Origin of the sequence: Kitasatospora sp. GP30 (assembly GCF_029892145.1) — a bacterium.
In the GTDB taxonomy this organism is placed as follows: Bacteria; Actinomycetota; Actinomycetes; order Streptomycetales; family Streptomycetaceae; genus Kitasatospora; species Kitasatospora acidiphila.
Window position 1 is genome coordinate 1 of the sequence record NZ_JARZAH010000008.1, and the last position, 115343, is coordinate 115343.

Below are 115343 nucleotides of genomic sequence, written 5' to 3' on the forward strand. Positions count from 1 at the left end.
GGACCCTGTGGGAGAGTAGGACGCCGCCGAACAATTCTTCAGAAGAAGCCCCCACCGGGGCTGTGTTTAATCAAACACAGCGGTGGGGGCTTCTTCGCGTTTCCGGTCAGTTGTCAGGCGGAGTGCTGGTGATCACCGAGAAGACCGCCCCGTGCGGATCGGTGAGCTGCACGAACCGCCCGACTCCGGGTTCGTCGATCACCTCACCGCGCTGCCCGCCGCCCAGCTCGACCGCCTTGGCGCGGGTCGCCTCCACATCGGTCACCTCGAAGTACGGCAGCCAGTAGGACCCGGTGTGCACGGCCTTGTCCACGGGGATCAGGGTGGCGATACCGCCCTGGCTGGCATCCAGACCACCGCCGGTCGGAGTGATCACGGTGTAGGTGAAATCGCCGAACGGGACGTCCTGCTCAAGCCAGTTGAAGACCTTCCGGTAGAACTCCTTGGCCTGCTCGGGGTCGCTGCTGTGCAACTCCGTCCAGCAGAGGGTGCCGGTGCTGGTCACGGCGTCCAGGCCCCTGGTGGTGCCGGGCTGCCAGACGGCGAAGGCGGCGCCGGTCGGATCGGTGAAGCCGGCCATCCGCCCGGAGGTGAAGACGTCGAACGGGCCGAACCGGACCACACCGCCGGCCTGGGAGACCAGCTTGGCGGTCTGGTCGGCGTCCTCGGTCCGGAAGTAGACCGTCCAGGCCGCTGTGGTGCCCTCCTCGGTCAGCGGTCCGAGGGCGGCCACGGTCTGCCCGCCCAGGCGGAAGAAGCCGTAGCCGCCGGAGTTCGGCCCGGCCGAGGTGAAGGTCCAGCCGAACAACCGGCTGTAGAACTGCTGGGCCGCGTCGGTGTCGGGGCTGCCGAGGTCGATCCAGTTGGGAGCGCCGGGCGCGAAATCGGTGGTCAACATGGTGTCATCCGCTTCAGTCGAATGGGTCTCCACTTGTCATCGTCGGCCTTGGGCGCGGTGGCCACAATCGCGGCCGGTGGTGTCGGCACGGAGCGGTACCGTTCATCACGCACGGCGCTACCGCGGAAGGGCCGCCTAGCACAGGAGGGGTGCGTCGAATGAGCGTGCTGCAGGGCCGGCAGGCGCAGGCCCCGGTACCGCACCAGCTCGCCCAGCTGGAGGGCGTGCTGGAGCGGATCACCTACGCCAACGAGGAGACCGGCTACACGGTCGCCCGCGTCGACACCGGCCGCGGTGCCGCCGAGCTGCTGACCGTGGTCGGTGCCCTGCTCGGCGCCCAGGTCGGCGAGTCGCTGCGGATGCACGGCCGCTGGGGCTCGCATCCGCAGTACGGCCGCCAGTTCACCGTGGAGAACTACACCACCGTGCTGCCTGCCACCGTCCAGGGGATCCAGCGCTATCTGGGATCGGGCCTGATCAAGGGCATCGGGCCGAAGTTCGCCGAGCGGATCGTGGGCCACTTCGGCATCGACACCCTCACGGTGATCGAGGAGCAGCCGTCCCGCCTGATCGAGGTCCCGGGGCTCGGCCCCAAGCGCACCAAGATGATCGCCGCGGCCTGGGAGGAGCAGAAGGCGATCAAGGAGGTGATGGTCTTCCTCCAGGGGGTGGGGGTGTCGACCTCGCTGGCCGTGCGGATCTACAAGAAGTACGGGGACTCCTCGATCGGCGTGGTGAAGAACGAGCCCTACCGGCTGGCGGCCGATGTCTGGGGCATCGGTTTCCTCACCGCCGACCGGATCGCCCAGGCCGTCGGGATCCCGCACGACAGCCCGGAGCGGGTCAAGGCCGGTCTGCAGTACGCGCTGTCGCAGAGCAGCGATCAGGGCCACTGCTACCTCCCGGAGGAGCGGCTGATCGCCGACGGGGTGAAGCTGCTCCAGGTGGATGTCGGCCTGGTGATCGACTGCCTGGGTGAGCTGGTTGCCGAGGAGGGTGTGGTCCGCGAGCTGCTGCCGGGAGATGACGGGGAGTCGGTCAGCGCGATCTACCTGGTGCCGTTCCACCGGGCCGAGGTGTCGCTCTCCAACCAGCTGCTGCGGCTGCTGCGCGCCGATAGGGACCGGATGCCCGGCTTCGGGGATGTGGACTGGGGCAAGGCGCTGTCCTGGCTGGCCGAGCGGACCGGAGCCGAGCTGGCGCCCGAGCAGGAGCAGGCGGTCCGGCTGGCGCTGACCGAGAGGGTCGCGGTGCTGACGGGTGGCCCGGGCTGCGGCAAGTCGTTCACCGTGAAGTCGATCGTCACCCTGGCGCTGGCCAAGAAGGCGAAGGTGCTGCTGGCGGCGCCGACCGGCCGGGCGGCCAAGCGGCTGGCCGAGCTGACGGGCCATCAAGCCGCGACCGTGCACCGGCTGTTGGAGTTGCGGCCGGGTGGCGAGGCGGCCTACGACCGGGACCGTCCGCTGGACGCCGACCTGGTGGTGGTGGACGAGGCGTCGATGCTGGATCTGATCCTGGCGAACAAGCTGGTCAAGGCGGTGGCACCGGGCGCGCACCTGCTGTTCGTGGGCGATGTGGACCAGCTGCCCTCGGTGGGCGCCGGCGAGGTGCTGCGGGACATGCTGGCCGACGGCGGCCCGATCCCGTCGGTGCGGCTGACCAGGATCTTCCGCCAAGCCCAGCAGTCCGGGGTGGTGGTCAACGCGCACCGGATCAACGAGGGCAAGCCGCCGCTCACCGACGGCCTGCCCGACTTCTTCCTGTTCGTGGAGGACGACACCGAGCGCACCGCCGGCCTGGTGGTCGACGTGGTGGCCCGCCGGATCCCGCAGCGCTTCCGGCTGGACGCGCGCCGGGACGTGCAGGTGCTGGCGCCGATGCACCGCGGCCCGGCCGGTGCGGGCAACCTCAACACCCTGCTGCAGGCGGCCGTCACCCCGGGCCGCGAGGGCCTGCCGGAGAAGCGCTTCGGCGGCCGCACCTTCCGGGTCGGCGACAAGGTCACCCAGATCCGAAACAACTACGAGAAGGGTCGCAACGGCGTCTTCAACGGCACTGTAGGCGTGGTCACTTCGCTCAGTGCGGAGGATCAGCGGCTCACCGTGCTGACCGACGAGGACGAGGAGGTGCCGTACGACTTCGACGAACTTGACGAACTGCAGCACGCCTATGCCGTGACCATTCACCGCTCGCAGGGCAGTGAGTATCCGGCGGTGGTGATTCCGGTCACCACCTCGGCCTGGACCATGCTGCAGCGAAATCTGCTGTACACGGCGGTGACGCGGGCCAAGAAGCTGGTGGTCCTGGTCGGCTCGCGCAAGGCGATCGGCCAGGCGGTGCGGACGGTGGGCGCCGGTCGCAGGCATGCGGCGCTTGACCACCGGCTGTCAAGCGAGTGAACAGCTCGAACCCGAATGGGGTACAGGGCCGCGACGGGGGTATCTTGACGTGAAGAAATTGATGGACCAGCCTAGTCGTGCAGTGATCTTGTCCGGTTCGTACCGGCTGGAGCTGCCGAATTTGTAGGGGCCGGCTCTTTTGGGCCACCCCGGGTGCGCGGTCGTCCACCGCATGGGGGAGGGTGGACGGCAGGGCACGCGAAGCGGATTTCTAATCGTCGGTGAGGAATAGCGTGAGCGAGAACAGTCAAAGCGCCGTAGTCCTGAAGTACCAGGGTGGCGAGTACGAGTACCCCGTGGTCGAGAGCACGGCGGGCAACTCTGGGTTCGACATCTCGAAGCTGCTCCCGCAGACCGGCCTGGTCACCCTGGACAACGGCTTCGGCAACACCGCCGCGTACAAGTCCGCCATCACCTTCGTCGACGGTGACAACGGCATCCTCCGCTACCGCGGTTTCCCGATCGAGCAGCTGGCCGACCAGGGCAGCTTCATCGAGACCGCCTACCTGCTGATCAACGGCGAGCTCCCGACCGCCGACCAGCTGGAGACCTTCAGCAGCGACATCACCCAGCACACCCTGCTGCACGAGGACGTCAAGCGCTTCTTCCAGGGCTTCCCCCGGGACGCGCACCCGATGGCGATGCTCTCCTCGGTGGTCGGCGCGCTCTCCACCTTCTACCCGGAGAGCCACAACCCGTTCGACGAGGCCCAGCGGAACCTGTCGACGGTCCGCCTGCTGGCGAAGCTGCCGACCATCGCCGCCTACGCCTACAAGAAGGCGATGGGCCAGCCGTTCGTCTACCCGCGCAACGACCTGGGCTACGTCGAGAACTTCCTGCGGATGACCTTCGCCGTCCCGGCGGAGGAGTACGAGCTCAACCCGGTGATCGTCAACGCGCTGGACAAGCTCCTCATCCTGCACGCCGACCACGAGCAGAACTGCTCCACCTCCACGGTGCGCCTGGTCGGCTCCAGCCACGCCAACATGTTCGCCTCGGTCTCGGCCGGCATCTCGGCGCTCTGGGGCCCGCTGCACGGCGGCGCCAACCAGGCCGTGCTGGAGATGCTGGAGCAGATCCAGAAGGACGGCGGCGACGTCGACGCCTTCATCCGCAAGGTGAAGAACCGCGAGGACGGCGTCAAGCTGATGGGCTTCGGCCACCGCGTGTACAAGGCCTTCGACCCGCGCGCCGCGCTGGTCAAGGGTCTGGCGCACGAGGTGCTCGGCCAGCTCGGCAAGTCGGACGAGCTGCTGGAGATCGCGCTCAAGCTGGAGGAGCACGCGCTCAGCGACGACTTCTTCATCTCCCGCAAGCTGTACCCGAACGTCGACTTCTACACCGGCCTGATCTACCGCGCGATGGGCTTCCCGACCAGCATGTTCACCGTGCTGTTCGCGCTCGGCCGGCTCCCCGGCTGGATCGCCCACTGGCAGGAGATGATCCAGGAGCCGGGCAGCCGGATCGGCCGTCCGCGCCAGATCTACACCGGCACCGCGATCCGCGACTACGTGGCGCTCGACAAGCGCTGACCCGCGGCCGGGGGTCCGCTCCCGCGCCGGAACGCTGAAACCGAAGGGCCCCACTGCCGAGCAGTGGGGCCCTTCGTACGTGCGACGCACGGCGACCGGGCGATGCGGAGACGAGACCGGGAACGGCCGCTCAAAGCGTTCCAGATCCACTCCACTGCCCGGCGCCGTGCGCGAGGACCGTCGTACCACGACAGCCATCCCGGGGCCCGCCGGAGCCCCGACGGCGACCTGGCCGCGGGTACGCGGGCCGGCCCAGGGGGGAGGGTGGCACGCGCACGCCGTTCCGCGGTGGAAGGTCGCACTCACCAAGGTAAGACGTATCAGGCCCGGCAAAGTTACGTCCGGGCGGTGTGAGTTGCCTCTCGCTCCCGCGTGCCACCCGCTCATACCACACGATCCCCGGCGCCGAGCGTCACCCTCCCCGCAGTGACGGCAACCCTGCGTGATAGGAATCGTGTCATTCCGGTATTGACAGGGCGGGAGATTTGCAGATGGCCAGGAATGTTGTCGTCACGGGCGGTGGCACCGGAATCGGCCTGGAGATCGCCCGGCGCTTCGTCGAGGCCGGCGAGCAGGTGGTGATCGTGGGCCGCCGCCGTGCGGTGCTGGATTCGGCCGTGGCGGAGCTCGGCGGCGGCGTCACGCCGCTGGTCTGCGACCTGGCCGACCCGGACGAGGTGGAGGCCGCGCTGCGCGCGCTGCCGACTCGGATCGATGTGCTGGTGAACAACGCGGGCAGCCGGGAGACCGGCTTCGGGGTCGGCCCGCACGCGCTGCTGGCCCGCTGGCGCGGGGACTTCGAGCGCAATGTGCTGACCGCCGTGCTGCTCACCGAGTCGGTCCGGGACCGGCTCACCCCGGGGGAGGGCAGAGTGGTCACCATCAGCTCGATCGCCGCGCTGCGCGGGGCCGGCTCGTTCGGGGCCGCCAAGGCCTCGCTGCACGCCTGGAACCACTTCCTGGCCGCCCAGTTGGGCCCGTCGGGGATCACCGCCAACATCGTCGCCCCCGGCACGGTGGCCGGTACCGAGTTCTTCGGTCCCCGGCTGGACGAGGCCGAGGTGTCCCGCCGGGCCGCCCGCACCCTGCTGGGCCGGATCGGCGAGACCGGCGAGGTGGCCGCGGCCGTGCACTTCCTGGCCTCCCCGGAGGCCGGTTTCATCACCGGCGAGATCCTGCACTGCAACGGCGGCGAGCTCCTCGGACGCTGACGTCCAAGGAGCTCGCGGAAGTTGACGGACCGCCAGGGGCCAAGCCGGCTGGTCGGGCGCCAAGCAGGCCGGCCGGGCGCCGAGCCGGCTGGTCAGCCGCCGAAGCGCCGCAGCCGCAGGCTGTTGCTGACCACGAAGACCGAGGAGAAGGCCATCGTGGCGCCGGCGACCACCGGGTTGAGCAGGCCGGTGGCGGCCAGCGGCAGCGCCGCCACGTTGTAGGCGAAGGCCCAGAACAGGTTGCCCTTGATGGTGGCCAGGGTCCGCCGGGACAGCCGGATCGCGTCGGCAGCCACCCGCAGGTCGCCGCGGACCAGCGTCAGGTCGCCGGCCTCGATCGCCGCGTCCGTCCCGGTGCCCATCGCCAGGCCCAGGTCGGCCTGGGCCAGCGCGGCGGCGTCATTGACCCCGTCGCCGACCATCGCCACCGAGCGGCCCTCGCCCTGCAGCCGCCGGACCTGGGCCACCTTGTCCTCCGGCAGCACCTCGGCGATCACGTCCGCGGCCGGGATGCCCACTTCGGCGGCCACCGCCTCGGCGGCCGCCCGGTGGTCGCCGGTCAGCAGCACCGGGCGCAGGCCCAGCTCGCGCAGCTCGCGCACCGCCTGGGCGCTGGTCGGCTTGACGGTGTCGGCCACCACCAGCACCGCGCGGGCCGCGCCGTCCCAGCCGACCGCGATGGCGGTCCGCCCCGCCGCCTCGGCCTCGGCCTTGGCGGCCGCCAGCTCGGCGCCCAGCGGCTGCGACCAGTCGGCCAGCAGGCGCTCCCGGCCGGCCAGCACCGCGTGGCCGTCCACCACGCCCTGCACACCCAGGCCCGGGATGTTCTCGAAGCCCTCGACACCGGGCAGGGCGCCCAGCCGGTCGGTGGCGGCCGCCGCGATGGCCCGGGCGATCGGGTGCTCGGAGGCGTCCTCCAGCGCGCCGGCCAGCCGCAGCGCCTGCTCCTCGGAGACACCGTCGGCGGTGTGCACGGCGGTCAGCGCCATCTTGCCGGTGGTGACGGTGCCGGTCTTGTCCAGCACGATGGTGTCGACCCGGCGGGTGGTCTCCAGCACCTCGGGGCCCTTGATCAGGATGCCGAGCTGGGCGCCGCGCCCGGTGCCGACCATCAGTGCGGTCGGGGTGGCCAGACCCAGGGCGCACGGGCAGGCGATGATCAGCACGGCGACCGCGGCGGTGAACGCCTCGGTGGGGCTGCCGTCGGCCAGCAGCCAGCCGACCAGGGTGGCCAGCGCGATCAGGATCACCACCGGCACGAAGACCGCGGAGATCCGGTCGGCCAGCCGCTGCGCCGCGGCCTTGCCGTTCTGGGCCTGCTCGACCAGCTGGGCCATCCGGGCGAGCTGGGTGTCGGCGCCGACCCGGCGGGCCTCGACCACCAGGCGGCCGCCCGCGTTGACGGTGGCGCCGGTGACCGGCGCACCGACCGAGACCTCGACGGGGACGGACTCGCCGGTGAGCATCGAGGCGTCCACTGCGGACGCGCCCTCGACCACCACGCCGTCGGTGGCGATCTTCTCGCCCGGGCGGACCACGAACCGGGTGCCGACGGTGAGTTCGGCGACCGGGATCCGCACCTCACGGCCGTCCCGCAGCACCGCGACGTCCTTGGCCCCGAGGTCCAGCAGGGCGTGCAGGGCGGCTCCGGCGCGCCGCTTGGAGCGGGCCTCCAGCCAGCGGCCGAGCAGGATCAGCACGGTGACGGCGGCGGCCGTCTCCAGGTAGAGCGACGATCCGGCGTCGGCGCGGCTGACCGCCAGCGAGAACATGTGCTTCATGCCGGGCCGCCCGGCGTCGCCCCAGAACAGCGCCCAGACCGACCAGCCGAACGCCGCCAGGGTGCCCAGCGAGACCAGGGTGTCCATGGTGGCCGCGCCGTGCCGCAGGTTGGTGCCGGCGGCCCGGTGGAAGGGCCAGCCGCCGTACAGCACCACCGGGCCGGTGAGCGCGAACGCCAGCCACTGCCAGTTGGTGAACTGCAGCGCGGGGACCATGGAGAGCAGGATGACCGGGACGGTGAGCAGCGCGCTGATCGTCAGCCGCTCGCGCAGGGGATCGGGGGCCTCGGTCGGCGCCGGGGTCTGCGGCGAAGGCGTCTGGGCGGCGGGCGGCGCGGGCAGTTCGGCGGTGTAGCCGGTGCGCTCCACGGTGGCGATCAGGTCGGCCACCGTGACGCTGGGGCCGAAGTCGACCCGGGCCTTCTCGGTCGCGAAGTTGACGGTGGCCTCGACGCCGTCCAGCCGGTTGAGCTTCTTCTCGATCCGGGCTGCGCAGGAGGCGCAGGTCATCCCGCCGATCGACAGCTCGACGCGGTCGGTGGCCGCGCTCGGGACGGTGCTGCTGGCGGTGCTCATCGTGCTGCTCTCCCATCGAGGATCAGAGGGTGCGGGGGGCGGCGGGGGCGCGCCCCCCGTCACCGCGGTCAGGCCGCCGGGCCGACCAGTTCGTAGCCCGCCTCGTCGATCGCGGCGCGGACATCGGCCTCGTCCAGCGGCTGCTCGGAGGAGACGGTGACCGTGCCGGCCTTGGCGTCGGCGGCGACGGTGAGCACGCCGGCCAGTGCGGAGAGCTCCTCGGACACCGACTTCTCGCAGTGGCCGCAGCTCATGCCGGTGACGGTGTAGGTGGTGGTGCTGGCCATTGAGAGCCTCCGAGGGTCAGGGGCGCCGGGTGGCGCCGTACCGTGAGAACACCATACCCCCCCTGGGTATTCCATGGGGCGGGATGGACTGCGGTCGGCGTGAGATGATCGCCACAGCAGGGCACTGAGAGTAGTCGCATGTGGACACGGGGTGGTATTGCGCCGCTCCCGGGCGCGTGAAAAGGCCACCTGGTCACAACGCGTGTCCAGGTGGCCTGTGGGGAGCGAGTGAGGTCAGTGCGGTGACGACACCTCGGCGAGGGCGGCGAACAGCAGCGCGGTGGAGGTGGCGCCCGGGTCCTGGTGGTCGATGCTGCGCGGCCCCAGGTAGGAGGCGCGGCCCTTGCGGGCCTCCAGTGGGATGGTGGCCCTGGCCCCCGCCTCGGCGGCCTCGGCGGCCAGCGCACTCGCCTCGCGCAGCGTGAAGCCGTCGAAGGCGGCGCGCTCCAGGGCGGCGACGGCCGGCTCGAAGGCGTCCACCATGGTCTTGTCGCCGACCGCCGCGCCGCCCAGCTTCTGCAGCGCGGTCAGGCCGGTCCGCAGCGCCTGGGCCAGGTCCGTCAGGTCGGCGGTGGGCGCGGGCAGCGCGGTGCCGGCCGCCCGCAGCGCGCTGCCGTAGAGCGGTCCGGAGGCGCCGCCGACCTTGGAGATCAGGGTGGTGCCCGCCCGCGTCAGCACGCTGCCCGGCGGGGCGGCCGGGTCCAACTCGTCCAGCAGCCCGGTGACGGCCGCGAAGCCGCGCCGCAGATTGGTGCCGTGGTCGCCGTCACCGATCGCGGCGTCCAACTCGGTGAGTTCCTGGTGCCGTTGCTCGACGGCCGCGGCCGCGGCGCGCAGCCAGGCGACGGCGAGATCGTGGTCGATGGCGTAGGACATGCTGATGCTCCGTCGGTCTCACAAGGGGGTGTCAGGACCAGTGCAGGGCGGGGGTGGCGACGGGCGCGTCCCAGAGCTCCAGGAGCTGCGGGTCGGCCTTGGTCAGGGTGAGCGAGAAACCGGCCATGTCGAGGCTGGTCACATAGTTGCCGACCAGCCGGCGGGCGATGGTGATGCCGCGCTCGGCGAGGCGGGCGGCCACCTCGCCGTAAACCAGGTAGAGCTCGTGCAGCGGGGTGCCGCCCAGGCCGTTGACCAGGGCGATCACCTGGTCGCCCGAGGCCAGGGTGTGGTCGGCCAGGACGGTCTCCACCACCTCGGCCGCCAGCTCACGGGCCGGGCGCAGCGGCTCCCGGCGGCGGCCCGGTTCGCCGTGGATGCCGACCCCGACCTCGATCTCGTCGCCCGGCAGGTCGAAGCCGGGCTTGCCGGCGGCCGGCACGGTCGCGGCGGTCAGCGCCACCGCGAAGGAGCGGGACGCGGCATTGGCCAGCTCGCCGATCGAGGCCACCTCCGCGGCGCCGGCACCGCGCTCGGCCAGCGCGCCGCAGACCTTCTCCACCACCACGGTGGCGCCGGTGCCGCGCCGCCCGGCGGTGAAGGTGGAGTCCTGCACGGCGACGTCGTCGTCCACCAGCACGGTGCGGACCTCGATGCCCTGTTCGGCGGCGAGATCGGCGGCCAGCGCGAAGTTGAGCACGTCACCGGTGTAGTTCTTCACCACGAAGACCACGCCGGCCCCGCCGTCGACGGCCGAGATCGCGGCCAGCATCTGGTCCGGCACGGGGGAGGTGAACACCTCGCCGGGGCAGGCCGCGTCCAGCATGCCGGGGCCGACGAAGCCGGTGTGCAGCGGCTCGTGGCCGGAACCGCCGCCGGAGATCAACGCCACCTTGCCCGGACGCGGTGCGTCCGCCCGGTGCACCACCCGGGCCGCCCGGTCCACCGCCAACTCGGGGTGTGCGGCGGCGACTCCGGCGAGGGTGTCGTCGAGCACGGACTCGGGCGTGTTGATCAGCTTCTTCATGCGGGACTCCCGGGGTGGCGGTCGGACCGGCTGCCTCGAACCTACGCCACCCCGATGGGATTCCTCAGCCGTTCGTCCAGCCCTGGCGTGGCGATCCGGCTAGGCTCGGGCCATGAGGACCTCGGTGGGAATCGTCCTGGTGTCGCACAGCCCGCAGCTCGGCGCGGGGGTGCGCGAACTGGCCGAGCAACTGGGCGGCGGCGCCGTGGCGGTGGCGGTCGCGGCGGGCACCGAGGACGGCTCCACGGGCACCAGCTACGAGCTGATCGAGGCCGCCGTGCGCGAGGCCGACGGCGGCGCCGGCGTGGTGGTGCTGCCGGATCTGGGCAGCGCCGTGCTGACCGCCCGCACCGTGCTCGCCGACCTTGACCGGCCCGACCAAGTGGTGCTGGTGGACGCCCCGTTCGTGGAGGGCGCGGTGGCGGCCGTGGTGACCGCCTCCACCGGGGCCGCGCTGGCGGAGGTGGCCCAGGCCGCCCGGGAGGCCTGGCAGTCGCACAAGTTCTGACGGCTCATCAGTGGGTGCGGCTCACTTGGCGTCCGCATAGCACTCCACCACGGCGGTGCTCATCGGGAACTGCACCGGGGTCGGCCCGAAGACCAGCCGGCTGGCCTCGGCAGCCGACTCGTTGACCGCCGACACCACCTGCTCGGCCAGCTCGGCGGGGGTGTGCACGATCACCTCGTCATGCTGGAAGAAGACCAGATGCGGATGGTCGGGCAGCTCGGCAAGTCTTCGGCGCAGCGCGGCGATCAGCGCCAGCGCCCAGTCCGCCGCCGAGGCCTGGATGACGAAGTTGCGGGTGAACCGGCCGCGGGCCCGGGCCGACCGCGGCCCCTGCTCGCCCTCGCCGGCCGCCGCCTCGGTGAGGTCCAGCCAGGCGTCCGAGGGCGGCGGGCAGCTGCGCCCCAGCCGGGACCGGACGATGCCGCCCTCCTCGCCGAGGCGGGCCGCCGCCTCCACATAGCCCATCGCGGCGGGATAGCGCTGCCGCAGGATCGCCAGCAGCGGGCCGATGTCCCCGCTGGTCTGCCCGTACATCGCGCCGAGCAGGCCGAGCTTGGCCTTGTCCCGCTCGCCGTGGAACGCGGTGGCGGCCAGCGCCTGGTAGAGATCGCCGCCGGCGGCGCTGCGGGCCAGCGCGGCGTCCTCGGAGAGCGCGGCCAGCACCCGGGGCTCCAACTGTGCGGCATCGGCCACCACCAGCCGCCAGCCCGGATCGGCCACCACCGCACGGCGCAGCAGCCGCGGGATCTGCAGCGCGCCGCCGCCCCGGCTGGCCCAGCGGCCGGAGACCACGCCACCCACCACGTACTCCGGGCGGAACCGGCCGCCGCGCGCCCAGGCGTCCTGCCAGGCCCAGCCGTGCGCCGAGTGGATCCGGGACAGCTCCTTGTAGCGGATCATCAACTCGGCGGCCGGATGGTCGATCCCGCGCAGCTCCCAGACCCGGGTGGAGGAGAGCCGGATGCCCTGGTCGGCGAAGGCCTTCAGCACCTGGGTGTGCGAGTCGGGGTTGAACGGCTTGCTGCCCAGCGCCTGTTGCAGCCGCACCGAGAGCTCGGCCAGCCGGGCCGGCTGGGTGCCGGGAACCGTGGGGCGCGGGCCCAGCAGCTCGGTGAGCATCGCATCGTGCACCTCGGCGCGCCACGGCAGCCCGGCGGCGGCCATCTCGGCGGCGGCCAGCGCACCGGCCGACTCGGCGGCCACCAGCAGCCGGAACCGGGAGCGCTCCGCCGCGTCCTCGAACGCACCGAGGCGGCGCTGCTGTTCGGCATGGACGGCGAGCACGGCGGTGAGCGCGTCGGTGCCCGGCGGCAGCTGCAACCGGTCGGGGGCGAACAGCGAATCCTGCGCCTCGGCGGCGCCGGCCTCCGGCAGATCGTCGGGCACCGGCAAGCCGCGCAGCCGCGCCCAGGCGGCGCCCAGCGAGCGCGGCGCGCCCCAGCGGCCCTCGTGCCCCAGCAGCAGGGGCTCGACCAGCCGCAGATCGTGGCACCGACCCAGCCGGTTGGGCAGCTCGGCCAGCAGCGGGACGTAGGCCGACTCGGCGGCTGCCCAGACCCAGCGCGGCCGCTCGGCCGCCTCCAGCTCGGCCACCGCGGCGGCCAGATCGCGCGCGGTCAGCACCCCGCCGACCGGCTCGCCCTGCTCGGTGAGGCGCTGCAGCCGGCCGCCGCGCCCCTGCTGATCGGGCACCAGGGCGATCCTGGGCGTCATCGGCGGCCTCCTGTTCGGGTCGGTTCCGGGCAATGGATCAGGCATTCCCGACCGTAGCGCGCGGGACTGACAACGTCAGGTGCAATGGCCAGCGCGGAGCCGAGCGCGGCGCGTATGGTCGGCGGAATGACGGACAACCCCTTCCTCGCTCCGAGCGCGCTGCCGTACCAGCTGCCGCCCTTCGCCGAGATCCGGGACGAGCACTACCGGCCCGCGCTCGACCAGGGCATGGCCGCGCAGCTCGCCGAGATCGGCCGGATCACCGGCAACCCCGAGCCGGCGGGCTTCGAGAACACCGTGGTCGCGCTGGAGCGCAGCGGCGCCCTGCTGACCCGGGTGCTGGTGGTCTTCGACAACCAGTCCTCCGCCCACACCAATGACGCCGTGCAGGAACTCGACGCCGAGTACCGGCCGAAGCTGGCCGCCCACGACGACGCGATCCACCTCGACCAGGCGCTCTTCGCCCGGATCGACGAGGTGCACCGCAACCGGGCCGAGCTGGGGCTGGACGCCGAGTCGCTGCGGCTGCTGGAGCGCCTGCACCAGCGGTTCGTCCGGGCCGGTGCCCGGCTGTCGGGTGCCGAGCAGCGGCGGCTGCGCGAACTGAACGCCGAACTGGCCTCCGCCTCCGCCACCTTCCAGCAGCAGCTGCACGCCGCCAACGCGGCCGGCGCGCTGCTGGTGACGGACGCCGAGCAGCTCGCCGGGCTCTCCGAGGGCGAGATCGAGGCCGCCGCCGCCGGCGCCCGCGAGCGCGGCGAGGAGGGCTACGCGCTCACCCTGATGAACTTCACCAACCAGCCGCTGCTGGCCAAGCTCGCCGACCGCGGGCTGCGCCGCCGGCTGCTGGACAGCGCGCTCGCCCGCGGGTTGAGCACCAACGGCCCGCTGGCCGCCCGGATGGCCGCGCTGCGCGCCGAGCGGGCCGCCCTGCTCGGCTACCCCAGCCACGCCGCCTACACGGTGGCCGACCAGACGGCCGGCACGGTGGAGGCCGTCAGCGAGCTGCTGGCCAAGCTGGTGGCGCCCTCGGTGGCCAACGCCGAACGCGAGCTGGCCCGGCTGGCCCAGGCCGCCGAGGCGGACGGGGTGACCGACTTCGGCGCCCACGACGTGGCCTACTACGCCGAGCGGGTGCGCCGGACCGAGTACGAGGTCGACACCGCCGAGCTGCGCCCCTACTACGAGTTGGAGCGGGTGCTGCGCGACGGCGTCTTCCATGCCGCCCAGCTGGCCTATGGGCTGGCCTTCACCGAGCGGCTCGACCTGGCCGGCTACCACCCCGACACCCGGGTCTTCGAGGTGTTCGAGGAGGACGGCACGCCGCTGGGCCTGTTCCTGGCCGACTTCTTCGCCCGCCCGTCCAAGCGCGGCGGCGCCTGGATGGATGAACTGGTCTCGCAGTCCGGCCTGTTGGACCGTCGCGCGGTGGTCTTCAACAACCTGAACATCACCAAGCCCGCACCCGGCCGCCCGGCCCTGCTCAGCCTGGACGAGGTGCGCACCCTGTTCCACGAGTTCGGCCACGCCCTGCACGGCCTGCTCTCGGACGTGCGCTACCCGTCGCTGGCCGGCACCCGGGTGCCGCGTGACTTCGTCGAATTCCCCTCGCAGGTCAACGAGATGTGGTCGACCTGGCCCGAGGTGCAGGCGCGGTACGCCCGGCACTACCAGACCGGCGAGCCGCTGCCGACCGAGCTGCTGGACCGGCTGGAGGAGGCCGAGAACTTCGGCCAGGGCCTGCGGATGGTGGAGGTGCTGGCCGCGACGCTGCTCGACTGGGCCTGGCACACCCGCTCGGCCGACCAGGAGACCGTCCAGGACGTCGAGGAGTTCGAGGCCCGGGTGCTCAAGGAGGCCGGCCTCGCGCTGCCCGCGATGCCGCCGCGCTACCGCACCGGCTACTTCGCCCACCTCTTCGTCGGCGGCTACGGCGCCGGTTACTACTCCTACCTCTGGTCGGAGGTGCTGGACGCGGACACCGTGGAGTGGTTCCAGGGGAACGGCCGGCCGGTGCGGGAGAGCGGTGAGTCGTTCCGCCGCGACCTGCTGAGCCGGGGTGACAGCGTGTCCGCGATGGACGCCTTCCGGGCAGTGCTCGGGCGCGACCCGCAGGTCGGACCGCTGCTGGCGCGCCGGGGGCTGGCGCAGGACTGATCCCCTTCGGCCGCCCTGGCGCTAGCATGACAGGTATGGCCAACTCTCGGGGACGGTAGGTCGGATGGCGGAGCAGTGGACCGCACGGCTCGGCGCCCTCGGGCTGACCTCCGACCAGGAGCGGCTCTACCTCCAGCTGCTGACCGTGGCCGGGCTGAGCGCCGCTCAGCTCGGCCAGGTGCTCGGCATCGGTGCCGAGCGGTCGCTGGCCGCGCTCGGCTCGCTTGCCGAACTCGGGCTGGTGGAACGCCCGATGCCGAACGGCACGCTGTGGAGCGCGGCCGCCCCCGACGTGGCGCTGGAGGAGCTGCTGCTCCGCCGCGAGCTGGAACTGCGCCGCACCCGGGGCCGGATCACCGAGCTGCTGCGCACCTACCGCAAGTCCCGCAGCGGCACCGAGGCCGGTGAACTGGTCGAGGTCATCACCGGCCGGGACTCGATAGCCGAGCTGTGGCGCAGCCTCCAGCTGAGCGTGCGCGGCGAGTTGCGGGTGCTGGACAAGCCGCCCTACATCCGCCGGGCCGATCCGGAGCTCGAACTCGCCGCGCTGGCCCGGGGCGTGCGGATGCGGGTGGTCTACGAGAGCCGGGTGCTGCGGGAGCCGGACCGGCTGGCCGAGATCCGGCTCTTCACCGGCGCCGGCGAGCAGGCCCGGGTGCTGCCCGAACTCCCGCTCAAGCTGGCTCTGGTGGACGACAAGTGGGCGCTGCTGCCGGTCGGCACCGGCACCGAGCTGCAGAACGTTTTACTGGTGCGGCCGTCCTCCCTGCTGGACGCCCTGGCCGGGCTGTTCGAGCTCTACTGGACCAGGGCGATGCGCCTGCCCGCCGCCGACTCGCCGGACCTGCCGCAGGACCGCCACCGCCAGCTGCTCGCCCTGCTGGCGGCCGGGTTGACGGACGAGAGCATCGCCCGGCAGATGGGCGTCTCCACCCGCACGGTGCAGCGCTGGGTGCGGGAGTTGATGGACCGGTTCGGCGCCCGCACCCGGTTCCAGGCCGGCATCCAGGCGGCCCGGGCCGACCTGCTCTAGTCGTCCGACTCGATGACCACGCGGGCGCCGTGCGGCACCCGTACCCGCAGCCGGCCCGGGGTGTGCCGGTCCACCTGAACCCGGTCGCTGCCGGTGACGGTGAGCCGGGCGGTCGGCGGTGCGGCCAGCTCGGTCCAGCCGCCGGTGGCGGTGAACGCGACCGTGTACCGGTCGGCCGCCCAACTCTCCGTGCCCGGCAGCCCGGCCAGCACCGCCGCGTACGGACCGAAGGCCGGGCCGTCGCCGGTGGCCGGCTGCCCGTCGGGGCCGATCGCGCAGTAGCCGCCGCTGCCCCGGCACCAGTACCACATGGTCCAGCCGCTCGCGAAGCCCGCCATGGCGGCGATCTGACGGCGCACCAGCTCGGCGTTGCCCGGAGTGGCCGCGCTCGGCGGCCCCCACTCGCCGACCAGCAGCGGCATCCGGTTGCGGCGCGGATAGTCGGTGATCGCCGCGGTGTAGGCCTCGATGAAGCCGTCGCCCGGGTTCCAGTCGGCGCCGTTCTCCACGGCGGTGTCGTAGAAGTGCGGTGCGTAGCCGAGCCGGGGCTGGCCGGGCCGCGGGTCGGTGAAGCCGGGCAGTTGCGTGGGCACGCCCTCGCCGACCAGCACGGTCGGCTCGACGAAGAGCCAACTGCGCTGGTCCACGGTGCGGATGGCGCCGATCAGCCGCTGGTACATCAACGCCAGTCGGCCCTGCTCCAGTTGGGCCGCCGACGCCGCCAGCACCGCCGGGTCGCTCGGGTCGCCGGACACCGGGCCGAACGGTTCGTTGAACAGGTCGTAGCCCAGCAGCGAGCGGTGGCCGCGTAGTTCACGGGCCAGGCGGGTGTAGAAGTCGGTCTGCCGGCGGCGCAGGTCGGGGTCGTCGTAGAGGTGGCGGAAGGCGGCCTGCACGGCGGGCTGGAAGTAGCCGGCGAACCAGTCGTTCGGATCGGGGACGAACGGCAGCCCGTCGTCCCTGGTCGCCCAGCGCGGAATGCCGCCGTCGCCGCCGACGAACGCGGGGCCGTAGACGTCCTGGTGGAAGTCGACCACGGCCAGCAGGCCGTCCTGGTCCGCCCAGTCCAGCAGCCGCCGCAGCTTGGCGAGTTCGGCGTCGTCGTAGTGGCCCTGGGCGGGCTCCAGCCGGTTCCAGGAGACCGCCACCCGGATCAGGGTGAAGCCGTGCGCGGCGATCGAGCGCAGATCGGCCTCGGTGGTCTCGTCGTACTTGTCGACGTTGAAGCCGCGCGGCTCGACCACCTGGCCGTGCGCGTCGGTGAAGAGCACCCGGCCGTCCGGTGCGGTGGCGGTTCCGGTCGGGAAGTCGGCTGTGGCCCTTGGGGTTTGTGCCTGGGCCAGCGGTGCGCAGCCGAGCAGCGCGGCGGCGGTCAGCAGCAGAGCGGTGGCGGTACGGCGGACGCGCACGGGCACCTCGCAGAGGCAGGCGGTGGTGGCCGTCGATGCTTCCGGAACTGCCCGGCCGGGCGCAAGAGTTGGGACGTCGATCGATTTGGCTGACCGTCACTCCGCCCTGTCGGACGCATCGGTGGCGGCCTCGGCGGCTTCCGGTGCAGGGGCCGGGGGAGTGGGCAGCGGGGCCGCGGCCGCCAGCCGGCCCCAGAGCAGGTCGGCCAGCGCCTGCACCATCCGGGCGCGCGGGCAGGGCTTGTTCTCCAGCCACCAGTCGCCGGCGGCCAGCACCATGCCGGTGATCGCCCGGCCCCAGGCCTCGGAGAGCAGCGGGCCGTCCGGGCCGAGGTCCACCTGCGCGGTCACCGCCCGGGTGATCTCCTCGGCGATCTGCCGCAGCGCCGGGGCGAGCGCCCCGCCCACGCCGTCGGGGTCGCCGGCCTCCGGATGGGTGAGCAGCTGGTAGACCTGCGGCCGGGCCTCGATCCCGGCCAGGTAGGTGTCCAGCACGTGCTCCACCTGCTCGCGCCGCTCCAGCGGTTCGGCCAGGGCAGCCCGGATCGCGGTCAGCAGGCCGACGGTGTGCCGCTCGGTGAGGGCCTGGAAGAGGCCGCTGCGGTCGCCGAAGTGGCGGTAGAGGATCGGCTTGGTGATCCCGGCCTCGGCGGCGATCGCGTTCATGCTGGCGCCCGGTCCGTCCCGGCGGACCACCCGGTCGGCGGCGTTGAGCAGCTGCTCCCTGCGCGGTTCCCCCAGCGCGGTCACCCCGGCCCCTCCCTCGTTCTCGTGTCCCGCACTGCCGCGTCCGGACTCGTTGACAGCCATTACCTATCAGTAGCAGACTCCCTCGATGTTACCCGTGGTAACACCCGGGCGGCGCGATCTTGGGCCCTGATCTCGGGCTCGGACGATCCAACGTGAGTAGTGACGAGGAGTGACTGGCGATGAACGCCTTCTCGATGGCGCTGAGCGAGGACCAGCAGGCCGTTCGCGACTGGCTGCACGGCTTCGCACGCGACGTGATCCGTCCGGCCGCCGCCGAATGGGACGAGCGCGAGGAGACCCCCTGGCCGATCATCCAGGAGGCCGCCAAGGTCGGCATCTACTCGCTGGACTTCTACGCCCAGCAGTACTTCGACCCGTCCGGCCTCGGCATCCCGATCGCCATGGAGGAGCTGTTCTGGGGCGACGCCGGCATCGGCCTGTCCATCGTCGGCACCACCCTGGCCGCCGTCGCCGTGCTCGCCAACGGCACCGAGGAGCAGGTCGGCACCTGGGTCCCGCAGATGTTCGGCACCCCCGACGACGTCAAGGTCGCCGCCTTCTGCTCCTCCGAGCCGGACGCCGGCTCCGACGTCTCCGCGCTGCGCACCCGCGCGGTCTACGACGAGGCCACCGACGAGTGGGTCATCAACGGGACCAAGACCTGGGCCACCAACGGCGGCATCGCCAACGTGCACGTGGTCGTCGCCACCGTGGACCCGGCGCTCGGCGCCCGCGGCCAGGCCTCCTTCGTGGTGCCGCCGGGCACCAAGGGGCTCGCCCAGGGCCAGAAGTTCAAGAAGCACGGCATCCGTGCGTCGCACACCGCCGAGGTCGTCCTCGACGGCGTCCGCCTCCCCGGCCACTGCCTGCTCGGCGGCAAGGAGAAGCTCGACGAGCGGCTGGCCCGGGCCCGGGAGCGCGCGGCCGGCGGCTCGTCGTCGCGCGGCAAGAACGCCGCCATGGCCACCTTCGAGGCCTCCCGGCCCGCCGTCGGCGCCCAGGCCATCGGGATCGCCCGGGCCGCCTACGAGGTCGCGCTCGACTACGCCAAGACCCGGGTGCAGTTCGGCCGCCCGATCATCGACAACCAGGGCGTCGCCTTCACCCTGGCCGACATGCGCACCCGCATCGACGCGGCCCGGCTGCTGGTCTGGCGGGCCTCCTGGATGGCTGCCAACCAGCAGCCGTTCACCGCCGCCGAGGGCTCGATGTCCAAGCTCTACGCCGGCGAGACCGCGAAGTGGGTGACCGCGCAGGCGATGCAGCTGCTCGGCGGCAACGGCTTCACCCGCGAGTACCCGGTGGAGCGGATGCACCGGGACAGCGCGATCTACACGATCTTCGAGGGGACCAGCGAGATCCAGCGGCTGGTGATAGCGCGCAGCATCTCGGGGATGCCGATCCGCTGAGTCCGTGTGCCGGCACGCGGACTCGCCCTGGTGGGCAGTTGCGCCGCCAGGGCGGGTCGGGACCGGGTGCTGCTGCTAGCGCCCCTCGGCGGCGCGGCGCTCGATGGTGCAGTCGGGGCCCGGGTAGAGCAGGCCCTCGTGGCCATCGGAGAACTTGACCAGGTACGGGGGCTCGCCGTTCTGCCCGTGCACCTCGGTGATCTCTCCCTGCCGCTCCTCGATGCCAACGGCTCTGCTGTGGATATGGACGCGGTCGCCAACGTCTGCGCGCATGTCCGGAAACTCCTTGTCTCGGGGTCGGAATCCCTCTTCGGGCATCCCACCAGAGAGTCACTGGACTCACGTCTCACGTTACTCCGCCCGGCCCAGTCCGGGCCCGGTGAGCGGGGACGGCACGACCGGTGAGCGGGAGCGGTACGACCGGCGAGCAGGGGCGGCACGACCGGCGTCAGAACGCGGGCTCGCGCCGCTCCAGGAACGCGGCGAGCCCCTCGCGGACGTCCGGCGCCTCGCGCGAGCGGCGCTCCCAGGGCGCCAGCGCGGCCCGGGCCCCGGCCAGGTCGCCGGCCCCCAGCGCCGCCTTCGCCGCACCGATGGTCTGCGGCGAGCGGCGGGCCAGCAGCCGGGCGAACTCCAGCGCCCGCCCGTCCAACTCAGCTGCCGGATGCACCTCGTCAAGCAGCCCGAACCGCTCGGCCCGCGCCGCGTCCACCAACTCGCCCGAGAACAGCAGGTACTTGGCCCGGGCCGGACCGACCAAGCCGGCCAGCCGGACGGTCGGCACCGCCGGGTAGACGACACCCAACTTGGCCGGGGTGATCCCGAGTCGGGCGTCCTCGGCACCGAACCGCAGGTCGCAGGCGAGCGCCAACTGGCAGCCACCGCCCACGCAGGAGCCGTGCACCACGGCCAGCGTCGGGTGCGGGAAGCGGGCCAGCGCCTGCTCCGCCTCGACGTTGCGCGCGTGGTAGGCGTCGGCGGCGGCCGGATCCCCGTACACGTCGGCGAGTTCGGCGATGTCCGCGCCGGCGCTGAAGGTCCGCTCGGCGCCGGTCACCAACAGGGCCCGCAGGCCCGGACGTTCGGCGAGCCCCGCCAGCACCTCGGGCAGCGCCTGCCACATCCGCAGGGTCACGGCGTTGCGGCGCTTCGGACGGTCGAGCAGCAGCACGGCGACGCCGTCCTCGCCGTGGAACACCCGCAGGCCCGCGACCGGGCCGGGGAGTTCGGCACGATCGGCGATCAGGGTCGTCTGGTCGGTCATGGGCCCACTCTCCCAGGTCGCGGGCACGGCACCGGCGGCGGGCACGGGTGCCCCCGGCAGCGGTAGCGTCGGCCCGTCCGCATTCCAGCCCATCGGAGACGCCCCATGGATCAGGACCGACTGCTGCCCCGCGACGCCTGGCTCGCCTCGCTGCCCCGCTCCTACACCGCTGCCGCCGCCCTGCTGACCGACGAGGCCGGCCGGGTGCTGGTGGTCAAGCCCAACTACCGCCCCGGCTGGCAGTTCGCGGGCGGTGTCATCGACCTCGGCGAGGACGCGGCCCAGTGCGCCCGGCGTGAACTCCTGGAGGAGACCGGCCTGGACCGGGAGGTCGGTCCCCTGCTGGTGGTGGCCTGGACCCACCCGTCCGAGCAGCTCCCGCACCCCTCGGTGCACTTCGTCTTCGACGCCGGCTCGGTGCCGGTCGGCACCGAGATCGCACTGCAGGCCGCCGAGCTGGAGGAGTACCGCTGGGCCCCGGTGGCGGAGGCGTACGAGCTGCTCGGCCCGGCCCGCGAGTCCCGGCTGCGTGCCGCACTGGGCGCACGGGAGGACGGTGTGGTCCGGGTGATCGCGGGCACGGTGTCCGGGATCTGAGCCGCTACCGGCCGGAGAGCCGATGGCATGCGGAGGGTGAGGAGCAACTGCGAGCAAACCGGACAACATTCACGGTGAGTGAGTGTGACAAATCTTCAGTTCCTTCGCATGCCCATCACACTCTTGACAGGATCTGACGGAGCCGGGTGAATAGTCATCGCTCCGGATGACGAAAGAACTGCGCAGTGCCAACAACGCAGGTCGACGGCCTTACGACGGGGCATCGGGACCGTGGAGGGGGCGGCCTCGGTGCCCCGCCGCAAGGCCGTGGGCCGAGATCGCCGTTGCCCGTTTACAACATCACCGCACATACGGTGGGATGACAGGAGATCAGAACCGGTCGGAAACGGACGACGGATGGTGGGCATGGGGGAGATCGAGGTCTGGCGCATCGCGGTGACGCCGGCCAACAGCGCGGCGGCCGCATCGCTCGCGCCGCGAGTGCTCGACGCCGCCGAGCAGCGCAAGGCCGCCGCCTTCCGCCGCCCGGCGGACCAGGACCTCTACCGGATCGCCCACGTCGCGCTGCGCACCCTGCTCGCCGACCGCCTCCACCGCCCCGCCGCCGAACTGCGCTTCCGCCAGGCCGCCTGCCCCGGCTGCGGCAAGCCGCACGGCCGTCCCGAGGTGATCTCGGACGAGCCGTTGGAGTTCTCCCTCTCGCACACCACCGGTCTCGCCCTGATCGCGCTGGCCCCCGACACCGTGGGTCTGGACGTCGAGCGGCTCGCGGCCTTCGGCGCCGCCACCGCCACCGACATCGCCGGCCAGCTGCACCCCGCCGAGCAGGCCGAACTCGCCGCCGTCGCCGCCGACCTGCGACCGGCCGCCACCCTGCGCTGCTGGGTCCGCAAGGAGGCCTACCTCAAGGGCACCGGCATGGGCCTGGGGGCCGGCGCCGCCGCCGACTACGTGGGCCTCGGCCCCGGCTACCCCGCCCACCCCGCGACCCCGCCGCCCGGCTGGGCCATCCAGTCCGTCCCGGTCCCCGACGCCTACGACGCCGCGATCGCGCTGCGCACCGACGCCCCCGCCCCGCTGCCCCTCACCGTCCGCGACCTCGACCTCGACCTCGACCCCGGCCTTGACCCCGGCCTTGACCTGGGGATCGGCCCCGGGATCGGCTGAGAAGGCGGGACAGCGTACCCGGGATCCGGCCGGGGGCGACGGCAGTCGTCCCCGAGTTCGGCATTCGAAGATTTGCGCCTTAGTATGCCCTTCTCCAAGCTCACGCAGGTTCCGTGAAGAACCGTTGGGTTCTCCGGTCAGGGGGTACCGGCGCCAGTGAACACATACCCGGCCGCTGTCCGAAGTGGTGGGCAGCGACGTGCCCCCAGGAACGGGTATCCGGCTGCCCCGGCAGGCCTGCTGCCGTCTCCTCCCGACGACCGGGAGAAGCAGAGTTACGTCAAGCGCTACAGCTGGGTCCTGACGACCAGTTCGTTCATCGGGTTCGTCTGCGTCCTGATCAGCCAGCTCGACACCGCCCGCCACAGCGCCTGGATCTGGGTCTTCGCGCCCATCCTGCTGCTGTCCGTGGTGGGGTTCGGGATATCGATGCGCCTGGAGCTCTTCGCACCCAGCTTCGACATCAAGGCCCACCGGCGGCTGGTGCGCGAGTGGCAGCCGGCGCGGTATCCCAGCGTCGACGTCTTCCTGCCCATCTGCGGTGAACCGATCGAGGTGCTGCACAACACCTGGATGTACGTGCGGCAGCTGACCGAGACCTACCCGGGCGAGGTGCAGGTGCTGGTGCTGGACGACGGCGACAGCGCCGAAGCCCGGGCCATGGCCGCGGACTTCGGGTTCCGCCACCTGGTCCGCCCCAACCGGGGCTGGTTCAAGAAGGCCGGCAACCTGCGCTACGGCTTCGAGAACTCCGGCGGCGACGCGATCCTCATCCTCGACGCCGACTTCGCCCCGCGCGCCGACCTGCTGCACGAGCTGCTGCCCTACCTGGACGCCGACCCGCGCACCGCGATCGTCCAGTCGCCGCAGTACTTCCGCGTACTGGACCAGCAGAACTGGGTCGAGCGCGGCGGCGGCGCGGTGCAGGAGCTGTTCTACCGCTCGGTCCAGGTCTCCCGGCAGCGCAGCGACGGCTCGATCTGCGTGGGGTCCTGCGCCGTCTACCGCCGCGCCGCGCTGGACGAGATCGGCGGCACCAGCCTGATCGAGCACTCCGAGGACATGCACACGGGCTTCGACCTGCGCGCCCGCGGCTGGGACCTGCGCTACGTGCCGCTCGCGCTGTCCACCGGCATCTGCCCGGACACCATCGGCGCCTACTACAACCAGCAGTACCGCTGGTGCATGGCGTCCATGAGCATGCTCGGCAGCCTCAACGACTTCTGGCGGGTGCGGATGCGCTTCGCCAGCCGGCTCTGCTACATCTCCGGCTTCGTCTACTACATCGAGACCGCGCTGCTCACCTTCACGGCCCCGCTGATCGCGCTGACCCTGCTGATCCACTACCCGAACCAGCTGCAGGCCACCAACATGTGGATGGTCGCGCCCAGCTTCCTGTACCTGACGGTGATCTACCCGCTGTGGCACCGCAACCCCTACCGGCTCGAAGCCTGGGCGACCCGGGTGATGTACGGGTGGGCGCACGTCTTCGCGATCTGGGACGTCGTCCGGCGGCGCCCGATGGGCTGGCAGCCGACCGGGTCCAGCGGCGCCAAGAAGAACAAGACCCAGCGCTTCTGGGGCGGCATGTGGTTCTGGAGCGCGCCCACGGCGGTGCTCTGGCCCGCCCTCGCCGTGTGGCGGATGACCGGCTCGGACCCGGCCAACTACGCGCTGATGCTCGGCTCCGGACTGTTCTACGCGGTGGCGGTCGGTCGCGTCCTGGTCCAGCCCAAGGAGGTGCAGGCATGACGCGTACGCCGCGCACCGGCGGGCAGGCCGGTACGCCGCGCACCGGCCTGCCGGCCGCAGCCCGCCTGCTGCTCGCCGTGGTGGCCGCGGCGCTCTTCCTGTCCGGCTGCGCCGCCGACGGGTCCGCACCGATCGGCGGGGGCGGGAACGGTGCCCAGCCGGCCCAGACCGCGGCCGGTGGCGGCGGCACGGCGGCGCCGGTGCAGCCCTATGACATCCGTCCGCTGCTGAATCCCGCCAAGAAGTTCTTCGGAGCGACCTTCGACGGGGTACCGCTGAACCTGAGTCCGGTCCAGCAGTACGCCACCAAGGTCGGCCGCACGCCGACCCTGCTGGAGTACTACCTGGGGTGGGGCGACGCGCTGCAGGCCGACCAGACCCGCGCGGTCTGGCGGGACGGCCAACTCCCCTACATCGCCTGGGAGCCCTACAAGGCGACGATGGCGCAGATCGCCGGCGGCAGTCAGGACGCCTACATCGTCAGCACCGCCAAGACCCTGCGGGCCATCAACGTCCCGGTGGCCATCAGCCTCGGCCACGAGATGAACGGCAACTGGTACCCCTGGGGCACCAAGCAGTCGAACGCCGCCGACTTCGTCAAGGCCTGGCAGCACGTCCATGACGTCTTCCAGGACCAGGGCGTCTCCACGGTGATCTGGGTCTGGAGCCCGAACATCGTCAACCCGGCGCCGAACGTGGCCCTCAAGCCCTACTACCCCGGGGACGGCTACGTCGACTGGGTCGGCGTGGTCGGGTACTACGCGCTGACCGGGGCCCAGAACTTCAGCCAGCTGTTCGGTCCGACCTTCAGTCAGATCCGCACCTTCACCCAGCGGCCCTTCCTGCTGGCCGAGACCGGCTCCCAGCCGAGCCCGCGGAAACCGGGGCAGATCACCGAACTGCTGAAGACAGTGGCGGACCAGCCGGACGTGGTCGGCTTCATCTGGTTCGACCTGAACAAGGAGACCGACTGGCGGGTCGACAGCAGCCCGGACACGCTGGCCGCCTTCCGCGCCGGCGCCGCGAACCCCGCGTACGACATCAACCTGACGGGCCTGAAATGACCGACACCCAGGCCGAGGCCGGCCAGGTTCCCGACGGCGGCGCGAGCCCGGCGCAGGGCGGACCGAGCGGCGGGGCGACTCCTGCGGCGCGGGTGCCGGCGCCGGCAACCGCGCGCGAGGACGCGTTCGCCGAGCCGCTCAACTCCAGGACGATGCCGCTGCGCATCCTGCGGGAGCTGGCCGACCAGGGGCGGCCGGCGGCACCCTCGGCCCGGCCTGCGGTCCGGCCTGCGGCCCGGCCCGCGACGGGCTCCATGGGCTTCGTCGGCTCGACGGGCTCGACGGGTACGACCGGCTCGACGCGCTCTGTAGGTCCCAGGGGCTCCGCAGGTTTCATCGGCTTCGAAGACGACGACGACAGCCCGGAGCCGGTCGAGCCGATCAACTCCACCACCATGCCGCTGCGCATCCTGCGCTCCTTCCCCGGCCCGCGCCGAGCCGAGGCTCCCGAGCCGCAGGAGTACCCGGAGCCGGAGAACTCCCGGACCATGCAGCTGCGGGTGCTGCCCCCCATGCCGGCGGACCCCGATCCCGGCTACGCCTTCGTCGAACCGCCGCTGCCCGGCTGGACCCTGCCCCCGGTGGTGGCCATGGGCTGGGCGTCCGACACCGGCCGCCGGCGCCGCCTGGTCAGCCAGGCGCTGCTGCTGGTGATCCTGCTGGTGCAGGCCGCGCTGTCGCTGCGACTGGCCAATGCCGCGTTCGAGGACGAGGCGCTGTACGTCTACGCCGGACACGTGGAGATCGGGCACCTGTTCTACGGCCAGATCGAATACGGCGGCTTCGGCAGCTACTTCTCCGGCGCGCCCACCCTCTACCCGGTGCTGGCCGCCGCGGTCGACTCGCTGTTCGGCCTGGCCGGGGTCCGAGCCATGAGCCTGCTGTTCATGCTGGTCGCCACCGCCTGCCTGTACGGGCTGACCAGGCGGCTGTTCAACGAGCGCGCCGGCCTGTGCGCGGCCGCCCTGTTCTCGGTGTCCATGCCGACGCTCTTCCTCGGCCACTTCGCCACCTACGACGCGATGGCCGTCTGCCTACTCGCCCTGAGCGCCTGGCTGCTGGTCACCGTGGCACCCCGGCACTGGGCGCTGACCGCCCCCGTGGGGCTGATCACCGCCCTGGCCGTGGGCGTCAAGTACGCCTCCGCGCTGTTCCTGCCCACCCTCGTGCTGCTCCTGGTGCTGGCCGCCTACCGCTCCCACGGGATGCGCGGCGCCCTGCAGCGCGGCGCCGTCTTCGCCGGTACGACGGTGACGGCGCTGATGGCGGCACTGCTGGGCAGCGGCTACCTGAGCGCGATCCAGAGCACCACGACCGCCCGCGCCCACGGCACCACCACCGCGTGGCAGATCCTGCAGGACAGCGGCCGCTGGGCGGGCCTGCTGGTGGCCGTGGCGACGGTCGGCTCGGTGCTCTACGCCCGCACCGCACGGCTCAGCGAGGTCCCGGGGTGGCGGCGGGCGGTCCCGGGCCGGCGCTGGCGGACCGCCATCGGCGTCCTGCTGACCGGCACGGCGCTGCTGGCACCGGCCTACCAGATCCACCTGCAGACGGACACCTCGCTGCAGAAGCACATCGGATTCGGACTCTTCTTCGCCGCGCCGATGGCGGGCGTCGGCGTCACCCGGCTGATGGGCGCCCACTTCAAGTTCCCGCAGTGGGCCATCGCCATCGGCGTGCTGGCGCTCACGCTGGGCATGAGCCAGTCCGTCTCCTACTACGGCAGCTGGCCGGACACCCGCTACCTGATCCCGCAGCTCGCCTACACGGTGCGCCCCGGGCAGCACTGGCTCGGCGACCCGGAGGAAGGCCCCATCTACTACCTGAGCCGGGAGCACCTGACCTCCTACCAGGACTGGCTGTCGTTCTTCTACATCGACTACAAGACGAAGGACGGCCGACACCTCTCCGGGATCCCCGGCTACCGTGCCGCCGTCGACGACGGCTACTTCGACGGCGTCGTCCTGGACTACTCCAACGGACTCCCCGCCGCCGAGGACGCGGTCCGCCAGGAACTGCGCTCCACCGGCCACTACCGCCTCCTCAGCGCCCTGCCCTACCAGACCTCCACCGTCGGCGGCCACTTCGAGATCTGGGTACGGCAGACGTCATCCTGAGCACGCCCAGGGCGAGCGGCCGCCGACTCCGAGCGGCCGGCAGCCCTGAGTCCGCTGGCGGTGAGGGGCGGTCGGGGGTGCGGCTGGGGTTGGGTCTGGGGCTGTCGCGACGCCTGTCCGCGTGCCCTCCGGCTCAGCGTTAACGCGCCACGTCGCCGGCGGCGAGGACCGCGCTGCTCGGCTCGGACATGGCCACCGTAAGGCCCCTGACCAGCAAAAACGCCCCGCCGGTCCGGGCTGGAGCGGCGGGGCGTGATGGCGCCCCCGGCAGGACTCGAACCTGCGGCCAAGTGCTTAGAAGGCACCTGCTCTATCCGCTGAGCTACGGGGGCGGGTGGGCGGTGGCGCGGGACCTGTTGGGGTTCCTGCCTATTGCCTTGGGTGCGGGTGGGGGTGATGAAGCCCTTGCCCCGCCGGGACAGGATAAGGGCGTCCGCTGCCTTGCTCGGCTTTCCACGTGTGGGGTGGGTGTGTCGGCCTTGCGATAGCGGTCTGATAATCGCAGGTAGGTACGACGAGTGCAGCGTTGGGGGCGGTGTTGCCGCCGGACGTTGTGCAGTCGTTATGGCGATGTCTCCTCAGCCGTTATGGACTAGCCGCGCCGGTAGCGGGGTGTGCCGGGAACGTGACCGATGAGTATCGGGGGAGTCTGTCGGAAATCGGTTCGTCAAGTCGGATGACGTGAACAGAGCTGGTGTAGGCCACTCGTTCAGGGGCGCGCCGACCAGGCGTCCGGCACTCCGGCATGTGGTTGTCATGAACGCATAGCAGGGCTTGCTGTGATTAAGAAAATCATACTGCTATGGCTCAGCAAAGTTGTCCACAAGGTGGGGTTTTTCCACAGGTTTCAATTCCCTCCGACCGGTGCGCTCGGCATGCGCCAGCATCGTCAGTGGCCGGGAATTCTCCGGGGCGCCGAGAAACGCGAGAAATGGGAGGACCTGCGGTGAACGAGACCATGGTCACGATGATTGGAAATGTCGCCTCGATGGTGCAGTACGGGCAGACGGCGGGTGGTATCCCGATGGCGAACTTCCGTTTGGCCTCGACCGAGCGGCGCTACGACCGGGCGCGCGCCGAGTGGGTGGACGGGGACACCCTCTGGGTCACGGTGCTGGCCTGGCGTGGGCTCGCGTCGAATGTCGTCAGCTCGCTGGAGAAGGGCGATCCGGTGCTGGTGAGCGGGCGGCTGCGGGTGCGTGAATGGGAGGACGAGGGCAAGCGGCGGTCGGTGGTCGAGATCGACGCTCGGGCGATCGGGCACGATCTGGGCCGGGGCACTTCGGCCTTCCGCTCGTCGGTGCGAGGGCGTTCCGAGCTGGCCGGGGTCCAGCCGGCCGGCGAGGCGGTGCCCGAGTGGATCGCGCAGGCGGTGCGGGAGCGGCGAGCCCTGGGCGGGCAGGCGTCGCTGGCCGGGGCTGTGGGTGAGCGGGTGGCCGGCGAGCCGGTTGGCTGGGCGGGAGTGATCGGCCAGGGGGCCTCGCCGGCGGGGCAGTTGCCGGTGGGCGAGATGGCGGTGGGCGAGGCGACGGTCGAGCCGCCCTCCTCGCCGGTGGCGCGCTCCCGGCGGCGGTCGGCTCCCGTGCTGGAGCGTGTGGTGGCGAGCGCGGGGCGGCAGCAGCTGGAGGCGGAGGCGTTGCCCGGGCTGGCCGATGGTCCGGCGGTCGGAGAGGTGCAGGTGGCTCACGTGGCTCAGGCCACCAGACGGCGAGTCGGGGAGACGGTGAGTGCTGTGTCTGACATGGCACCGGAGGAGAGCAGGGTGCATGAGGCCGAAACGGCTGGAGCGGCGGCGCGGGTCACGCATGGCGGTCGGCCCGCCCATAGCGGCCGGGGAGGTCGGGCCGGCGTTCTCGCCGGGGTGGGTGGAGCCCCGGGGGCTGATGGGGAGGCGCTGCCAGTGTGAAAGATGAATGATGAACGATCTGTCAGGTGGCACGGTGAATGTTGCCGACGGTCGGCCGGGGCCGAACTGATGCCACCTGGCGGGCTCTCCGATGGTGGGCGAGTCTGCTCGGCGAGTGAGAACTTGAGCATCCTTTGAGCTTTTGTCGACACTCCATCTCTCCGGCCACCGCAACCCGTCGAAGCAATGGGACTGGCAGAAGTCGATAAAGTGATGAGCTATCTGTCACCCCGTCAAGAGGCTGGCTACACCTGTTCCTTGATAACAATTCCGAAACGGAAGCGGTTTCGGCGGATCCTGCGGTTGGCCGCTGGCAGCTGTCAATAGGTTGCGTCTGGTTCGGCATGATGTGTCGGTGCATGGGGAGTGCAGCACGGTGGGGCGAGTCGTCCAGGGGTGCGGCTCTGCCCGGAGGGGGTTTTTCCCGTTTCAGATGCAACGGCGGGCATTGCCCGCAAAGCAGCTGTCATGCTCACCTCTGGCATGGCAGTGGGTGGCGGGCCAGCAGCGGGTGCCCTCCACGCGATGCGCCGCTACGGGTCGCACTGCGCCCCGAGGCGCAACGCCGACCTGGGGCACATCCTCGGCCTGATCCCAGGCGACGGACATCCCGGGTGGCTGTCTCGGGCGACAGGTGGGCCGGCTGTGACGGCTGGTCCCTGAGTGCGGAGCCCGGGCCCGCTGCCGGGCAGGGGTTCGGGATGCGGGGCCCGGTGCGGCACAATGGAACGCTGAACGCTGTATCCCGAAAGCCCTTCCCTCTACTCCTCGACGACGCCGGAGCGATCTCACGTGGCGGAATTCATCTACACCATGCGCAAGGTGCGCAAGGCACACGGCGACAAGGTCATCCTTGACGACGTGACGCTCAACTTCCTCCCCGGGGCGAAGATCGGTGTCGTCGGTCCCAACGGCGCCGGTAAGTCCACGGTGCTGAAGATGATGGCGGGCCTGGAGCAGCCCTCCAACGGCGAGGCATACCTGTCGCCCGGCTACACCGTCGGCATGCTGCTGCAGGAGCCGCCGCTCGACGAGTCCAAGACGGTCCTGGAGAACGTCCAGGACGGCGTCAAGGAGATCAAGGGCAAGCTCGACCGGTTCAACGAGATCGCCGAGCTGATGGCGACCGACTACTCCGACGCGCTGCTCGACGAGATGGGCAAGCTGCAGGAGGAGCTGGACCACGCCAACGCCTGGGACCTCGAGGCCCAGCTGGAGCAGGCCATGGACGCGCTGGGCTGCCCGCCCGGCGACTGGCCGGTCACCAGCCTCTCCGGTGGTGAGCGCCGCCGGGTCGCGCTCTGCAAGCTGCTGCTCGAGGCGCCCGACCTGCTGCTCCTCGACGAGCCCACCAACCACCTCGACGCCGAGTCGGTGAACTGGCTGGAGCAGCACCTGGCCAAGTACGCCGGCACCGTCGTCGCGGTCACCCACGACCGGTACTTCCTGGACCACGTCGCGCAGTGGATCCTCGAGCTCGACCGCGGCCGTGCCTACCCGTACGAGGGCAACTACTCCACCTACCTGGAGACCAAGCAGGCCCGTCTCAAGGTCGAGGGCCAGAAGGACGCCAAGCGCGCCAAGCGGCTCAAGGAAGAGCTGGAGTGGGTCCGCTCCAATGCCAAGGGCCGCCAGGCCAAGTCGAAGGCCCGCCTCGCCCGGTACGAGGAGATGGCGGCCGAGGCCGACAAGATGCGGAAGCTGGACTTCGAGGAGATCCAGATCCCGCCGGGCCCGCGCCTGGGCAGCATCGTGGTCGAGGTGGACAAGCTCAACAAGGCCTTCGGCGAGAAGGTCCTGATCGAGGATCTCTCCTTCACCCTGCCCCGGAACGGCATCGTCGGCGTGATCGGCCCCAACGGCGCCGGCAAGACCACGCTCTTCAAGATGCTGCAGGGCCTGGAGACGCCGGACTCCGGCGACGTCAAGGTCGGCGAGACGGTCAAGATCAGCTACGTCGACCAGGGCCGCGCCAACATCGACCCGAAGAAGACCCTGTGGGAGGTCGTCTCCGACGGCCTCGACTGGATCAACGTCGGCCAGGTCGAGATGCCGTCCCGCGCCTACGTCTCGGCCTTCGGTTTCAAGGGCCCGGACCAGCAGAAGCCGGCCGGCGTGCTCTCCGGTGGTGAGCGCAACCGCCTGAACCTCGCGCTCACCCTCAAGCAGGGCGGCAACCTGCTGCTGCTCGACGAGCCGACCAACGACCTCGACGTCGAGACCCTCTCCTCGCTGGAGAACGCCCTGCTCGAGTTCCCGGGCTGCGCCGTGGTCATCTCGCACGACCGCTGGTTCCTGGACCGAGTGGCCACCCACATCCTCGCGTACGAGGGTGAGAGCAAGTGGTTCTGGTTCGAGGGCAACTTCGAGTCCTACGAGAAGAACAAGATCGACCGGCTGGGTGCCGACGCGGCCCGTCCGCACCGGGCGACCTACAAGAAGCTGACCCGCGGCTGATCGTCCGGTCGTTCGGTCAGACGAACCGTCCGTCGGCCCGGTGAGGCGCCCCGCTTCGGGGAGCCCACCGGGCCGACGCGTGCGGAGGCACACGAAGGCACAGAGGAGAACGACACTCGTGGCACGCCACATCTACGCCTGCCCGTTGAGGTGGTCCGACATGGACGCCTTCGGACACGTCAACAACGTGGTCTTCCTGCGCTACCTGGAGGAGGCCCGGATCGACTTCATGTTCCGCCAGGCCGCCGAGGCCGGCGCGGGCGAGTTCGCGGGCGGATCCGTGGTGGCGCGGCACGAGATCGACTACAAGCGGCCGCTGGTGCACCGGCCCTCGCCGGTGACCATCGAGACCTGGGTGACCAGGATCGGCGGCGCCTCGGTGACCGTGGCCTACGAGATCAAGGACGTGGCTGACGACGGGACCGAGACCGTCTACATCCGCGCGTCCAGCGTGGTCGTTCCCTATGACCTCAAGGCCGCGCGGCCGCGCCGGATCAGCCCGGTGGAGCGGAAGTTCCTCAGCCGGTTCCTGGAGGACGGCAGCCAGGGCACCGAAAACGGCCAGGGCACCGAAAACGGCCAGGGCACCGAGAACGGCCAGGGCGCGGAGGGCGGCCAGAACGCCGCGGCCAAGGGAGAGAAGGTCGCGGCGTGATCGGCACCGCAGCCCTGGCGTTCGCCGACCCGCGGGAGGCGGCGGACCTTGGCGCGTTCCTCACCCGGCTGCTCCGGTTCGACCGGGCAGCGGCCGTGCGGCTGCTGGCCGTGCCCGGGCCGCAGCCGGCCGAGTCAGCGCAGTCGGCGGAGTCGGAGCAGCCGGGAGCCCCCGGGGGAGCGGTTGAGGACGGCGGTGTGCTCGCCGTCTACGGTCGGCTGCCGCTCGGTGGCACCGGCGTGTTGGCGCTGCGAACCGCCCGGCTCGCCGGCCCAGCCCCGGCCGCCGACGCGACGGTGTCGGCCGGGCAACTGCTGGAAGCGGTCGACGAGGAGCGCGGCGCCCTGGTGGTTCCGCCGCCGGTGACCGGCCCGGCCTGGGCCGGGATGCTGCCGCCACGCACCGGCTGGCAGCTGCTCGGCAGCACCGAGGTGGATCTGGTGATGCCTCAACTGATGGAATCAGTACGGGAGTTCAAGGAGCGCACGGCCGAGGTTCCGGAGCATCACCGCAGTCGCGCGGTGCTGGACCAGATTGCCGACGACATCTGGTCGCGTCCCCTGGCCGCCCTTCCCGAGCTGCCATTGCGAGTGGCCCACGCCGCCTACCGGATCGGCTTCCTGCACCCCGGTGCCGCGCTCACCGCTCACCGGGCGGGGGGCTGGCTGCGTTTGACGGCGCCGCATGGCACGGTCGCGCTGCGTACCGCCAGCCCGGGTGCGGGTTTGGGGTTGACGCCGCTCGGGTGAGCGGTTGGGGGTAGGCGTTCGGGGTGTGGCCGCGTATCGTCCCCGGTCGTCCGGGTGGCCCGCGCCGCCTACCGGGTGGGTTCTTGCACCCTGGTGGCCCGCCTACGGCTCATCGGGCGGGAGACGGCGCCGCGTGGCACGGTCGTGCTGCGTACCGCCGGCCCGGCCGCTCGGGTGAGCGGCCGGCCCGGTCGCTCGGGGTGTGCCTAGGCATCGCCTTCCCGCTCGTCCGGGCGGACGGCGATGTGGTCGTTGGCGAGGTCCACGGCGACGCGGTGCTCCATGCCCAGGGCGACGAGGAACTCGCGGGGGAGCTGGACCCGGCCGGTGCGGTCGAGCATCACGTACTCGCGCTCGCTGGTGGACTTCTGGCCGTGCTCGTCGGTGAGGGTCTCGCGCAGTACTTCGGAGCTGGTGCGCCCGTCCCGGATCGCCACGGTGCGCCGCACCTCGCCGGCGACCATGGGGTCGTGGGTCACGATCACCACGGTGGCGCCGAGCTCCCGGTTGACGGTGCGGAACGCCTCGAAGATCGACGCGGCGGTCTCCGAGTCGAGCTCGCCGGTCGGTTCGTCGGCCAGGACCACGGACGGGTTGTTGGCCATCGCCACCGCGATCGCCACCCGCTGCTGCTCACCGCCGGAGAGCTGGGCCGGGCGCCGGTCGGCGAGGTGGGCGATGCCGAGCGCGTCCAGCAGCTCGGTAGCCCGGTCGGCGCGCCGCTTGGCGCGGCCGGCGGACCAGCGCTCACCGTTGAGCTGCATCGGCAGCGCCACGTTCTGAGCCGCCGTCAGGAACGGCATCAGGTTGCGCGCGGTCTGCTGCCAGACGAATCCCACCAGCTCGCGGCGGTAGCGCAGCCGCTCCTTGGCGGTCATGGTCAGCAGGTCGCAGCCGGCGACGGTGGCTGCGCCCGCGGTCGGGGTGTCCAGGCCGGCCAGGATGTTCAGCAGCGTGGACTTGCCGCTGCCCGAGGCCCCGACCAGGGCGATCAGGTCGCCCTTGCGGACCAGCAGGTCGAGTCCCTGGAGGGCCTGCACCTCGACCCGGTCGGCCGTGAAGATCCGTACCACCTGGTCGCAGGCGATGACCGAGTCATGGCCGTATGCCACCTGGGTGCGGGTGGCCTCGGCCCGCCGGTGCAGCTCGGCGAGGCTGACCTCCTCGCCGGTGCTGCCGCGGGGCGCCGTCGCCGCGCTGCTGCCGCGGGTCGCCGCCGCCTCGGCGGTCGCCGCTGCGTTGGCTGCCGCTCCGCTGCCCGGAGTCCGCTGCTCGGCCGTGCTGTTGTCCGGACTGGTCACCGCTGGTCACCCGCTCTCAACTCGGTATTGATCTGCCGCCGTCCGGTCAGTGCCGTCTCCACCAGGACCACCAGGGTGCAGAGTCCGGCCAGGGCGGCCGCCAGCCAGAACACCGTCCCGGCGTCGACCCGCAGTCCGCCCGGCACCGCGGCGCCGACCATCGCCGACAGGTTGACCGTCGAGCCGAGCAGCGGTGCGCTCAGGCAGGCGATGCCCGCCCCGGCCGCCGCAGCGGCCAGTGCCTGCGGAAGCGCCTCGCAGAGGATCAGCACCACGCCCTGGCGCGGCCGCAGGCCCATGGCCCGCAACCGGGCCAGCAGCGCGGCCCGCTCCGGGGCGGCCCGCAGCAGGGTCAGCAGCAGTGAGAGCAGGCTGTACCCGGCGGCGGTGACGACTGCGGCCCAGAAGAGCTGCTCGGCGGAGTGCTGCAGTGGGTGCGCGCTGATTCCGGCGGAGATGTCGTCACGGGTGGCGATCGAGAAGAATTCGTCCACGCTCAGCGTGCCGGCGGCGGTGCTGCTGCTGGTCGGGGTCCCATTGGTCGGCGTCCCACTGGCCGGGGACGCACTCGCCCCCGCCCCCGGGCTGGCCCCCGCCCCCGCCGGTACCCCCGCCCCCACCGGTACCCGCACCCCCGCACCCCCGCGCTCGTCGGCCGCCAGCTCGCGTCCCAGCAGCGCCCGCAGGTTCGCGCTGCTGATGCCGCTGCCGGTGCCGAACCAGGCGTTGGGGTTGTCCACCAGGTACTTGGCGCCGGGCAGTTGGCGGGCGACGGCGGCTCTGGAGACGATCAGCACCGGGCGCGGCCCGCCGTCCGGCAGGGCCGGTGACCCGTGGGTGGTGCCGACCACGTGGTAGCGCAGCTCGCCGTAGGCGCCGGGCAGTGAGACGGCCTCGTCGCCCGTGCCGATCCGGCTCGCGTTCTGGTCGGTGATGATCGCGGGCACCGGCGCATCGGGTGCGGCGGTGGGTTGTTCGAGCAGCGTCGGGTCGATCTGGCCGTAGCCCACGCTGCGGGCCAGAGCCGCGTACTCGGTGGGGTCGACGATCAGCAGCATGCCGCCGGCGACGAAGCCGTTGAGCGTGGCGTCCCGGTCGAGCACCATGGCGGTGCCGCCGCGCACCCCGGGCAGTTTGGCCACCGCGGCCAGGAAGTCGGGCGGCAGCGTGATCTCGCCGTTGCCGGTCACCGTCGCGTCGGCGCCGATCATCTGCCGGGCCGCCACCTGCCGTTGCTGGTTCGCGGAGTCGAGCACCGTCACGCCGAACCCGGCCGTGGTGACCGCGAGCACCAGCGCGAGCAGCGGCAGCACACTGGGCGCCCGCCCCCCGGCTCCCCGGTCACCGCCGGCGCCCTGCCCGCTGCCGACCCCGCCGACCCGGGTGGCGCGGGCCAGCCCGAGGAACCCGAGCGCCCCCCTGCCCCGCCGGGCCAGCAGCACGGCCGGTGACAGCAGCAGCGGGAAGATCCGGGCCAGCAGCACCGCGCCGGCCAGCGCGAGCAGCAGCGGCGCCGAGCTCAGCAGCAGGTCCAGCGAGCTGCCAGGCGGCGCCACCCCGCGCCGTCGCACCGCGACCACCGCGCCGACGGCCAGCACCAGTGCGCCGAGCTCCGCGATCAGCCGCCGCGGGTCGCCGAGCGCCCGGACGAGGGCGAACGGGCGCCGCCCGGCGGCCCGTTCCGTCCGCTGGTTCCGGCCGCCGCGCGGTCCGTTGGCGCGCAGCATCAGCACGGCGCGGATCGGGAACGGCAGCAGCGAGGCCAGGGCGGTCGCCGCGCCGAGCAGCACCGCCGCTCCCCAGCGCGGCGTCGGAAGCAGCACCAGGGCGAGCGCGGTGCCGAGCACGGCGGCGGGCACCACCAGGACGGCGGTCTCGGCCAGCAGCCGCCCGCCGATGTCCCGCAGTGAGCCGCCGCGGGCTCGCAGCAGCAGGAGTTCGGCCTGCCTGCGGTCCACCGCGAGTCCGGCCGCCAGCGCCAGCAGCACCAGCGCCACCGCCCCCGCGCCGACCGGCCCGATCGCATAGATCGGGGCGGCCGCCGCCTGGTCCCGCTGCGCCTGGGCGAACACCTCCGGCAGTGGGGAGTCGAGCTGCAGATCCGAGATGGCGGTCTGGTCGCGCAGGCTGGAGGCGCGCTGCCCGTTGAGGATCGAGCTCACCAGTTGCTGCGCGGCGGGGATCTGGGCGGCGTGCATGTGGTTGGGGTCGACCGGGATCTGCCAGAACAGCTCGGAGGAGGCGTAGTCCGGCAGTGTGCTCATCATCGCTTCGTTGATGAGGCCGCTGGTGCTCCAGTACTGCTCGGGTGGCTGCTCCTGGTCGTAGACCAGGCAGGCGGTGAGGACGCACGGCGAGGCGTCCCAGAACGGGTCCTTGGGGTCGTTGGGTTGGAAGATGCCGACCACATGGACTTGGTCCTTGCCCGGCGTTGTGAGGAACGCGCCCACTTTGACGCCGAGTTGGTCGGCGGTCGCCTTGGAGAGCATGACCTCGTAGAGCGTGCCGCTCTTCAGCGCGTTCATGTAGGTCACCGTCTGCGGTGCCCGGCCTTGGACCACCGTCACGTGGTTGAGCTCTCCGACGATGGTGAACAGGTTGAGAGCGGGGTCGGGTTTGCCCGGCCGGGGCAGTCCGGGGTCGAGCAGGGGGCGCCCCTTGAGCGAGTGGGCGCCGTAGGAGGCGCTCCCCGGCGTCGGTGCCAGCGGGGCCACCAGCTGCTTCTGGATGGCGGATGCCACGTCGTTGACGGTGGTGATGTTGAACAGCCCCCGGGGGTCGCCCGTGGAGAGCCCGGAGTCGTTGTCCATGACCGTGGTGGACAGGCCGGCCCCCGGCTGCTCGGCGAGCAGCCGGGCCACCGCCTGGTCGGCGTCGCGGTCCAGGGTCCGGGGGAGCGCTGCGGCCAGGAAGCCGGTGCCCAGGACCAGCACGGCGAGCAGCACGGCGGCGGCTCGGCTGGTGCGCAGTCGGGTGCGGACCCAGGGCGCCGGGTTCCGCCCGGCCCGCCGTCCGTCCGGCCGTCCGTCCGGCTGCCCGTCCGGCCGGCCGTCCGGCCGTCCGTCCGGCTGCCCGTCCGGCTGCCCGTTCGGCCGTCCGTCCGGCTGCCCGGCCCGCCGGGCGGCCCGCCGAGCGCTCCACGTCGAGCTGGCCTTGTCGCGGCTCACATCTCCTCCGAGTGGCGCAGGCGGGTGGTGGTCTCGGCGGCGCGGGCCGGCCGCAGCACCCGGTGGACGGTGAGCAGCACCGGCAGCGCGGCGACGGCCGCCAGCAGCACCAGCACCTGCCCGATCGGCAGGGCGACCAGCGCCGCCGGGACCGGCCGCTCAGCGGTGGGGGTGAGGACGGTGAGCGGCACCACCAGGTGGACCAGCACCGTGCCGAGCAGGGCGCCGAGTCCGAGCCCGAGTCCGATCAGGATCCCCTGTTCGGCGGCGGCGGTGCGGGCCAGTTGCCGGTGCGGGCTGCCGAGGGCTCGCAGCACCGCGAACTCGACGGCCCGTTCGGCGGCGGCGCCGATGGCCGCGGCGGTGAAGCCGATCGCGGCGAGCGCGGCGGCGGCGATGGTGAGCGCGAGCAGTCCGGTCTGCGGGGCGGCGGTCAGCGGATCGGCCCGCATGCCCGTCACCAGGTCGGTGTCCAGCTGGAGTTGGCCCGATGCCGCGCTGGAGCGCAGGGCGGCGGCCATGGCGGCGGGCTGCGGGTCGCCCGGTCCTCGGCTGGGCAGCCACCACTCGGTCGGGCTGAGTGGGTTGTCGTTCTGGGTGGCGATGACGCGGTCGATGGTGTGCAGGTCGGCGAGGAGCGCGCTGCTGGGCCCGCCGGAGGGGCTGCCGGTGGTGGGCAGGGCGGGTACCACCCCGATGATCTTGAACCGCAGCTGGTCGGTGCCGATCTGCATCGGGATCTCGTCGCCGAGCTTGGCGCCGGCGGCCGTCAGGAAGTCCTTGGTGGCGAGCGCCGGGATGGTCGCGGGCACGTTGGCGCCGGTCGGGTTCGGCAGCGTCACCGTGGCGGCCTGGCTCTCGTTGCCCTGGCCGGTGCTGAAGGTCATGGCGAGCAGGTCCTGCGGGTTCGCGGTGGCGAGCTGGGCGAGGTCTGCCGGATGCTGCTCGGACCGGTGGTCGTCCAACTGCCAGTCGAGGTGGTCGGGGTGGCCGACCGGCTGGCCCGGCGTGCCGTCGCCCGGCGCAGCGATGATCTGGTGGACCGTCAACTTCTGGTTGAGCAGGCCCTCGAAGGACGCGTAGTACTGGGCCTGGACGCCGATCAGGGTGAGCGGATAGGCGGGGGCCCCGGCGGGACGGGCGAAGGCCGCGCCCAGGTCGGCGGTGACCGTGGCATCGCCGTTCAACGGCAGGTCGGTGCCCAGCGGCACGGTGAAGACCAGGCCGAAGCGGTCGTGCATCAGCAGCTGCAGGGTCGGGGCCGCCGGCGGGTTGGGCAAGGCGCCCAGCGGGAGCTGCGATGCCTCGGAGGTGACCGCGGTGGTCAAGCTGAGGTCCACGGACACCCGCAGCGGCTTGCCGGGCAGCACGAGGCCGTCGGCGGTGCTCGGGGCTTGGTCGGCGAGCGGACCGTACAGCTGGGCGGGGGTGCGTCCGCCGGTCAGGTCGTCGCGCAGCCGCACCGAGTTGCTCGCCTGCCGGGTGTCGACGGCCAGCAACTGGCCGGTCTGGCCGCCGTTCAGCGGCAGCGCCTGCCGGGAGACCGGGATCACCCGGTCGCCGCCGGGCAGGCCGGAGAGCAGTCCGGCCTGGCCGAGCGAGGTGAGGCTCAGCCCGCTGATCCGCAGGCCGCCGACCGAGCTGAAGTCGGCCTGGTCGCGCTGCGAGGCGCTCAGCGTGGCGGCCTGGCCGAGCGCCAGCATGCCCATCGAGACGGCGAGCACCATCAGCAGCACCGGCCCGGCGTTGCGGCGCGGCCGGCGGGCGAACTGCCAGCCTGAGAGCGCGGCCGGCAGCCCGCGGCCGCGGACGGCCCAGCGTTCGCCGAGCCTGGCGGCCAGCGGCAGCAGCCGCAGGGTGAGCATGGTGCCGGCGCAGAGCGCCAGGGTGGGGGCGACCACCAGCACCGGGTCCAGGCCGAGTTGCCCGCCGGCGTCGGTGGAGAGCGCGCCGCCGCCCGCCGTACCCGAGCTGTAGTGGTCGAGCTGCAGGTAGGCGAGCCCGGCCAGGACAAGCAGCGCCACGTCGGCGCCGGACCGCAGCAGGCCCGAGGCCGCCGCCTGCCGCCGGCCGGAACGGCGTTGCAGCACGGCCCCGCCGGCCCGCAGCACGTTCGGTACCAGCACGATGAGCACCGCGCCGACGGCGGTGGCCATGGTCACCAGCCAGGAGCTCGGGGCCAGCCCGTTGCCGAGCCGGACGCCGGTGCGGGCCAGCGGTCCGAACCGCCCGATCAGCCCGAGCACTGACGGCAGCAGCAGCGGCCCGAGCAGCCCGCCGGGCAGCGCCAGCAGCCCGGCCTCCAGCGCGGTGATCCCGGCGATCCGGCGACGGGCGGCGCCGCGCGCGGTCAGCAGCGCGTTCTCGGTGGCCTGGCGCTCGCTCAGCAGCCGGGTGACCAGGAGCAGCGCGGCGACCGCCAGCACCACGAGTTGCAGTCCGCCGATCACCAGGGTGGACCGGGCCACCAGCAGATCGTTGTGCAAGTCGCCGAGGGCGGCCGGTAGTTGGGTGGTGACGGTGTCCCCGGTGCTGTTCTGGAAGGCGCCCACGACCTGCGGCACCCGGTTGCGCAGCGCGTCCAGGGCGGCGGCCTTGGCGCTGCTGAAGTCGGCGGTGATCTGCCAGTTGGCGCTCTGCTGGGTGAGCGCGGAGCCGGTGAAGGCACTGTCCGGGACCAGCAGCGGGCCGTAGGTGGTGAAGCCGCTGACCGACAGTCCGTGGCCGCTCAGCTCGTCCAGCTGCCAGTAGCGGTCGGTGGTGTCGGTGGGGTGGTAGCTGCCGGTGATCAGTACGTCGCGGGACGAGCCGTCGTAGCGGTCGACCAGGTGCAGTGGCGCCGGCAGGGCGTCGGTGTGCAGTCCGAGCCGGGCGACCACGACGTCGGGCACCGCCACCTCGATCGGCGCGCCCGGGCCGGTGTCCTTCGGGAGCCGGCCGGCGGTCACGGTGACCCGGGCCGGGTCGAGCGAGGCCAGGAAGGTCAGGTCGGGGTCGGCGGGGCTGCCGTCGGGGTTGCGGGGTGCGGGGACGGGCGCGGGCAGGGCGAACGGGTGGCTGCGGGCCAGCCGCTGCACGGCGGTGGGCAGGGGGCTGAACAGGTCGCCGGCCAGCTGCTGGACCTGCTGCTCGGTCTTGCCGCGCTGGTCGGCGCCGCCGTCGGCGGTCACGTCGACGGTGGCCCGGTTGCGGTCCTGGACGGTGAGCGCGCGGTGCAGGCCGGCGTCGCCGACCCCGGCCTCGAAGGCGTTCAGCGCGGCCAGCGTGGTCGCGGTGAGCAGGACGGTCAGCATCGCCGCACCGGCCAGTGCGAGTCTGCTGCGCAGCCTGCGCAGGACGAAGCCGCCCATGGACGCTGTCCCTCCCCCGAAGTCCCCCGACAGTGGTGAATTCGGGCGCAGGGCAGCGAAGGGCAGGCTGCCGAGTAGCGGTCTGCGGAGCCCTGGCACCGAATACCGGGCGATGTTGTCAGACTGCGAACTCAGGTGGAAGGGTTCAGTGCAAAACGTGTCCGGAGCGAAAGCAAACGCGCACCGAACATGTCAAGCTCAGTCAATTACCCGCAGGTCACGCGGAGTTGACCATCGAGGCGGCGGCATAGGCCAGGTACTCCCAGAGCTGCCGGTCGGCGTCCGGGGCCAGCTCCAGCTCGTCCAGCGCGTCCCGCATGTGCCGCAGCCAGGCGTCGTGCGCGGCCTGGTCGACCTTGAACGGCACGTGCCGCATCCGCAGCCGCGGGTGCCCGCGCTCCTCGCTGTAGGTGCGCGGACCGCCCCAGTACTGCATCAGGAAGAGCGCCAGCCGCTCCTCGGCCGGGCCGAGGTCCTCCTCGGGGTACATCGGGCGCAGCAGTTCGTCCCCGGCCACCCCCTGGTAGAAGCGGTGCACCAGCCGGCGGAAGGCGGCCTCGCCGCCGACCGCCTCGTAGAACGTCTCCTCGCGAGTCTCGCCGCGCCCGATCTCAGTCACCCGACCATGGTCGCAGACCGTGGCCGGAGCCGGAACCGAGACGTCGGTCCTACGACTCCGGTCGCTACGACTGCGGCGGCGGAAGCAGCGGCTCCTGCCGAGCTCAGGAGCGGTGCAGGGTGATGGTGGTCCAGGCGCCGATGTGGATCCGGTCACCGTCGTTGAGCGCGACGGCGGTGTGCGGGGCGATCGGCTCGGCGCCGCCGTTCATCGTGGTGCCGTTGGTGGAGTCCTGGTCGACCAGCACCCAGCTGCCGTCCGGCTGCTCGGCCAGCAGCGCGTGCTGGTGCGAGGCGCCCGGGTCCTCCGGCGGCACCGACAGGTCGATCTCCGGCACGGTGCCGCGGTGCTGGCTGCGCCGGCCGATCCGCAGCTGGCCGCGACCGGTGATCGGGATCCGGCGCTCCGGGCAGTACGGCGGGAAGAACAGCCCGGAGGCCTCCGGGCCGCTGCGGGCCATCATGTCCGTGAAGTACTCGCGGTCCGCGGTGATCACGGCCACCCACTGGGACCTGACCGGCTCGGCCTGCGGCATCTGCTGGGAGGGCGGCGCCAGGTGGAACGAGGTGCCGTACTGCTCGACGCTGGGCTGCGGCGGCATGCCGGGCTGCTGTGCCCCGGGCTGCGGCGGCATGCCCGGCTGCTGCGGCGGCATCGGCCGGGACTGCTGCGGGGGCACCCCGGGCTGTCCGGGCATGCCGGGCTGCCCCGGCTGCGGCATCCCGGGGTGCCCGGGCGGCTGCGCGCCCGGCTGCCCCGGCTGCTGGTACGGCGAGTGGGTGGACGGCGCCGACCCGAACGGGTCCGCCGGCGGGAAGACCGGGTCGGGCTGCGCCGGCGGGAACACCGGGTCGGGCTGCGGCGGGTAGCCGGAGCCGGGCGGCGGGTAGCCGTACCCCGGCTGCGGCTGTGCGGGCCCGGGCGGCGGGTAGCCGTAGCCCTGCGGCGCGCCCACCACCGGCATCCCCGGCGAGGTGGACAGCTCGAAGTCGTAGCCGCACTCCTCGCAGTACCGGCCGGTCTTCGGGGTACGGCAGATCGGGCAGCCGACGCTCTCGGCGACCCCCGGGAAACCGCCCGGCATCGGCGGCGCCTGCGGCGGCATGGCCGGCGGCGGGGGCACCGGAGCGCCGAACGGCCCTGGTGCCCCGACCATGGCGGCCGGGCGCATCGCGAGGCCGCAGTAGTCGCAGTAGTCCTCCGACTGCGACTCGTGGCCACTAGGGCAGATCGGCATCAAGTCCCCCACATCTCGGCAGGTCCCGGCCCCCGACGGAACCAGTTTCACGACAGCCTCTCACGATACCGATGTGCCCGGCCGTGGTGAACGGCGGCGGGTCAGTGGAACACCGCGAAGGCGGCCTCCCACTGCGCGGCGGTCCGTCCGGCGACGGCGCACCGGCCGGGTTCGGTGGCCACCCGGTAGTCGGATCCGATGGTTCATCGGCCACGGTGTCGGACAGGTGGTGGCGCGGTTCGGCGACAAGATGCTGTTCCTGGACGGCAGCGACGCCGCCTCCGGCGCGCTGCCGGACCTGAACACGCTGGCCCAGGCGCTGGCCAAGATCGTCAAGTAGCCGCACCGGACCGGCCGAACGGCTCGGGCACGTCGCGGCGGCGACGCACCCGAGCTGTTCCGCCTCGCTGACGGCCGCTCAGCCCTCGCGCTTCTTGGCCGCGACCCGGACGGTCTTGGTCGAGCGGGTCTCCAGGGTCATCGAGTCGGCCTCGCTGACGTCCTTTCGGAACCTGACCGTGCCCTCCTTGGGGTCGACCACGTCGACCACCTTCTGCAGCAGCTTGAAGGTGCCCTCGTTGCCGGTCTGGTGGGCCAGCCGGACCGCCGCGCCCAGCTTGGCGGTGGCGGTGTCCATGTCGCCCGCCCGCTGCGCCTCCAGGCCCTCCTGGATCGACGAGGCGAGCTCGGCCTGCCCGGTGTAGTGGGCCACCTGCGGGCTGATCCGGGTGGAGGAGGCCAGGTCGTCCGTCCACACCGCGCGGACCAGGCCCTGGGCCAGCACCTCGGTGGAGCCGTCGGCGCCGGGCAGCACCAGGGAGATCCGGGCGGCCAGCATCTCGTTGCCGACCGCGGCGGACGGCACCTCGACGCAGACGTGGTAGTCGCGGCTCTCGTCGCCCCAGGAGCCGGTCGGGTAGTCGCCGGCCCGCGGCCCGGCCTCGGCCCGCCGCCCGGTGAGGTCCTCCAGGTCGGGCGCCACCTGCTTGACGAACTTCACCTGGGCGTTGGCCGGGGTCCAGACCCGCAGCGCCACGTCGGCGACCTGCTTGCCCATCGCGGCGGTCATCATCGAGCGGAAGTCCTCGGCCAGGTCCGCCGGTTCGGCCACGATGTCGGCGGTGCCGAGCAGCGCGGAGGCGATCTTGCGCAGCTCGGCGACCTCCCAGTCGGTGCCGACACCGCGGCAGTCGGCGGTGAAGTGGCCGCTCACCCGGTCCAGGGTCTTCTGCAGGTCCGCCGGCTTCTCGTGCTCGTTGCGGCCGTCGGTGAGCAGGATGCCGTGCCGGATGGCGATGTCGTGGCGGGTCAGGAAGAGCTTGTCGGCCAGCGTGAGCCAGGTGCCGATGGCGGTGCCGCCGCCCGCGGTCAGCTTGCGCAGCGACTGCTTGGCGGCCTCCCGGGTGGTCGGCGAGGCGACGGCCAGTGAGCCGTCGCCCGGGTAGACCTCGCGGGCCTCGTGGGTGCCGGCCACCACCGCGAAGGCCACCCCGTCGCGGATGGTGTCGATGGCCACGGCGGTGGCGTCCCGCGCGTTGCGCATCTTGGTCGGCGGGTAGTCCATCGAGCCCGAGCAGTCGACCATCAGGACCACCGCCGCGTCCTGCGCGGCGCCGGGCGCGGCGTCCGCGCCCAGGCCCAGCGGCCGCCCGCCGGTGGTGCCGCCGCCGGTGGCGGTGACGGTGACGATGGCGTTGACCTCGCGGGCGCCCTCGGCGAGGTACTCGTTCTGGAAGATCTCGGTGGCGAACCTGGGCAGGTTCGACTTGGTCAGACTGGCCATGACCGTACCCCTCTTGGCAAGAGTCGATGGGTGGCTGGTGCGTCGTGAGAAGACGTCAGCCGGACAACGGGTGAGTGGGCGTCAGCTCTGCTCGGTGGAAACGGCCGGCGGGAAGCTGGGCATCGGCGGAACGGTCGGCTTGATCACCGGCAGGTCGAGCAGGGTGTCCACCCAGCCGGACGCCGGATCCGGCAGCACCGGCAGCACCGCGACGGTGATGTTGTCGTGCCCGCCGGCGGCGACGGCGAAGGCCACCAGGGCCTGGGCGGCCCGCAGCGGGTCGGTGCGGGCGTCGGCGCGGACCAGGTCGGCCAGGCTGGTGGCGGCCTCGGCGTAGTTCCACAGGCCGTCGGTGCAGATCAGCAGCACCCCGGGCACATGCGGGGTGAAGGCGACGGTGTGCGGCACGACCTCCTCGGCGTCCGCGCCCAGCCAGCCGGTGATGGCGTGGGCCCGGGCGTCCGCGTAGGCCTCGGCCTCGCTCATCAGGCCGGCCGCGATCATGCCGGTCGCCCAGGAGTCGTCCTCGGTCAGCCGGTACGGCTCGGCGTCGGAGCGGTCGTCCGGGATCCAGTACGCCCGGCTGTCGCCGACCCAGCCCACGGTGACCACCCCGGCGGCGGCCACCGCGCTGACCACCGTGCAGGCGGGGGAGTTGTGCCCGGGCTCCGGGGCGGTGCCGTCGCCCGCCAGCGCGGCCACCGCGGCGGCGGCGCTGGCGATCGCGCCGCGCATCGCCGGCTCGGCCGCCTCGCCGTGCTCCAGCGCGGTCAGCAGCGCCTCACCGGCCGCGTCGGCCGCGGTCTGTGACGCCTCGTCGGGCCGGGAGGCGGACGAGACCCCGTCGCAGACCACCGCGACCACGGCCGTCCGGCCGTCCGGCAGCGAGGTGGCGGCCAGCGTGAAGGAGTCCTCGTTGCGGTGGTGGCGCACCCCGCGGTCGCTGACCCCGGCGCCGCCGGCCAGCGAGCGCTCCACATGGTCGCGCGGGCTCGGCTGGGCCATCCCGCAGGCCTCGCAGAAGCCGTCGGCGCCCACCTGTCCGGCGCCGCAGTGCGCGCAGACCTGCCCGGCCGCCGGTGGCAGCGCGAAGTCGGCCTCGGCGATCGAGGCGGCGGGTGCGGGCGGCGCGGCGGCCAGGCCCATCCCGCAGTTCTCGCAGAACACGTCCGCGGGGTCGAGCGGTTCGCCGCAGCCCGGGCACTCGGTCATCGTCACACCCACGTCCGCGGTCGGGACCGGTTGGCCCGCTCCACCAGTTCGATCCGGTCCTCGGCCCGCTCGGCGAGCCGGGCCAGTGATCGGTAGGACTTCTCCAGCGCGAACCGCAGTTCGCGTTCCTTGGTCGGCAGGGTGCCGAGCGCGGTGGCGACCGGCGAGTGGCCGGGGGCGCCGGCCAGCGCCCAGCCCAGCGTGCTCTCCAGCACCTCCACCGAGAGCTGCTCGCGCCGCCGGTCGTCCAGCCCGAGCAGGGCGAGTTGGGCGTTGCCCGCCGCCAGGTCGTCGCCGATCGGCTCCTGCGGGGTCCGGGCCCGCACCCGGGCCCGGATCGCGGCGATCCGGGCGGCGGTGTAGTGGGTGGAGACCTCCGGGATCGACTCCAGGGCGGCGACCGCGCCGGCCCGGTCGCCGCCGGCCAGGCAGACCCGGGCGAGTCCGAACGCGGCGCTCACATAGCCGTGGTCGGTGGTCCACACCAGCCGGTAGAACTCGGCGGCGTCGTCGTGGTTGCCCAGCAGCTCGGCGCAGATGCCGAGCGCCAGCTTGGGCGCGGCCTCGCCGGGGAAGGCGTCGTAGACCGCGTCGAAGGCCTCGGCGGCGGCCTCGACCAGCGGCCGGGTCTGCGCCTGGGAGGAGGCCGCGCCGGCCAGGGCCAGCTGGGACAGCCCGCGGTACCAGACCACCCGCCAGTCGTCGCCGTGGTCGGAGCGCAGCTGGGCCAGCGACTGCTCGGCATCGATGTGCCGGCCGAGCTCGATGAGCGCTCGCAGCCGGCGCAGCCGCAGCTCCACCGAGTCCGAGGTGGCGGTGCTCAGCGCGCCCAGCACGTCGTCGGGCCGGGTCGCCATCAGCGCGGCCAGGAACCCGGCGTTGGCGTCGCCCGGGTCGACCCGCGGCACCGGCAGGGCCAGCGCGGCGGCGGCCACGTCGGGCACCACCAGCCGCGGCACCCCGGCTGCGGGGGCCGGTCCGTCGGCGATCAACTCGGTGTCCACCACCCGTAGTTCGGGTCCGAAGAGGGTGGACAGGGCGGGCCTGGGCTGACCGTCGGACAGCGCCAGGATCTCCCGCAGCACGCAGGTCAGCTGGTCGGCCATCTCCTCGGCGGAGGCGAACCGGCGGGACGGGTCCGGGTCGGTGGCCCGCACCAGCAGCCGGTAGAACGACTCGTACTGGGCGAAGACCGGCACCTCCTCGGGGCCGGGCAGCTCCTCCCGGTAGGTGGTGCTGTAGCCCTGGAAGTCGAAGGTCAGCACTGCCAGGGTGCGGGCCACGGTGTACAGGTCGGAGGCGGGGGAGGGGCCGTCGGTCGCTATCTCCGGCGCCTGGTAGCCGACCGTGCCGTAGATCGGGCCGTCGTCGTCGAAGCGGCGGACCGCGCCCATGTCGATGATCTTGAGCGTGTCCTCGCTCTGGATCACGTTGTCGATCTTGAAGTCGCAGTAGACCAGGCCCCGGCTGTGCAGGTAGCCGAGCGCCGGCAGCGCCTCCAGAGCGTAGGCGATGGCCTGCGCCACCGGCAGCGGGTCGCGCCGGCCGTCCGGAGTGCGGCGGTCGTTGGCGATGTCCTTGAGGGACTTGCCGCCGACGTACTCCATCACGATGTAGCCGTCGATGCTGCCGGTCCGCAGATCCGGGTGCTCGACGAAGTTGATGATCCGCACGATGTTGGGGTGGTCCACCTCGGCGAGGAACCGCCGCTCGGCGATCGCCACCGCCAGCGCGTCCTCGTCGCCGGTGTCCAGCAGGCCCTTGAGCACCACCCAGCGGTCGCTGACCCGGCGGTCCACCGCGAGGTAGATCCAGCCCAGGCCGCCGTGCGCCAGGCAGCCCATCACCTCGTACTGGCCGCCGACCAGGTCGCCGCGCTGCAGCTTCGGGGTGAACGAGTAGGCCTGCCCGCACTGGGAGCAGAAGCCGTCGGGGCGGCCCGGGCGGCCGTTCTTCTCCCGGCCCACCGGCGCCTCGCACTTGCTGCAGAACCGCTTGCGCTCGGGCACCTCGGGGTCGACCAGCACCGCCTGCGCCGGGTCGCTCTTCGGCACCGGCGGCACGGTGACCAGGCCGGCGCCCAGCCGGCTGCGGCTGCCGGTGCTGCGGCTGCCCTTGGAACTGCGCACCGAGACCGAGCCGCGGGTGCCGGTCCGGGTGGAGCGGTGCGAACGGGACCGGCCGGACATCGAGCGGGACGAGCCGGTGCGGCTGGACGGCACCGAACGGGCCGAGCCGGCGCCGGAGTCGGGCGCGACCCGGGAGCCGGGCACCGCTGCCGACGCCGCGGTCCGCGCCGGGCCGGCCGCGATGCCGCACTCGTCGCAGAAGCCGTCGGCGTCGATGGTGCCGGCGCAGCCGGGCTGCGCGCACTTGGCGCCGACCCCCGTCGCGGTGGCCGTCCCGGTGGCCGTCCCGGTGGTGCCGGACACCCCCAGCGGCGCCAGACCGCACTCGGTGCAGTACCCGTCCGCGTCGATCACTCCGCCGGAGCACCCCGGCCGGACACACGCTTCGCCCATGGCTCTCATTCCCCCTGTCCGTCGTACCGCCGCGCGTCCTGCGGCGCGGCCGCGGGACGCAACGCCTGCTGGAACCTGGTCACCGCCGCGGCGGCCGCGCGCAGGTCGCACGGCGCGCTCCACAGCAGCCAGCGAGCCTTCTCGTAGCGCTCGATCACCTCGGGGTCCTCCGCGACCCCGAGGCGCGCGGCCATCGCCTTGTAGGCGTCCAGCCGGCCGCGCAGTTCGGCCCGGACCGCGAGCGGGGCGGTCACCTCGGTGAGGGACTGCCGGGCTCGCTGCAACTCCTGGGCCGCCTGCTCCTCCAGGGCGTCCAGCAGCGGCGCCAGCCGGTGCCAGAGCCCGTTCTGCCGCAGTTCCGCCGCCTGGTGCACGCCGTCGCGCAGCGCGGCCAGCGGCCCCGGCACGGCCGGCACCTCGGTGGCGGCGATCTTGGCCAGCACCTCGCCGCGGGCCTGCCGGGCCTCGCCCAGCGTGGCGTCCGCGCGGCGCAGCAGATCGGCGACCTGGTGCAGCCGCTCGTCCGCTTCGTCGCGCAGCCGCAGCAGCTGCTCCAGCTCGACCCGTATCGAGTCCAGGGTCCGGCCGGCCTGGTCGAACCGGGCCACGTCGACGGCGCCGGCCGCCGCCTGCTGCGCGGCGACCACGCTGGTGGCGCTCTCCCGGCCGCGCTGGGCCGGCACTCGGGCCGGGCGCCACAGCGCCAGCGGGTCGGCCAGCACCTCGGCCCGAAGCCCGGTCAACTCCTGCTCCAGGACGGACAGGTCGTCGCCCAGCGGATGGCTGCCGGGCCGCACCCCGACCGAGCCGGCCAGGCTGGCCACCCGGCGCAGCTCGGCCAGCAGCAGGTCGATCCGGGCCGGCAGCGCCGACCAGACCGCGTCGGCGGCGTTGACCACCTCCAGCACGGTGGCGTAGCAGGCGTTCATCCGGTCCATCAGCTCGGTCAGGCTGATCTGCTCGACCAGTCGGGCCGGCCCGGCCAGCTGGTGCGCCGTGTCGGGCAGTTGGCCGCCGGAGACGGTGACCGCCCGGCCGCGCAGCAGTTCGCTCAGCTCGGCCAGCTCCGGGGAGCCGGGCCGGCTGCGCCGGGAGCGCACCGCCCGGGCCGCGGCCAGCGCCTCGCTGTACCGGTCGAAGTACGTCCACAGCAGGGTGAACCCCTGGGCGGCGACCTGCCAGCGCTCCTCGGTGCGGCCGGTCAGCGTGGCGCCCTCCAGCAGCCGGCGGCCCGGGTGGTCCTGGAGCGCGAGCAGAGCGGCCTCCACCGCCTCGCGCTCGGCGGTCAGCCGAGTCAGCTCGCGGTCCACCTCCTCCCGGCTCAGCACCGGGCCGGATCCTGTCAACGCCACGCCCTTCCTCCTGATCTTCCTTGCTACGGCAGGTAGTTGGCGGCCGGCGGGCTCATCGGGCCGAGCCCCGGCTTCAGCCAGTGGTCGTAGCTGTCCTGCCAACCGCTACGACGGTAGTCCTCCAGGATCTGGTTGACCCGGGCCACCAGGTCGGGCGCGGTCTTGGCCATCGCGATGCCGTACGGCTCGTTGGTCAGCGACGGGCCGATCACCTGCATGGTCGGGTCCTGGGCGGCCTGGCCGACGGCGAGCGCATTGTCCGTCATGGTGGCGTCGGCCTGGCCGAGTTGCATCCGGACCAGGCAGTCCAGCTGGTTCTCCACGACGACCTCGCCGGACTGGCCGAGCGGATGCTTGGTCAGGTAGTCCTGCGCGGTGGAGGAGTCCGCCACGCACACCCGCTTTCCCCTCACCGCGTCGTCGATCGTCTTGGCGTGGGCCGCCTTCGGCACCACCACCTGCTGCCCGGCCTGGAAGTACTCGGTGGAGAAGGCCAGGTCGTTGAGCCTGTCACAGGTGATCGTCATGGTACGCGCGATCAGGTCGACCGAGCCGCTCTTGATGGCATCTATACGGTTCGCGGTCGGCACCATCTTGAACTGGACCTTGTCGGGATCGCCGAGCAGCGCCTTGGCGACCGCATGGATCAGATCGATGTCGAAGCCCTGCAGTTGACCGGTGACCGGGTTGCGGAAGCCCCAGTCGTAGCTGTCCTGGTCGACGCCCGCGACCAGCACGCCGCGGGCCTTGATGGCGGTCACCGCCGGCCCGCTCTCGCTGCTGCTGGGGCGGATGCTCTTGGTCGGGTCGCAGCTCTGATCGGCCGCCGCCTGGACTGCGGCCGTCTGGACTGCGGCCGTCTGGGTGGCGGTCCTGGGGGAGGCCGCCGCACTGGTGAGCGTGAACGGGGTGGCCACCAGCACGGCGGCCAGCAGTGCGGTCCTGGTGCGCATCCGGCCACGTCCCCTCATCGGTACTCCGCTCATCGGTACTCCGCCAGCCGGCGCCCGATACCCGTCAGCGCGCCCGCCGTGCCCAACAGCGCGAGCAGGCCCGCGGCCACGGCCACCGTGCCCGTTGCGTCGCGGCCGTCGCGAGCCGCGCTCAGGAAGTCGGCCTGCTCGACCTTCACGGCAGCGGCCAGGCTCTGGTCGGTCGAGTCGAACGAGTTTGCGGCGCTGTTGGCGCCGCTGCCCACGGTGTCGTCCAGGGCGCCCTGGTAGTCGCCGCCGTCGTTCTTGGCGCCGGCCGCGTTGTGCTGGTCGTTCCAGGTCTTGAACGAGCCCTGGGCGTCGGCGATGTGACCCGCCGCGCCCGCCGGGGCCAGCTTGAGGGCCTGGGAGAGCGCGGTGGCGTCGCTCATCTCGTCCTCGGTCCACTGCTGCGCGTACGTGGTGGTGGAGCCACGGGCCACCAGGTTGAAGTTCTCCGCGGTGCGCGCCTTCAGGGTGTCTATCCGGGCCACGTTGAGCGCCTTCAGCGGGGCCGCGCCGCGGTCGATGCTCTGCTGGAGCGACGAGTCGCTGGCCAGCACCGCCGCGCCCAGCCAGGCCAGCAGCACCAGCACCGCGCCGGTGGTGCCCAGCAGACCGGGGTTGAACACCCGGTTGGTGCGCCGGAACAGCCGCAGCTGCACCCAGACCAGCGCCGCCAGCACCACGACCCCGAGTCCGTAGGCCGCCCACGGGGTGGCCCGGGCGTCGCCGTAGTCGCTGTCCAGGCGGGCGAGTTCCAGCTGGGAGAGCGCCTGGGCCTGCGGCAGCAGCTGCTGCTGCATGCTGGTGGAGGCGTACCGCAGATAGGCCGCGCCGAGCGGCAGGCCCTGCCGGTCGTCGGCCCGGGCGGTCTCCACCAGGCCCGCGTAGACCGGCAGTTGCTGGTTGAGCTGGCTGACCAGGGACTGCGCCTTGGCCGAGCCGGTGGACTGCGCGGCGGCCTGGGTGAGCAACTGGGTCGCGGTGGACAAGTCGTTCTGGTAGCGCTGGCGCAGTGCGGCCGGCTCGCTGCCGGCCAGCAGGAAGCCGGCCGCCGCGGTGGTGTCGGCGTCGGCCAGCGAGCGGTAGATCTCGGCCGCGTTCTGACTCAGTGGCTGACTGTGCGTCACCACCTGGTCGGCCGCGTCGGTCCGGTCGGTCACCTGCCAGCCCGTCAGCGCGCCGAGGCCCAGGACCAGCACGCTCAGTCCGAGGGCGGCCAGCCGCAGCCGCCCGGGTGCGGTGCGCGCCGCGGCACGCCAGCGGTCCCGGCGGCGCACCCGGGCCGGACCGCGCGGCGGCGGTACCGCCGCCGTCTGTAGTACTGGTGTTGCCACCGCTCCTACCTCCCCCAAGAGCCCGACCGGGACCGGCTGCTGGCAGCAGTCTGCCACCGGGCTGTGCCAAGACGGGCCCGGCGGGTCCAAGACGCGAGCCGTACCTTATGCGGTTCCGCCTGCGACGCGGCACCCCCGGGGGCGCCCCGGGCGCGGTGATCGTCTCGGGATCGGCCATGATGGCAGCCGAGACCCGCCCAAAAGGGGCGAAGCATGGAGCCGAAGTGATGCAGACCGCACAGACCGTCCTGGCCGCGACCGGCTACCACGGGCCGCCGCCCTGGCAGTGGTCGGACCTGGCCACCTCGTGGACCGCCGAACCGGTGGTGCTGGCGCTCTCGGTGCTGCTCGGCGGCGGCTACCTGCTCGGGGTGGTCAAGCTGGCCCGGGCCGGCACCCGCTGGCAGCCCACCCGCACGCTCGCCTTCCTCGGCGGGCTGCTGCTGTGGATCTGGTGCACCTGCTCGGGCATGGGCGTCTACGAGCGGATCCTGTTCACGGACCGCGCGGTGCAGGTGGTGCTGCTGCTGATGCTGGTGCCGCTGCTGCTGGCGATGGGCGCGCCGGTCTCGCTGCTGGTCGAGACCTCGCCGCCGGCCCGCCGGGAGAAGATCCTGCGGGTGCTGCGCAGCGGCCCGTCCAAGGTGCTGATGTTCCCGGCGATCTCCACCGCGCTGCTGATGGCGCCGCCGTGGCTGCTCTACTTCACCCCCTGGTACGAGAAGTCGCTGAGCAGCGGCGCCTGGAACATCGGGACGCACGTCGCGCTGGTGCTGCTCGGCCTGGCCTACTTCTGGCCCAGGCTGCAGCTCGACCCGGTCGGCCACGAGTACCCGCACCTGGTGGGCCTCTTCATCACCTTCGCCGAGGTGATCTTCGACGCCGCCCTGGGCATCGTGCTGATCTACGGCGGGCACATCGTGGCCGAGCACTACTACACCGCGCTGGCCCGCCCCTGGGGCCCGAGCCTGGCCCAGGACCAGACCTGGGGCGGCAACAGCCTCTGGGTGCTCGGCGACCTGGTCGGCCTGCCGTTCATCTGCGCGCTGATCCGCCGCATGATCGTCCAGGGGCGGGAGGAGACCGCCGCGGTGGACGCCGCGCTGGACGCCGAGTACGAGCGGCAGGCCGCCGAGCGGGCCGCCCGGGTGGTCGCACCCGGGGGCGCGCCGGAGGAGGAACCGGAGCCCGAGGACGGGATGCGCCCCTGGTGGCTGGACGACCCCAACCTCAAGCACCGGTTCGGGTCCGGCTCCTGACTGCTCCGTCTCCTGGAGTGGGGGGCTCCGGATTACCATGGCCGCCATGCAGCTGACCGGAACCGTTACCCCCGACCGCCCTCTGCTGGTCCTGGCCGTGGCCGAGGAGGCCGCCTACCTGGACGGCGAGCTGCCGGTGCTGCTCACCGGCATGGGAAAGGTCAATGCGGCCTTGGCCCTGGCCACCGTGCTGGCCGCCGGGCCGCGCCCGAGCGAGGTGATCAACCTGGGCACCGCCGGCGCGCTGCGCCCGGGCCTGGCCGGCCGCACCCATGTGATCGGCACGGTGCTCCAGCACGACCTGGACGACCGGGTGCTGGCCCTGCTGACCGGCCACAGCTACGGCGACCCGATCACCCTGGCCGCCGACGGCCCGACGCTGGCCACCGGCGACCTCTTCGTCTCCGACCCGGTGGCCCGCGAGCAACTGGCCGCCCGGGCCCACCTGGTCGACATGGAGGGCTATGCGCTGGCCGCCGCCGCGCAGCCGGCCGGGGTGCCGATCCGGCTGGTCAAGCACGTCAGCGACGAGGCCGGCGAGGGCGCGGCCAAGGCCTGGCGGGAGAGCGTGGACGACTGCGCCAAGGTGCTGGCCGCCTGGCTGGCCGAGGACCGCGCCATGGCCTGACGACCGAGGACCGCGCCATGGCCTGACGGCCGCCGGTCAGGCGCCGCCGGCGGTGACCACCGCGTCGGTGATGAAGCCCGCCAGCAGCCCGACCAGGATCATCCAGGTGGTCAGCTCCTTGAGCGCCGCCCGGCGGGCCACCGCGAGCAGCTCGATCACCACGTAGAGGATCGACCCGGCGGCCAGGCCGAGGAACGCGATGCTCAGGTAGTCGTTGACCAGGTGCTGGCCGACCAGGGTGCCGGCGAAGGTCGGGCCGCCGCCGATCAGGCCGAGCAGCGCCAGGCTGCCCCAGGACGGCCTGGTCCCCTCGGCGGCCAGCGGGGCCACGATGCCGAACCCCTCGGTGGCGTTGTGCAGCCCGAAGCCGATGATCAGCAGCACGGCCAGCGAGATCTGCCCGGTGGCGGCCGAGTTGCCGATCGCCAGGCCCTCGGCGAAGTTGTGCAGGCCGATGCCGATCGCGATCATCATCGCCAGGTCGGCCGCGCTGCGCTCACCGCGCTCGCTCGCGGCGGCCAGCCGCCGGGCGTTCCACCGGTCGTAGTAGACCAGCCCGCACAGGCCCACGGCCAGACCGGCCGCCAGTACCAGGATCCCGGCCACTGCCGTGCCCCAGTGCTTGTCGCCGAGCGCCTTGTCGGTCGGATCCCAGGCGTGCGTGAGCACGTCCCAGACCAGGAACAGCAGGATCCCGATCGCCAGCGCGTTCAGCCCCGCGCGCAGCCGGGGCGCCGGGCGGCGCAGCCGGCCGATCGGCAGGCCGAGATAGATGGTGACGCCGGCGACGGCTCCGAGCAGGGCGATCTGACCGCTGGACATCCGGGCTCTCCGAGAGGGTCGGTGGGAGTGACGACGGCCGAGGCTAGGGCAGCGGCCTGGGAATGTCGTGAGGTTCTCGGAAATCGTTCGTCTACAGTGACGTAGACGGTGGCGTGGGCGATGGACCGAAGACGGAAACCGAAGACGGAAGGAGCCTGCCGGTGGGATCGGTCACTGGCTGGATCGCGGGCCTCTCCGGGCCCGTGGTGTACGCGGTGGTGGGCGCGCTGGTCTTCGCCGAGGACGCGCTGTTCGTCGGCTTCGTGCTGCCCGGCGAGACCGCCGCCGTGCTCGGCGGCACCATCGCCGCCGCGCACCGCGGGGTGAGCCTGCCGGTGCTGATGGCGGTGGTGGTGACCGCCGCGATCCTCGGTGACTCCACGGGCTACGAGCTCGGCCGCCGCTGGGGTCCGGCGCTGCTGCGCACCCGGCCGGCCGTCAAGTACCAGGCCCGGCTGGAGAAGGCCCGCGCCTTCATCCGCACCAAGGGCCCGGCGGCGGTCTTCTTCGGCCGGTTCGTCGCGCTGTTCCGCGCGCTGGTCCCGTTCCTGTCCGGGGTCTCCCGGCTGCCCTACCGCAAGTTCCTGCTCTTCAACGCGGCCGGCGGCACGATCTGGGGCGTCGGCTTCGTGCTGCTCGGGTACGTGGCCGGCTCGGCGTACGCCCGGGTGGAGCACCTGGTCGGCACGGCGCTGGCGGTGCTGATCGCGGCCCTGGTGGTGGTGGCGCTGGCGGTGTGGGTCTGGCGCAAGCGCCGGCGGGAGCGGGAGGCGTTGCAGTCGGAGGGGCAGCCGGGGGAGCGGGGCGGCGAGCGCGGCGAGGGGCCGGGCGAGGGGCAGTCGGAGGAGCGGGGCGGCGAGCGGGGCGAGGGGCAGCCGGGGGAGCGGGGCGAGGGGCAGGGAGAGGGGCAGGGCGGCGAGCAGGACGGCGAGTGGGGCGAGGAGCAGGACGGCGAGCGGCACTGACCTACCGCCGGGCCGCGACCGCCGCTCGGCGCTGCCGGCGGATCCAGTGCAGCCGCAGCGCCAGGCCGACCAGGACCAGGATCACGGCGTCGACGCCGGTGCCCAGGTAGATGTCCGGATCCCACTGCAGCAAGCCGATGCCGATCACGGCCGCCATCGCGCCGCAGAACAGGACCGTCTCGGGGACCGGGGATCGCTGCGGCTCACCCAGCAGCCACAGCCGGCGGACCGTCAGCGCCATAGCCGGCAGCAGCAGGGCGAGCCCCAGGGCGCCGTTCAGGTCATAGGCCTGGCCGTCGGTCGGCTGGCTGCTCGCGTCCTGCTGCCGTCCCTCGGCGCGGAGCGCGGTCGGCCGCCCGTGCCAGCTGATCAGCTCGACCCGGTCGCCCCCGGTCAGCCGGTTCCCGAGCGGGTCGACCCCGGCCAGCACCACGCGCTGCTCGGCGCCCGTGCCCTGGTCGAGCAGGTCCACCGTGGTCTGCTGGTTCCTGCCGTTGCTGATGTGCACCCCCTGGACCAGCTCGCTCTGCCGCCGGCGGCAGTCCGGCGCGTTCTGGGCCGTGCAGACCGGCGCGGCGAGGAACTGCGCGGCGGTGCTGACGGCGGACGGCAGCGCCAGCACCAGCAGCACCGCGCCGAGCAGCCCGCCCGCGGCCGCCACCGACAGGGCCACCGCGAGGGCCCGGCACTGCCAGGGCGCCCAGCGCCGCCTGGGGGCTCTCCTCTCCTCCCAACTGCGCGGCCGGGCCGGCGTCTTCCCCTTCCGCTGCTTGCGTCTGCGCTTGCTGCTCGCCACCAGGACCCCGTTTCGTCTGCGGAAACGGTACGCCTGCCCGATCGGGTGGCTGTCTGCGGTCCGTTAATCCGTTGACGTGCCGTTGACGGCCGGGCGAGGGTGGGCGGATGTCCGCCACCTTCGCGCCGCTGCGCCACCGACCGTTCCGCTGGCTGGTCGCGGGGCGCAGTTGCGACACCCTGGCCAACAGCATGGCCCCGGTGGCGCTCGCCTTCGCCGTGCTGGACCTGACCGGATCCCTGACCGATCTGGGCCTGGTGGTCGGCGCCCGGTCGCTGGCCAATGTGGCCGCGCTGCTGTTCGGCGGGGTGCTGGCCGACCGGGTGCGGCGCGGGGTGATCCTGCAGGGCACCGCGCTGGCCGCGGCGCTGAGCCAGGGACTGGTGGCGCTGGCGGTGCTGCTGCACTTCGCCTCGCTGCCGCTGCTGATCGGGCTGAGCCTGGTCAACGGGGTGCTGACGGCGCTGTCGATGCCGGCCAGTTCCGCCCTGCTGCCCCAGATGGTGCCGGCCGAGGAACTCCGGCCGGCCAACGCGGTCAACCGGATGGGCCTCAACATCGGGCTCATCGCGGGCAGTTCGCTGGGCGGTCTACTGGCGGCCGGGATCGGCCCGGGCTGGGCGCTGGCCGTGGACGCGCTGGTGCTGCTGGCCGCGGCGGGCGGCTACCTGGGCATTCGGCTGCCGTCGGCCGCGCCGGCCGACCCGGCTGCCGAGAGGACCCGCCCGCTGGCCGAACTGCGCGAAGGCTGGCGGGAGTTCACCGCCCGTCGGTGGGTCTGGGTGGTGGTGCTGCAGTTCATGGTGGTGAACGCTGCGGAGTCCGGCTCGATCACGGTGCTCGGGCCGGGGATCGCCGACGCCACCTTCGGCCGCGGCGTCTGGGGGCTGGTACTGGCCGCGCAGATGGCGGGTGCGGTCGTCGCAGGCCTCGTGGTGGCCCGGCTGGCGAGCCGACGGGCGCTGCTGGTCGGGGTGGCCGCGGTGTTCGCCATCGTGCTGCCGGTGCTGGCGCTGGCGGCGGGCGCGGGTGCCGTGCCGATCGCCGCGGCGATGTTCGTGACCGGCTTCGCGGTCGAGTTCTTCTGCGTGGCCTGGGACGTCTCGCTGCAGCAGAACATCCCGGAGGACCGCCTCGCCCGGGTCTACTCCTTCGACGCGCTGGGCTCCTGCCTGGCACTGCCGCTGGGCGAGATGGCCGCCGGGCCGGTGGCGGCCAGGATCGGCACCGGCCGCACCCTGGTGGGCGCCGCCGCGCTGATCGTGCTGGCCACGGCGGCCGCCCTGGCCGTCCGGGCGGTGCGCACCCTGACGGTGCGGGAGGACCAGCCGGCGCCCGAACTCGCCTCGGCCTGACCGGGCATCAGACCCGTGGCGCGATCAGGTCCTGGTATTCGCGCCAGTGCACGATCCGCCCGTCCCGCACCCGCAGCAGCAGGACGAAGACGGCCGTGGCGCGGCGGCCGCCGGCGGTGGCCGGAGCGGTCAACCGGTACTCGGCGATCAGCACCTGCGGGTCGGCCGCGTCGCGTAGCGCCAGCACCTGGAAGTCCTCGAAGCGCACCGGCTGTTCGGCCTGGGCCGTGGCGGCGAACGCCAGGAACTCGGCCCGCCCGGTGAACCGCTGCGGCCGCCCCTCGGGTGCGTAGGGGAACTCGACCACCGCGTCCTCGGCCCACAACTTCTCGGCCGGCACGAACGCACCCGCCAGCAGACCGGTGCGGAACTGCTCGAAGATCTCCAACGGGCCGTCGGCCATCAGGGCACCTCTCGGGGCGTCACCATCACAACCGCCCCAGTATTCCGGCGCCACCCGCACTGTGCAGCCATTTCCCCCAAGTGCCGCCCTCACAGGCGTCGATGCCTGGTTCGGGAGCGGTGGCCGGCCGCCGGGGTGGGGTCTCCGCAGCGGTTCCTATGCCGCTATCGCCGGGCGTTGGTAGGCGGCGCGTAGGCGCTGGTGGGCGCTGGGAGGGCTGCCCAGGCGGTCGAGGCCGAGCAGGGCGGCGCCCAGGACCGGGGGCGCGGTGATGACGCGGGGGCGGGCCAGGGGGGCGGCGGTGCGCAGGCGGGCGCGCAGGTTGTCGAGCAGCAGCGGCTGGCCGGCCGCCAGCACCCCGCCGCCGAGCACCAGTGGGGTGGGCGCGGCCAGCAGGTCCAGCCGGGTCAGCGCCACCCGGGCCAGCGCCGCGATCTCCGCCGCCTGGCGGTCGATCAGCGCCAGCGCCGCCGCGTCGCCGCCCTGCGCGCAGTCGAAGAGCAGCGGTACCACCTCGTGCAGCCGCACCCGGGGGAACTCGCCCAGGTGCAGTGCCTCGGCGAACGCCGTCGCCGTGGTGAGCCCGAAGTGGGCCGCGATGGCCGGCGCCAGGGCGGTGGCCGGGCCGCGGCCGTCCTCGGCCCGGGTGGCGTGCCACATCGCTTCGGCGGCCAGCCCGCCCCCGCCGCCCCAGTCGCCGGTGAGCTGCCCGAGTGCCGGGAACCGGGCGGTGCGGCCGTCCGGCAGCAGTCCCACGCAGTTGATCCCGGCGCCGCAGACCACCGCCACCCCGCGCGGTGTGTCGGTGCCCGCGCGGAGCAGCCCGAAGGTGTCGTTGGCGACCGAGACCTCGGCGCCCCAGCCCTGTTCGGTGAGGGCGGCGGCCAGGGCCCGTTCCTCGGCCGGCAGGTCGGCGTTGGCCAGGCAGGCCTGCAGATGGCTGACCAGCGGGCCGCCGGCGCTCAGGCCGGCGGCCGCCGCAGAGGCGGCGACCAGCGGGGCCAGCGCGGCGACGGCGGCCCGCGGCCCGTGCGCCTGCGGGTTGAAGCCGCCGCCTCGGGCGGTGCCGAGCACGGTGCCGTCGGCGGCGACCAGGGCGACGTCGGTCTTGCTGTTGCCGGCGTCCACGGCGAGCACGCCGGCCAGGGGCTCAATCATGACGCTCCGTCAGATCCAGCTCAGGTACGGCTTATTGTGCGCGAGCAGGGCATCGGTCAGCTGCTCGGCGAGCTCGATCTGACCGACCAGCGGATGGGAGAGCAGGGCGTCGAAGACCCGCTCCCGGCCGCCCTTGAGGGCTGCTTCCAGGGCGAGTTGCTCATAGGCGGTGACGGCCGCGATCAGCCCGCCGAACAGCGGTTCCACCGGTCGCTGCGGCAGCGGCCGCACCCCGGTGGCGTCCACGGCGGCCGGCACTTCGATCACCGCGTCGTCCGGCAGGAACGGCAGTACTCCGTCGTTGCGGGTGTTGACCACCTGGACGCCCGTGCCGCCCCCGGTGCCGAGTAGCGCCGCGATCAGCTGCACCGCCGCCTCCGAGTAGAAGGCGCCGCCGCGCCGGCTCAGCAGCTCCGGCTTGGTGTCCAGCGCCGGGTCGGCGTAGAGCCGCAGCAACTCCCGCTCGATCTCGGCCACTTGGGCGGCCCGGGAGCCCTGCTCGCGCAGCTCGGCGACCACCGCGTCGTGCTGGTAGTAGTAGCGCAGGTAGTAGGAGGGGACCACGCCGAGGCGCCGGATCACCGGCAGCGGCAGGTGCAGGTCGTCGGCGATCTCGGTGCCGAAGCCGGTCAGCAGCTCGGGCAGCACCTCGCGCCCGGTGGTCGCGCCGGGCGCGTCCAGCAGGGTGACGCCGCGCTCCCAGGTGAGGTGGTTGAGGCCCACGTGGTCCAGCCGGATCAGCTCCGGCGCCACCTGCAGGTGGGCGGCGAACTTGCGCTGGAACCCGATCGCCACGTTGCACAGCCCGACCGCCCGGTGCCCGGCGGTCTGCAGGGCCCGGGTGACGATGCCCACCGGGTTGGTGAAGTCGACGATCCAGGCGGCCGGATTGGCCCGGCGCACCCGCTCGGCGATCTCCAGCACCACCGGTACGGTGCGCAGCGCCTTGGCCAACCCGCCGGCCCCGGTGGTCTCCTGGCCCACGCAGCCGCACTCCAGCGGCCAGGTCTCGTCCTGCCCGCGGGCCGCCTGTCCGCCCACCCGCAGCTGCAGCAGCACCGCGTCGGCGCCGGCCACCCCGGCGTCCAGGGTGGTGCTGGTCCGCACGGTGGCCGGGTGCCCCTGCTTGGCGAAGATCCGCCGGGCCAGTGCGCCGATCAGCTCCAGCCGGTCGGCGGCCGGGTCGATCAGCACCAGTTCGCCGATCGGCAGGCTGTCGCGCAACCGGGCGAAGCCGTCGATGAGTTCGGGCGTGTAGGTGGAGCCGCCGCCGACGATGGCGAGTTTCAGGGACATCAGCACTCGACCCCTGTCGATGTGGATGGGTGGGTGGTGGGTCAGTCGGTGGTGAAGACCTGCTCCCGGGCCGTGCCGAGGGCGCGTTGCAGCGCGCCGTGCAGCACCGGGGAGCCCGGTACGGTGCTGCTGAGCAGCCGCGGCCGGGGCACCGCCAGGCCGGTGAGCTGCTCCTGGACGAGGTCGCGCAGCCGGGCGCCGCCGGCGGCGGGGATGCCGCCGGAGAGCACCACCAGCTCGGGGTCGATCACGGCCACGATCGCGGCCAGCCCGGTGGCCAGCCGCTCGGCCAGCACCGCGAGGAACGCGTCGCCCGCGCCCGGGGTGGCCAGCGCCTTGCCGATCGCCGCCCCGGCGCTGCGGGCGCTCAGGCCGTGCTGCCGGGCCAGCGCCAACACCCCGGCGGCGCCCGCGAGTTCCTGGAAGCCGCCGGAGTTCTCGCGGCGGACGTTGCGGATCACCGGAGCGCCCGGCACCGGCATGTAGCCGACCTCGCCGGCGCCGCCGGTGTGGCCGCGGTGCAGCCGGCCGCCGAGCACGATCGCCGCGCCGATCCCTTCCTCGGCCCAGAGCAGCACGAAGTCCGAGCAGCCCTGGGCCGAGCCGAGCGCCTGCTCGGCGACGGCGGCCAGGTTGACGTCGTTCTCGATCGCCACCGGTGCGCCGAGCGCCTCGGTGAGCCGGTCGAGTAGCCCGGCACAGTGCCAGCCGGGCAGGTGGGCGGCGTAGCGCAGCTTCTGGGACTGCGGATCCAGGGCGCCGGGGGTGCCGATGGCGATCCTGGTCAGGCTGCCCGGGGCCAGGCCGGCCCGCTCCACGGTGGCGGCCAGGCCGTCGGCGATCCTCCCCCAGCCTCCGGCCGGGGGGTCCCCCGTGACGGTGCGGGCCGCCTGCCGGGCGGGGGTGGGCAGCTGGTGTTCGGCGATGGTCCGCCCGGTGATGTCGGCCACCGCGAACCGGGTCTGGCTGGGCGTCACATCCAGGCCCGCGACGTAACCGGCCGCCGGGTTCACCTGGTAGAGCTGGGCGTTGGGGCCGGGCCCGCCGATCGTGGTGCCCACCGGGACGACCAGCCCCGCGGCCTCCAGGCGGGCCAGCAGCTGGGACGCGGTGGGCTTGGAGAGTCCGGTCAGGCTGCCGATCCGGGTCCGGGAGAGCGGGCCGTGGGCCAGCAGCAGGTCCAGGGCGGCCCGGTCGTTGATGGCCCGCAGCCGGCTCGGCGTACCGGGGCGTGGTGCGGGTGGGGCGGAGGTGTCGTTCACGTGCTCGATCCTCCTCCGTCGGCGGGCCCCTGGCGACAATTGGAAACTTTACTAACAATCCAAGGGGTGTCAATGGATGCGACGGAGCCCTGGCCGGGTGCGGCCAGGGCTCCGAGGTATCCGAGGTGCCGAGGGGGTCAGGGCAGCTTGCTGAAGGCCTGCTGCTCCTCCGGGGACGGCGGCGGGATCGGACGGGCGCCCAGGGAGCGGGCCGAGGACGGATCGGCGAGTGCGGACGGCGGCTGCGCGTCGGCGGGGGTCGCCGGCGACCCGGCGGCGGCCGCGGGCGCGGCGGCCTCCTCCTTGAGCTTGATCCCGGCCCCGTCGAAGACCGCCTTCAGCCGGCCGCGCAGCGCCCGGGTGACCAGCTGCGCCTTGCTCGGCATGGTCTTGGCCTGCACCCGCAGCACCACGGTGTCGGCGGACACCGACTCCACGCCCAGCACCTCCACCGGCTCCCAGAGCAGTTCGTCCCAGGGCGACTCCTTGGCGAACGCCTCGGCCGCGGTCAGGATCAGCGCCTCGACCTTGTCCAGGTCCTCCCTGTACCCGACCTGCACGTCCACCGTCGCGGTCGACCAGCCCTGGCTCATGTTGGCGATCCGCTTCACCTCGCCGTTGCGGATGTACCAGATCTCGCCGCTGTCGCCGCGCAGCTTGGTCACCCGCAGGCCGACCTCCAGCACGGTGCCGGTGGCCACCCCCATGTCGATCTCGTCCCCGACGCCGTACTGGTCCTCCATGATCATGAAGACCCCGGAGAGGAAGTCGGTGACCAGGTTGCGGGCGCCGAAGCCCAGTGCCACGCCCGCCACCCCGGCGCTGGCCAGCAGCGGCGCCAGGTCCACCCCGACTTCGGAGAGCACCATCAGCGAGGCGGTGCCCATGATCGAGAACGAGGCGACGCTGCGCAGCACCGAACCTATCGCCGCGGCCCGCTGGCTGCGCCGCTCCGGGTTCACGAGCAGCCCGCCCAGCCGGCTGCTGGTGTCGGTGTCGCTGTGCTCCGCTTCCCGGGTCATCCGGTGGATCAGCTGGTCGATCAGCTTGCGCACCACCGTCCGCAGCACCAGCCCGAGCAGCACGATGACAACGATGCGCAGTGTTCCGTCGATCCACGACTCCCAGTTGGCGTCCAGCCAGCCGGCCGCCTCCCTGGTGCTGCTAGTGACGTCGGTCACGGGGCCCTCCTGTGCTGCGGGAACTCGGCGCACAGCCTAGCGAGCGCGTGTCGGTGCACCCAATGGCCGGTTTGGGCATAGAGACAGGTAGCACGGGCGAGCGCGGAACCCGCGTCCGCCTGTTACCCGGTAGTGGTGGCGCCGTACAAAGGCGTAAGGCGACACTGGGGGTGATCGCGCAGCGATGCGCGGTCATCCGCTCGTCCCGGCGCGAGCCACGCGCCGCAGGCGTCCAAGGAGGCATCCGTGCCGCATGTCCTGGTCCTCAACGCGTCATACGAGCCGCTAGGTGTCGTGTCGACGCGCCGCGCCCTCATCCTGGTCCTCAATCACAAGGCGGTCAGCCTGGAAGACTCGGGTGTCACTCTGCACAGCGCCACCAGCGCCGTTACGGCGCCCTCCGTGGTGCGGCTGACCCGGTTCGTCCGGGTGCCGTTCCGCGGGCCAGTACCGCTCACCCGCCGCGCACTGTTCGCCCGTGACCACGGGCGCTGCGTCTACTGCGGGGCCGCCGCGACCAGCGTCGACCACGTGATCCCGCGCAGTCGCGGCGGACAGCACCGCTGGGACAACGTGGTGGCGGCCTGCCGCCGCTGCAACCACATGAAGGCCGACCGCCACCTGACCGAGCTCGGGTGGCGGATGAAGCGACCTCCTGCCCCGCCCAGCGGGCTGGCCTGGCGCATCATCGGAACCGGGATCAAGGATCCGCGCTGGCGGCCCTACCTGGAGCCGTACGGCGGCACGGACCAGTTCCGTGACTTCGAACACCATGTCCATACCGACCACGCGGGAGCACCGGTTCCGCTGGGCCGGTCGCGTCCTGTCCACCGCGGTGAGCCGGAGAGCGTCATCGCCTGACCAGCTAGGGCCGCAGTACCCCGGTAGCCTCATGGGCCGGTGGCGCCCCCTCCAGGAGGGAGCGCCACCGGCCCGCCGCGTTCCAGTGCCCCGAAGCGGCCCCGGTCAGTGCCCCGCAGTGGCCCCGGCGGTCGGGCCCGGCGCGGGCGACGGGCCGGGACCGGGGTTCGGGCCGCCGGTCGGCTGCGCGGTCGGCATGGGCGACGGCGTCGCGAGGCCGGGCGAGGCCGACCCGCTCGGCGACGGCGACAGGGACGGGGACGGGGACGGCACCCCGCCCGGGGTCGGCACGGGCGTCGGCACCCCGACCGGCGGCACCGGCGGGGTGGGCGCCGCCGTCGGGTCGGTGACCGCGTAAAGCTCGATCCCGTAGAGCGAGTAGCCGTACTTGGTGGCCCGGCTGACACCCTGCATCCGCAGGTAGACCGCGCCCGGCGCGTCGAACCGCACCGTCTCGGTGCCGCCCTTGCCGTTCGCCACGGTGGCCACCGTGGTCCAGTTCACCCCGTCGCTGGAGGTCTGCAGCTGGTAGGCGGCGGCGTACGCGTCCTGCCAGTGCAGGACCACCTCGCCCAGGTGGGTGGGCTGCGGCAGCTGGAGCTGCACCCAGGCGTTGTCCACCGCGGGGGAGGACCAGCGGGTGGTCGGGTCGCCGTCGTTCACCGCCGAGGCCGGGAACTTGGGCGTCTCGTCGCCCGAGGAGCTCGCGGTCGCGGTGGGCGCCAGGTCCGGTCCGCTGGTCGGCGGCACCACGTGCACCTGGAGGGTCTGGTGCAGCGTCACCTGGCCGGAGGTGAAGTCCACCGGCACCTGGTACGTCCCCGACGGGGTCCCGGCCGCCGCGCTGACCTGCACCGGCGCGCTGCCGCGCCCGCCGCGCGGCACGCTCAGGGCCGCACCGGACTGGCCGGCCGCCGACACCGGCGTCACGGTGATGCCCGACACCCCGCCCGGCGCCGAGGCCCGGATCTCGCCGCTGGCGCCGTCGGGGCGCAGCGCGTCCACCACCGCCTGGGTGCCGGCGGGGGTGGGAGCGCCGGCGATCACGTCCAGCTCCGGGTCGGCCAGCGACAACCGGGCCACCGGGGTGTCCGCGTACCAGGGCACGATCTGGTTGACCACCGGCGCGTCGCCGCCCGGCTGCCAGGTCAGCCGCACCGCGCCGGTCGGCTGGCCGCCCACCGGCAGCTCGTTGTAGCCCGGGTGCAGGGTGCCCACGTCGATCCAGCTGCCGTCCGCGTGCCGCACCGCCACGGTCGCGGTGGCGCGCACCGTCGGGTCGGTCAGCACGGTCAGCCGGTCCAGCGGGCGCACCGATCCCAGCTCCACGGTGAGCGGGGCGTCCGCGCCGGTCGGTGGGGCGGCCGCCCGGTAGGCGGTGTCCGGGTCGCCGTCCAGCATCGAGGCGGCCGAGGAGCCGGGCGCGGCGGCCGGGCCGCCGGAGACCGTCATCGCGGGGGCGTCCGGCGCGGTGACGCTGAAGTCCCGCACCGCCACCGCGTTCTGCTGGGCCTTGGTGGCGCGCAGCCGGATCGCCCGGACGAGGGCGCCGGCCGGCAGCGTGGCGGTGACGGTCTTCTGCTGGTGCGCCACCGCCAGCTGCTGCCAGCCGCCGTCGCCGGTGGAGTACTCCAGCACCCCGTCCCGCAGGTAGTCGTCGGCGGCCGCGGCGGCGTCGCTGCCGGGCGTGGCACTGCCGTCCGAGCCGCCCATGGTGACGGTCACGGTGCCGACCGGGCGGCCGTCGCCCAGGTCCACGCCGACCGAGTCGCCCGGCTGCGGCGGGGCCGCGCTCCAGTAGAAGCTGCCAGCGTCGGCGTCGGTCATCAGCGCGGGGCCGTGGCCGTTGGCGCTGCCCATGGTGCTGGTCGGGGCGAGGGCCCCGGCCGACACCCCGGACCAGCTGTCGGCGGCCTTCATCGCCCGGTCCAGGAACGGGTCCAGTACCCCGGCGCCGATCGTCACCGGACCGGCCGCGGCCAGCCGGTCGCGCAGCCGGCGCAGCGTCACCCGGGAGTTCCAGGCGGTCGCGCCGTCGCCCTTGTGCTGGGCCAGCAGCATGTCCAGCGCGGCCTCGCCGGCCCGCCCGTAGTCGCTCAGCCGGCTCAGCCAGGGACTGGTCTCGGCCACCAGGGTGGAGCCGCCGATGCCCGCGGCGGCGCCGCTGTCGGTGCCGCGCAGCATGTCGGGGGCGCCGGCCATGGTGGCGAACGCGGCCCGCAGCGGGTCGGCGGCCTGCTGCAGCTTGCCCAGGTCGACGCTGCCGCCGGTGGGCTGCAGGGCCGTCCAGAAGGCGCTGATCAGCGGGGTCAGGTAGCCCGACTCGGTGCTGGACAGCGGTGAGGAGGTGCTGTTACCGGCCAGTGCGGTGAGCGCCGCCAGGGCCGGGCCCGCGTCGTTGGCGCCGGCCGGTGCGGCCTCGGCGGCCAGCTCGCGCAGCGCGTACTGCCAGGAGGCCTGGGCCTGGTAGCCGGTGGGGTTCCAGGCGTAGTCGGCGGCGGTGGCCAGCGGCAGCTGGGAGGCGGCGGCCTGGCGCATGCCGGCGGTCAGCAGCATCGCCGAGCGGCTCGCCACCTCCGGGTCGCGGCCGGCGTACGGGCCCAGGTAGAGCCGGTCCGGGGTGGAGTCGTTGACCGGGTAGTTGTCCATGGTGACCAGCGGATGGTTGAACACCGCGCTGGTGTCCGTGGTCTGGGCCGCCGTGATGCTGCCCGGTATCAGCCCGACGCCGCTCCAGGCCACCTGGACGGCCTGCGGCAGCGCGGCGGCCAGCGCCTTGCGGTACGGGGTGGCGCCCTGCTGGTGGAACTCGGTGGGCAGCACCGTGAGGGCGGCCAGTTCCGGGTGGGCGGCGATCAGCCGGGTCTGCACGGCGGCGGCCAGCTTGGCCTGCGCCTTGGCATGGCCGGCGGGGCCGGACCCGAAGGCGTCCCGGTCGTCGCCGCAGTGCCAGTCGTTGAAGCTCACATTGTCGAACTGCAACTGGAAGGCGCCAAAGCCAAGTTGGCGCAGCCCGTCGAGCTTGGCGAGCAGCGCGTCGATGTCCGCGGCGGAGCTGTAGCAGAAGTTCTGGCTGGGAGCCACGGCGTAGCCGAGGGTGATGTGGTTGGCGGCGGCCCGCTCGGCCAGGGCCCGCAGGTCGGCCAGCTGGTCGGCTGGGTAGGGGGTGCGCCACTGGTCCTGGCGGTACGGGTCGTCACCGGGCGCGTAGAGGAAGAAGTTCTGCTTGGTCCGGCCCAGGAAGTCCAGCATCGCCAGCCGCTGCTCGCTGCTCCACGGGGTGCCGTAGAAGGACTCCGCGGTGCCGCGCACCGGCGCGCCGCTCGGCCAGTCGCGCACCGTCAGCCCCGGGAAGCCGTAGCCGCCCACTCCGTGCGAGCCGACGCCCTGCCCTTGCCCGGCCGGCACCTGGGTCAGCAGTTGGCGCAGGGTCTGCGCGGCGTAGAAGGCGCCGCTGCCGTCCACGCCGGCCAGCACCACCGCGCCGTAGCTGCCGCCGGCCACCGGGAGTTGACCGGCCGCCAGCGTGTAGCCGCCGTCCGGCAGCCCGGCCGGGTCGGCGGCGCCCAGGGCCTGCAGCGCCTTGGCGGCGGCCGGGTCGGTCTGGTCGCCCGGCTTGGGGGAGGAGACGTAGACCAGCAGCGAGCCGGGTGCGGGAGCCGCCTGCTCGGGGGTGACGATGCTGGCCGCGCCCGCGCTGAGCAGCACCTGGCGGACGGCGGCGAGCGCGCCCGCGTCCAGGTCGGCGCCGACCATCAGCGACACCTCGGCGGGCACCGCGACCGGCTGGCCGGCCAGGTGCAGCTGCTGCGGGCGGGGGTAGACCTGGGGGTCGGTCAGGCTGCCCAGCGGGGTGCGGGTGCCGGGCAGCTGGGCGGCGCTCTGCGCGGTGGCGGGCGCGGCCATCGCAGCGGTCGGCACGGTGGCGACCAGTCCGCCGATCACTGCGGCGGCGGAGAGTGTGGCGGCCACCCGCAGCCCGGCCCTGCGGTGCGGCAGCGTCCCGGTGGTGCCGGTCCCGCTGACGGTGGGTCCGCTCGGCGCTCTCTCGGCTTGGATCTCGGCCAGCAGCGGCTCGGTGCCTTTGAGGTCGGCGATCAGCCGGTCCGCGGTGCGCGGCGCGACCAGGCGGGCGGTGCGGGCGGTGGCCCGGCGGGTGACTTCGACGGCGGGATGGTGCAGGACCTCGCGCAGCGCTGGGCTGGCTTCGAGCTGCTGCCGCAGCCGCCTACCGGCGGCGGCCGACACACGGGACTGCACGGGGCCTCCTTGCGGCCGGGGCAGTCGGCCGTATCGGGGGTGGTCGACGAGCATGCGCGTCCTGCCGGCGGCCCCCCGCCGTCCTGCTCGGACTACGCGGCCAAAGCCCACCAGTTTCGACGCGTCAGTGTCAACGTGACCTGCTGTGATGACCGTTTCATCCGAAAATGTCCGAGCGGTGCGCACGTGCCGCAGGCATGTGCGCAAGCGGGCATTGTGCACGCGGTCGGCGCGCCGCTGCGGATGGCGGCCGGACGCCCCGGGTAGGAGTGGATCCTGACCGCCCATCGAGTCCCGGTAGGAGACCGCGTTGGCCGCATACCTCGACCGTTCCGACGAGAACCCTGACGAATCATCGGGCGCGGCCGGCGCCGACCCGGCGGCACCGGACGCCCCGAGCGCCCGGCTGGTCGCACTTGCCCACCACCACGGCGTGGACGCCAGCTACGACCCGGGCGACGGCCGGCACATCCCGGTGCCCGCGGCGACCCTGATCGCCGTGCTGGGTGCGCTCGGCGTGGACGCGACCACCCCGGAGGCGGTCGAACAGGCCCTCGCCGAGCGCCGCGCCGCCCAGGCCGCCCGGCTGCTGCCGCCCGCCCTGGTGGTGCGGGTCGGCCGCCGCAGCGCGCTGGACGTGCCCGCTGCCGCCCGGCTGACCATCGAGCTGGAGGACGGCGGCCAGTGGGAGGTGCCACCGGGCCGGTCCCACTGGCTGCCCGCCGACCTGCCGCTGGGCCGGCACACCCTGCGGATGGAGCTGCCCGACCGCTCCGAGACCGCCACCCTGATCGTGGCGCCGCAGCGGCTCGAACCGCTACCCGGGCGCGGCTGGGGCTTCCTCGCCCAGCTCTACTCGGTGCTCTCCGAACGCTCCTGGGGAATGGGCGACTTGGGCGACCTGACCGAGCTCGCCCAGTGGTCGGGAGCGGCCCTGGGCGCCGACTTCCTGCAGATCAACCCGCTGCACGCGGCGCTGCCCACCCTGCCCTCCGACCCCTCGCCCTACCGCCCCTCCAGCCGCCGCTTCGCCGACCCGGTCCACCTGCGGATCGAGGCGGTGCCCGAGTACGCCCGCACCCTGGCCGCCGACCGGGTCCGGCTGGACGAACTGGCCGAGCGGGCCGGGCGGTTGCGCACCGAGGTGCTCGACCACGACGGGCTGATCGACCGGGACGCGGTCTGGGCGGTCAAGCGCGAGGCCCTGGAGCTGCTGCACACCGTTCCGCGCGGCCCCGGCCGGGAGGCCGCCTACCAGTCGTTCGTCCGCCGCGAGGGCGACTGGCTGGAGCGGTACGCCACCTGGTGCGCGCTCGCCGAGAAGCACGGCGGCGACTGGCAGCACTGGCCGGCCGGCCTGCGTCACCCGGGAACCCCGCAGGTCGCCGCCGCCCAAGCCGAACTCGCCGACCGGGTGGAGTTCCACCGCTGGCTGACCTGGCTGCTGGACGAGCAGCTCGGCCGCGCCCAGCAGAGCGCCCGCGACGCCGGGATGGCGATCGGGCTGATCCACGACCTGGCGATCGGCGTCCACCCCGGCGGGGCCGACGCCTGGGCGCTGCAGGACTACCTGGCGAGCGGCATCTCGGTCGGCGCCCCGCCGGACGCCTTCAACGCGCACGGCCAGGACTGGGGCCTGCCGCCCTGGCGCCCGGACGCGCTCGCCGCGGCCGGCTACGCGCCGCTGGCCGAACTGCTGCGGGCCGCCGCCCGGCACGCCGGGGCGATCCGGATCGACCATGTGATGGGCCTGTTCCGGCTCTGGTGGGTGCCGGCCGGCCGACCGCCCACCGAGGGCACCTACGTCCGCTACGACGCCGAGGCGATGCTCGGGGTGCTCGCCCTGGAGGCGCACCGGGCCGGCACCGCGGTGATCGGCGAGGACCTGGGCACCGTGGAGCCCGGGGTGCGGGAGGAGCTGGCCGCCCGCGGGGTGCTCGGCACCTCGGTGCTCTGGTTCGAACGGGACTGGGCCGGCGAGCTCGGCCCCAAGGGCGCGCCGCTGGACCCCAAGCGCTGGCGGGCCGGCTGCCTGGCCACCCTCACCACCCACGACCTGCCCAGCACCGCCGCCCGGCTGTCCGGCGAGCACGTCGTGCTCCGTCACCAACTGGGCCTGCTGGCCCGCCCGCTGGCCGAGGAGCAGGAGAACGCGGCCGCCGAACTGGCTGACTGGCGCACCGAGCTGGTCCGGATCGGCATGCTGGCCGAGGGCGCCGAGCTGGACCAGGCCGCGCTCTACGACTTCCTGCTGGCCACCCCCGCCGAGCTGGTCGGGGTCTGGCTGCCGGACATGGTCGGCGACCCGCGCCCGCAGAACCTGCCCGGCACCTGGGACCAGTACCCGAACTGGCGGCTGCCGGTGGCCGACGGCGCGGGCGTCCCGGTCACCCTGGAGCGGCTGGCAGCCGAGCCGGGCCCGCGCGCCACCGCCGACCGGCTGACCCCCCGCCTGGCCGCCGGCCAGCCCGGACCCGGAAGGCCGACCCCGCCGCGCGCCCCCCGATAAGGGGCCGGTACCTTGGGAAACGTGGACAAGAGGAACGCTTTGCGCGCCGGTGCGGTCTCCGCGGCGGCCACGCTGATGATGCTGCTGACGTCGCCCGCCTTCGCCCTGACCAGGGACGACGGCGACGACCCGGGCCCGGGCCTGTCCATCGCGCAGACCCTCGGCCTCTACGTCGGCATCCCGGTTCTCTCCTTCGTGGTGATCACCGGGCTGGTCATGCTGGGCACCCGGAACAGCAGCAAGGGCAAGACCACCCGCTGAACAGGCTTCACCGGCGCCCCCGCTCGCGAGAAATTCGCGGGCGGGGGCGCTGAGTCGTGTGCGACGGTGGCCGGATGGACGACGCTGCCGACACCCCGTTGCTCCGCCCCGCCCGCCCGGCGGAGGCCGAGCCACTGACCGCGCTCGTGCTCCGCTCCAAGGCGCACTGGGGATATGACGAAGCCTTCATGGCTTCCTGCCGCGACGAGCTGACCCTGAGGCCGGAACAGCTGGTGCCCGGCCGCACCCTGGTCGCCGAGCGCGCCGGCACAGCGCTCGGCTTCGGCCTGCTGGCCGGCACCGCACCGGTGGGCGAGCTGGCGATGCTCTTCGTCGAGCCGGCCGCGATCGGCCAGGGCCTCGGCGGGCGGCTCTACCGCGGCCTGCTGGAGCTGGCCCGGACCGCCGGCTTCACCCAGCTGACCATCGACGCGGACCCCTACGCAGCCGACTTCTACGCGGCCCAGGGCGCGGTGCGCACCGGCGAGACACCGTCGGGCTCGATCCCGGGGAGGGTGCTACCAGTCTTCACCGTGACGGTTCCTCAGACCCCCGACGCCCCGATCAGCGAGCCCGCCGCATAGGTGATCGCCATCGCCAGCCCGCCGCCCACCACGTTCCGCAGCACCGACGGCCGCACCGGCGAGTCGCCCAGCCGGGCGCCCACCCAGCCGGTGACCACCAGCGCGCAGAGCACCGCCACCACCGTCACCGGCACCCGCAGCGAGACCGGTGGCAGCACGATCGCCAGCAGCGGCAGCAGCGCGCCCACCGTGAACGCCAGGCAGCTGGCCCAGGCGGCGTGCCAGGGGTTGGACATCTGCTCCGGGTCGATGCCCAGCTCCACCTGGGCGTGCGCGGTCAGTGCGTCCCGGGCGGTGAGCTGCTCGGCGACCTCGCGGGCCACCTCCTCGGTCAGCCCGCGCTGGGCCAACAGGCCGGTCAGCTCCGCCAGTTCGGCATCGGGTTGCTCGGCCAGCTCACGCTCCTCCACGGCCAGGGCGGCCCGCTCCGAGTCGCGCTGGGCGCTCACCGAGACGTACTCGCCGGAGGCCATCGAGAGCGACCCGGCCAGCAGCCCGGCCAGGCCCGCGGCGAGCAGCGCGGTCGACGAGCTGGTGGCGCCGGCCACCCCGACCACCAGGCCGGCCGTCGACACGATGCCGTCGTTGGCGCCCAGCACTCCGGCGCGCAGCCAGTTCAGCCGGACGCTCAGGCCTTCGCCGTGCGGCTCATGGGCGTGGGGCGTGTGGGGTTTGGGGGTGTCGTCCACGTTTCAGTGTCGGCATGCCGGGCGCCGGTTTCGGCGGTGATCGGCGCCCCGGCGTGTCGGGTTACGCGAGGGCCAGGTGACCTCCTGGTCACGACGGTTCGGTGACGTCTTCGTCGGGCCGGCTGACGCACAGGCGCAGCGTGTACCGGCGGCCGTGGCTGTTCCACATGGCGGCGTGGACGCGCACCCGGCCCGGCGTGTCGAGGTATGCGGCCGCGCCGGCGAAGACCTCCCGTGCTCCGGTCCCGGTGAACGCCGCGATGGCGTCCAGCAGGACCGAGATCTCACCGGAGGCCGAACCGCTCGGCGTCGCACGCAGTGCCGCCCGGGCCTGCGCCACGTCGCGGGCCAGTGCCGCTGCCCGCTCCGGCGGCAGTGACAGGGCGTCATGGTGCGGCGCACCTTCAAGTGCCTCGGGCACTTCGGGATCAACAGAGGCGTCCGCCCAGCCGGTCAGGACGGTCAGCTCGCACTGGCCGCTGCCGGCCCGCTCGGCCCAGCTGACCCCGTGGATCTCGCAGCGGCCGGCCTGGCCGAAGTAGTGGCCCGCCAGTTGGAAGACCGCCGCCGGCGTCGAGGCCGTGAAGGTCGGTGAGACCCGCGCGTCGATGGCGACCGTGCATCCGCGTCGCGCTCCCTCTTGTGGCATCTGCGACAGCGTGTCACCCGCCAGGTCCAAGGCGTCAGTCAGGTCGCCGAGTTGGCCGGGCAGCAGGGGCAGCAGGGGCAGCGCATCGAACGGAATCGTGCTGTTCAAGGAGACTCCTCGATTCATGCGAGTCGGCCCGGAGCCGCTCCGGGCCGACTGAAGGGTCAGGCCACCCGCCGCGCGGACGTGCGGCGGTTCTGGGCGGGCACGGCTTTGGCTCGCGGCGCCGTCACGCTGAGCTCGCCGGGCAGGACCTCCAGCACGCGGCCCTGTACTGCCCCGCGACCGGCCATCACGTCACCGTCGGCCGGCTCTGGGAGCGCAGCGCGCGTCAGCAGCTCGAACCACGTGGTGCGCGCCCCCTCCTCGCCGTACACCACACCGAAGTCGGACGACAGCTCGGCGATGATCTGCAACCCGCGCCCGTGCTCGTCCTCCTCCCCGGGCTCGGGCTTCTGCGCCGTCCCGGTCCCCGGATCGGTCACCTCGACCCGCACCCGCACGCCATCTACCAGCCGCACGGCGACGGTGAGTTGCTCGTCCTGGCGCGCCGGATCGCAGCCGTGCCGCAGCCCGTTGGTCGCGGCCTCGGAGACCATGACCAGCAGGTCGGCGATTTGCTCCTGGCCCAGCAACTCCTGGGCCTCCAGGGCATATCGGAGCCGCTGACGAATCTCGCGGATCGCCTCGGGCTTGGCCGGAGCGGTGAGTTCAATCGCGGACATCAGATGACCTCCAAGTGCCGCATCAGCGACGAGCCGGGCGGCGAGAGGGAAGGGCCGGACTGCGAGATTCGACCTCCTGACGGCGAATCAAGTACCGGCCAGCGTGCAGTCGCGAGGAACCATGCCGACTGGCGTGACAGTCAGCAAGCGGTTCGTCACAAACAGCATGGACCAGGTGCCAAGGTCAAAGCAACTCATTCGTCAAGGTGTGCATATATGCGAATTCGAACGCCGATCGGCCGCGTACACTCCCGATTGCTGGTGGCGCGTACGCGTGCCCGGCAGGCAGACTGTTCAACTGAAAGGAAGGGCAGGGGGATGGCTCACTCGACACTGCGCCGGCGCCAACTCGGGAACGTGTTGCGCAGATTGCGCGAGGGGAAGAGCCTGACCGCCGAGCAGGTCGCCGATGTGCTCGGCTGGAGCCAGACCAAGGTCACCCGGATCGAGAACGCCCAGGTCGCTGCCAAGGTCGCCGACGTGATCAGACTGCTCGACCACTACGAAGTCTCGGACGAGAGCTCCAGGACGCACCTGGTGGAGATCACCAAGGACGGCGCCAGTCGCCGGGGTTGGTGGCTCGGCTACAGCGACGCGCTCAACTCCGTCGCGTTCGACATGGTCCGACTGGAGGCCGACGCCTCCAAGATCGAGACGTACGAGCCGGCCTACGTCCCCGGCCTGTGCCAGACGCCTGACTACGCCCGCCTCGTCATCGAGCGCCTGGGCGGTGGCATGGGCGGCACCATCGAGGACCAGGTTGCCGTCCGAATGGCGCGGCAGGCCGTGCTGACCCGCCCCAACCCGGTCAACCTCTACGCGATCATCCATGAGTCCGCGCTGCTCGCCAATCGCTCCCGCCCCGACATCATGGGCCCGCAGCTGGACAAGCTGCTCCTCCTCAACCGGCAGCCCAACGTCACCACCTTGGTCATGCCGTCCACCGCATCCATCCACCCGGGCATGGGCGGCGCGATGGCCATCTACGGCTTCACCCACCGTCCCGAGTTCGACGTCGTCCTGGTCGAAGGTCTGATGAGCAGCCTCTTCGTCGAGGACGCGGACGGGGTTGACCGCTACCGGGCGAGCTTCCGGGACATCACATCCGAGGCCATGACGAAGGACGACTCGCTCGCCTTCATCACCGCACAGAGAGACAAGATCACGTGAACTACTACCCCGACGCCGCCGCCACCGGGCTGGCCTTCCTCAAGTCCAGCTACAGCGGGGGCAATGAGAACTGCGTCGAGTGCGCGGCCGATGGGACCGCCGGCGTTGCGGTCCGGGACTCCAAGAACCCGCACGGCCCCGCCCTCCGGTTCACCGATGCCGCCTTCGCCATGTTCACCAGCGCGCTCGCCGACAGCGCGCTGACCATCGCGCACTGACCCGCCGCCGCGTTGCTGTGGTGGGCACTCTCCGCAGGGTGCCCACCACAGCAGTAACGCCCGACCCCGGCGCCCACCCACCGCCGGGGTCGCACTGTCGACCGCACGCTCCCGACATCCGTCGGATTCGAAGCGATCAACTCAGCACTGCGGACTGTTTCACCGTGGGTGACGCTGTCTTGACTGGCAGCCATGTCAGCGACACTGTGTGCTGCGGAATGCGCAACCGACTTGGTACGGGAGGGCACGATGGCGCTGCGGTTCAGCGGTATGGACCCCGAAACCCAGGGCAATGGATCGCCCACGGTGTGGGTGGACGACGAGGAGCTGGAACTGGTGATCCAAGGCCGGAAGCCTGACGCGGGGCTCCTGGCCCGGATCAGCACCACTGAGTGGGTTCCGGGCCACGCGACCGGGATCCCCGAGGACGAGGTGGTGGCCCGGATCCCGCTCCGCATGGCGGCAATCGTGAGGAAGGCACTCGATGACGCAGAGCGTTCCGGACTTCTCTGAGCTGCTCAAGGCTGCCCGACACTCGGCGGTGCACCTGGAGATGCGCGACTGGTACGGCGTGGGAGACGAGGCGACGGACTTCGAGCACTTCAGGCAGACCGGCATCCACCCCGACCTTGACCCCGAGTCCGACGGCTGGGCCGCGTGGGTGCCGCTGGTTCGGGAGGCCATCGGCCGCGGAGTGGTCATGCGCAGGGCTCGGATCGTCTCGGAGCCGGTGACCGACTACATCCGTTTCGAGCACGCCGGGACCGTGGTGAACATCGCGGCCGGCGAGCAGGTCCGCTGGCTGCCACGCCGGCTGGCATCGGACATCGCGGTGCCTGGTAACGATTTCTGGGTGTTCGACGGCCGGCTTGTCGAGTTCAACCACTTCACCGGCAACGGGGACTGGGCCGACCCGCAGTACGAACTGACCGAGGACCCGGCGGTCGTACAGCTCTGCGTCTCAGCGTTCGAGTCCGTCTGGGCGCGTGGTATCGACCACGCGAAGTACGCCGTCTGACCCTGCCGCCACTCACCGGACAGTCAGCTCTTGCCCTCGTCACCATCATCCAGCGCCCAGGCCGCCCGAGCCGCTGTTGCCGCGCGGCTGCGCGATCTGATGCTGGACGCAGGTCTCAACGGAAGTGAGCTGTCTGCCCGGTGCGGCTGGCACCCGGCGAAGACCTCCCGCATCCTCTCTGCGAAGACCGCTCCTGCTGACTCGGACATCCAGGCATGGTGCGCAGCCTGCGGCGCCGAGGACCAGCTCGCGGACCTCATCGCCACCACACGCGCGGTCGAGTCGATGTACGTGGAGTGGCGCCGCCTCCAACGCAACGGCATGCGCAAGGTCCAGGAGAACGTCTACACACTGAACGAGCAGGCCCGGCTGTGCCGTGTCTACGTCTCCAATGTCGTGCCCGGATTTTTCCAGACTCCCGCTTATGCAACGGCCTTGATGCGTTCCATCACGCAGTTCCAGGGGACTCCTGACGACGTGGCGGAGGCCGTCGCCGCCCGGGTCGCCCGCAGCCGCTTCCTGTACGAAGGCGGCCACCGATTCGTCGTGCTGATGGAGGAGACCGTGCTGCGGTACCGCATCGGCGATGCCGAGACGATGCGTGGTCAACTCCGGCACCTGCTCACCGTGATGCCGCTCGCCTCAGTGTCGCTCGGCATCATCCCGTTCACCGCCCAGCGGTCGGTCTGGCCACTCGAAGCGTTCTACATCTTCGACGACCGGCATGCCGTGGTCGAGAGCTTGACGGCGGAGATCAACGTCAGGCAGCCCCGTGAACTGGCCGACTACGGCCGGGCTTTCGCAGGGCTGTCCACAATGGCGGTATACGGAGATTCGGCCCGTATGTTGATCACCACGGCAATCGACACCCTCGGGTGAATCAGTGCAATTTCCCGCAATCTCGTTGAGGCCGCTGACTGCCGTTCCGTAGCTTCGATGGCGCCGCTCGGGCTTTGCAAGACCTCGGGCCCGTTCGGAGTCCCCTCCTGCCAGGAGGGAGCGCCCATCGGCACCACGCAGAAGGAGCGAACAGCATGTCTGTGCTCACCCCCGATCGCGCCCCCATGCTCAACCTCGACGTGGAGTCCGCGCTGGCCGGACCGAAGACCACCCGTCCGTTCGGTCTGGACTCCATGACGAACCCGGTCGTCGTCGTCGAGTTGCCGCCCGTCACCGTGGACCCGGTCACCCAGCTCTCGATCATCAATGGCCTGGTGGCGATCAACCTCCCGACGATGGAGGTCTCGGGTTGTCAGACCGAGTCGGACGGTCAGACCGTCATCAGCGTCGACTATGACCAGAACGACGACTGATGACCGACGGCACTCACAGCACGCGGGGTTCCGCGCCCCGCGTGCTCGTCATCACCCATGACCTGGACCCCCCCGCCGACTACGTACTGCGCGAGCTCAACAGCCGAGGCGTGGTGTTCTGGCGAACCGACCTGGCCGACTTCCCCCAAAAGATGACCATGACAGCAGAGTTGAGCGCCACGTACGGCTGGACCGGCGCTCTGGCCGGACTCACCCGCAGAATCGACCTCACCGAGCTCGGCGCCGTGTGGTGGCGCAAGCCCACCGCCTACCGTTGGCCGGACACCATGGCAGTCTCCGAGCAGAAGTTCGCCGCCTCGCAGGCGAAGCGTTCGCTCCCAGGCGTCCTCGGCACACTGCCCGGCGTGCTCTGGGTCAACCGGCCCGAGCGCAACGCCGACTGCACCAAGCCCACACAGCTTGCCGCGGCAGCGGAGTCGGGCCTGTCCGTCCCACCCACGCTGATCACCAATGATCCACTCGCAGTTCGTCCTTTCGCCGAACGATGCGGCGGTCGGATCGTCACCAAGGTGCTCGGCGGCATCGTCCACACCGAGGGCGGCAAGCGCGGCCAGCTCTACACCGCTCGGGTGGCGGCCGAGGACTGGGAGAACCCGCGCATCGCGCTGACCGCGCACCTGTTCCAGCAGGAGATCACCGACAAAGCGTACGAGGTCCGCGTGACCTGCGTGGCAGGAAAGCTGTTCGTTGTACGAATCGAGGCACCCGACGGCCCTGGCCGACTCGACTGGCGCACCGACTCGACGAATCTCGTCTACACCGAAGCCGACCTCCCAGCCCCCGTCCGTACCGGCATCCTCGACATGCTGTTCCGTCTCGGACTCGTTTACGCCGCAGTGGACTTGATCGTCGACCATGACGGCACCCACTGGCTGGTCGACGTGAACCCCGGTGGCCAGTGGGCGTGGATCGACTGCACCCGCACCGCCATCACCACCGCCATCGCCGACCTGCTGGAGAAGGGCGCCGCATGACCAGCACCGTCGACCAGGACGCCGAGGAACTGCGCAAGGCACTGGCTCAGCAGCTGATCGACTTCGGCCACCTCGCCGACCCCGCGTGGATCCGCGCGTTCGAGGAGGTACCGCGCCACCTCTTCGTCCCGCATTTCTACCGCCAAGGCCCGGATGGCACCCAGGAGCGTGTCAGCGGTGACGACCCAGTCCGGGCCGAAGAGTGGTTGACGGCCGTCTACCAGAACCGGCCGCTGGTCACCCACCTGATCCACGGCAACGCCGCCTCCTCCTCCAGCCAGCCGTCCGTCATGGCCGTGATGCTCGAAGCCCTCGATGTCCGCGAGGGTATGCGGGTCAAGGAGATCGGCACCGGCACCGGATACAACGCCGGGCTGCTCTGCCACCGCTTGGGCGACGGCAACGTGGTGTCGGTGGACGTCGACGCCGCCGTCGCCACCGCCGCACGGGAACGCCTCGCAAACGCCGGCTACCGGCCGACTGTCATCACCGGAGACGGCGCCGGGAGCCACCAACCCGATCCCGCCCGGCAGTTCGACCGGATCATCGCGACCTGCGGCCTGTCCAGGATCCCGACGGCCTGGCTGCGCGAACTCGCCACAGGGGGCAGCATCGTCGCGCCGCTCGGCTCTGGCCTGGCGGTCGTCAACCACCAGGGCTCCGGCAGGTTCCTGGCCAGCCCCGCCTACTTCATGCCCCTGCGCGCAGCCGGCGAGAGCGGTGTCGTCCGCCGCCCGCCGCTCCCCGAAGGCGAAACCCGCCCATCCGCCGTGCCGGTGGAGGTGATCGCCGACGAGGACTTCCGCTTCCTGGTGAGCATCGCCGTCCCGAACCTCGGTTGGCAGTACGGCTTCGGTGACGACGGCAAGCCGGCCAGCGCTCGCCTGTGGTCCGCTGACGGGTCGATCGCCGAGGTACGCGATGACGGCGGCGTACTCGAAGGCGGCCCACGGCAGCTGTGGACCGAACTCGAAATCGCCTACCGGATCTTCACCCGCCACGACCGCCCGGCCCGTGACCGGTTCGGGATCACCATCGACCAGGGCAGCCAACGGGTGTGGCTCGACCACCCGGACAGCGGTCCCTCCTGGGCACTTTGATTACTGGCTGAGGACACCCGCGGTGCACGACCTGGACCACGGACGCCAACTGCAGGGCGCCTGCCCCGAGTCGGCCTTCAAAGAACCCCGCACGCTGATCGGCCGCGCCGCATGGCCGCCCGGCACTGGAGCGTTGGCCCTCCTGCCGGCGCCCCGATGGGGATTCCGGCCTCTGTGAACAGCACAGCACCGGGCAGGGCGCAGCGGTGGCGAACTTGCCCACTGGGGGCGCTTTGCAGGGGCTGCAAGTGACATCGACGGGCCGTCAGGTGATGTGTGCCGTGGGTGGGCCCCAGTCGTGTCGCCTGGGAGGGCTTGTGCCTGACCCGCTGTGGACCACCCCGAAAGCCCGAGCACTGGCCGATCAGCACCGTCCCGGCACACTGGTGCGACTCGGCAGCCAGCACCGCGACTGGACTCTCGAAGTCCTAGGTCGCCGCCTGGGGGTTTCGACCTCCGCGGTCAGCCGACTCGAACGAGCCAGCCGGATCGTTGACTTGACACTCCTTCGGCAGGCGGATCGAGGTCGGGATGCCGCACCACGCCAGCCGCTACCCGCCGCCCAGCGGCCGGTACCGCCGCAGGTTCTCGCCCACCTGGTCCAGGTACGGCTGGATCGTCGCCAGTCTCGCCGTGTCGTGGTTGCGCACCACCCAGGTGGCCGTCTCGTACGCAGCGGCCAGGTTGAGCTCCGGGTCACCCTGGATCCCGCGCAGCTCCGGGGCGATGGCACAGAGCATCCGCCCCACCGCGAGGATCGAGTCCTCGGCGGTGAACGGCGGGTTCGGCACGGTGCTCTGACGGTCGGCCGGCAGGTAGTTGCGCAGCACCCGGGGGGTCCAGCGGGCAATCCCGTACTCGTCCTTGGCCGGGTCGCTCAGGTTCGGGTCGAAGCCGCTCTCGGCCTTGAGCATCGCCGCGATCAGGGCCGGCGTGACCTCGGGCTCGGGACATCCGGTGCCCGCCTCCACGATCAGGTCCCGGTACTGCGCGGGTACGTCGGTCCCTGGACGCAGCCACCGATCCGGGCCCCGCAGCGGCCCCCGATCGGCGGTGGCTGCCAGCGCGCCCGGTGCGGCGGAGTCCCCGGGTACGCAGGCCTGGAAGACCAGCGCGAGCACCGCGACGGCCACCGCGCCGAGCACGCGGGGCAGGATCGCCGCTCGCCTGCCGAGACGGCGAGGACCGTGGGGATCGCGAGGACCCGGGACCGGATCCGACAGCGGCTCAGCTGACGCACTCCCACCCTCCGCCGCCGCCGGCGGCTCCGTGATCAACCGGTGCGTCTCCACCCGCCGCCGCTCCCACCCCACGGGGTCCCCACCGCACGCCGTCACGAACGCGGCCAGCACCGCATCGCTCGGCAGCCGCCGCCCGGCTGCCGCCTCGGCGAGCGTGGAGGCGGAGTAGTTGGTGCTGGCGGCGAGCCGACGGTACGGCGGGCTGCCGGCCTGGCGGCGCAGCTCCCTTAGTTCGAGCGCGAAGAGCGCCAGCGGGCCGCCGCCGACGTCGAGTGGCTGTTCCTGCCGTCCCACCTGCTTCTCCTCCCAGCCGGTGCGGGGCACCGCACCCAGCCCTCACCAACCCTTGTCCGGGCTTTGTCCGGCGTTTGTCCGAGCAGCTCAGCGGCCCGTGACGGGGTGCCCCGGGCCCGGTTTGATGAGGCCCGGCACCCCTGCTCCGCACGAGTCATGACAAGCATCCAACCCGTTCCGGGGTGCCGCGACTGTGCGATCCACCGGATTCGCCGTGTGCGGTAGTTCACACACCGTCAGCGGATGTCACCGGCTCGACGCACCACCACCCTCAGGAGGCTCCCCCGATGTCCAACCCTTCCCAGTCCGACCGTCCCGAGCACACCCGCCGCTCGGTGCTCCGGGCGGGCGCCGGTCTGACCCTGGGCGCGGGCCTGGTCGTCGCCACCGCCGGCTCCGCCGCCGCGACTGCAGGCAGGAGCGCTGCCAGGGGCGCTGCCGCTCCGAACGCCCTCACCCCGATGCTCCAGACCGGCACCCCGCTCTGCGACACCCCCGGCGACTCCGCGAGCGCGCAGGGTCTGGGCTCCGGGGACCTCGGCATCCCGTACTTCCGCGAGCACGACAACAGCTGGGGCTACGTCTTCGGCGACTCCTGGGCCAACGCGGCCCAGCAGGGCAGGTACCTCGGCTCGCCGGTGATGCTCAACCAGGCGACCTTCGACAACACCGGCGGCTCGCCGATCTCCTTCAGCTGGGCGATGCCCACCGGGGGCCAGGCCAACCAGCTGTTCAACTACAACCACCAGACGGACAACGGCTACGGCTGGGAGTTCAGCCGGATCCCCAACGACTGCATCGAGTTCGGCGGCCGCACCTACATCCAGTACACCTCGGTTTTCACCTGGGGTCCGCCGGCCGGTTACGACGGTTCGCTGATGTCCGGCGTGGCGTACTCCGACGACTACGGCGTGACCTGGCAGGACTACCCGTACCACTGGCCCGGGGACGTCCAGGGCACCAACCAGTCCATGTACGGCATGTGGTCCTTCGCCGGGATCGACCCGGACGGCTGGCTCTACATCTTCTCCAAGCGCTGGAACGGCACCCACCACAACACCGCCGACGGCGGCGCGATCCAGCTCTTCCGGATCCAGCCCGACGACTTCCGGGCCGGCAACTTCGGCGCCCAGCAGAACTGGGCCTACCTCAACGGCTCCTGGCAGTGGACCCAGGAGGTCGGGCCGTCGGTCATCCTCTCCGGCAACAACATCGGCGAGTTCTCGGTCAAGCGGATCAACGGCACGTACTGCATGAGCTACTTCGACGTGGCCGACTACTCGATCTGCACCCGGACCGCACCCCGCCCGGACGCCGTCTGGACCGCGCCCAAGGTGCAGATCGCGGGCAACAGCGCCTTCCCGCCGAGCCACTGGGGCAAGCCGCAACTCCCCTACCTCTACGGCGGCTACATCCACCCGGGCAGCGCGGGCGCCAACTCGCTGACGCTGGTCGTCTCGCAGTGGAACGGGACGCAGGGCCAGTCGCCCTACCGGGTGCTCCAGTACGACGGCATCAACCCGTGACGGTTCGCCAGTTGCCCTCCGGATCCTCCCGAAGGAGACGGCGCATGCGCCGCACCACCGCACGGCTCGCCGCCCTGCTGTCCGCCGCCGTGCTGGCCACCCTGGCCGCCCCGGCCCGCGCGCAGACCGCGCAGCCGCCCATCCCGGGCCCGCTGAACCTGCGCTCCGCGGCCGACGCGGGCTGCTACATCCCGCCGGACCGCGACATCGCCGTGACCCGCAAGGTCTATGAGGTCGGCCAGCGGATGAACGCGGACGACAAGGTGATGCTGGCCGGCTTCGAGACCGGCTGGGTCGAGTCCCACATGAACGACCTGGCCTGCGGCGACCGGGACTCGCTCGGGGTGTTCCAGCAGCGCCCCTCCCAGGGCTGGGGCACGCCCGATCAACTGCTCGACGTGGACTACGCCGCGAGCAAGTTCTTCCAGGTCGCTCTGCAGATCGAGCCGACCATGCCGGACAGCACGGCCGGCCAACTCGCCCAGGCCGTCCAGCGTTCGGCCTGCCCCGACTGCTACGACCAGGCGGAGTCCATAGCCCGGGCCCAGCGCGACGAGGCGTTCCAGCCGTACGGGACGATCGGCGACAAGTACGCGGCGATGGGCGGCGCGAACAGCGTGCTCGGCCTGCCGGTGCGCGCCGAGGAGGACTCCTCGTTGGGCGGGCGGTTCCAGCAGTTCCAGAACGGGATCATCCTCTGGCATCCCGACGAGGCCCACCCGGTCTACGGCGACATCCTCAGCACCTTCTGGGCGACCGACGCCGAGCGCCACTGGGGCTTCCCCACCACGGACGAGGCTGACGCGGCCCAGGCACCCAACGGGACGCGCGGGCGGTACCAGTTCTTCGAACACGGGCTGTTCCTCTGGTCGGCGGCCACCGGCACCCACGAGGTCCACGACGCCATCTACGACGCCTTCGCCGCCAACGGACGCGAAGCCGCCCTCGGCTACCCCACCACTGACGAAGTCGATGAGAACGGCGGCAAGGCCCAGCACTTCCAGAACGCCACCATCCACTGGAACTCCACCCAGGGCACCTGGATCACCACCAACTGACAGGGAGAAAGAACGATGTCACCGCTCATCAGCCGCCCGGCTCGGCGCGTGGCGGCACTGCTGATGGCCGCCGTCGCGGCCGGCCTCGGCCTGGCCGGGCCCGCCAGTGCCTCCACCACCGACGGCTCGATCGGCCGGGGCGAGGTGCTGGACCGTTCGCAGTCCTGGATCGACTCCCAGGTGCCGTACAGCAATACCGGCTGCTACTCGAACCAGTACGGCTGCTACCGCCCGGACTGCTCGGGTTTCGTCTCGATGGCCTGGAACCTCAGCTCCGGGCTGACCACCTGGGACCTGTGGAACGTCACCACCGACATCGGCGCCGCCGACCTGCAGCCCGGCGACGCCCTGCTGCGCGACTCCGGCGGCACCGACCACGTGGCGCTGTTCGTCCGCTGGGCGGACGGCGCGCACACCCAGCCGGTGGTCCGCGAGGAGATCGACTACGGCTACGTGGCCGAGGAGGACACCTGGACCAACGGACTGCGCGGCTTCTCGCCCCGTCGGTACAACCAGCTCGACGACCTGATCCCGTACGGGACGATCGGCGCGAAGTACGCGGCGATGGGCGGGGCCGGCAGCGTGCTCGGGTCACCGATCACCGGGGAACGCGACTCCTCGTTGGGCGGGCGGTTCCAGCAGTTCCAGAACGGGATCATCCTCTGGCATCCCGACGAGGCCCACCCGGTCTACGGCGACATCCTCAGCACCTTCTGGGCGACCGACGCCGAGCGCCACTGGGGCTTCCCCACCACGGACGAGGCTGACGCGGCCCAGGCACCCAACGGGACGCGCGGGCGGTACCAGTTCTTCGAACACGGGCTGTTCCTCTGGTCGGCGGCCACCGGCACCCACGAGGTCCACGACGCCATCTACGACGCCTTCGCCGCCAACGGACGCGAAGCCGCCCTCGGCTACCCCACCACCGACGAAGTCGATGAGAACGGCGGCAAAGCCCAGCACTTCCAGAACGCCACCATCCACTGGAACCCCACCCAGGGCACCTGGATCACCACCAACTAGGGCTTCTCGCAGCGGTGCGGCGACGTGTCGGGTTACGCCGGGGCGAGGTAGCGGGCCACGCCGGGGGTGCCGAGCCGGGTGCCGTCGGGGAGGACGGCAAGGGCTTCGTAGCCCGGCAGGGCGGTGAGCCAGGGGAGGGCGCGGTGCGGGCCCATGGCGAAGCCGGCGGTGGCGTAGGCGTCGGTGCGGGCCAGGTCGGTGCCGATCACGGTGAGCGAGAGCAACTGGTCGGCCGGGCGGCCGGTCTGCGGGTCGATGATGTGGGCGCCGCGTTCGGCGGTGCCGGAGGTGGCGACCGCGAAGTCACCCTCGGCGGTGAGCACCGCGACCAGCCGGTCCGGGTGCTGCGGGTCGGCGACCCCGATCCGCCAGGGCCTCCCCGGCGCCGCCTGGCCCCGGGCCTGCACGTCGCCGCCGCCGGTGATCGTGTGGTCGGTCGCGCCCGCCGCGCTGAGCAGCGCCGAGGCGCGTTCCACCGCCCAGCCCTTGACCCAGCCGGACGGGTCCAACCGCCCGCCGGGCCGGGCGGTGAACCAGCCGTCGCTCTCCTCGGCGACCGCCCGGCAGTGGTCCAGCGCCTCGGCCACCAGCGGGTCGCACTGCTCCACCGTCAGCTCGCCGCGGTCCAGCCGGCTGATGTCGCTGTCCGGGCGGTAGGTGGAGAACAGCCGGTCCAGCCGGTGCAGTTCGGCGATCGGCGCGGCGAGTACTGCAGGGTCGTCCGCGCCCGGGACCGCGAACGAGACGACGGTGCCCATCACTTGCTCTGCGTGGCGCAGCATCAGCGCACACCCCGGTCCTTGGCTTGTCCCATCAGCATCAGTGGATGCCGGCCTGGTCGAGGGCGCTCTGCAGCGACCTGGTGTAGCCGTCGCTGGTGTAGGTGGCGCCGGAGACCGAGTCGATCTGCGCGGTGCCGGCCGCTATTGCCTCCTGGTTGAGCTGGGGGAGGGCGTAGGTGTTGATCTCCTCGTCGCGGTTGCTCTCCGACGGGTACTGCAGCACGTCCACCTTGGTGAGCTTGCTGCCGGCGAGGGTGACCCGCACCTGGACGGGGCCGTACCGGGTATCGACCGCGCTGCCGGTGATGGTGCGGGTGCCGCCGGCGGCCGGGGTGGCAGGGGACGACGACCCGGAGGTCGGCCCGTTCGACGTTCCACTCCCGCTCGGGGCCGGGGACGGCGCCGAGGCCGCTCCGGTGTCCGAGGAGATCACCGGCAGCGACTGCGCCGAGGCGCTGCCGTGCGGCTTGAGTGAGAGCAGCAGCACGATCCCGGCCGCCGTGGCCGCGCTGGTGACGATCATTCGGCGCATCGGCCGACGCCCCTTCCGTTCAGACGGTCAGAATTCAAAGGACTCGTGGTGGATCAGGTGCTGCGGCACCCCCGCCGCCCGCAGTTCGCGCACGGTGGCGGCCATCATCTCGGGCGGGCCGCAGAGGAACACCTCGTGCCCCCGCAGCCCCGGCACCAGGCGGGTCAGCGAGTCGGCGGTGAGCGGGTCGCCCACCCGGCGCCGGTCGCCGAGCAGCAGCTCGAGGCGGGCCCGGCGGCGCGCGGCCACCCGCTCCAGCTCGTCCCGGAAGAGCACGTCCTCGGCCCGGCGCGCCCGGTAGAGCAGGGTCAGCTGGCCGGGATTCGCCGGCAGCGTCTCGAAGAGCGTCCGGATCGGCGTGATCCCGACACCGGCCGCGATCAGCAGCACCCGCCGCCCGGGCGCCACCCGGCGGCGCGCGGTGAACGCCCCGTACGGGCCCTCGGCGCGCACCCGCACCCCGGGCCGGAGCCCGGCCACGGCCGCGCTGTGCCCGCCCAGGTCCTTCACGGTGAACCGCAGGAAGCGCGGATGCGGCGGCGCGGACAGCGAGTACGGGTTGGCCGCCCAGCGCAGCCCCGGGGCCATGAACTGCAGCCGGAAGAACTGCCCAGGCTCGCAGCGCAGCGCCTCCAGCCTGCGGCCGGTCAGGAAGACCGAGACCACCCCGTCCGCCTCCGGCCGCACCTCGGCGACCCGTAGCCGGTGCCGCCGGTCCCGCAGGAACGGCATCAGCAGCCGGAACCAGCCCAGGATCGCGAAGGAGCCCAGGTAGAGCGCCCACCAGCCGAGCAGCCCGGGGCCCTCGATCAGGTCCGCGCCGTTGGCCAGTTGGTGGGCGAAGGCCAGCGCGATCGCCAGGTAGGTGGCCAGGTGCAGGTAGTACCAGGTCTCGTAGCTGAGCCGGCGGCGGGCGGCCCGGGCCGAGACTACGCCGGTGCCCAGCATCAGCAGGGTGCCCAGGGTCGCCTTGAGCATCTCGGGGTAGTGGAAGACCAGCTGCCCGGTCTCGCTCACCACGCCGCGGTGTGCGGTGAGGGCGTAGCCCCAGATCACGGTCACCAGGTGCACCAGGACCAGGCTCACCACGTACCGGCCGCCGATGGCGTGCCAGCGGGCCAGCCGGTCGGCGCCCACCTCGCGCTCCAGCAGCGGGATCCGGGCCATCAGCAGGAGCAGCACCGGTGCGCCGTAGCCGGCCAGCAGCCCGGCGATCCGGGAGGCGCCGGTCAGCCACTCGTCGGCGCCGCGCACCGCCGAGGTGTCCCGCCACCACAGCGCCAGCACGGCGAGCGCACCGGCGGCGATCAGCATCGGCACCAGGGTCGGCAGCGCGGCCTTGGCCAGCTCGGGCGGCCGCACCGGGGTGGGCGCCGCCCGGCGGCCCCGGTGCTGCGTGGCTGTGCTCACGATCCGTCCTCCTTGCTCACCGAACCGCCACCCTGCCATCCGCACCTCTCAGTTCCCTCTGAGTCCGGCCTCGCCCGGGTGCGTTTTCCCAGTTCAGAGCGGTTCAGGGGGTCAGGGGATCTCAGCGCTTTCTCATCCCGGCCAGGCAGAATGGTTGTCATGACCCGCCGCATCCTGGTCGTCGACGACGAACCCGATCTTGTCGAGGTGCTCTGCGGGGCGCTGCGCTACGAGGGCTGGCAGGCCGTCGGCGCGGCCACCGGCGCAGAGGCGGTGTCGGCGGCCCGCAGCTGGGCGCCGGACGCCGTGGTGCTCGACATGATGCTGCCCGACCTCGACGGGCTGGCCGTGCTGGAGCAGATCCACGCCGAGCGCCCCGAGACCCGGGTGCTGTTCCTGACCGCTCGGGACGCCGTGGAGGACCGCATCGCCGGCATCGCGGCCGGCGGCGACGACTACGTGACCAAGCCGTTCAGCCTGGCCGAGGTGGTGGTCCGGCTGCGCGGCCTGCTGCGCCGGGCCGAGCCGGCCGCCGCCCCGCCGTCCGACGCCCTGGTGCTGGGTGACCTGGTGCTGGTGGAGTCCGCCCGCGAGGTGAGCAGGGGCGGGCAGCCGATCGACCTGAGCCCCACCGAGTTCGCGCTGCTCGCCCATCTGATGCGGCACCCGCGCCAGGTGCTGAGCAAGGCGCAGCTGCTGGACGCCGTCTGGTCCTACGACTTCGGCGGCCAGGCCCATGTGGTGGAGCTCTACATCAGCTACCTGCGCAAGAAGATCGACGCCGGGCGGGCCCCGATGATCCACACCGTCCGCGGCGCCGGCTACCTGCTCAAAGCGGCCGCATGAGGCGGCTCTCACTGAGGCGGCTCTCGCTGAAGCGGCTCTTGCTGAGGCGGCTCCCGCTGACGCCACGCGGCCGGTCGCTGCGGGCCCGGCTGATCACCGGCCTGCTGGCGCTGCTGCTGCTGATCTTCGCCGGGGTCGGGGTAGCGGTCACCAGCGCCCTGCACACCGGCCTGCTGGACCGCCTGGACCAGCAACTCGCCGACACCGGCGGCCGCTACGCCGCCAGCCTGGAGCACGCCGGCACCGGGCGCAGCGACACCCGGGCGCAGGCCCCCGGCACCCTCGGCGCCCGGCTGCTGAACGGCACCGTGACCGCCGCCCGGGTGGTGGACGGCGACGCCGACGACACCGCGGTGGCCGCCGGCACGACCCCCGCCGACACCGACGACACCGTCACGCTCGACGCCGCCGACCGGCGAGCGCTGGCCGACCTCCCGGTCGGCGGCCCGGCCCGCACGGTGCAGCTGAGCGGACCGGGGGAGTACCGGGTCCGGGCGGTCGCCGGGCAGGACGGCGATGTGCTGGTCACCGGCCTGCCGATGCGGCCGGTCGAGGACACCATGCACCAGGTGATGATGGTCGAGGTGGTCGTCTTCGGCTCGGCGGTGCTGGTGGCCGGGCTCGCCGGGACGGGCTGGCTGCGGCTCGCGCTGCGCCCGCTGGACCGGATCGCCGCCACCGCCACCCGGGTCAGCGCGCTGCCGCTGGCCCGCGGCGAGGTGGAGATCGAGGAGCGGGTGCCCGACGAGGCGGCCGACCCCCACACCGAGACCGGCCGGGTGGGCCTGGCACTCAACCGGATGCTGGGCCACGTCGAGGACGCCCTCGCCCAGCGGCACACCGTCGAGGACCGGCTGCGCGCCTTCGCCGCCGACGCCGGCCACGAGCTGCGCACCCCGGTCGCCACCGTGCGCGGCCACGCCGAACTGGCGCTGCGCCACCCCGAGATCGCGCCGCCGGTGCGGCACGCGCTGGAGCGGATCGAGGCGGAGTCCCGCCGGATGGGCACCATCGTCGACGACCTGCTGCTGCTGGCCCGCCTCGACGCCGGGCGCCCGCTGGCCCGCGCCGAGGTCGACCTGACCCGCCTGGCCCTGGACTGCATCGCGGACGCCCGCGCCGCCGCCCCCGAGCACAACTGGCGCCTGGAGCTGCCCGCCGAGCCGGTGCTGACCGCCGGCGACGAGGACCGCCTGCGCCAGGTGGTGGCCAACCTGCTGAGCAACGCCCACCGCCACACCCCGCCCGGCAGCACCGTCACGCTGCGCCTGACGGGCGGTCAACTCACGGTCGGCGACGACGGTCCCGGCATCCCCGAGGCCTTGCGCCCCCAGCTCTTCGAACGCTTCGCCCGCGCCGACCACTCCCGCTCCCGCAGCACCGGCGGCACCGGCCTCGGCCTCGCCATCGCCCGCGCCATCGCCCGTGCCCACGGCGGCGAGCTCGCGTTGGCGCCGACGACGGGCCCGGGTGCGGTCTTCGAGCTGACCCTGCCCGGGTACGCCGAGGCCCCGGGCACCTGAGGTACCCGGGATCCCGGGGGTGTCAGCGGTTCGAGGACGGGCCCGGGTGCGGTCTTGGAGCTGACCCTGCCCGGGTAGGCCGGGGCCCCGGGCATCTGAGGTACCCGGGATCCCGGGGGTGTCAGCGGTTCGAGGACGGGACCGGGTGCGGTCTTGGAGCTGACCCTGCCCGGGTAGGCCGGGGCCCCGGGCACCTGAGGTACCCGGGTCCCGGGGGTGTCAGCGGTCCGAGGACGGGCCCGGGTGCGGTCTTGGAGCTGACCCTGCCCGGGTAGGCCGGGGCCCCGGGCACCTGAGGTACCCGGGGTCCCGGTGGTGTCAGCGGTTCGCCGCCGCCGCGTCGGCGGCCTGGGCCTTCAGCGCCCGCTCGACGCCCGAGCGGGACTCGACGACCAGGCGGGCCAGCGCCGGGGCCGGGTCGGCGCCGGCGAGCCAGGCGTCGGTGGCGTCCAGGGTGGCCTGGCTGATCTGCAGGGTCGGGTACAGGCCGATGATGATCTGCTGGGCGATCTCGTGGCTGCGGGTCTCCCAGACCGACGCCAGCGACTCGAAGTACTTGGCCACGTACGGGGTCAGCAGCTCGCGCTGGTCGGCCACGTTGAAGCCGCTGATCACCGCGTCCTGCACGTAGTTGGTCAGGGTGTCCGAGTCGACCACCGACGCCCAGGCCTCCGCCTTGGCCTCGGCGGTGGGCCGGGCGGCCCGGCAGGTGGCGGCCTTCTCCTGGCCGGCCGCGGTGTTGTCGCGGGCCAGCTCGGCGTCGATCGCGGCATCGCCGGCCCGGCCGGTGGCGACCAGGCGGGTGAGCAGGTCCCAGCGCAGGTCGGTGTCGACCGCCAGGCCCGCCAACTCCGCGGTGCCGTCCAGCAGTCCGGCCAGCAGGTCCAGCTGCTCGGGCGAACGGGCCACCGCGGCGAGCGCCTTGGCCCAGGCGAGCTGGTGGTCGCTGCCCGCCTCGGCGGCCCGCAGCCGCTCCTCGGCGACGGCCGCCCAGCGGGCCAGGCCGCTCTCGCGCCAGGCCGGGTCGGCGTAGACCTCCAGGGCCAGCTTGACCTGGCGGTGCACCGACTGCACCACGCCGATGTCGGTCTCCTTGGGGAGGCCGGCCACCGCGAGCTCCAGGTAGTCGCGGGTGGCCAGTTCGCCGTCCCGGGTCATGTCCCAGGCGGCGGACCAGACCAGCGCGCGCGGCAGCGACTCGGCGAAGTCGCCCAGGTGCGCGGTGACGGCGGTCAGCGAGACCGGGTCCAGGCGCAGCTTGGCGTAGCTCAGGTCGTCGTCGTTGAGCAGCACCACGGTGGGGCGCGGGCGGCCGACCAGCTCCGGCACCGAGGTCAGCTCGCCGTCCACGTCGAGCTCGATCCGGTCGGTGCGCACCAGTGCGCCGTCGGTCAACTCGTAGCTGCCGATGGCGATCCGGTGCGGGCGCAGGGCGGCCGAGCCGCGGGCGCCCTCGGGCAGCGCGGGGGCCTCCTGGCGGACCGCGAAGGAGGTGATCACGCCGTCGGCGCCGACCTCGATCTCGGGGCGCAGCACGTTGATCCCGGCGGTCTCCAGCCAGGCGGTGGACCAGGCCTTGAGGTCGCGTCCGCTGGTCTCCTCCAGCGCGCCGAGCAGGTCGGCGAGCGTGGTGTTGCCCCAGGCGTGCCGCTTGAAGTAGGCCTGCACGCCCTTGAAGAAGGCGTCCTGGCCGACGTACGCCACCAGCTGCTTGAGCACCGAGGCGCCCTTGGCGTAGGTGATGCCGTCGAAGTTGACCATGACGTCTTCGAGGTCGTTGATCTCGGCCATGATCGGGTGGGTGGACGGCAGTTGGTCCTGCCGGTAGGCCCAGGTCTTCATCTGGTTGGCGAAGGTGGTCCAGCCGTTGGGCCACTTGGTGCCGGCCGGCTCGACCAGGGAGACCATCTCCGCGTAGGTGGCGAAGGACTCGTTGAGCCAGAGGTCGTTCCACCACTCCATGGTGACCAGGTTGCCGAACCACATGTGGGCCAGCTCGTGCAGGATGGTGGTGGCCCGCATCTCGTAGGAGGCGTCGGTCACCTTGGAGCGGAACACGTACTGGTCGCGGAAGGTGACGGCACCGGCGTTCTCCATCGCGCCGGCGTTGAACTCCGGGACGAAGAGCTGGTCGTACTTCTCGAACGGGTACGGGACGTCGAACTTCTCCTGGAAGTACCGGAAGCCCTGCCGGGTGACGTCGAAGATCGCCTCGGCGTCCAGGTACTCCTTGAGCGACGGGCGGCAGTAGATGCCCAGCGGCACCACCTGGTCCCCGTCCGTGTAGGAGTCGAAGACACCGGTGTACGGGCCGGCGATGATCGCGGTGATGTAGGAGGAGATCCGCCCGGTGGGGGCGAACGACCAGGTCTGCACCTCGCCGTCACCGACGGGCTCCGGGGTGGGCGAGTTGGAGACCACCACCCAGCCGCGCGGCGCGTGCACGGTGAAGGTGAAGGCGGCCTTCAGGTTCGGCTGCTCGAACGAGGCGAACACCCGGCGGGCGTCCGGCACTTCGAACTGGCTGTAGAGGTAGGTCTCGCCGTCCACCGGGTCGGTGAACCGGTGCAGGCCCTCACCGGTGTTGGTGTAGGCGCAGTCGGCGACCACCCGCAGTTCGTTCTCGGCGGCCAGGTCGGTCAGCGCGATCCGGCTGTCGGCGAAGGCCGAGACGTCCACCTGGCGGCCGTTCAGCACGATCTCGTGCACGGTCGGCGCGACCAGGTCGATGAAGGTGGCGGCGCCGGGCTCGGTGGCGGTGAACCGGACGGTGGTGGTGGAGCGGAAGGTCTCCAGGTCGCGGGCCGAACTCAGGTCGAGCTCGATGTCGTACGCGTCCACGTGCAGGAGCGCGGCCCGGGTGCGGGCCTCCTCACGGGTCAAGTTGGTGCCAGGCACTCGCAGGACTCCTTCGTCAGGCTTGTTGGGCGCATCCTCCCACGCCGCCCGGTCCGGCAGCAGTCGTGCCACCGCCTGCGGAAACGACGGTGGGTGCACGCAGCAGCGTGCACCCACCGGATGAGGAACGGTCAGCTCTTGGAGCCGTACATGATGGCGCTGTGGTCGATCGGCAGCCCGTCGACGACCAGCACCCGGCCGTCGTCGGCCTGCATGACCTCGGAGTCCTGGAAGGTCATGGAGAGGGTGTCCTTCTGGCCGAAGGTCGCGCTGGCCTTGAACGAGCCGTCGGTGGCGGACAGCGAACCGACCTGGGCGCCCTGGTCATAGCCGTTCATGGCGATCACGGTGGGGGAGTCGCCCGTCCTGTCGACCAGGCGCAGGCCCTGCTGGGCGCCGCCGTCCGAGGTCCACAGGGTCTTGCCGGTGGTCAGGTCGATGGCCCGGATCGCGGTCTTGCTGTTCTTGTCGACCTCGATGTAGAGGGTGTTGCCGAGCACCAGGTTGTGCGACACCGCCGCCGAGGCCGCGGACGGGCGCATCTTGTCCTCGCCGGTCACCTTCAGCGGGATCTTGGGCAGCTGGTTGCCGTTGGAGTCGATGCCGAACAGGTAGTCGCCGTCGGAGTCGGCGCTGATCTGCACCACCAGCATGCCCTTGGTCTGGACGATCTGGGACAGCCGGTCGTTCTCGTTGGGCAGCGGGACGGTGGTGTTGACCTTGCCGGTGTCCGCGTTCAGCACCTGGAGCAGCTGCTTGGGCGAGCCGTCCGCGCAGTAGTCGCTGAGCACGATCAGACCGCCGGCCGCGTCCGCGGTCCCGTTGCAGTACTGGCCGCGGCCGGAGTACTTCCACAGCTGGTGGCCGTCGGTCAGGCTGAAGCCGCCCAGCACGCCGCTGCTCGCCGCGCCGATGGAGTTGTCGGTGATGGTGACCGCGGTGTCGAAGCTCTTCTGGTCCGGCAGCGGGCTGCCGACCTTGAACTTCAGGGTGCCGCTGGTGGCGTCGACCGCGCCGATCGCCGCGCAGTCGTCGTCGCCCAGATTGAAGCTGACGGCGCCGAGGCCGGCCTTGTTGATGCTCTTGGACATGCTGCAGAACGCCTTGGTGCCGCTGGGCGCGGGCAGCGTCCAGGCCACCTTGCCGTCGCTGAGGTTGTAGGCGGTCAGCGCGCCGGCGTCACCGCGGATCACCAGCTTGTCGGTGGTCCAGGAGCCGAGCATGCGGTTGTCGCCGCTGTCGCCGGACTTGGGCGCGGTCCACAGGTCGGCCAGCTGGCCGGAGGGGACCGAACCGCCGCTGGGGTTGCCGGTGGTGCCGAGCGGGGCGCCGGTGGTGTTGGGCTTGGGGCCGGGGCCGCTGAACAGCACGATCAGCCCGATCACGATGCCGACCGCCAGCACGCTGCCGGCGATCGCGCCGAACACCATCACCGGGTTGCGCTGCTTGGTGGGGGCGGGGGCGCCCGGTGCGCCGGGGTAGGCGTAGCCGGGGGGCGGGGTGGCGGCCTGCTGGAAGCCGGGCTGGGGCTGGGCGTAGCCGGGGTAGCCGGCCTGCGGTGCCGGCGCCGGGGTCGGGTAGGGCTGGGCGGCCTGCGGGTAGCCGTAGCCGCCGGCCTGCGGGTCGTACGGGCCGGCCGGGGCGCCGGCGGGCGGGGGCGGTGTGGCGGGTGCCGCGGGTGCGGCACCGGCAGGCGGCTGCGCTGGGAAGGCCAGCTCGGTCGGCTGGTAGCTGACGTCCGCGGCACTGGGGCCGGCCGGCTGGCCCGGCGCCGGCACCGACGCTCCGTCAAGCTGGGTCTTCTGGTCCGGCTGATCGCCTGCCATATGAGTCCCCGTCATCGATCGTGAGTGGTCCGCCTGGTCCAGGCCAATGCGGCGCTGGAGGCTGAGGAGGCGGGTGGGAATAAGGGACATCGTAGAGGTGGACCATTCGGCGGCTGCCGAAGGGCCCGAGCCTGCGCTCGGGGCGGCCGGGCCGGGCGGGAGCGCGCGCACCACCGCTCTCGGCATAGAGTTCACAAGTTGAAGGTGAACTTCCCGCGCCGAGCCGAAGGGCCCGCCGGTGTCGAAAGCGACGAGCGACTGCGCGACCGAGGAACGAGGGAGCGTGGGCGTGACGAGTGTTGACACCGGTTACCAGGGCCCGGAGGCGAGTGCGCGAATAACAGTCGCGAGCTCCGCCGCAACGGCGCGGCGTGGGGCGGGAACGGTCGGGTTCCCGGGCCCTGAGGAGGGTAATTCATGTCCATGGACACGCCGGGTTCGCAGTCCTCGCTGCACCGCGCCAATCTCGAGCGCGTGCTGCGCGCGGTCCGGATGGCCGGCTCGCTGACCCAGGCAGAGATCGCCCGCACCACCGGACTCTCCGCGGCGACGGTCTCCAACATCGTGCGCGAGCTCAAGGAGAGCGGCACGGTGGTGGTGGCCGACACCTCCTCGGGCGGGCGGCGGGCCCGCAGCGTCTCGCTGAGCGGGGACGCCGGGATCGTGGTCGGCGTCGACTTCGGCCACTCCCATCTGCGGGTCGCGGTCGGCAACCTGGCGCACCGGGTGCTCGCCGAGGAGAGCGAGCCGATGAACGTGGACGTCTCCGCTGAGCAGGGCTTCGCCCGGGCCGAGGCGCTGGTGGAGCGGCTGCTGGAGCAGGCCGGGTTCCGGCCGGACAAGGTGATCGGGGTGGGCCTCGGGGTGCCCGGGCCGATCGACGTGGAGACCGGGGCGCTCGGCTCCACCGCGATCCTGCCGGGGTGGACCGGGATCGCGCCGGGCCGGGAGCTGTCCCAGCGCCTCGGCATGCCGGTGCACGTCGACAACGACGCCAACCTGGGTGCGCTGGGCGAGCTGGTCTGGGGGGCCGGGCGCGGGCTGGCCGACCTGGCCTACATCAAGGTGGCCAGCGGGGTGGGCTCCGGACTGGTCATCAACGGGCAGATCTACCGGGGGCCGGGCGGCACCGCCGGTGAGATCGGCCACATCACGCTGGACGAGTCCGGGCCGGTCTGCCGCTGCGGCAACCGCGGCTGCCTGGAGACCTTCGTCGGATCCCGCTATCTGCTCAACCTTTTGAACGCTAGTCACCAGCGCGAGTTGACGTTGTCCGAGGTGGTCCGGCTGGCCCAGCAGGGCGACCTGGGCTGCCGGCGGGTGATCGCGGACGCCGGGCGGCAGATCGGCACCGGTGTGGCGACCCTGTGCAATCTGCTGAATCCCCGTCGGGTGATCCTCGGCGGCGACCTCGCCGAGGCCGGTGAGCTGGTACTTTCTCCGATCAGGGACTCGGTGGCGCGCTATGCGATCCCCTCGGCGGCGCGTCAGCTCTCGATCGTGCCCGGTACCTTGGGCGGTCGCGCGGAGGTGCTCGGCGCCCTCGCCCTGGTGATGAGCGAGATGGGCGAAACCGGGGCAATCGGACACGCCTCGCAGGCTGCGGCGGCGCGTGCCTGACGCTTCGGCAGTCCCTCCCAAGGGGGACGAAAACGGGACAGGATCGGGCAGTTTGGTCTCGGCTTAGCCTTCAGGAAGGTAACGAAAACATTTGGATCCCTGCAGGCCTGGGTTCATATGTTGACGACGCGGCAAGGTGGGGGGTTGACTCCTTCCACCTCGCCGCAACGTTGCGGCTCCGTCAGGGAGGCTCCCCCAACATGAACGCAATGATGCGTCGCGTCGTCATCGGTACCGCCGCGGTTTCGATGGCTCTCACCATGGCCGCCTGTGGCAAGGCCGGTGGCAGCAGCTCCAACTCCGCGAGCTCGGGAGACAACAAGACCATCGGGCTGCTCCTCCCCGAGAACTCCTCGTCGGTCCGCTACGAGTCGTTCGACAAGCCGCTCATCGAGGCCAAGGTCAAGTCGCTGTGCGCTGACTGCACGGTCAAGTACAACAACGCCAACGGCGATGCCACGACCCAGAAGCAGCAGTTCGACACCCTGGTCTCGCAGGGCGTCAAGGTGATCATGCTCGACCCGGTGAACGCCACGGGCACCGCCTCCTGGGTCACCGACGCGCAGAAGAAGGGCGTCAAGGTCATCGCCTACGACCGGCTCGCCGCCGGCCCGGTCTCCGCCTACATCTCCTTCGACAACGAGAAGGTCGGCGAGCTGCAGGGCCAGGCGCTGGTGAAGGCGCTGGGCGCCAACGCCAAGGCCGCCAACGTCGTCATGATCAACGGCGACGACAACGACCCGAACGCCGGTCAGTTCAAGGCGGGCGCCCACAAGGTGCTGGACGGCGCCGTGGGCAAGATCGTCTACGAGCAGTCCGGCGAGTGGAAGCCCACTGTGGCCAGCCAGAAGATGGGCGCCGCGATCACCTCGCTGGGCAAGAACGGCTTCCAGGCCGTCTACTCCGCCAACGACGGCATGGCCGCCGCCATCATCACCGCGCTCAAGGCCCAGGGCATCAGCGTGCCGGTCGGCGGCCAGGACGCGGCCTCCGACGCCATCCAGCGCATCCTCACCGGTGACCAGGCCTACACCATCTACAAGGCCTACAAGCCGGAGGCCGAGGGCGCCGCCACCATCGCGGTCAACCTGCTGCACAACGTGGACGTCACCAGCGTCGCCACCGCCACCACCAGCAGCGACGGCACCAACGTCCCCTCCCTGCTGCTCACCCCGGTCGTGGTGACCAAGGACAACATCAAGGACACCGTGATCGCCGACGGCCTCTACAAGGTCTCGGACATCTGCACCGCGCAGTACGCGCAGGCCTGCCAGGACGCCCACCTGCAGTAACCGAAGCCCCTTCACCCGGCGGGAGCCGGCCGGAGCCCGAGCAGTGGTCCGGCCGGCGCCCCGCGCGCCACTCCGGCGTACCCGGCCTCCCAGTAGAGCCACGTGCGCCCCTTTTGACGACCCCGAAGGAGCCACGAATGGTTCAGTCCGACACACCCGTCCTCGCCTTGCACAACGTCTCCAAGCGGTTCGGCGCCGTGCAGGTCCTCACCGGCGTCGACCTCGAAGTACACGCCGGACAGGTGGTCGCCCTGGTCGGCGACAACGGCGCCGGCAAGTCCACCCTGGTCAAGACGATCGCCGGGGTGTACACGATCGACGAGGGCGGCATCGAGTGGGAGGGCCGCAAGGTCACCCTGACCCGCCCTCAGGACGCCACGGCGCTCGGCGTCGCGACCGTCTACCAGGACCTCGCGCTCTGCGACAACCTCGACGTGGTCGCCAACCTCTTCCTCGGCCGCGAGCTGCTGCGCGGCGGCCGGCTGGACGAGGTGGCCATGGAGAAGAAGGCCAAGGAGCTGCTCGACACGCTCTCCATCCGGATCCCCAGCGTGCGGATCCCGGTCGCGGCGCTCTCCGGCGGCCAGCGCCAGGTGGTCGCCATCGCCCGCGCGCTGATCGGCGACCCCAAGATCGTCATCCTGGACGAGCCCACAGCCGCGCTCGGCGTGGAGCAGACCGCCCAGGTGCTCGACCTGGTCGAGCGGCTCCGGGACCGCGGCCTCGGGGTGATCCTGATCAGCCACAACATGGCCGATGTGCGCGCCGTCGCCGACCAGGTCGCGGTGCTGCGGCTGGGCCGCAACAACGGTGTCTTCAAGATCGCGGACACCAGCCACGAAACCATCATCTCGGCCATCACCGGCGCCACCGACAACGCGGTGACCCGCCGTCAGGCCCGCGTCGCGAACGCGACCGATCAGCACAGTGCGAACGCGACCGACCAGCACAGTGCGAACGCGACCGACCAGCACAGTGCGCACACCGCCGAGTCGGAGGCCGCCAAGTGAGCAACCCCGCCACCCCCCAGAAGGCAACCCAGATGACCACGCAGTCCTCCCCCGCCGCGCCGGCCGTCGACCCCCGGCTGCTGGTCCGCGAGCAGGGCCTGAGCGGCTACCTCGGCGAGTTCCAGCGCAAGGTGCGCAGCGGCGACCTCGGCTCGCTGCCGGTGGTGCTCGGGCTGATCCTGATCGCGATCATCTTCCAGTCGCTGAACAGCCGGTTCCTCACCGCCGGCAACCTCTCCAACATCGCCCTCTACCTCGCCGGCCCCGGCCTGATAGCCGTCGGCATCGTCTTCGTGCTGCTGCTCGGCGAGATCGACCTGTCGCTCGGCTCGCTGGCCGGCGCCTCGGCGGCGATCGCCGCGGTGGCCGCCGTTCAACACGGCCTCAACGAGTGGCTGGCCATGCTGCTCGCCGTCGGCTGCGCGCTGGTCATCGGTGCGCTGCACGGCTTCTTCTTCGCCAAGCTGGGCGTGCCGGCCTTCGTGGTCACGCTGGCCGGCTTCCTCGCCTGGAACGGTCTGCAGGGCGAGGTGATGGGCTCGAAGGGCACCCTCAACAACATTCCGGACGGCGTGATCGCCAAGCTGGACAACTACTTCTTCAACGATGTCGCCGTCGCCTACGGCGTGGCCGTCGTCGGTGTGGCCGGCTACCTGATCGCCGCGCTGCTGGGGGCGAAGAACCGCCGCCAGGCCGGGCTGCCGGCCCGCTCGGTCACCGAGATCACGGTGCGGGCCGCCGCGCTGGCCGTGCTCGCCTTCGGGGTGGCCTACATGTTCAACCAGGACCGCGGCCTGCCGCTGGCGCTGGTGGTCCTGCTCGCCGTGGTGATCGGCTCGGACTTCGTGCTGCGCCGCACCCGCTACGGCCGCCAGGTGTTCGCGGTCGGCGGCGGCATCGAGGCGGCCCGCCGGGCCGGCATCAGCGTGTCCCGGGTGCGGATCACGGTCTACATGATCTCGGCCGGTCTGGCCGCGGTCGGCGGTCTGTTCCTCGCCTCGCAGCAGGGCTCCGCCGACAAGCTGCTGGGCGGCGGCAACGTCCTGATGGACGCCATCGCGGCGGCGGTCATCGGCGGCACCAGCCTGTTCGGCGGTCGCGGCAACGCCTGGTCGGCGCTGCTGGGCACGCTGGTGATCGAGGCCATCATGGTCGGCCTGGACATGCAGAACACCAGCCAGTCGATCCAGTACATGATCACCGGCGCGGTGCTGCTGGCCGCGGTGGTCCTGGACTCGGTCTCGCGCCGCACCCAGAAGACCTCCGGGCGCGGCTGACCTGCCGCGCGCCCGGGACGCGCCTGCCGCACGCCAGCCGATCAGCGCTGGCGTGCGGGGGCGCGTTCCGGGCTTTTGCACGCCCCGCAGACATGCTCCCGGCGCGAGGCGCCGCACCGGCGGACATTAGACTCGACCAGTCGAGCGGGCCGAGAGCCCGCTCGCACCCACACCGACAGAAGGAGGAACGGGTGTCCTTGCTGACCCGCATTCGGGGGCCGCGCGATCTCGACCGGCTCACCCCGGGGCAGCTGGCTGCCCTCGCCGAGGAGATCCGCACCTTCCTGATCGAGGAGGTCTCCAAGACCGGCGGGCACCTGGGCCCCAACCTCGGAGTGGTGGAGCTCACCATCGCGCTGCACCGGGTCTTCGACTCGCCGCGCGAGCGGATCCTCTTCGACACCGGCCACCAGAGTTACGTCCACAAGCTGCTGACGGGCCGTCAGGACTTCAGCCGGCTGAAGATGAAGGGCGGCCTGTCCGGCTACCCGTCCCGGGTCGAGTCCGAGCACGACGTGATCGAGAACTCGCACGCCTCCACCGTGCTGGGTTACGCCGACGGCATCGCCAAGGCCAACCAGCTGCTCGGCCACAAGGACTGCCCGGTGGTCGCGGTCACCGGCGACGGCGCGCTCACCGGCGGCATGGCCTGGGAGGCCCTCAACAACATCGCCGAGGCCCAGGACCGCCCGCTGGTCATCGTGGTCAACGACAACGAGCGCTCCTACTCGCCGACCATCGGCGGCCTGGCCAACCACCTCACCACGCTGCGCGCCACCCAGGGCTACGAGCGCTTCCTCAGCTGGGGCAAGGAGGCGCTGCAGCGCACTCCGGTGATCGGCGAGGGGCTGGCCGGCGCGCTGCACGGTGCCAAGAAGGGCCTGAAGGACTTCATCGCCCCGCAAGGCATGTTCGAGGACCTCGGCCTGAAGTACCTCGGCCCGATCGACGGCCACGACATCGGCGCGCTGGAGTCGGCGCTGGGCAAGGCCCGCGGCTTCGGCGGCCCGGTGATCGTGCACGTCATCACCGAGAAGGGCCGCGGCTACCACGCGGCGCTCAACAACGAGGAGGACCGCTTCCACGCGGTCGGCGTGATCCACCCGGACACCGGCCTGCCGGTGAAGACCTCGGGCAAGGACTGGACCTCGGTCTTCGGCGAGGAGATGGTGGAGCTCGGCCGGGAGCGCAAGGACATCGTGGCGATCACCGCCGCGATGCTGCACCCGGTGGGCCTGGCGCCGTTCGCCAAGGCCTTCCCGAAGCGCACCTTCGACGTCGGCATCGCCGAGCAGCACGCCGCGGTCTCGGCCGCCGGTCTGGCCACCGCCGGGCTGCACCCGGTGGTCGCGGTCTACGCGACCTTCCTCAACCGGGCCTTCGACCAGGTGCTGATGGACGTCGCCCTGCACAAGCTGGGCGTCACCTTCGTGCTGGACCGGGCCGGCGTCACCGGCACCGACGGCGCCTCGCACAACGGCATGTGGGACATGTCGATCCTTCAGGTGGTGCCCGGTCTGCGGCTGGCCGCCCCGCGTGACGCCGAGCAGCTGCGGGCCCAGCTGCGCGAGGCCGTCGAGGTCAAGGACGCGCCGACGGTGGTGCGCTTCTCCAAGGGCGCGGTCGGCCCGGCGGTGGCCGCGCTCGGCCGGATCGGCGGCATGGACGTGCTGCACGGCTCGACCGAGTCGCCGGTCGAGGGCGAGAAGCGGGCCGATGTGCTGATCGTCTCGGTCGGCGCGCTGGCTCCGATCTGCCTGGAGGCCGCCGCGCTGCTGGACGCCCAGGGGATCACCGCCACCGTCGTCGACCCGCGCTGGGTCAAGCCGGTGGACCCGGCGCTGCCCGGCCTGGCCGCCGAACACCGCGTGGTGGTGACGGTCGAGGACAACGGGCGGGCCGGCGGGGTCGGCGCGGCCGTCGCCCAGGCGCTGCGCGACGCCGAGGTGGACCTGCCGCTGCGCGACTTCGGCATCCCGCAGGAGTTCCTGGACCACGCCAAGCGCGAGGAGATCCTCGCCGAGATCGGCCTGACCGGCCCCGACATCGCCCGTCAGGTGACGGCGCTGGTCGCCCGGCTGGACGTCGCCCAGACCGTCGAGGCCTGACACCGCCTCACCCCGGCTGATACCGCCTCACACCGAAGGACCTGCCCGGCCGTTCGCGGCCGGGCAGGTCCTTTCGGGTTGGACGGGGATCAGGCTCGGCGGCGCCGGCTGCCCATCACTCCGCCCGCGGTGAGGGCGAGCAGACAGGTGACGGCCCCGATCACCACCTGGTTCCAGATGATGCCCCGGGTCGCGGTGTGGCCGACGGTCACCACCCACGGGGAGATGATCAGGAACACGCCGGTCGCGAACATCGCCCAGGTCAGCCCGAACATCCGGGCCGGGGCGAGGGTGAGGCAGAGCCCGAGAGCGGCGATGCCGATGCCGAGGATCAGGTTGGTGACCACCAGCTCATGGCTGGCGGCACTGAAGTGCACCACGTAGGGCGAGATCGCCAGGTAGAGGCCGGCGAGGACGACCAGGCCGTCCACGGCGACTCCGGACGGCCCGTCCATCATGCGTGCGTACCGGTCGCGCATCTCCGCGATGTCCGGATGGGTGCGCATATCACCCGTTCGATGTGAGACGTCGGCCATACGACTCGCCTCCTTCGAGTGTGCAAGTCTGAACCGCTTGGCCTAACGGCATTATGCTCTTTGTCCGGTTTGGGTGTATACCGGGACGGCCTGAGCACAGACGCGAACGGGCGCCTTCCCCCGGTTCGGAGGAAGGCGCCCGCTGTCGCTACCGGAGCCGGGTCAGGCTCAGGCCGGCACGCTGGCCAGGCCGGGGGCCAGGAAGCGCTTGCCGTTCACCCGCTCGGAGACGCCCTCGCGGTCCAGGTACGGGGTGATCCCGCCCAGGTGGAAGGGCCAGCCGGCGCCGGTGATCATGCACAGGTCGATGTCCTGCGCCTCGCCGACCACGCCCTCGTCCAGCATCAGGCCGATCTCCTGGGCGACCGCGTTCAGCGCCCGCTCGCGGACCTGCTCCTCGGTGAGCGCGCTGTCGCCGAAGGAGAGCAGCTCCAGCACCTCGGGGTCGAGCACCTGCCGGCCGTCCTGCCAGATGTAGAAGCCGCGCTTGCCGGCCTTGACCACCTTGGCGAGGTTCTCGGAGACGGTGAAGCGCTCCGGGAAGGCGCCGTGCAGGGTCTCCGAGACGTGCAGCGCGATGGCCGGGCCGACCAGCTCGAGCAGCGCGATCGGGGACATCGGCAGGCCGAGCGGCTGCACGGCCTTCTCGACGGTCTCGAACGAGGTGCCCTCGTCGATGATGTTCTGGATCTCGCCCATGAAGCGGGTCAGGATCCGGTTCACCACGAACGCCGGGGCGTCCTTGGTGAGCACGGCCGTCTTCTTCAGCTTCTTGGCGACCGCGAAGGCGGTGGCCAGCGAGGCGTCGTCGGTCTTCTCGGCCCGGACGATCTCCAGCAGCGGCAGGATCGCGACCGGGTTGAAGAAGTGGAAGCCGACCACGCGCTCCGGGTGCTGCAGCTTGGAGGCCATCTCGGTGACCGACAGCGAGGAGGTGTTGGTGGCCAGGATCGCGGTCGGCGAGACCACGGCCTCCAGCTCGGCGAAGACGTTCTGCTTGACGCCCATCTCCTCGAACACGGCCTCGATCACGAAGTCCGCGTCGCCGAAGGCGGTCGCCTTGTCCAGGTGGCCGCTGACCAGGCCCTTGAGCTTGTTGGCCTTGTCCTGGTTGACCCGGCCCTTGGCCAGCAGCTTGTCGATCTCGCCGTGGACGTAGCCGACGCCCTTGTCGATCCGCGCCTGGTCGATGTCGGTGAGGACCACCGGCACCTCGAGGCGGCGGGCGAAGAGCAGCGCCAGCTGGGAGGCCATCAGACCGGCACCGACCACGCCGACCTTGGAGACCGGGCGGGCCAGCGACTTGTCCGGGGCGCCGAACGGCTTCTTGGCCCGGCGCTGCACCAGGTTGAACGAGTAGATGCCGGCCCGCAGCTCGCCACCCATGATCAGGTCGGCCAGCGCCTGGTCCTCGGCGTCGAAGCCCTTCTGCAGACTGGCTGCATCCCCAATGCTGGCGTCCTTGGCAGCGGCCATGATGTCCAGCGCGCGGTAGGCGGCCGGCGCGGCGCCGTGCACCTTGCCGTCGGCGACGGCCCGGCCCCAGGCGATGCACTGGTCCCAGTTCTCGCCCCGGTCGATCTCCGGGCGCTCGACGACGACCTCGCCCTTGAGGACCTTGGCGGCCCACAGGATCGACTGCTCCAGGAAGTCGGCCGGCTCGAAGATCGCGTCCGCGATGCCGAGCTCGAACACCTCCTTGCCCTTGAGCTGCTTGTTCTGGGCCATCGAGTTCTCGATGATGACCTTGACCGCGTTGGCCGGGCCGACCAGGTTCGGCAGGATGGTGCAACCGCCCCAGCCGGGGACCAGGCCGAGGAAGACCTCGGGCAGCGAGAAGGCCGGCACACCGGAGCTGACGGTGCGGTAGGTGCAGTGCAGACCCACCTCGACACCGCCGCCCATTGCGGCGCCGTTGTAGAACGCGAAGCTCGGCACCGGCAGCGCGGCGATCCGCTTGAAGACCTCGTGGCCGCCCTTGCCGATGGCCAGCGCGTCGCTGTGCTCCTTGAGCAGCTCGACGCCCTTGAGGTCGGCGCCGACCGCGAAGATGAACGGCTTGCCGGTGATCGCGACGGCGACGATCTTGCCCTCGGCGGCCTCGGCCTCGACCTGGTCCAGCGCCTCGGAGAGCTTCAGCAGCGAGCCCGGGCCGAAGGTGGTCGGCTTGGTGTGGTCGAAGCCGTTGTCCAGGGTGATCACGGCCAGCTTGCCGGCCTGCAGCGGCAGGTCCAGGTGACGCACGTGCGCGGTGGTGACGACCTCGCCGGGGAACAGCTCGGCGCCGCGGGTCAGCAGCTCAGTGGTGCTCGTCATGGTCACTTACCACCCTCGAAGTGCGGGTTCTCCCAGATGACGGTCCCGCCCATGCCGAAACCGATGCACATGGAGGTGATGCCGTAGCGGACGTCCGGGCGCTGCTCGAAGCGGCGGGCCAGCTGGTTCATCAGACGGACGCCGGAGGAGGCCAGCGGGTGGCCGAAGGCGATCGCGCCACCGAAGGGGTTGACCCGCTCGTCGTCGTCGGCGATGCCGAAGTGGTCGAGCATGGCCAGCACCTGCACGGCGAAGGCCTCGTTGATCTCGAACGCGCCGATGTCCTCGATGGTCAGACCGGCCTTGGCCAGCGCCTTCTCGGTGGCCGGCACCGGGCCGATGCCCATCACCTCGGGCTCCACGCCGACGAAGGCGTAGGAGACCAGGCGCATCTTGACCGGCAGGCCGAGCTCGCGGGCGACGTCCTCGGCGGCCAGCAGCGAGGCGGTGGCGCCGTCGTTCAGGCCGGCCGCGTTACCGGCGGTGATGTTGCCGTGCGGGCGGAACGGGGTCTTCAGGCCGGCCAGCGACTCCATCGTGGTGCCCGGGCGCAGCGGCTCGTCGACCGTGGCCAGGCCCCAGCCGGTCTCGCCGACCTCGGGGTTGGTGTTGCGGATCGCGATCGGCACCAGGTCGGGCTGGATGTCGCCGTTGGCGTACGCCTTGGCGGCCTTCTCCTGGGAGCGCACCGCGTAGGCGTCGCAGCGCTCCTTGGTGATGTGCGGGAAGCGGTCGTGCAGGTTCTCGGCGGTCATGCCCATGAACAGGGCGGACTCGTCGACCAGCTTCTCGGAGACGAAGCGCGGGTTCGGGTCCACGCCCTCGCCCATCGGGTGCCGGCCCATGTGCTCGACGCCGCCGGCCACGGCGATGTCGTAGGCGCCGAAGGCGATGCCGCCCGCGATGCTGGTGACGGCGGTCATGGCGCCGGCGCACATCCGGTCGATGGCGTAGCCGGGCACCGACTTGGGCAGGCCCGCCAGCAGCGCGGCGGTGCGGCCGATGGTCAGACCCTGGTCGCCGATCTGCGTGGTCGCCGCGACGGCGACCTCGTCGATGCGCTCGACGGGCAGGTCCGGGTTGCGGCGCACGAGCTCCCGGATGCACTTGACGACCAGGTCGTCGGCGCGGGTCTCGTGGTAGATGCCCTTCGGGCCGGCCTTGCCGAACGGGGTGCGGACGCCGTCGACGAAGACGACGTCCCGCGAGGTACGAGGCACGGGGGCTCTCCTCCCAGGGGACATGGCATGGTGCGCAGAGATGCGCTCGCAAAACGAGCAGCGCTGCTTCACCGGTCATGCTACTGGTCGGTAACCAACTTGCCCAGGGCCGGGTCACCCGAGTCGGCTGTGTCCCCCGCCACGTCCGCCGGGCCGGCCCGGTACGGGCTCAGGCCTGGCTCTCGGCGGCCTTGACGAAGGCCTGGGCCACCACCGGGGCCACCAGCTCGACCTGCCAGCCGCGCGCCCCGAGTGCCCGCAGCGCACCGCCCACGGCCGGGACGGTCGGCTCGGCCGGCGGCTCCCAGGAAACCCGCCGGACCAGCTCCGGAGTGATCAGGTTCTCGGCCGGCAGCTTCAGCTTCTCGGCCAGCTCGGACACCGCGGCCCGGGCACCGGACAGCCGGGCGGCGGCCACCGGGTCCTTCTCGGCCCAGGCCCGCGGCGGCGGCGGGCCCTCGTGCGGGGCGGCGGCCGGCGGCAGCTCGGTCTCGGGGACCGCCCGGGACCGGTCCAGCGCGGCCAGCCACTGCTCCAGCTGGCGCCGGTGCACCCGGGGGCCGAAGCCGGCCACCGCCTGCAGGGCGCCGAGGTTGGCCGGCATGGCCAGCGCGGCGGCCACGATCGCCGCGTCCGAGAGCACCCGGCCGGGGGAGACGTCGCGCTCCTGGGCCAGCCGGTCGCGGGTCTGCCACAGCTCGCGCACCGCGGCCAGCTGCCGGCGGCGGCGGATCTTGTGCAGGCCGGAGGTGCGGCGCCAGGGGTCCACCCGGGGGGCCGGCCGGGGCGCGGCCACGATCGCCGCGAACTCCTCCAGCGCCCATTCGAGCTTGCCCTGCCCGGTCAGCTCGGCCTCCAGGGCGTCGCGCAGGTCGACCAGCACCTCGACGTCCAGGGCGGCGTACTTCAGCCAGGGCTCGGGCAGCGGGCGGGTGGACCAGTCCACCGCGGAGTGCTCCTTGGCCAGCCGGTAGCCGAGCACGTTCTCGGTCATCGGGCCGAGCCCGACCCGGGGGAAGCCCGCGATCCGGCCGGCCAGCTCGGTGTCGAAGAGCCGCGACGGGCGCATTCCGACCTCGGCCAGGCAGGGCAGGTCCTGGGTGGCGGCGTGCACCACCCACTCGGTGTCGGCCAGCGCCTCGCCGAGCCCGCTCAGATCGGGGCAGGCGATCGGGTCGATCAGCGCGGTGCCGGCGCCGGCCCGGCGCAGCTGGATTAGATAGGCACGCTGGCCGTAGCGGTAGCCGGAGGCCCGCTCGGCGTCGACCGCGACCGGACCGGTGCCCGCCGCGAAGGCCGCGAGCACCTCGGCCAGCCCCGCCTGGTCGGCGACCACCGGTGGCAGTCCCTCCCGAGGTTCGAGCAGCGGCACCGGGGCGGTCTCTACGGCGATGGCTTCAGCGGCGTCGGTCACCCACCAAGAGTACGACGCCCCCCGCTGGGGGGACCCTGATCGTCAGGCGCGGACCTGCTCGAATGCCGATGGCGGTCCGGAGGAAACGTTCCTCCGGACCGCGAGCGGACGCTCAGTGGATGATGCCGGTGCGCAGCGCGACCGCGACCATGCCGGCCCGGTCCCCGGTGCCCAGCTTGCGCGCGATCCGGGCCAGGTGGCTCTTCACCGTCAGCGCCGACAGGCCCATCGCGACACCGATCGCCTTGTTGGACTGGCCCTCCGCAACCAGCCGCAGCACCTCCACCTCGCGGCCGGACAGCTCGCGGTAGGCGGCCGGCGCCGCGCCGGGCGCTCCCGGGGCACCGGGACCACCGGGCGCGCCCAGGTGGCCGGGGGCGCCGGGGATGCCGGGCCGGCGCATCCGTCCCGCCAGGCCGGCCGCGCCCAGCGGCAGCCCGGGGCGGCCCGGCATCGCGACATTGGTACGGGTGCCGGTGACCACATAGCCCTTGACGCCCCCGGCCAGCGCGCTGCGCACCGCGCCGATGTCGTCGGCGGCGGACAGCGCCAGGCCGTTGGGCCAGCCCGCGGCCCGGGTCTCCGCCAGGATGGTCAGGCCCGAACCGTCGGGCAGGTGGACATCGGCCACGCAGATGTCCCGGGGCGTGGAGACCCGCGGCCGGGCCTCCGCGATCGACGAAACCTCGATGACGTCGCGCACCCCGAGTGCCCACAGATGACGCGTGACGGTGCTGCGGACCCGGGGGTCGGCGATCACCACCATCGCGGTGGGCTTGGTCGGGCGGTAGGCGACCACGTTTGCGGGGTGCTCTAGCAGGACCGACACCGTGCCTCCTGAGGGGAGTGGCGGACGGAACCCCGATGGGCGAAGGAGTCGGAGTGTTCCGCGTGTTTAAAGGGTCACAGACTGCTTCGGCATCATCCGTGCCCGGCTTTAGCGAATGATCACGATCTAGTGAGTCACAATACGGACGAATCGAGCGGATGATTGATGCGACATGCCCAGAAAACGGTCAGAACCGCTCAGAAGCGGCACGAAACGGTCAGGCCAGGGCGATTGATTGACGGCCCGTCATGCCCGTGAGCAGGGGGTACCCGGGGTGGGGCGGCCCTGAATGGCCGTCAGCCTTCAGTGTGATCGGGGGCGGCGCCGCGCGGGCATCGGGACCACTCCGCCGAGTGATGCGGTGTCGGTCGGCGGCAGCGGCGCGGGCACCGTCGGCGGCAGCCCGGCGCAGACGCACAGCAGGTCCGCCCAGGCCGTCAGATGCCGCTCGAACCGGCCGTCGGCCGGCGTCCAGGAGGCCCGCAGCTCGATCTCGGTGCTGTCCGGACGGTCCGACAGCGCGCCGAAGAACTGCGAGGCGGCATGGGTCACCGTGCCGCCCGGCTCCGCGTACCCGGCGCCGTGCGCCTGCAACGCGTCCATCAGCCAGGACCAGCCGACCTCGCCCAGCATCGGATCACCGGCGATCTCCGGCTCCAGCTCGGCCCGGGTCATGGTGACCACCCGGAACTCGCCGTGCCAGGCCTCCTGGCCCGCCGGGTCGTACAGCAGCACGAACCGCCCGTCGGCCAGCTCCTCGCCGTCCACCTCGACCGTGGCGGTCACCGCCCAGCTGAAGGGGGCCAGCCGACGCGGTGCCGGCGCCGGCGACAACTGGACCTCGGGACGCACCGGCAGGGCCGCGAGCGTCTCGACAACACTGCGGAAGACGTCGGCCGGCGGCTCCGCCGCGGGGGAGGAAGCCGACTCCTTGTTCGTTCCGCCGTGCTGCGCGGGGTTCCCACCGACCGATGCCATGAGCTGAAGACTAGGCCCTGCGCGGCAGTTCCCCCAGGACCGGCACGCAGCGCCGGCGCAGAAAAGGATCTTCCTGCGGCCGTCCGGGGCCGGTGGCGTCCATGGCGCGTGGGAGGATGAGGGGGTGAGTGAGACGACCGCAGCCCAGCCCGCCGCGCACCGCAGCGCCGCGTACGACTCCGCCTTCCTGCGCGCCTGCCGGCACGAGCCGGTGCCGCACACCCCGGTCTGGTTCATGCGGCAGGCCGGCCGCTCGCTGCCCGAGTACCTCAAGGTGCGCGAGGGCATCCCGATGCTGGACTCCTGCATGCGTCCCGAGCTGGTCAAGGAGATCACCCTGCAGCCGGTCCGCCGGCACAAGGTGGACGCGGCGATCTTCTTCAGCGACATCGTGGTGCCGCTCAAGGCGATCGGCATCGACGTCGACATCAAGGCCGGCGTCGGCCCGGTGATCGCCGACCCGATCCGCACCAAGGCCGACCTGCAGCGGCTGCGCCCGCTGGAGCCGGGCGACGTCCCCTACGTCACCGAGGCGGTCGGCCTGCTGGTCGACGAGCTCGGCAGCACCCCGCTGATCGGCTTCGCGGGCGCCCCGTTCACCCTGGCCAGCTACCTGGTCGAGGGCGGTCCGTCGAAGAACCACGAGCGGACCAAGGCCATGATGTACGGCGAGCCGGAGCTCTGGGCCGAGCTGGTGGACCGGCTCGCGGTGATCACCTCCGCCTTCCTCAAGGTGCAGATCGAGGCCGGCGCCTCCGCCGTGCAGCTCTTCGACTCCTGGGTGGGCTCGCTGGCGCCCGACGACTACCGGCGCTCCGTCATGCCGGCCAGCACCCAGGTCTTCGAGTCGGTCGCCGAGTACGGCGTGCCGCGGATCCACTTCGGCGTCGGCACCGGCGAGCTGCTCGGCCTGATGGGCAAGGCCGGCGCCGACGTGGTCGGGGTGGACTGGCGGGTGCCGCTGGACGTGGCCTCCGCCCGGGTCGGCGCCGACAAGGCGCTGCAGGGCAACCTCGACCCGGCGGTGCTCTTCGCCCCCACCAAGGTGGTGGAGACCAAGGCCCGCGAGGTGCTGCACGCGGCCTCCTCGCTGAGCACCAGCGGCCACATCTTCAACCTGGGCCACGGCGTGCTGCCGAGCATGGACCCGGACGCGCTCAGCCGCCTGGTCGCCTTCGTGCACGAGGCCAGCGCCCGCTGACGGCGCACTTCGTAAGCTCTGCGAGACTGCGAAGCATGGCTGAACCGCTCATGGCTGAACCACTGCCCAAGGCCGTCGTGATCGGCGGCGGGATCGCCGGCCTGGCCGCCGCCGCCTACCTGGGCGGCGCGGCCGGCGGACCACCGCGTGCCCGGGTCGTGCTGCGCGAGGCGGGCGACCGGCTGGGCGGCAAGCTGCGCAGCGGCGAGGTCGGCGGGGTGCGGGTCGACCTCGGCGCCGAGTCGATGCTGGCCCGCCGTCCGGAGGCGGTCGGGCTGGCCCGCGAAGTCGGCCTCGGCGAACAGCTGGTGGCCCCCACCGCCGCCAAGGCCGCGGTCTGGACCCGGGGCGCGCTGCGTCCGCTGCCGGGCGGTCAACTGATGGGCGTGCCGGGCGATCTGGACGCACTGGCCGCCTCCGGGGTGCTCAGCGCGGCCGGCCTGGACCGGGTGCGCGACGAAAAGCCCACCGAGGTGGGCGACGACGTCGCGATCGGCGCCTATGTGGCCGAGCGGCTCGGCCAGGAGGTGGTGGACCGGCTCGTCGAGCCGCTGCTCGGCGGGGTCTACGCGGGCCGCGCCGAGGAGATCTCGCTGCGCGCCGCGGTGCCCCAACTGCTCGCCGTCGCCCAGGGCGGCGGCTCGCTGGTCGAGGGCGTGCACAAGCTGCTGGACCTCCCCCAGCCTCCGGCCGGGAGGACCCCCAGCGTGTCGGGCGGCCCGGTCTTCGCCGGCCTGCCCGGCGGGATCGGCACCCTGCCGGTCGCGGTCGCCGAGGCCTGCGTGCGGGCCGGTGTCGAGCTGCGGCTGAACTCCCCGGTGACCGAGCTGCGCCGCACCCCCCACGGCTGGTCGGTGGACGGCGAGGCCTGCGACGCGGTGGTTCTCGCCGTGCCGGCCCCGGTCGCCGCCCGGCTGCTGGCTCGTGAGGCCCCGGCCGCCGCCGCCGAGCTGGCCGCCGTCGAGTACGCCGGCATGGCCCTGGTCACGATGGCCTTCCACTGCGCCGACCTGCCCGAACCGCCGCCCGGCAGTGGCTTCCTGGTGCCGCCGGTGGACGGCCGCCAGATCAAGGCCGCCACTTTCTCCAGCCAGAAGTGGGGCTGGCTGGCCGAGTCCGCCCCGCAGGCCTTCCTGCTGCGCACCTCGCTCGGCCGCTACCGCGAGGAGGCCGCCCTCGGGTTGGACGACGCCGAGCTGGTCCGGCGCTCCCTCGACGACCTGCGGGAGGCGGTCGGCCTGACCGCCGTGCCGTACGCCACCGAGGTCACCCGCTGGCCGGCCGGCCTGCCGCAGTACCCCGTCGGCCACCAGCAGCGGGTCGCCCGGATCCGCACCGAGGCGCAGCGGCTCGGCGGCCTGGCGCTGGCCGGGGCGGCCTTCGACGGCGTCGGCATCCCGGCCTGCGTCGGCAGCGCCCGGCGGGCCGCCGACGACGTACTGACTTCCCTGCCCTGGGGGCAGCGGGAACCGAAGGGACGATAGAGGACATGACTGAGACCACCGAGCAGCAGCCGAAGCCGAAGGCCCGCGACCTGAACCAGGTCATCCGCTACACCATGTGGTCGGTCTTCCGGCTGAAGGACGCGCTCCCCGAGGACCGCACCGCGCTCGCCACCGAGGTCGAGGAGCTCTTCGAGCAGCTGGCCGCCAAGGACGTCACCATCCGCGGCAGCTACGACGTTTCCGGTCTGCGGGCCGACGCCGACCTGATGATCTGGTGGCACTCGGAGAGCTCCGACAACCTGCAGGAGGCCTACAACCGGTTCCGCCGCACCGGCCTCGGCCGGCTGCTGGAGCCGGTCTGGTCCAACATGGCGCTGCACCGCCCCGCCGAGTTCAACAAGTCGCACATCCCGGCCTTCCTGGCCGACGAGCGGCCCCGCGAGTACGTCTGCGTCTACCCGTTCGTCCGCTCCTACGAGTGGTACCTGCTCCCCGACGACGAGCGCCGGGCGATGCTGGCCGAGCACGGCATGATGGCCCGCGGCTACCCGGACGTGCGGGCCAACACGGTGCCGGCCTTCGCGCTGGGCGACTACGAGTGGCTGCTCGCCTTCGAGGCCGACGAGCTGCACCGGATCGTCGACCTGATGCGCGACCTGCGCCCGTCCCGGGCCCGACTGCACGTGCGCGAGGAGGTGCCGTTCTACACCGGTCGCCGCAAGCCGATCAGCGAGCTGCTGAACGGTCTGGTCTGACCGCCGCGCCCGGGTGCTGGGCGGCTTGACGGCCCGTCGGGTCCGTCAGCCGCGCAGCGCCATCCGCAGCCGGGCGTCCGGCACCGCGCCGGCCCCGCCCATCGCCACCGCGGTCAGCAGCAGGCGCTCCGGGTCCTGCTCGGTGCCCCGGGGCTGCCGGGGGAGCCGCAGCTCCTGCAGCAGCCGCTGCCCGGCCGGCGCCGCCCACCGGGTGTACGGGTGCACGTCCACCCGGGCCATCAGCAGGGTGCCGGTGGTGAGGATCAGCGGCAGCGAGAACCAGGCGAAGGTGGCCGCGCTGTTCTGCTGCCCGGGCCAGCTGAACGTCATCGCGGCGGCCAGCAGCAGAACCGCCAGCAGCAGCGCCTGACGCACCTGGCGGACCGCCAGCAGCGTGCTCTCCCGGACCCCGGCCGGGGTGGCCAGCCCGGTCAGCGACAGCCGCACCCCGATCTCGGCCACCGCCGGATGGCTCGCCAGGCTCTGCCGCAGCTCGCCGGTGCGGCACTGGCCCTCCGGGCCGACCGCGTCGATCAGCGCCCGCTCCAGCCGGTTGCGCCCGACCGGGTCGACCACCGTGGTCCAGCCGGTGTGCGCCAGGTGCAGCCGGCCGCGGCCGCTCATCAGCACCAGGGCGAGCTCCACCACCCGGCTCGGCCCGCCGGCCAGGTACGCGGTCTCGTAGAGCCCGATCGAGGCGGTCTGCGGCTCCTCGCGGACCTGGTCCGTCATGGCGTCGGCGGTGGCCGCTGCCCGGACCAGGCGGAGGCAGGAGACCACCGCGACGACGCAGGCCGGCACCAGGAAGAGCAACCACATGGGCCCTGTTCTAGACCTCCGGCCCGACATTCGGCAGGGTCAGCCGGTGCGCGATACCGAATCGTGATCAACGGCCGCTAGCTGAGCAGCAGTCGGCCGTCCTGTCCCAGGTGGGTGCGGAGCACCGCGATCGCCCTGGCGCTCTGGCTCTTCACCACCGAGACGCTCACCCCGAGGATCTCCGCGGTGTCCACCACGCTCTGGTCCTCCCAGTAGCGCAGCAGCACGATCGCCCGGTCCCGGCGGGGGAGCCGGGCCAGTGCGTCCAGCAGGGTCAGCCGGGTGGCCGACGGGTCGGCGGCACCGTGCGGCTGCTCCGGGAGCTGGTCCATGGTCAGCTCGGTGCTGCTGCGCAGGCGCCGGTGGTCGAGCAGGGCGGTGAGCAGGACCTTGCGGGCGTACCGGAACGGGTCGGCGTCCGGGTCGCGGCCGATCTTGTTCCAGCGGACGTACATCTTGGTGAGCGTGGTCTGGGTGAGGTCCTGCGCCAAGTGCCAGTCCCGGCACATCAGATAGGCGATCTGCCGCAGTCGGGTCACGTTCGCTTCGGCGAAGGCGGTGAAGTCGGATTCGTTGCGCACCGTCGGTTCCCCCGGGTCGGTTGAGTAGGCGGAAATGCTGGGTGCCGCGACCCCTGGGGAGGGGCCGCGGCGGTGACGGTGGGTCAGTTGAAGGTGGGCGTGTTGGCGTACTGCTGGGCGGCCTGCGCCACCTGCTGCTCGGGCATCGTCATGCTGATCGAGGGGTCGGCGGCCAGGTGCTCCGCCTGATCGACGGTCAGCGCTTCGAAGGAGAGCGGGAGCGTGCCGGTGCCGTCATTGGCCAGGCGGGTGCTCAGCTGCACGGTGACCAGGCTGCCGTCGGTGTGCAGCACGGTGACCACGGTGCTCTGGATGGAGTTGTCGGGCACGTGCATGACCCGGTACTTCAGGCCCTGGCCGTCAGTCGCGACCTGGCAGGGGAAGGTGCTGCCGTCGCAGCTCAGCGGGCCGTCGGCCTTCGACAGGAAGACCCGGACCATGCTGGTGCCGCGGCTGTCGGTCTGGTACGCCTGCGCGGCGAGCTCGCCCGACGGGTCGGCGGGGTCGGCGCCGTAGTGGCTGGTCTGCGGGTTGCCCGGCAGGGCCTTGACCACGGCCGCCAGCAGGCTCAGCGGGGTGGCGGGCACCAGGGCGGGGTTGGACACGGCCGCACCCGGCGAGGCGCTCGCGGGCGCGTTGCCGCCCGGGGTCGCCATCGGACCGGAAGCCGAACTCGAAGGGTTCGGAAGTGCGGTCGGGGGTGTGGTCGAAGCCGGACCCGAAGCACTCGGGGGTGCGGTCGGGACCGGACCCGAAGTCCTCGTTGCCGCTGCCACGCCGACCTGCTGCGGGTCGGAGTGCCCGGGGCCGGCCAGCGACCCGGTGATCAGCGCGGCCACGGTGGCGACGGCGGCGACCGCCACCGTCGCACCGGCGGCCCGGAACCGCCGGATCCGGCGGCCCCGGCGGGCGGCCTGCCCGACCAGGTCGCCGATCGGCGGTTCGCTGAGCCCGGAGAGTTCCTCGCTCAGCGCACTGCTGAACTCGTCGTTCATCTCGGATGTCCTTCTGATGGTATGAACCGCACGCCGGCCATGCGGACCCGCTCGCGGCGGGGCTCTGACCACCAGGACGGGTCGGACACCCGATCAGGTCGCAGCACTCGGAAGAGTTTTACTCCTTCGGCCGGAGCGTCAGCGAGATGCTGTTGATGCAGTAGCGCTGGTCGGTCGGCGTGCCATAGCCCTCACCCTCGAAGACGTGGCCCAGGTGGCTGCCGCAGCGGGCGCAGCGCACCTCGACCCGGCGCATGCCGTGCGAGGTGTCCTCGATGTACTCCACCCGGTCCTCGGCCAGCGGCGCGAAGTAGGACGGCCAGCCGCAGTGGCTCTCGAACTTGGTCTCGGAGCTGAACAGTTCGGCTCCGCAGGCCCGGCAGGCGTACACCCCGACGGTCT

Annotated in this window: 92 protein-coding genes, 1 tRNA gene and 1 pseudogene (1 of these 94 running past the window's edge); 45 read left to right on the forward strand and 49 right to left on the reverse strand. The window is 72.4% G+C overall.

The window, feature by feature from the left end:
* Positions 1–106: 106 nt before the first annotated feature.
* A complete protein-coding gene (locus tag P3T35_RS14535) occupies positions 107–898 on the reverse strand; it encodes a VOC family protein (RefSeq protein WP_101382487.1) in 792 nt (263 codons plus the stop codon).
* A 158-nt stretch (positions 899–1056) separates the two neighbouring features.
* Here P3T35_RS14535 and P3T35_RS14540 point away from each other — a divergent pair, with 158 nt between their 5' ends.
* The 3 genes from P3T35_RS14540 (at position 1057) to P3T35_RS14550 (ending at position 6040) form a co-directional block, all read left to right on the forward strand.
* A complete protein-coding gene (locus P3T35_RS14540) occupies positions 1057–3297 on the forward strand; it encodes an ATP-dependent RecD-like DNA helicase (RefSeq protein WP_101382488.1) in 2241 nt (746 codons plus the stop codon).
* 233 nt (positions 3298–3530) lie between these two features.
* A complete protein-coding gene (locus P3T35_RS14545; protein WP_101382489.1) occupies positions 3531–4829 on the forward strand; it encodes a citrate synthase in 1299 nt (432 codons plus the stop codon).
* A gap of 491 nt (positions 4830–5320) precedes the next feature.
* A complete protein-coding gene (locus tag P3T35_RS14550) occupies positions 5321–6040 on the forward strand; it encodes an SDR family oxidoreductase (protein WP_101382490.1) in 720 nt (239 codons plus the stop codon).
* Positions 6041–6132: 92 nt separating this feature from the next.
* Here P3T35_RS14550 and P3T35_RS14555 read toward each other — a convergent pair whose 3' ends face one another.
* The 4 genes from P3T35_RS14555 to dhaK all read right to left on the reverse strand — a co-directional run bounded on the left by P3T35_RS14555 (position 6133) and on the right by dhaK (position 10587).
* Complete coding sequence (locus P3T35_RS14555; RefSeq protein ID WP_101382491.1) at positions 6133–8397, reverse strand: heavy metal translocating P-type ATPase; 2265 nt, start codon at positions 8395–8397, stop codon at positions 6133–6135.
* 68 nt (positions 8398–8465) lie between these two features.
* On the reverse strand, positions 8466–8684 hold the full coding sequence (locus tag P3T35_RS14560) for a cation transporter (RefSeq protein WP_141633866.1): 219 nt from the start codon (positions 8682–8684) through the stop codon (positions 8466–8468).
* Positions 8685–8918: 234 nt separating this feature from the next.
* Positions 8919–9560 carry a dihydroxyacetone kinase subunit DhaL gene (gene dhaL, locus P3T35_RS14565; protein WP_180356598.1) on the reverse strand — a complete coding sequence of 214 codons (642 nt, stop codon included), beginning with the start codon at positions 9558–9560 and terminating at the stop codon, positions 8919–8921.
* A gap of 31 nt (positions 9561–9591) precedes the next feature.
* Positions 9592–10587 (reverse strand): dihydroxyacetone kinase subunit DhaK, encoded by a 996-nt coding sequence (dhaK, locus tag P3T35_RS14570; protein ID WP_101382493.1) that lies wholly within the window; start codon positions 10585–10587, stop codon positions 9592–9594.
* Positions 10588–10699: 112 nt separating this feature from the next.
* On the opposite strand from dhaK, the gene dhaM reads away from it, so the two are divergent.
* Positions 10700–11095, forward strand: a complete 396-nt coding sequence (gene dhaM, locus P3T35_RS14575; RefSeq protein WP_101382494.1) for a dihydroxyacetone kinase phosphoryl donor subunit DhaM — start codon at positions 10700–10702, stop codon at positions 11093–11095.
* A gap of 21 nt (positions 11096–11116) precedes the next feature.
* Here the strand turns inward: dhaM and P3T35_RS14580 are convergent, their stop codons facing one another.
* Complete coding sequence (locus P3T35_RS14580) at positions 11117–12808, reverse strand: bifunctional 3'-5' exonuclease/DNA polymerase (RefSeq protein WP_180356599.1); 1692 nt, start codon at positions 12806–12808, stop codon at positions 11117–11119.
* Positions 12809–12934: 126 nt separating this feature from the next.
* Between P3T35_RS14580 and P3T35_RS14585 the strand changes: the two genes are divergently transcribed.
* Both P3T35_RS14585 and P3T35_RS14590 read left to right on the forward strand, forming a co-directional pair.
* The gene (locus tag P3T35_RS14585) at positions 12935–14965 is read left to right on the forward strand and encodes a M3 family metallopeptidase (RefSeq protein ID WP_101385311.1); all 2031 of its coding nucleotides are present in this window, start codon (positions 12935–12937) and stop codon (positions 14963–14965) included.
* Positions 14966–15029: 64 nt separating this feature from the next.
* A complete protein-coding gene (locus P3T35_RS14590; RefSeq protein WP_101382496.1) occupies positions 15030–15998 on the forward strand; it encodes a LuxR C-terminal-related transcriptional regulator in 969 nt (322 codons plus the stop codon).
* Here P3T35_RS14590 and P3T35_RS14595 read toward each other — a convergent pair.
* Positions 15995–17407: a cellulase family glycosylhydrolase gene (locus P3T35_RS14595; RefSeq protein WP_101385312.1), complete on the reverse strand. Its 1413-nt coding sequence runs from the start codon at positions 17405–17407 to the stop codon at positions 15995–15997. The genes P3T35_RS14590 and P3T35_RS14595 overlap by 4 nt on opposite strands.
* Before the next feature lie 96 nt (positions 17408–17503).
* Positions 17504–18157 carry a TetR family transcriptional regulator gene (locus P3T35_RS14600; protein ID WP_280706220.1) on the reverse strand — a complete coding sequence of 218 codons (654 nt, stop codon included), beginning with the start codon at positions 18155–18157 and terminating at the stop codon, positions 17504–17506.
* A 179-nt stretch (positions 18158–18336) separates the two neighbouring features.
* On the opposite strand from P3T35_RS14600, the gene P3T35_RS14605 reads away from it, so the two are divergent.
* Positions 18337–19566 (forward strand): acyl-CoA dehydrogenase family protein, encoded by a 1230-nt coding sequence (locus tag P3T35_RS14605; protein WP_101382498.1) that lies wholly within the window; start codon positions 18337–18339, stop codon positions 19564–19566.
* Between the two features lie 75 nt (positions 19567–19641).
* On the opposite strand, the gene P3T35_RS14610 is transcribed toward P3T35_RS14605, so the two are convergent.
* Both P3T35_RS14610 and P3T35_RS14615 read right to left on the reverse strand, forming a co-directional pair.
* Positions 19642–19839 (reverse strand): DUF1918 domain-containing protein, encoded by a 198-nt coding sequence (locus P3T35_RS14610; protein ID WP_101382499.1) that lies wholly within the window; start codon positions 19837–19839, stop codon positions 19642–19644.
* A 175-nt stretch (positions 19840–20014) separates the two neighbouring features.
* Positions 20015–20830, reverse strand: a complete 816-nt coding sequence (locus P3T35_RS14615) for an enoyl-CoA hydratase/isomerase family protein (RefSeq protein ID WP_101382500.1) — start codon at positions 20828–20830, stop codon at positions 20015–20017.
* 105 nt (positions 20831–20935) lie between these two features.
* Between P3T35_RS14615 and P3T35_RS14620 the strand changes: the two genes are divergently transcribed.
* The 5 genes from P3T35_RS14620 (at position 20936) to P3T35_RS14640 (ending at position 27488) form a co-directional block, all read left to right on the forward strand.
* Positions 20936–21427: an NUDIX hydrolase gene (locus P3T35_RS14620; RefSeq protein WP_101382501.1), complete on the forward strand. Its 492-nt coding sequence runs from the start codon at positions 20936–20938 to the stop codon at positions 21425–21427.
* A 366-nt stretch (positions 21428–21793) separates the two neighbouring features.
* The gene (locus P3T35_RS14625) at positions 21794–22555 is read left to right on the forward strand and encodes a 4'-phosphopantetheinyl transferase superfamily protein (protein ID WP_101385313.1); all 762 of its coding nucleotides are present in this window, start codon (positions 21794–21796) and stop codon (positions 22553–22555) included.
* A gap of 336 nt (positions 22556–22891) precedes the next feature.
* Positions 22892–24307: a glycosyltransferase family 2 protein gene (locus P3T35_RS14630; RefSeq protein ID WP_101385314.1), complete on the forward strand. Its 1416-nt coding sequence runs from the start codon at positions 22892–22894 to the stop codon at positions 24305–24307.
* A complete protein-coding gene (locus tag P3T35_RS14635; RefSeq protein WP_101382502.1) occupies positions 24304–25371 on the forward strand; it encodes a glycosyl hydrolase in 1068 nt (355 codons plus the stop codon). The genes P3T35_RS14630 and P3T35_RS14635 overlap by 4 nt, the downstream gene beginning before the upstream one ends.
* The gene (locus tag P3T35_RS14640; RefSeq protein WP_101382503.1) at positions 25368–27488 is read left to right on the forward strand and encodes a glycosyltransferase family 39 protein; all 2121 of its coding nucleotides are present in this window, start codon (positions 25368–25370) and stop codon (positions 27486–27488) included. Before P3T35_RS14635 ends, P3T35_RS14640 begins: the two co-directional genes overlap by 4 nt.
* A 256-nt stretch (positions 27489–27744) precedes the next feature.
* Here the strand turns inward: P3T35_RS14640 and P3T35_RS14645 are convergent.
* Positions 27745–27820, reverse strand: a tRNA-Arg gene (locus P3T35_RS14645).
* A gap of 635 nt (positions 27821–28455) precedes the next feature.
* On the opposite strand from P3T35_RS14645, the gene P3T35_RS14650 reads away from it, so the two are divergent.
* From P3T35_RS14650 to P3T35_RS14665, 4 genes are all read left to right on the forward strand, one after another.
* Positions 28456–29394, forward strand: a complete 939-nt coding sequence (locus P3T35_RS14650; RefSeq protein WP_280706224.1) for a single-stranded DNA-binding protein — start codon at positions 28456–28458, stop codon at positions 29392–29394.
* A 792-nt stretch (positions 29395–30186) separates the two neighbouring features.
* The gene (gene ettA, locus P3T35_RS14655; protein WP_101382505.1) at positions 30187–31851 is read left to right on the forward strand and encodes an energy-dependent translational throttle protein EttA; all 1665 of its coding nucleotides are present in this window, start codon (positions 30187–30189) and stop codon (positions 31849–31851) included.
* 118 nt (positions 31852–31969) lie between these two features.
* Positions 31970–32506, forward strand: coding sequence for a thioesterase family protein (locus tag P3T35_RS14660; RefSeq protein WP_101382506.1), 537 nt, complete (start codon positions 31970–31972; stop codon positions 32504–32506).
* Positions 32503–33255 carry a hypothetical protein gene (locus P3T35_RS14665; protein WP_101382507.1) on the forward strand — a complete coding sequence of 251 codons (753 nt, stop codon included), beginning with the start codon at positions 32503–32505 and terminating at the stop codon, positions 33253–33255. Before P3T35_RS14660 ends, P3T35_RS14665 begins: the two co-directional genes overlap by 4 nt.
* A 206-nt stretch (positions 33256–33461) precedes the next feature.
* Here the strand turns inward: P3T35_RS14665 and P3T35_RS14670 are convergent, their stop codons facing one another.
* The 11 genes from P3T35_RS14670 to P3T35_RS14720 all read right to left on the reverse strand — a co-directional run bounded on the left by P3T35_RS14670 (position 33462) and on the right by P3T35_RS14720 (position 52109).
* Positions 33462–34400: an ABC transporter ATP-binding protein gene (locus tag P3T35_RS14670; protein ID WP_101385315.1), complete on the reverse strand. Its 939-nt coding sequence runs from the start codon at positions 34398–34400 to the stop codon at positions 33462–33464.
* A gap of 152 nt (positions 34401–34552) precedes the next feature.
* The gene (locus tag P3T35_RS14675; protein ID WP_180356602.1) at positions 34553–37723 is read right to left on the reverse strand and encodes an FtsX-like permease family protein; all 3171 of its coding nucleotides are present in this window, start codon (positions 37721–37723) and stop codon (positions 34553–34555) included.
* Positions 37720–41073, reverse strand: a complete 3354-nt coding sequence (locus tag P3T35_RS14680; protein WP_101382510.1) for an FtsX-like permease family protein — start codon at positions 41071–41073, stop codon at positions 37720–37722. The genes P3T35_RS14675 and P3T35_RS14680 overlap by 4 nt, the downstream gene beginning before the upstream one ends.
* A gap of 217 nt (positions 41074–41290) precedes the next feature.
* Positions 41291–41692, reverse strand: coding sequence for a globin (locus tag P3T35_RS14685; RefSeq protein WP_101382511.1), 402 nt, complete (start codon positions 41690–41692; stop codon positions 41291–41293).
* A 103-nt stretch (positions 41693–41795) separates the two neighbouring features.
* Positions 41796–42929 carry an FHA domain-containing protein gene (locus P3T35_RS14690; protein WP_101382512.1) on the reverse strand — a complete coding sequence of 378 codons (1134 nt, stop codon included), beginning with the start codon at positions 42927–42929 and terminating at the stop codon, positions 41796–41798.
* A 418-nt stretch (positions 42930–43347) separates the two neighbouring features.
* A complete protein-coding gene (locus tag P3T35_RS14695; RefSeq protein WP_101382513.1) occupies positions 43348–44712 on the reverse strand; it encodes a VWA domain-containing protein in 1365 nt (454 codons plus the stop codon).
* Positions 44713–44793: 81 nt separating this feature from the next.
* Positions 44794–45924 (reverse strand): protein phosphatase 2C domain-containing protein, encoded by a 1131-nt coding sequence (locus P3T35_RS14700; protein ID WP_101382514.1) that lies wholly within the window; start codon positions 45922–45924, stop codon positions 44794–44796.
* 2 nt (positions 45925–45926) lie between these two features.
* Entirely contained in the window at positions 45927–48446 is a 2520-nt protein-coding gene (locus tag P3T35_RS14705; protein ID WP_101382515.1) for a serine/threonine-protein kinase, read from the reverse strand.
* 5 nt (positions 48447–48451) lie between these two features.
* Positions 48452–49798 carry a hypothetical protein gene (locus P3T35_RS14710; RefSeq protein ID WP_180356603.1) on the reverse strand — a complete coding sequence of 449 codons (1347 nt, stop codon included), beginning with the start codon at positions 49796–49798 and terminating at the stop codon, positions 48452–48454.
* Between the two features lie 23 nt (positions 49799–49821).
* A complete protein-coding gene (locus P3T35_RS14715; protein ID WP_180356604.1) occupies positions 49822–50751 on the reverse strand; it encodes a glutamate ABC transporter substrate-binding protein in 930 nt (309 codons plus the stop codon).
* Positions 50752–50780: 29 nt separating this feature from the next.
* Positions 50781–52109, reverse strand: coding sequence for a hypothetical protein (locus P3T35_RS14720; protein WP_280706226.1), 1329 nt, complete (start codon positions 52107–52109; stop codon positions 50781–50783).
* A 227-nt stretch (positions 52110–52336) separates the two neighbouring features.
* On the opposite strand from P3T35_RS14720, the gene P3T35_RS14725 reads away from it, so the two are divergent.
* Both P3T35_RS14725 and P3T35_RS14730 read left to right on the forward strand, forming a co-directional pair.
* On the forward strand, positions 52337–53368 hold the full coding sequence (locus P3T35_RS14725; RefSeq protein ID WP_180356605.1) for a cytochrome c oxidase assembly protein: 1032 nt from the start codon (positions 52337–52339) through the stop codon (positions 53366–53368).
* A gap of 46 nt (positions 53369–53414) precedes the next feature.
* The gene (locus P3T35_RS14730; protein WP_180356606.1) at positions 53415–53996 is read left to right on the forward strand and encodes a nucleosidase; all 582 of its coding nucleotides are present in this window, start codon (positions 53415–53417) and stop codon (positions 53994–53996) included.
* Positions 53997–54032: 36 nt separating this feature from the next.
* Here the strand turns inward: P3T35_RS14730 and P3T35_RS14735 are convergent, their stop codons facing one another.
* Positions 54033–54818: a ZIP family metal transporter gene (locus P3T35_RS14735; RefSeq protein ID WP_101382521.1), complete on the reverse strand. Its 786-nt coding sequence runs from the start codon at positions 54816–54818 to the stop codon at positions 54033–54035.
* A gap of 161 nt (positions 54819–54979) precedes the next feature.
* Here P3T35_RS14735 and P3T35_RS14740 point away from each other — a divergent pair, with 161 nt between their 5' ends.
* On the forward strand, positions 54980–55783 hold the full coding sequence (locus P3T35_RS14740) for a DedA family protein (protein ID WP_101382522.1): 804 nt from the start codon (positions 54980–54982) through the stop codon (positions 55781–55783).
* Between the two features lies 1 nt (position 55784).
* On the opposite strand, the gene P3T35_RS14745 is transcribed toward P3T35_RS14740, so the two are convergent.
* Complete coding sequence (locus tag P3T35_RS14745; RefSeq protein ID WP_143676910.1) at positions 55785–56579, reverse strand: hypothetical protein; 795 nt, start codon at positions 56577–56579, stop codon at positions 55785–55787.
* Between the two features lie 107 nt (positions 56580–56686).
* On the opposite strand from P3T35_RS14745, the gene P3T35_RS14750 reads away from it, so the two are divergent.
* Entirely contained in the window at positions 56687–57934 is a 1248-nt protein-coding gene (locus tag P3T35_RS14750; protein WP_101382524.1) for an MFS transporter, read from the forward strand.
* A gap of 7 nt (positions 57935–57941) precedes the next feature.
* On the opposite strand, the gene P3T35_RS14755 is transcribed toward P3T35_RS14750, so the two are convergent.
* The 5 genes from P3T35_RS14755 to P3T35_RS14775 form a co-directional block, all read right to left on the reverse strand.
* Complete coding sequence (locus P3T35_RS14755; RefSeq protein WP_101382525.1) at positions 57942–58337, reverse strand: nuclear transport factor 2 family protein; 396 nt, start codon at positions 58335–58337, stop codon at positions 57942–57944.
* A 156-nt stretch (positions 58338–58493) separates the two neighbouring features.
* Complete coding sequence (locus P3T35_RS14760) at positions 58494–59495, reverse strand: BadF/BadG/BcrA/BcrD ATPase family protein (protein WP_101382526.1); 1002 nt, start codon at positions 59493–59495, stop codon at positions 58494–58496.
* Positions 59496–59504: 9 nt separating this feature from the next.
* Positions 59505–60785 (reverse strand): 6-phospho-beta-glucosidase, encoded by a 1281-nt coding sequence (locus tag P3T35_RS14765; protein WP_101385316.1) that lies wholly within the window; start codon positions 60783–60785, stop codon positions 59505–59507.
* Positions 60786–60832: 47 nt separating this feature from the next.
* Entirely contained in the window at positions 60833–62053 is a 1221-nt protein-coding gene (locus P3T35_RS14770) for an ROK family transcriptional regulator (protein ID WP_280706230.1), read from the reverse strand.
* 137 nt (positions 62054–62190) lie between these two features.
* Positions 62191–63234 (reverse strand): mechanosensitive ion channel family protein, encoded by a 1044-nt coding sequence (locus P3T35_RS14775; protein ID WP_280706231.1) that lies wholly within the window; start codon positions 63232–63234, stop codon positions 62191–62193.
* Positions 63235–63480: 246 nt separating this feature from the next.
* Here P3T35_RS14775 and P3T35_RS14780 point away from each other — a divergent pair, with 246 nt between their 5' ends.
* On the forward strand, positions 63481–64095 hold the full coding sequence (locus tag P3T35_RS14780) for an HNH endonuclease (RefSeq protein ID WP_101382528.1): 615 nt from the start codon (positions 63481–63483) through the stop codon (positions 64093–64095).
* A 105-nt stretch (positions 64096–64200) separates the two neighbouring features.
* Here the strand turns inward: P3T35_RS14780 and P3T35_RS14785 are convergent, their stop codons facing one another.
* Complete coding sequence (locus tag P3T35_RS14785) at positions 64201–68355, reverse strand: beta-N-acetylglucosaminidase domain-containing protein (protein WP_280706234.1); 4155 nt, start codon at positions 68353–68355, stop codon at positions 64201–64203.
* Positions 68356–68788: 433 nt separating this feature from the next.
* Here P3T35_RS14785 and malQ point away from each other — a divergent pair, with 433 nt between their 5' ends.
* The 3 genes from malQ (at position 68789) to P3T35_RS14800 (ending at position 71709) form a co-directional block, all read left to right on the forward strand.
* Positions 68789–70864, forward strand: coding sequence for a 4-alpha-glucanotransferase (gene malQ / locus P3T35_RS14790; protein ID WP_280706364.1), 2076 nt, complete (start codon positions 68789–68791; stop codon positions 70862–70864).
* Between the two features lie 12 nt (positions 70865–70876).
* Positions 70877–71125, forward strand: coding sequence for a hypothetical protein (locus P3T35_RS14795; protein ID WP_101382529.1), 249 nt, complete (start codon positions 70877–70879; stop codon positions 71123–71125).
* Between the two features lie 74 nt (positions 71126–71199).
* Positions 71200–71709: a GNAT family N-acetyltransferase gene (locus tag P3T35_RS14800; protein ID WP_101382530.1), complete on the forward strand. Its 510-nt coding sequence runs from the start codon at positions 71200–71202 to the stop codon at positions 71707–71709.
* On the opposite strand, the gene P3T35_RS14805 is transcribed toward P3T35_RS14800, so the two are convergent.
* The 3 genes from P3T35_RS14805 to P3T35_RS14815 all read right to left on the reverse strand — a co-directional run bounded on the left by P3T35_RS14805 (position 71670) and on the right by P3T35_RS14815 (position 73772).
* Positions 71670–72398, reverse strand: a complete 729-nt coding sequence (locus P3T35_RS14805) for a VIT family protein (protein ID WP_101382531.1) — start codon at positions 72396–72398, stop codon at positions 71670–71672. The two genes, P3T35_RS14800 and P3T35_RS14805, sit on opposite strands and share 40 nt — an antisense overlap.
* An 88-nt stretch (positions 72399–72486) precedes the next feature.
* A complete protein-coding gene (locus tag P3T35_RS14810; protein ID WP_101382532.1) occupies positions 72487–73155 on the reverse strand; it encodes a hypothetical protein in 669 nt (222 codons plus the stop codon).
* 56 nt (positions 73156–73211) lie between these two features.
* Positions 73212–73772, reverse strand: coding sequence for an ATP-binding protein (locus tag P3T35_RS14815; RefSeq protein WP_101382533.1), 561 nt, complete (start codon positions 73770–73772; stop codon positions 73212–73214).
* A gap of 318 nt (positions 73773–74090) precedes the next feature.
* Here P3T35_RS14815 and P3T35_RS14820 point away from each other — a divergent pair, with 318 nt between their 5' ends.
* The 8 genes from P3T35_RS14820 (at position 74091) to P3T35_RS14855 (ending at position 79586) form a co-directional block, all read left to right on the forward strand.
* Entirely contained in the window at positions 74091–74942 is an 852-nt protein-coding gene (locus tag P3T35_RS14820) for a helix-turn-helix transcriptional regulator (RefSeq protein WP_180356607.1), read from the forward strand.
* Positions 74939–75160, forward strand: a complete 222-nt coding sequence (locus P3T35_RS14825; RefSeq protein WP_101382535.1) for a DUF397 domain-containing protein — start codon at positions 74939–74941, stop codon at positions 75158–75160. Before P3T35_RS14820 ends, P3T35_RS14825 begins: the two co-directional genes overlap by 4 nt.
* 249 nt (positions 75161–75409) lie before the next feature.
* A complete protein-coding gene (locus P3T35_RS14830; protein WP_101382536.1) occupies positions 75410–75673 on the forward strand; it encodes a hypothetical protein in 264 nt (87 codons plus the stop codon).
* Positions 75645–76178: a DUF6879 family protein gene (locus tag P3T35_RS14835; RefSeq protein WP_101382537.1), complete on the forward strand. Its 534-nt coding sequence runs from the start codon at positions 75645–75647 to the stop codon at positions 76176–76178. Before P3T35_RS14830 ends, P3T35_RS14835 begins: the two co-directional genes overlap by 29 nt.
* Before the next feature lie 30 nt (positions 76179–76208).
* Positions 76209–77057, forward strand: coding sequence for a helix-turn-helix transcriptional regulator (locus P3T35_RS14840; RefSeq protein WP_101382538.1), 849 nt, complete (start codon positions 76209–76211; stop codon positions 77055–77057).
* 155 nt (positions 77058–77212) lie between these two features.
* Positions 77213–77491, forward strand: coding sequence for a hypothetical protein (locus tag P3T35_RS14845; RefSeq protein WP_101382539.1), 279 nt, complete (start codon positions 77213–77215; stop codon positions 77489–77491).
* Entirely contained in the window at positions 77491–78486 is a 996-nt protein-coding gene (locus tag P3T35_RS14850) for an MvdC/MvdD family ATP grasp protein (RefSeq protein ID WP_101382540.1), read from the forward strand. The genes P3T35_RS14845 and P3T35_RS14850 overlap by 1 nt, the downstream gene beginning before the upstream one ends.
* Positions 78483–79586, forward strand: a complete 1104-nt coding sequence (locus P3T35_RS14855; protein ID WP_101382541.1) for a methyltransferase domain-containing protein — start codon at positions 78483–78485, stop codon at positions 79584–79586. Before P3T35_RS14850 ends, P3T35_RS14855 begins: the two co-directional genes overlap by 4 nt.
* A 551-nt stretch (positions 79587–80137) precedes the next feature.
* Here the strand turns inward: P3T35_RS14855 and P3T35_RS14860 are convergent.
* On the reverse strand, positions 80138–81121 hold the full coding sequence (locus P3T35_RS14860) for a helix-turn-helix domain-containing protein (protein WP_280706241.1): 984 nt from the start codon (positions 81119–81121) through the stop codon (positions 80138–80140).
* Between the two features lie 287 nt (positions 81122–81408).
* Here P3T35_RS14860 and P3T35_RS14865 point away from each other — a divergent pair, with 287 nt between their 5' ends.
* The 3 genes from P3T35_RS14865 to P3T35_RS14875 all read left to right on the forward strand — a co-directional run bounded on the left by P3T35_RS14865 (position 81409) and on the right by P3T35_RS14875 (position 84728).
* Positions 81409–82647, forward strand: coding sequence for a DUF4185 domain-containing protein (locus P3T35_RS14865; protein ID WP_101382543.1), 1239 nt, complete (start codon positions 81409–81411; stop codon positions 82645–82647).
* A 44-nt stretch (positions 82648–82691) separates the two neighbouring features.
* Positions 82692–83705: a hypothetical protein gene (locus P3T35_RS14870; protein WP_101382544.1), complete on the forward strand. Its 1014-nt coding sequence runs from the start codon at positions 82692–82694 to the stop codon at positions 83703–83705.
* Between the two features lie 63 nt (positions 83706–83768).
* Positions 83769–84728, forward strand: coding sequence for a hypothetical protein (locus tag P3T35_RS14875; RefSeq protein ID WP_101385320.1), 960 nt, complete (start codon positions 83769–83771; stop codon positions 84726–84728).
* A 32-nt stretch (positions 84729–84760) separates the two neighbouring features.
* Here P3T35_RS14875 and P3T35_RS14880 read toward each other — a convergent pair whose 3' ends face one another.
* Genes P3T35_RS14880 through P3T35_RS14890 form a run of 3 tightly spaced genes read right to left on the reverse strand, consistent with a single transcriptional unit; the run spans position 84761 to position 87389 of the window.
* Positions 84761–85510, reverse strand: coding sequence for an FAD:protein FMN transferase (locus P3T35_RS14880; protein ID WP_280706243.1), 750 nt, complete (start codon positions 85508–85510; stop codon positions 84761–84763).
* 37 nt (positions 85511–85547) lie between these two features.
* Positions 85548–86042, reverse strand: a complete 495-nt coding sequence (locus P3T35_RS14885) for an FMN-binding protein (RefSeq protein WP_101382545.1) — start codon at positions 86040–86042, stop codon at positions 85548–85550.
* Between the two features lie 27 nt (positions 86043–86069).
* Complete coding sequence (locus tag P3T35_RS14890; RefSeq protein ID WP_280706366.1) at positions 86070–87389, reverse strand: ferredoxin reductase family protein; 1320 nt, start codon at positions 87387–87389, stop codon at positions 86070–86072.
* Positions 87390–87611: 222 nt separating this feature from the next.
* Between P3T35_RS14890 and P3T35_RS14895 the strand changes: the two genes are divergently transcribed.
* Both P3T35_RS14895 and P3T35_RS14900 read left to right on the forward strand, forming a co-directional pair.
* A complete protein-coding gene (locus P3T35_RS14895) occupies positions 87612–88298 on the forward strand; it encodes a response regulator transcription factor (protein WP_280706245.1) in 687 nt (228 codons plus the stop codon).
* Positions 88295–89821, forward strand: coding sequence for a HAMP domain-containing sensor histidine kinase (locus P3T35_RS14900; protein WP_101382548.1), 1527 nt, complete (start codon positions 88295–88297; stop codon positions 89819–89821). The genes P3T35_RS14895 and P3T35_RS14900 overlap by 4 nt, the downstream gene beginning before the upstream one ends.
* 318 nt (positions 89822–90139) lie before the next feature.
* Here P3T35_RS14900 and pepN read toward each other — a convergent pair whose 3' ends face one another.
* Together pepN and P3T35_RS14910 are read right to left on the reverse strand one after the other, a co-directional pair.
* On the reverse strand, positions 90140–92719 hold the full coding sequence (pepN, locus tag P3T35_RS14905; protein WP_101382549.1) for an aminopeptidase N: 2580 nt from the start codon (positions 92717–92719) through the stop codon (positions 90140–90142).
* A 131-nt stretch (positions 92720–92850) separates the two neighbouring features.
* On the reverse strand, positions 92851–94545 hold the full coding sequence (locus tag P3T35_RS14910) for a PQQ-binding-like beta-propeller repeat protein (RefSeq protein WP_101382550.1): 1695 nt from the start codon (positions 94543–94545) through the stop codon (positions 92851–92853).
* A gap of 423 nt (positions 94546–94968) precedes the next feature.
* Here P3T35_RS14910 and P3T35_RS14915 point away from each other — a divergent pair, with 423 nt between their 5' ends.
* The 5 genes and pseudogenes from P3T35_RS14915 to dxs all read left to right on the forward strand — a co-directional run bounded on the left by P3T35_RS14915 (position 94969) and on the right by dxs (position 101852).
* Positions 94969–96165: an ROK family transcriptional regulator gene (locus tag P3T35_RS14915; RefSeq protein ID WP_101385322.1), complete on the forward strand. Its 1197-nt coding sequence runs from the start codon at positions 94969–94971 to the stop codon at positions 96163–96165.
* A gap of 200 nt (positions 96166–96365) precedes the next feature.
* Positions 96366–97457, forward strand: coding sequence for a substrate-binding domain-containing protein (locus tag P3T35_RS14920; RefSeq protein WP_180356608.1), 1092 nt, complete (start codon positions 96366–96368; stop codon positions 97455–97457).
* Positions 97458–97594: 137 nt separating this feature from the next.
* Positions 97595–98359 (forward strand): annotated as a pseudogene (locus tag P3T35_RS14925) (ATP-binding cassette domain-containing protein); the annotation flags it as partial.
* 140 nt (positions 98360–98499) lie between these two features.
* On the forward strand, positions 98500–99744 hold the full coding sequence (locus tag P3T35_RS14930; RefSeq protein ID WP_101385323.1) for an ABC transporter permease: 1245 nt from the start codon (positions 98500–98502) through the stop codon (positions 99742–99744).
* Between the two features lie 191 nt (positions 99745–99935).
* Positions 99936–101852 carry a 1-deoxy-D-xylulose-5-phosphate synthase gene (dxs, locus tag P3T35_RS14935; protein WP_101382553.1) on the forward strand — a complete coding sequence of 639 codons (1917 nt, stop codon included), beginning with the start codon at positions 99936–99938 and terminating at the stop codon, positions 101850–101852.
* Positions 101853–101941: 89 nt separating this feature from the next.
* Here dxs and P3T35_RS14940 read toward each other — a convergent pair whose 3' ends face one another.
* From P3T35_RS14940 to P3T35_RS14965, 6 genes are all read right to left on the reverse strand, one after another.
* A complete protein-coding gene (locus tag P3T35_RS14940) occupies positions 101942–102388 on the reverse strand; it encodes an SPW repeat protein (protein ID WP_101382554.1) in 447 nt (148 codons plus the stop codon).
* A gap of 168 nt (positions 102389–102556) precedes the next feature.
* Complete coding sequence (locus P3T35_RS14945) at positions 102557–104704, reverse strand: 3-hydroxyacyl-CoA dehydrogenase NAD-binding domain-containing protein (RefSeq protein WP_101382555.1); 2148 nt, start codon at positions 104702–104704, stop codon at positions 102557–102559.
* A 2-nt stretch (positions 104705–104706) separates the two neighbouring features.
* Positions 104707–105924, reverse strand: a complete 1218-nt coding sequence (locus P3T35_RS14950) for an acetyl-CoA C-acyltransferase (protein WP_101382556.1) — start codon at positions 105922–105924, stop codon at positions 104707–104709.
* Positions 105925–106093: 169 nt separating this feature from the next.
* Entirely contained in the window at positions 106094–107338 is a 1245-nt protein-coding gene (locus P3T35_RS14955) for a ribonuclease D (RefSeq protein WP_101382557.1), read from the reverse strand.
* A 112-nt stretch (positions 107339–107450) separates the two neighbouring features.
* Entirely contained in the window at positions 107451–108167 is a 717-nt protein-coding gene (locus P3T35_RS14960; RefSeq protein ID WP_101382558.1) for a response regulator transcription factor, read from the reverse strand.
* Between the two features lie 303 nt (positions 108168–108470).
* The gene (locus tag P3T35_RS14965; protein WP_101382559.1) at positions 108471–109145 is read right to left on the reverse strand and encodes a DUF3000 domain-containing protein; all 675 of its coding nucleotides are present in this window, start codon (positions 109143–109145) and stop codon (positions 108471–108473) included.
* A 124-nt stretch (positions 109146–109269) separates the two neighbouring features.
* Here P3T35_RS14965 and hemE point away from each other — a divergent pair, with 124 nt between their 5' ends.
* Genes hemE through hemQ form a run of 3 tightly spaced genes read left to right on the forward strand, consistent with a single transcriptional unit; the run spans position 109270 to position 112546 of the window.
* Positions 109270–110346, forward strand: a complete 1077-nt coding sequence (gene hemE, locus P3T35_RS14970; RefSeq protein WP_101382560.1) for a uroporphyrinogen decarboxylase — start codon at positions 109270–109272, stop codon at positions 110344–110346.
* Between the two features lie 35 nt (positions 110347–110381).
* Positions 110382–111830, forward strand: coding sequence for a protoporphyrinogen oxidase (gene hemG / locus P3T35_RS14975; protein ID WP_280706253.1), 1449 nt, complete (start codon positions 110382–110384; stop codon positions 111828–111830).
* Between the two features lie 5 nt (positions 111831–111835).
* Positions 111836–112546: a hydrogen peroxide-dependent heme synthase gene (gene hemQ / locus P3T35_RS14980; protein ID WP_101382562.1), complete on the forward strand. Its 711-nt coding sequence runs from the start codon at positions 111836–111838 to the stop codon at positions 112544–112546.
* A gap of 45 nt (positions 112547–112591) precedes the next feature.
* On the opposite strand, the gene P3T35_RS14985 is transcribed toward hemQ, so the two are convergent.
* The 4 genes from P3T35_RS14985 to msrB all read right to left on the reverse strand — a co-directional run.
* Positions 112592–113365, reverse strand: a complete 774-nt coding sequence (locus P3T35_RS14985) for a TIGR04222 domain-containing membrane protein (protein ID WP_101382563.1) — start codon at positions 113363–113365, stop codon at positions 112592–112594.
* 77 nt (positions 113366–113442) lie between these two features.
* A complete protein-coding gene (locus P3T35_RS14990; RefSeq protein ID WP_101382564.1) occupies positions 113443–113946 on the reverse strand; it encodes a SigE family RNA polymerase sigma factor in 504 nt (167 codons plus the stop codon).
* 83 nt (positions 113947–114029) lie between these two features.
* The gene (locus P3T35_RS14995) at positions 114030–114941 is read right to left on the reverse strand and encodes a hypothetical protein (RefSeq protein WP_101382565.1); all 912 of its coding nucleotides are present in this window, start codon (positions 114939–114941) and stop codon (positions 114030–114032) included.
* A gap of 118 nt (positions 114942–115059) precedes the next feature.
* Positions 115060–115343 carry the 3' portion of a peptide-methionine (R)-S-oxide reductase MsrB gene (gene msrB, locus P3T35_RS15000; RefSeq protein WP_101382566.1) on the reverse strand. Its footprint extends 121 nt past the window's final position, so 284 of the gene's 405 nt are visible here — the last part of the coding sequence; its start codon lies off the right edge, out of view; its stop codon occupies positions 115060–115062.

Bases quoted from the DNA above. Each gene is read 5' to 3' on its own strand.
- P3T35_RS14615 (WP_101382500.1), bottom strand. From the start codon at position 20,830: ATGACCGACCAGACGACCCTGATCGCCGATCGTGCCGAACTCCCCGGC.
- P3T35_RS14855 (WP_101382541.1), top strand. From the start codon at position 78,483: ATGACCAGCACCGTCGACCAGGACGCCGAGGAACTGCGCAAGGCACTG.
- P3T35_RS14695 (WP_101382513.1), bottom strand. From the start codon at position 44,712: ATGGCCAGTCTGACCAAGTCGAACCTGCCCAGGTTCGCCACCGAGATC.
- P3T35_RS14625 (WP_101385313.1), top strand. From the start codon at position 21,794: ATGGGGGAGATCGAGGTCTGGCGCATCGCGGTGACGCCGGCCAACAGC.
- P3T35_RS14910 (WP_101382550.1), bottom strand. From the start codon at position 94,545: ATGGCAGGCGATCAGCCGGACCAGAAGACCCAGCTTGACGGAGCGTCG.
- P3T35_RS14580 (WP_180356599.1), bottom strand. From the start codon at position 12,808: ATGACGCCCAGGATCGCCCTGGTGCCCGATCAGCAGGGGCGCGGCGGC.
- P3T35_RS14870 (WP_101382544.1), top strand. From the start codon at position 82,692: ATGCGCCGCACCACCGCACGGCTCGCCGCCCTGCTGTCCGCCGCCGTG.
- P3T35_RS14650 (WP_280706224.1), top strand. From the start codon at position 28,456: ATGATTGGAAATGTCGCCTCGATGGTGCAGTACGGGCAGACGGCGGGT.
- P3T35_RS14550 (WP_101382490.1), top strand. From the start codon at position 5,321: ATGGCCAGGAATGTTGTCGTCACGGGCGGTGGCACCGGAATCGGCCTG.
- P3T35_RS14995 (WP_101382565.1), bottom strand. From the start codon at position 114,941: ATGAACGACGAGTTCAGCAGTGCGCTGAGCGAGGAACTCTCCGGGCTC.
- P3T35_RS14610 (WP_101382499.1), bottom strand. From the start codon at position 19,839: ATGCGCGCAGACGTTGGCGACCGCGTCCATATCCACAGCAGAGCCGTT.
- hemG (WP_280706253.1), top strand. From the start codon at position 110,382: ATGGCTGAACCGCTCATGGCTGAACCACTGCCCAAGGCCGTCGTGATC.
- dhaK (WP_101382493.1), bottom strand. From the start codon at position 10,587: ATGAAGAAGCTGATCAACACGCCCGAGTCCGTGCTCGACGACACCCTC.
- P3T35_RS14705 (WP_101382515.1), bottom strand. From the start codon at position 48,446: ATGGGCGAAGCGTGTGTCCGGCCGGGGTGCTCCGGCGGAGTGATCGAC.
- P3T35_RS14945 (WP_101382555.1), bottom strand. From the start codon at position 104,704: ATGACGAGCACCACTGAGCTGCTGACCCGCGGCGCCGAGCTGTTCCCC.
- P3T35_RS14560 (WP_141633866.1), bottom strand. From the start codon at position 8,684: ATGGCCAGCACCACCACCTACACCGTCACCGGCATGAGCTGCGGCCAC.
- P3T35_RS14920 (WP_180356608.1), top strand. From the start codon at position 96,366: ATGAACGCAATGATGCGTCGCGTCGTCATCGGTACCGCCGCGGTTTCG.
- P3T35_RS14930 (WP_101385323.1), top strand. From the start codon at position 98,500: ATGACCACGCAGTCCTCCCCCGCCGCGCCGGCCGTCGACCCCCGGCTG.
- P3T35_RS14755 (WP_101382525.1), bottom strand. From the start codon at position 58,337: ATGGCCGACGGCCCGTTGGAGATCTTCGAGCAGTTCCGCACCGGTCTG.
- P3T35_RS14760 (WP_101382526.1), bottom strand. From the start codon at position 59,495: ATGATTGAGCCCCTGGCCGGCGTGCTCGCCGTGGACGCCGGCAACAGC.
- P3T35_RS14900 (WP_101382548.1), top strand. From the start codon at position 88,295: ATGAGGCGGCTCTCACTGAGGCGGCTCTCGCTGAAGCGGCTCTTGCTG.
- P3T35_RS14640 (WP_101382503.1), top strand. From the start codon at position 25,368: ATGACCGACACCCAGGCCGAGGCCGGCCAGGTTCCCGACGGCGGCGCG.
- P3T35_RS14700 (WP_101382514.1), bottom strand. From the start codon at position 45,924: ATGACCGAGTGCCCGGGCTGCGGCGAACCGCTCGACCCCGCGGACGTG.
- P3T35_RS14985 (WP_101382563.1), bottom strand. From the start codon at position 113,365: ATGTGGTTGCTCTTCCTGGTGCCGGCCTGCGTCGTCGCGGTGGTCTCC.
- P3T35_RS14555 (WP_101382491.1), bottom strand. From the start codon at position 8,397: ATGAGCACCGCCAGCAGCACCGTCCCGAGCGCGGCCACCGACCGCGTC.
- P3T35_RS14865 (WP_101382543.1), top strand. From the start codon at position 81,409: ATGTCCAACCCTTCCCAGTCCGACCGTCCCGAGCACACCCGCCGCTCG.
- P3T35_RS14835 (WP_101382537.1), top strand. From the start codon at position 75,645: ATGACGCAGAGCGTTCCGGACTTCTCTGAGCTGCTCAAGGCTGCCCGA.
- P3T35_RS14715 (WP_180356604.1), bottom strand. From the start codon at position 50,751: ATGCGCACCAGGACCGCACTGCTGGCCGCCGTGCTGGTGGCCACCCCG.
- P3T35_RS14585 (WP_101385311.1), top strand. From the start codon at position 12,935: ATGACGGACAACCCCTTCCTCGCTCCGAGCGCGCTGCCGTACCAGCTG.
- P3T35_RS14635 (WP_101382502.1), top strand. From the start codon at position 24,304: ATGACGCGTACGCCGCGCACCGGCGGGCAGGCCGGTACGCCGCGCACC.
- P3T35_RS14850 (WP_101382540.1), top strand. From the start codon at position 77,491: ATGACCGACGGCACTCACAGCACGCGGGGTTCCGCGCCCCGCGTGCTC.
- P3T35_RS14915 (WP_101385322.1), top strand. From the start codon at position 94,969: ATGGACACGCCGGGTTCGCAGTCCTCGCTGCACCGCGCCAATCTCGAG.
- P3T35_RS14875 (WP_101385320.1), top strand. From the start codon at position 83,769: ATGGCCGCCGTCGCGGCCGGCCTCGGCCTGGCCGGGCCCGCCAGTGCC.
- P3T35_RS14815 (WP_101382533.1), bottom strand. From the start codon at position 73,772: ATGTCCGCGATTGAACTCACCGCTCCGGCCAAGCCCGAGGCGATCCGC.
- P3T35_RS14535 (WP_101382487.1), bottom strand. From the start codon at position 898: ATGTTGACCACCGATTTCGCGCCCGGCGCTCCCAACTGGATCGACCTC.
- P3T35_RS14690 (WP_101382512.1), bottom strand. From the start codon at position 42,929: ATGCCGATCTGCCCTAGTGGCCACGAGTCGCAGTCGGAGGACTACTGC.
- hemQ (WP_101382562.1), top strand. From the start codon at position 111,836: ATGACTGAGACCACCGAGCAGCAGCCGAAGCCGAAGGCCCGCGACCTG.
- P3T35_RS14590 (WP_101382496.1), top strand. From the start codon at position 15,030: ATGGCGGAGCAGTGGACCGCACGGCTCGGCGCCCTCGGGCTGACCTCC.
- P3T35_RS14885 (WP_101382545.1), bottom strand. From the start codon at position 86,042: ATGCGCCGAATGATCGTCACCAGCGCGGCCACGGCGGCCGGGATCGTG.
- dhaM (WP_101382494.1), top strand. From the start codon at position 10,700: ATGAGGACCTCGGTGGGAATCGTCCTGGTGTCGCACAGCCCGCAGCTC.
- P3T35_RS14680 (WP_101382510.1), bottom strand. From the start codon at position 41,073: ATGGGCGGCTTCGTCCTGCGCAGGCTGCGCAGCAGACTCGCACTGGCC.
- P3T35_RS14800 (WP_101382530.1), top strand. From the start codon at position 71,200: ATGGACGACGCTGCCGACACCCCGTTGCTCCGCCCCGCCCGCCCGGCG.
- P3T35_RS14830 (WP_101382536.1), top strand. From the start codon at position 75,410: ATGGCGCTGCGGTTCAGCGGTATGGACCCCGAAACCCAGGGCAATGGA.
- P3T35_RS14605 (WP_101382498.1), top strand. From the start codon at position 18,337: ATGAACGCCTTCTCGATGGCGCTGAGCGAGGACCAGCAGGCCGTTCGC.
- P3T35_RS14620 (WP_101382501.1), top strand. From the start codon at position 20,936: ATGGATCAGGACCGACTGCTGCCCCGCGACGCCTGGCTCGCCTCGCTG.
- P3T35_RS14730 (WP_180356606.1), top strand. From the start codon at position 53,415: ATGCAGCTGACCGGAACCGTTACCCCCGACCGCCCTCTGCTGGTCCTG.
- P3T35_RS14880 (WP_280706243.1), bottom strand. From the start codon at position 85,510: ATGCTGCGCCACGCAGAGCAAGTGATGGGCACCGTCGTCTCGTTCGCG.
- P3T35_RS14845 (WP_101382539.1), top strand. From the start codon at position 77,213: ATGTCTGTGCTCACCCCCGATCGCGCCCCCATGCTCAACCTCGACGTG.
- P3T35_RS14725 (WP_180356605.1), top strand. From the start codon at position 52,337: ATGCAGACCGCACAGACCGTCCTGGCCGCGACCGGCTACCACGGGCCG.
- P3T35_RS14895 (WP_280706245.1), top strand. From the start codon at position 87,612: ATGACCCGCCGCATCCTGGTCGTCGACGACGAACCCGATCTTGTCGAG.
- P3T35_RS14965 (WP_101382559.1), bottom strand. From the start codon at position 109,145: ATGGCATCGGTCGGTGGGAACCCCGCGCAGCACGGCGGAACGAACAAG.
- P3T35_RS14940 (WP_101382554.1), bottom strand. From the start codon at position 102,388: ATGGCCGACGTCTCACATCGAACGGGTGATATGCGCACCCATCCGGAC.
- P3T35_RS14735 (WP_101382521.1), bottom strand. From the start codon at position 54,818: ATGTCCAGCGGTCAGATCGCCCTGCTCGGAGCCGTCGCCGGCGTCACC.
- P3T35_RS14820 (WP_180356607.1), top strand. From the start codon at position 74,091: ATGGCTCACTCGACACTGCGCCGGCGCCAACTCGGGAACGTGTTGCGC.
- dhaL (WP_180356598.1), bottom strand. From the start codon at position 9,560: ATGTCCTACGCCATCGACCACGATCTCGCCGTCGCCTGGCTGCGCGCC.
- P3T35_RS14540 (WP_101382488.1), top strand. From the start codon at position 1,057: ATGAGCGTGCTGCAGGGCCGGCAGGCGCAGGCCCCGGTACCGCACCAG.
- P3T35_RS14750 (WP_101382524.1), top strand. From the start codon at position 56,687: ATGTCCGCCACCTTCGCGCCGCTGCGCCACCGACCGTTCCGCTGGCTG.